This is a genomic window from uncultured Pseudoramibacter sp. (assembly GCF_903789625.1).
GTDB lineage: Bacteria > Bacillota > Clostridia > Eubacteriales > Eubacteriaceae > Pseudoramibacter > Pseudoramibacter fermentans.
Genome location: NZ_CAIFFF010000003.1, coordinates 57672 through 173014, shown reverse-complemented (window position 1 = coordinate 173014; position 115343 = coordinate 57672). Strand labels below are relative to the sequence as shown.

Below are 115343 nucleotides of genomic sequence, written 5' to 3'. Positions count from 1 at the left end.
GAAAAATAAGTGCAATGCTGCAGACGAATTCTGCATCTCGTTTAGATGGCGGAACATTTTTCATAGCATCTAATAATTTTTGATTGTTATCTAGATAGGTAGCATTCGGCCCAGCGTATCTAGCCGAAAAAATACCTGGTGCGCCATTTAACGCATCTACACATAGTCCTGAGTCATCTGCCATTAATATTGTGTGATCTTTATCTTTAATGTAAGGCTTAATCGTCCGAACTTTTTTGAGTGCATTTTCTTCAAAGGTTTTTCCGTCTTCATCGATATCTACGTCAATCCCGGCCTCTTTCATCGTCAACATTTCAAAAGAAGAGCCGATTTCATCTTTTATTTCTTTTACTTTATCTTTATTGCCTGTCGCAACAATTATCATTTTCCTACTCATCATTTAATTCCTAACGCATCTTTTTGCTCAGATATAAGAAATTCTATTCCTTCTTTTGCAAGAGATAATAATGCTTCTAATTCTTTATGCGAAAATGGCCTCTGCTCTCCAGTTCCCTGGATTTCGATAAATTCACCTTTATCATTCATGACAACATTCATGTCAACAATCGCCTGTGAATCTTCCTCATAACAGAGATCGAGAATTGACATGTCTTTAAATATGCCAACGGAAATGGACGCAACGAAAGAATTAATCGGGTTATCCTCAATGATCTTTCTATCCAGCAGCCACTGTACTGCATCGTACAGCGCGACAAAGGCTCCAGTAATCGAGGCAGTCCGCGTTCCCCCATCAGCTTGTAACACATCACAATCAATCTTAATTGTCCGTTCACCAAGCTTGTTTAAATCTATAATAGAACGTAAACTTCTTCCGATTAATCGCTGAATTTCTACAGAACGGCTGTCTGTTTTTCCGTTTCTGTCTCTTTTTTTTCTGGTTTTTGTTGAACTGGGCAGCATATTGTATTCTGCGGTAACCCAGCCTCGTTCTTCTCCACGCATAAATGAAGGTACGGTTTCATCGATCATTGCCGAGCATAAAACCGTTGTTTCTCCAGTTTTAATTAAGACAGAACCCTGCGCATACTTCGTAAAATGTCTAATAATTTGAACAGGTCGTCCCTGATCACAGGAACGACCGTCTGTTCTAATAAATGTCTGATTCATTTTATTATTTATTTAACTTTTTCGCTACAACTTCTCTAATAATTTTGTTAGCTAACTGTGGATTTGCTTTTCCCTTCGTTGCTTTCATAACTTGCCCAGTCAAAAAGCCGTATGCCTTTTTATTTCCTGAAGCAATATCAGAAACAGATTTTGGATTATCTTCTACAATTTTTTCAATAATTGCCTGAAGTTCACCTTCATCCTGCATTTGTGCCCAATTATTTCTTTCGACAATTTCCTTCGGTGAACCGTCTTCTGTAAACATTTTTTCCATTACAGATTTGGCGATCTTTCCTGATATCGTTCCATTTTGGATTAAATCAATCAATTCAGCAAGGTCGCTTGGCGTAAACGGAATAGTCGACATCGATAATTCCCTTTCTTTTAAGTGAGCAGGAATGTCAACCATTAACCAATTTGCAATCTGTTTTGGGTGATTGGAAATTTTTACAGTATCTTCAAAGAACTGAGCCATTTCTTTGGAAGAAGTGATCAAATCCGCATCGTATTCTGGCAAATCGTATTCTGCCATATATCTTGCTTTTTTTGCCTCTGGAAGTTCCGGTAATTCAGATTTTGCCTTTTCTATTTCTTCATCAGTAATGGTAATCGGGACCAAATCTGGCTCAGGGAAATAGCGATAATCTTGTGCGTCTTCCTTGGAACGCATCGCTGAGCTGACGCCCTTGACATCGTCCCATTTTCTTGTTTCTTGAATAATCGGATGACCCTTTTTTAATTCGATAATTTGGCGCTTACTTTCGTACTTAATTGCTCTTTCCAATGCTCTAAAAGAATTTAGATTCTTCATTTCAGTACGAGTTCCTAATTTTTCAGCACCTTTTTCTCGAACTGAAACATTGACGTCAAATCGAATTGAACCTTCTTCCATTTTACAGTCAGAAACTCCCGTATATTCCAAAGTATTTCTGACCTTTTCAGCAAATATTCTCGCTTCTTCTGGTCCTCTGATATCAGGTTCCGAAACGATTTCTATCAATGGCACACCACAACGATTTACATCCACTAACGTCCCATCTGTCGATTCGTGAAGCAGTTTACCTGCATCTTCTTCAATATGAATGCGCGTAATACCAATTGGTTTTGTTTGGCCATTTACGTTAATGTCAACAGTTCCGCCTAAACATAAAGGACGATCAAATTGCGAAGTTTGATAAGCCTTAGGAAGATCTGGATAAAAATAATTTTTTCTATCCATTTTGCTAAAATTAGCAATTTTACAATTGAGCGCCAATCCAGCTCTTACAGCATAACGGACAACGTCTTTATTTAATACCGGCAAGACGCCCGGCATTCCTAAACAAACAGGACAGGTATGTGTATTTTCTGGATCGCCAAATTTGGTGGGGCAAGAACAGAAAATTTTTGTTTTAGTTAAAAGTTCGGCGTGGATTTCCATACCGACGACAATTTCGTATTCCATCTATATTTCTCCTCTTATAGGTTCGGCTGATTTTTTCTAAAATCGAAGGATTGTTCTAATGCCCAAGCAGCTTGAAGAATTTGTTCTTCTCCCAATGCTGGACCTACTATTTGTATGCCAATTGGCAGACCACTTCGATCAAGTTTCGTTGGAATTGAAACCGCCGGGATACCTGCGATGTTAATTGGAACAGTAAAAGTATCTGACATATACATTTGTAATGGATCGTCAACCTTTTCTCCGATTTTAAATGCCGTCGTTGCAGAAGTTGGCGTCATGAGAACATCACATTGTTCGAAAATTTTATTGTATTCATTAATAATAACCGTTCGAACCTGCATACCCTTTTTATAATACGCATCATAATACCCCGAACTTAACGCATAAGTTCCAAGCATGATTCTCCGTTTAACTTCTGAACCAAAGCCTTCAGATCTCGTTTTATAGTACATATCGATATAATCGGTGTATTCTTTTGCTCTGTACCCATAACGAACACCATCATATCTCGCAAGATTTGAACTGGCTTCAGCACATGCAATAATGTAGTAAGCAGCCAATGCCTGTTTGAAATATCTAAAATCTACTTCGACAATTTCAGCTCCAGCATCTTTAAAAGCTGCAATTGACTCGTCCATAGCAGTTTGGACATCTTCTTGAACGCCTTCTGTTTTATAATTTTTCAGAATGCCAATCTTTAGTCCCTTTGCTCCCTTCTTTAAATTAACCGTATAATCTTTCTTCGGCAGATTTAAAGAAGTCGAGTCTTTTACATCATGACCAGAAATTGCGTTGAGCACAATAGCTGCATCTTCTACATCCTTAGTAAAAGTCCCGATCTGATCCAGAGAGGAAGCAAATGCAATTAAGCCATATCGCGAAACTAATCCATAAGTTGGTTTAAGCCCAACGACACCGCACAAAGACGCAGGCTGACGTATAGATCCGCCTGTATCACTGCCCAGTGCATAAGCTGCCATATCTGATGCAACTGCAACTGCAGAACCACCTGAAGAACCGCCCGGAACCGTAGAAAGATCCCAAGGATTTTTTGTCGTCTTGAAAGCTGAGTTTTCTGTGGATGATCCCATCGCGAATTCATCCATATTGACTTTTCCCAGCATGATACTGTCTAAACTCTGCAAGCGTTCATACACATCGGCACTGTACGGCGGGATGAAATTGTACAGCATTTTTGACGCTGCCGTTGTTTTAATATCTTTTGTACAAATATTATCTTTTAATGCATATGGAATGCCGGATAAAATACTTGAATTAGTTTTTCCATCATTATCAATTTTTTTTGCTTGATTTTTTGCATCGTCTAAGCATTTTAGTAAGAAAGCATCGACTTTCGGATCAACCTTTTCAATACGATCCGCATATGAAGTAACTAATTCTTCAGAAGAAAATTCTCCTTGGGATAATGCTTCCTTTGTTTCATGTATTGTAAGTCTATTAATATTCATCATATCTCCTTAATCTAATACACGTGGCACTTTAAAGCACCCATTTTCCTGATCTGGTGCATTTGCCAGTGCAACTTGGTTGCTTAGCGGTGTGCCAACCACATCATCTCGAAATACATTACTTACTTGGAGAATATGTTCTGTTGGTTCAATATCAGACGTATCTACTTCATTCAAAGTCGCAACATAATCTAATACCGATCCTAATTCTTTGGCCATTTTTTTTGTTTCTTCTTCGTTGAAACGAAGTCTCGCTAGTTTTGAAACATAGGTTACTTCTTCGTTTGAAATACTCATCATAACTCCTAATCAATATTTAAATATAATACATTATAAATAAAAGAAACTATATTTTCAACAAAGGGTTAACATTGATATGTTGAGTTATTAACCCTCGTTTGTAAATTGCCGAATAAAGTCATCTTCTGTAATAATTGGAATATTCAGCTCTTTTGCTTTTTTGTTTTTCCCACTCTTACTGTTAATATCGTTATTAATTAAATAATCTGTTTTCCTAGAAACACTTCCAGTTACATGGCCATTTTGACTTAAAATATAACTTTTTAACGCATCTCTATTTTTGTAATGATTGAGAGAGCCTGTAATAACGAATGTCAATTGATCGCACATCTTCTTTGAACTTGTATTAACTTGATTATCTTGTACGGTTAATTGTTGAAGCAATAAATTTAAATCATCTGAATTGTTCTCGTACCACTCAATAATAGAAGCAGACATTTTTTCTCCAATGCCATCTATACTTGAAAAATCTATTTTGTTTTTAGAAAAATAGAGAAATTGTTCAAAGCCAATAGCTTGGATTATTTTTCTTGCTGCGTCAACACCAATCATAGGAATGCCTAATGCAAAAAGCAGATTTTCTGCTTTAACCTGTCTACTGTTTTCGATGGCCTGAAATAGGTTATCCACTGATTTTTCTCCAAAACCGTCTAACCTTTTTATTTGATCTTCATACTGTTTTAATAAATAAATATCAGAAAAATTTTTAATATATCCTTGATTCATAAATTTATTTAAAGTCTGAAGCGACAAGCCGTTAATATCCATGCCATATTTACTAACAAAACGTTCATATTTTTTAAGATGCTTAGCAGCACAATCACGATTAGTACAATGAAGTGTTTCTGCACCAGAAGATGATATTTCTATTTTTGTTTCGTGGTGGCAGACTGGGCACTCATTTGGAATAGAAAACTCCCCAACCGACTTAGCAGCAATAATTTTAGGGATGATTTTATTCGCCTTTATGACTGTAATCTCTGTTCCACGTCCGCCAATTCCCAACCGCCTGCATTCACTAATATTGTGAAGCGTCGCTCTTTTAACAGTAGTCCCTTCAAGCTCAACAGGATCAAATATAGCAACAGGTGTAATGGTCGACGCCGCACATGACCACTCGACTTTCTCGAGCCTCGTTGTTTTTGACGTGTCCTGCCATTTATACGCGAGTCCGGCGCGTTTTTCATGATGGCCCGTCGCGCCACCTCGCCTTGCATATTCAGTATCATCAAAAACCATAACCAAACCGTCCACGGGATAATCTAATTGATTGCTCGCAACCCTTTTACTCCAACGTGCGATGGCGTCCTCAATCTCTTTGGGATGTAATTTTTCTGCTTCAACTGGATGAAATCCTAAATTTTTTAATAATTCCATTCTTTCACCCCAAGAGACAATTAATTCATCCGTATGTACTAAAGTAAAGGGAATCCATTGAATATTTCGTTTTTTCACTTCGTTAATATCTTTTAAGCTCAATGATCCCGATGCAAGATTTCTTGGGTTAGCATAATCATTGTCGGATGAAAGGCAAAAATTTTCAAAATCAGAGTATGTGATAATGGCCTCGCCCCTAATGACCAAGTGAGTTTTCAAATGAATCGATAGCGGAATGCCCTGAATCGCTGAGGCAAGTGATGTAATATTTGTTCCGATTATCCCATTTCCTCGTGTGACTAAAGATGAGAGATTTCCATCATCATAAGTTGCTACCAAAGTGAGACCGTCTAGTTTCCAGGATAACCAAACATCTCTTTCACCAGCCCAATCGATCATATCATTAATGTCTTTTGTTTTTGCCAGTGATAATGCCGGATATTCGTGGGCTACTTTATCACCATCATTATTTTGAACAGTTCCTACAGTTTGAGTCGGACTGTTGCTTAATACGTAGCCTGTTTGCTTCTCTAGATCACTTAATTGATCAAATAGTTTGTCCCATTCATAATTAGACATTAACTCTTCTTTGCCGTTATAATAGGCGTCAGAAGCATCATTTAATTTTTTGACAAGAGAATCGATTAAAATTTTTTTATTCGATGAAATTGAATCCATATTTTACTCATTTACTATTTGCACATATGATGGTGCAAGTTTTTTTATTCCCACGCCTGGAAAGGCAACTGATATTTGGTTCTTTTGAATATCAATAATTGTTCCAATGCCAAATTTCTTATGTTTTACGCGATCTGCCAAATGAAAATTATTTTCAGGCTTAGTTACAAATGCATCATGCTGTTTTGTTTTTGCATAATGGAGGCTTTTATTAAATGCGCGGTGTTTATATCTTGAAGATGCACCGCTATCTCGTATAAGCTTATTTCGACTCGCATAACCTGTTTCTTGAAAATCAATATTTTCTTTTGGTAGTTCTTCAAGAAAACGGGATGGTAATTCCGGCTGCGTTCTTCCGTAAATTGTCCTAGAATTTGCATAAGTCAAAAATAACCTTTTTTGTGCCCGAGTTACACCAACATAACAAATTCTTCTTTCTTCCTCCATTTGTGTTTCATCGTCAAAGGAACGAATATGTGGGAAGATGCCGTCTTCCATTCCAGGCATAAAAACGACTGGAAATTCGAGGCCTTTTGCATTATGCAGCGTCATAAGAAGTATCTTTCCGTCTTGATCGTCATATTTATCTGTTTCATTCGTCAACGAAATGGTTTCGAGGTAAGCTTGCAGAGATTGATCGTCAGAATTCTTTTCAAATTCCACTGCACTAGAAATTAATTCCTGCAGATTTTCAATTCGAGATTCTGCATTTTGAACATTTCCTGTTTTTAGCATCTCTAAATAGCCCGTTTGATTAACCGTTTCTTCTAATAAGTCTGCCACGCCAACAGTATTTGATAATTCAAGTAAGTTAGAAATAATATCTGTAAATTGCTTAATTTTTGTTCTTGCTGACATCGATAACTCAGGATTTTCATCACAATGAAAAGCTGATTCTAAAATACTATAACCTTTAAAATCAGCATAATCTCTTATTTTTTGAACCGTCGTATTGCCAATTCCTCGTTTTGGCTCATTAATTATTCTAAGCGTATCTAAATCGTCTTGTGGATTGTACAACACATGTAGATATGAAATAATGTCTTTAATTTCTTTTCTCGCGTAGAAATTTGTTCCGCCTATTAGCTGGTATGGAATATTTCGCCGCATAAAAGTTTCTTCGAATAAACGCGACTGTGCATTCGTTCGATATAAAATCGCAATATCGTTAAATTTATAATGGTCTTCTTTTCTTAAATTATAAATTTCATTTGCAATGTATTCCGCTTCTTCATTTCCCGAATCGAAAGAACGTAACACTATTTTATGTGGATCGTCGGGATTATTTGTCCACAACTTCTTTTCTTTTCTCTCTTTATTGTTCGAAATAATATGATTGGCTATATTTAATATAGAAGGTGTTGAACGATAATTTTCTTCTAATTTAATAACTTTTGCGTTTGGATAATCCTTTTCAAAATCTAGAATATTATGAATATCTGCCCCTCTCCATCCATAAATACTCTGGTCGTCATCACCACACACACAAATATTTTTACTTTCCGCTGATAGTAAATTGACTAATTCATACTGATTGTGATTGGTATCCTGATACTCGTCAACCAAAATATATTTAAACTTGTGCTGGTAATTTTTTAAAACCTGGGGATTGGTTTTAAATAAAATAATCGTATTGAGAATTAAATCGTCAAAGTCCATCGCATTATTTTTTTTGAGTTCTTCTTGATAAACCTTGTAGAATTGAGCGATTTTTTCTCTTCGGAAATCACCTGCAGCTTCCTTTTCATATTGCTTAGGTAAGATCGTTTTTTCTTTAGCTAATGAAATTTCGTTAATCACACTGCCAAAAGAAAACAATTTATCAGAAAAATTTAATGTTTTAATGATTTGTTTGTATAATCGTTTTTGATCGTCTGTATCATAAATAACAAAATTTTTCTGATATCCAAGTAATTCTGCGTATGTTCGGAGTATCCTTGAACACATGGCATGAAAAGTATACATCCATATATACCGAGAACCTTCAATGTCCATCGCCGCAATTCTGTTTCTCATTTCCTCTGCAGCTTTATTGGTAAAAGTAATCGCTAAAATCTGTGAAGGATATGCTAAATTATTTTGGATTATGTAAGCAATTCTATGAATGATTGTTCGCGTCTTTCCAGATCCAGCTCCAGCCAAAATAAGTAGTGGTCCTTCTGTTGACAGAACCGCTTCCTTTTGTTGTGCGTTTAATCCTTTGGTGATATCTTGATTCATTTTTTATAATTTATTCCTTTGTCGTCTCATTCACTTCAGTTTCAGAATCACTTTCCAGCATTTCTGATGGAATTTCAATGCCGGTATCATACTCTAAATTTTGCTGGCAGCGTAAAAACACAGCCATAGAACGTTGATAATTTTCAAAAAAATTGTATTTTTTAGATAAAACACCTTTGTTCATTAAATAATAAACAAATAATCCGAAATAATATGCTTTTTGAGGTTCAATTTTTTTCAGATTAAGATAATAATCAAAAGCTTGTTCTAACGATGTGTTGGCATTAATTTCATCGCCATTAATTCGAACCCACTCTTGTGATAAAAGATCAATTAATGACTGATTCAAATATTCCAACATTAATCCTTTCGCAATATCAATATCATCAATCTTTAAAGTCTTCATCAGATCGGTTGCACCTTTATCAAAAGCATGTGTAATTCGCTTTGTATAAATTGTATGATGATTATATTGATTGACCGTCGAGGATTGATCAGAAAATAATCTTTCGAGGAATGGACTATCTTTTATTATTTCTTGATAAATTGTGAACCATTCATCGTACATGCAAAACGGAATGTATCCGAAAACAGCAAACAACTTATCACACGCACGTTTTAATTCTAATATTTGATCGCGGTCTGTAAAAATTTCGTTTCTTTTTTCCATGTAAAAGTCCATTTGAAAATCACAATTATTTTTTGTAAAGAAACGATTCATTTCATCTACGATTTCAATTTTTTTGCTATACAAAATTACGCCATTTTGTTCGTTTTTGTTAGATAAATAGTGATACTTATCCGGAATTTGAATATATCTAATTCCCTGGTAAAGCAAATTGTTTAAAGGGTAATAAATATCATTGGGATAATTTTTCTCAAAAACAAACAAATATTTTTTTGCCTTTTTAAGAAAGAGAATATATCCCCTAGAGGTAAAGAATCCCCACATATGATCAGATTTTAATGAAGGTAATTTTATATTACATTCTTCAGTGTACAAACAATGGTCTTGAATATATTCGACAATTTCGTCCCTAGTTCTAATCCCTAAAGTCAAAAAATTAGTTAAATAATCTCGAATCAATAAATCGACGATAACGCCGTAGGGATTATAGATATCTAGAACAGGTATTTCTTTCCTCCGTTTGATATTTTTCATTATGATCAATAAAACGCTATCCACGTGCAATGTTGAGATAGGCGTGTCTGAAAATATTTTTCTCAGATCATTTCTGACCTGTTCGCCAATCTGGTTCAAAATTAACCTACGTTTTTGATCTTCTCTTTCTTTTAATTGTTCATTAAAATAATCAACTAATTTTGTAATTTGCTGCAATTGATTATCGTCATTACTGAATAAAACTACATTTCTGTCCTTGAATGACGATTCTGGATATTTAACATTTGAAAATTGAATGGATTGTAAACCATCTTGCTTTTTTAAAGAGTATTTAATTTCTTCATTAAACGGAAAATTAACTCTGGTAATTTGTCCGCCTTCTGTTTGCCGAAGCACGACGCCTCTTTTGGTTAAAAACAGATCTATCCAGGTCTGGGGAACATTTTGACTACAATTAGCTTGTATTTGCTTAATTGACAATACGGTATTACTAAAATATTTGCTATAACTCAATAATTCGGCGTTTTCTAAATTAGCAGAAAATCCATAATCTAAAATTTTTTTAATTATTTTAGATAGCAATTCTTTTTCAGAATATATATTTTCTGAATTTTCGCCAATAAAAACTTGGTAAAGCGCATCACTAGGATCAGAGAAACTCGGGTTGATTCTTAATACGGCATCAATTGATAAAAAAATGATGGTATCCAAATCAACAGAAACGAGATTTGAAAATTTATAATCGTTAAGCAGAGCTTTACGAATGGATTGTGCCATTGCATCAATCTTTGATATCGCATTTGTTAATAAGGAATTACATTTTGAGCATAAATTACTATATTCAATATTTAGATTTACATTTTTTAATTCATGCGCTCTTGAAAAGAAACCAATTTCTCTCCCGCATCGTTCACAAGAAATTTTCATGTTATTCCTTATCCTTTCGTCTTAATACATCTATTATTTGATGATAATTTTTTATTAATTGCGCTAAATTCATTGAAGCATTTGCCGGACTAGTGGAAGGAAGATTCAAATATGAGATTTTATTAATCACTGGGTCTTTTGACCATCGTTTTCGAAAAAGAGAATCTGCTTTTTTCCCCGTCGTAACAATTAATTGAATGGGCGCTGTATCTATTATATAATGCAAATCATTATAATAAACATTTTTTATCGAAGAATCTGATGCACCATGAATTTGGCAGCTGGCTACCACATCCCATAGTGCAATTTTTCGCGTTTTCAGATATTGTTTCTTTTCAGAAATACTATTAGGTACAATTTTATCGTTAAATGCCCCGCATAAAGTTTTCCAAAATCTATTTCGTGGATGACCATAATAAAAACCAGTTTTTCTTGATTTTGGAGAGGGAAAAGAACCTAATATTAATATTTGGGAATTCAAATCAAAAAAGGGATCTATATTGTGTTCAATCTGTTCCATTATTTTTTAATATATATAATATTTAAAAATCCAAAATATGACAAATGTCATATTTTGGATTCTACACATTATTTTTCTGAATTCTTCATTTCAACATGTTGACCAACTTTGCTTTCTGTGCCCGCGATAATTCTTTTAATATTGCTGCGATGCTGAACGTCCGTAGACACAGCCATAAAAATAGTCAAAATCAATGCTGGCAGATTAGTAAGTCCCCAAAACGCCAATGTAACAAATGGTAAAATTGTCATGCCTGTAATTGAAGCTAAAGAAACCATTTTAAAAATTGCTAAAATGATTAAAGCAATGCCAATACAAATTACTGCGATTCTCCAATCATATAACAAGAATAACCCGATAGAGGTTGCTGTGCCTTTGCCTCCCCTAAATTTCAGAAGCGCTGGCCAGTTATGTCCACATAATACGGCAATTCCAGCTCCAGCAATCCACATTGGATCAAGTCCTATTTTTAGATTGAGATACTTGGCAACAGCAATACATAGAGTCCCTTTAAGTGCATCAAGTAAAAGAACCAATGCTGCGTATTTTAATCCCATCGTTCGCAGGACGTTTGTTGTCCCTGCATTTCCACTGCCGTAGTTACGTATATCATCATGTTTTACTATTTTTACAACAATGTAAGCAAAATCTAAATTTCCAATGAAATAGCATCCGATAAGTAGTAATATTCCCCACATCACATTCATAGCTTCTCTCCGATTATGATTGAATTACTTTAGATTTTTTTCACTTAGTTCCTGGATAAATATTTTTAATTTATTCATCACTTGATCATAATTTTCCCTTTTATGTGGGACTGTACAATTTGTACATACCTTAATCCCCTTTTCAGATATGTAAAAATTGCCGCCACATCTCTTTCCTAAGGCGTAAAGTGGACAATAACAAAATAAACAATTAAAATTGGAAATTTGATCATGCTCCACTTGATGACAAGGGAAAAATTCACAATCCTTATGTTGAAAAAATCGATAGTTTTGGCCGTTTTCTTTATTCACTAAACCAAATCCATTCCTTTTTTAATAGCGATTTGATTTAATTCAACAAATTTTTTCTTGACATTGTCTGCAATGATCTGATCCCAATCAATGTGATCCAATCCCATTGCTTTGACAATTGCGCCTAATAAAATGACATTCGTTACTTTTTCATTGCCAAGTTCTTCGGCCAGCTGAGAAGCATTAATTACAGTAACGTCCGCTAATTTTTTTAATTCGCCTATAATATCCGAATGATATTTTGCTTTTCCAATAATAACGGGCATTGGCCAGATTTCTTTATCGTTAACGATAACTTTTCCATTTGGTTTTAAATAATTGATATAGCGCATGGCTTCCATTTTTTCAAAAGCCACAATGATATCAGCTGTTCCAGCTTCAATAACCGGCGACTGTACTTCAGAGCCATAACGTACTTGAGAGCTAACAGAACCACCTCTTTGACTCATCCCATGTATTTCACTCATCTTGACATCATATCCCGATGCCATAAGCCCAGTTGTCAACAATTTTGCGGCTGTAATAGTGCCTTGCCCGCCTACGCCAACTAACAGTATATTTTTTGTTTCCATATTACATTATCCTTTAATAATCGCATCAACCGGGCAAACCTGACTACAAACGCCACAACCCACACAGCTTTCAGTGATGTTCATTTTTTTGTCCTGAACACGACCGAATTCTAATGAAGGGCAGCCTGTCCCGATACATTTTTTACAACCGATACATTTATCCATATCAACATGATATTTCTGAGTAAAGACCTTAGGAAATTCTTGCTTGTCTTCTTCAGAGAGTTTCTTTAATGCACAGGGCCATCTTGTAATAATGACAGCTGGTCCGTCACAATGAATTCCCCAATCTAATGCATCTTTCATTTCCTGTAAATTGTTTGGATTAACTGTCCGGATATTGGTAATGTTAATTGCACGACAGATCTTTTCAATATCAGAAATCGGTGCTTTATTTCCCTTTAAATCATAACCGCTTCCTGGGTTTTGCTGATGACCGGTCATCCCTGTAATTCTATTATCGAGAATAACTGTTAAATACGAACTTTTGTTGTAAGAAGCGTCAAGTAATGATGTGATGCCGGAATGGAAGAAAGTCGAATCGCCAATTACAGATACGACATTCATGTCTTCGTTTTTTAATTTTAAAGCCTGCGCCACACCATGTCCGCCTGAAATTGAAGCGCCCATACAAATGCAGGCATCTGTAGCGTTATATGGCGCCAATGCCCCTAAGGTATAACAGCCAATATCGCTAAAAATCATAGTGTTTTTAAGTTTACTCAACTCATAGAAGAATCCACGATGTGGACAACCCGCGCAAAGTGCTGGTGGCCGTCCAACAACTGCTTCCGGATTTGGTTTAATTGTTTCCTGAGTTTTTCCAAAGGCAGCTAGTCTAATACGTTCAGGCAATAATTCCCCTCTTTGTGGAAACATATCTTTGCCAATACACGGAATACCAGCAGCTTTTATTTCCGTTTCCATAATCGGATCATTTTCTTCTAAAACATAAATGGTTTCAACTTTGGATGCGAATTCTTTTATTAATTCCATCGGCAATGGATGTGAAAAGCCAATTTTCAAATAAGAAGCTTCGTCACCAAAAACTTCCTTTGCATAGCGGAACGCAACGCCAGATGCAATGATCCCCAATGGCTTATGGTTATCTTCAATATAGTTCCACTTGCAATGATTTGAAAAATCTTTGACTTTTTCTAAATTTGCATACAATTTTTTCTGCATATCCCCAGTAAAAGCAGGCATTGGGCAATACTTAGGGATATTTTTTTCATATGGTTTATCAGGGATATCTTTGCGATCTTCACAATTCACAATACTTTTTGAATGATCGACTCGCGTTGTCATTCTAAATAAAACTGGAACATCATATTCTTCTGAAAGATCAAAGGCATTGATCATCATGTCCTTTGTTTCTTGTGAATCTGATGGTTCAAACATCGGCATTTTAGCAGCTCTTGCGTAATGACGATTATCTTGTTCGTTTTGGGAAGAAAACATTCCTGGTTCATCGGCCGTCAGTATAACGGAACCGCCGTTAACGCCCAAATAAGCAAAGGTAAACATCGGGTCTGCAGCCACATTGAGACCAACGTGCTTCATACACGCTAAACTCCGAACACCTGCGATCGAAGCACCAGCCACTGATTCAACTGCAACCTTTTCATTTGGTGCCCATTCCGTTTGAACTTCATCGTACAATGCTAAATTTTCCAGAATCTCCGTACTTGGAGTCCCCGGATAAGCTGCTGCAAATTTTACGCCTGCTTCCCAAGCGCCTCGCGCAGCTGCTTCATTTCCTGTAAACAATTTTTTCATAAAGTCCTCCTTGCTTTTATGAAATGAATCCATCTATATATTAGCTTAGTAAATTTCAAAATAACTTTTAATATTTTCTGATATGATGGTTTCAATTGATGGACAATTCGATTTTAAGTGATCTTTCAACAGATACACAACATTTTTTTCTGTTCCAAAATGTCCGGCATCAATGACCCATAAACTATTTTCTTTGGCATTTTGCGCTTCGTGATATTTTAAATCACCTGTGATATAAGCATCTGCTGCTTTGAATTTAGCAATACTTAGAAATTCAGCGCCTGCCCCTGTACATAAGGCAACTTTCTTTATTTTTTCAGGGATTGGTCCAGCCGTACGAATAAAATTTACGCCTAAGCTCTTTTTTATTAAATCAATAAATTCATGAGAAGACATCGACTTATTCAAAAAACCAATTCTCCCTAAGCCATTTTCATTTTTTGAAATGGAAGAATCTAAAGGATACAAATCATAAGCCATTTCTTCGTAAGGATGGATCTCTTTTAAAATAGGTAAAATCTTTTTGGCTAAGTGTCGATCAATAATGGTTTCTATACGATCTTCAATAACAGTCTCAACTTTATTTGTTTTTCCAATATATGGTTTTGAACCTTCAAGTGGTTTAAACGTCGATTTACCCGCGGCTCTAAAAGATGAATGACTGTATTTTCCCAATAAACCTGCGCCATTTTCTCCAAGTACGTCTAAAATTTTTTGAGAAAAATTTTGAGGTGTGAAGATAACAAGTTTAAATAACTGATCTTGATCAGATTGTACAAGTGGCTCAGTCTCTTTAATCCCTAATTGATTGGCAATATAATGATTTAATCCTAGTTTTGCAGAATCAAGATTAGTATGTGCTGAATATACAGAGATATTATTTTTAATTAATTGTGCGACAAGCTCTCCCTTGCCATTATCTATACATAGCGATTTAATGCCGTTAAAGATAAATGGATGGTGCGATACAATTAACTGCACATCTTTTTCTACTGCTTCCTGAATCACTTCTTTTGTGACATCCAAAGTCAAAAGAACTTTATTGATATCTCGATTATAAGAGCCAATTTGAAGTCCGGAATTATCCCAATCTTCAGCCAAATATAATGGAGCAATCTGTTCAATAACCTTATATATTTCTTGTGCCTTCATAATTTTAGCCCCCAATTTGAAAATATTCAAATTATTTAAGTGTCTCCTCTAACATACAGATTATATTCTTTGTCTGAATGATTTTACGACGTGCATTAGCTGTAGGCTGATTTTTTGTATAATGGATGATCTCTTTCTGTTTTGATATTAAAGATTTTATAAAATTTTCAAATACAGCATCAGATTTTCTTGCACTTTTGCAGCCTACCCAATAATCAATTGGGTCATCAATTTTCATGTTCCCTGGTTCAGCAACGATGATCTGATAATAATGATTGTTTTCAAATACAATCATTTCTTTTGTAATCTTGTAATCGCTGAATTCGAGAAACATTCGAACAAAATGTGCATTATTCATTGGTTGCAAAATTAATGTTGCATTTTCTATTTTATTCACACCGCGGTTGAGGATATCCTCGATTAATAGCCCACCCATTCCAGCAATAATAATTGTATCACATTCATCTTTGTTTATTGGATCCAAACCATTACCTAACCGAGTTATTATTTTGGAACCCAAGTGATTGATTGCTACCTTTTTTTGGGTTTTATTTAAAGATGGGGCGGAGACATCAGTGGCAATCACCATGTCCGCCCGATGAGAATCAATTAATTTCAAAGGAACAATGCCATGATCTGTTCCAATATCCGCAGTGCACCGGCTATGCGCAACTAATTCAGAAATAACTTCTAGCCTTTTTGCAATCATCAGGTTAAATAATCTTTTAATTTTTTACTGCGGCTGGGATGACGAAGTTTACGCAATGCTTTAGCTTCTATTTGACGGATTCGTTCACGGGTCACGTCAAATTCTTTTCCAACTTCTTCCAAAGTTCTCGCTCTGCCATCATCTAGACCAAAACGGAGACGCAGCACTTTTTCTTCTCGGTCCGTCAATGTGCTAAGCACGTCCATCAGCTGCTCTTTCAACAATGCATAAGAAGCCGCCTCTGAAGGAGCCGGTGCTTCATCATCCGGAATGAAATCACCAAGATGGCTGTCTTCTTCCTCACCAATTGGTGTTTCTAACGAAACAGGATCTTGTGCGATTTTTTGAATTTCACGCACTTTTTCTTCAGAAAAGCCCATTTCTTTGCCGATTTCTGCAGGCGTAGGTTCTCTGCCATATTCTTGCAATAATTGTCTTGAAACGCGAATGAGTTTATTGATTGTTTCGACCATATGAACTGGAATTCTAATGGTTCGAGCTTGATCTGCTATGGCACGAGTAATGGCTTGGCGAATCCACCATGTCGCATAGGTAGAAAATTTGAATCCTTTTTTATAATCAAATTTTTCAACAGCTTTAATTAAGCCAAGATTTCCTTCTTGAATCAAATCAAGGAAAGACATCCCTCTACCCACATAGCGTTTGGCAATGCTGACAACCAGTCGTAAATTGGCTTCTGCCAATTCTTTTTTCGCTTCTTCGTCGCCCTCATCCATACGTTTTGCAATTGCCATTTCTTGTTCTGGTGTCAACAATGGAACACGGCCAATTTCTTTTAAGTAAAGTCTGACTGGATCATTTACATTAATACTATCCGATAGCTCGGCGTCCTTTTTTTTCTCGTTTTTCTCAATCTCATTTAGTTCAGCGATGCTCGTATCATCCATTTCAGATAAATCATCGACATCATCTCCGAAAATCAAATTGATTCCTTCTTTTTGAAGATATAAATAAATAGAATCTATTTCTTCTGGATCTAGATCTTTTTTATCTAAGGCATTATCAATGTCTTCATTATCTAGATATCCCTTCTTTTTCCCCTTTTTGACAAGTTCTTTAACTTCCGGCAATTTCTTAAGTTCAGGAGTAATATCTTCAATTTCCTTTTCATTTTGACTCAATTGACTTAAAACACTGTTTTTCGTCAATTCGTCAGATTTAGTTTTCGCCATTTTGTCCTCCTATATTTGATTCTGCCTTTAACGTTTTTATTTGCTCCATAATATTTACGACATCAGAATTGAAAGGATCGTCTTTTAATTTTTTCTCCAGTTGAGCAATTTTTTTATTTTGTCCTTCTCTTTGCAGTATTTTTATGCTCTCTTCGTACATATTCAATAAATCACTATTTCCCTGCTCGTTTTTTATAAGCATTTCCGAAAGCTGTTGTTTTTCATCTGTCTCGAGAAAAGATATGATTGTTGATGCGGTCATGTCGCGATTATTTTCAATAAGATTGTAGATTTTTTTATTGAATGGATCTGTAAAGCACAATGTATCGAGTTTGCAATTCTCAATATTAATCTCTTTATTCAACAGTCCGAGGATGACATTTTTCTCCGCTTGCTGAAGCACCTTAGGCACTTTATCAGAAGAGGATTGTTTTTGAGACAAGGCAGTTAAATTAATCTTATTATTTTCACTTTTACTTTTTTTTGCCTCGTTAAATATCATTTTAGCAGAGATTCCAGTTCTTTTTGAAACAACTTTTGCATAAACCTCTTTTTCTACGTCACTTTTTGTATCCTGGAGAATAGGAATCGCTCCGTTAACATAATTAATTCTTTCTTCGTTTGTATTTAGAGGGTTATTTATTTTTAAATTATCTAATAAATAATCTGTAGCTGTTTTTGCATGATTGACTTTATCTAAAAAAGCATCGGTCCCATTTTTCCGGATAAATGAATCTGGATCGTCTTCGATATTTAATCGCAAAACTTTAATTGTCAAATCTGATTTTTTCAATATATCAATGGCGCGTTTCGTCGCCTTTTCTCCAGCTTGGTCACCATCAAAGCATAAAACAACAGATGACACGTATCGGTCTAATATTTTCGCATGGTTTGGTGTAAAGGCTGTGCCTAACGCAGCCACGACATTTTTTATTCCATATTGATATAATGCGATCACATCCATATACCCTTCGACAACAATAAACTGATTATTTTGAATATTTTTTTTAGCTCGGTTCAAGTTAAAAAGTTCAGTTCCCTTTGAAAAAATTGTCGATTCTGGAGAATTTAAATACTTTGGTGTATTTTCTTTTTTATCGATGACACGTCCGCCGAAGCCAATGATTTTATCCCGACTGTTTTGAATAGGAATCATCAAACGATCACGAAAACGATCATATAATTTGCCATTTTTTCCTTGAATCGCTAAACCAATTTGTAGCATTTCTTTAGAAGAAACGTGATTGCTCGATAAAAACCGAATCGCATTATCCCAGGAATCTTTTGAATAACCAATCCCGAATGTTTTAATTGTCGACTGATCTAAGCCTCTTTCCTGGATATATTTTTGTCCTTTGGAAGAGTGCTTTAATAACACGTAATAATAATTTGCAAGCTGACGGTTGATTTCGTAAAATTTTTTCTTTTGTTGATACTGATAATCCGTATATTCTGTTTTTTGAGGCAGCGTGATATTAGCCCGTTCCGCTAACCATTCCAAGGCTTCCGGAAAACTCATATTTTCAATATCCATAATAAATGAAATGACGTTTCCACCAGCGCCGCATCCAAAACAATGATATAGCTGTTTGTCTGGTGAAACAGAAAAAGAAGGTGTGCGTTCGTTGTGGAAAGGACATCTGCCCATAAACGATCGGCCCGATTTTTTCAATTGTACATACGAAGAAATAACACTAACGATATCGTTAGCTTCAATGACCTCTTGAATAATTTCTTCAGAATAACGTGGCATGACATGACCTTCTTTTATTTAGTACCTTGCAAGCTCGAGGGATGATTCCTGTATATTTTATCAATATAATCAATATCGTATTTAATACGATCCATTAATTCATCTACATTGTCAAATTTAATTTCATCTCTTATTTTCTTTACAAAAGTAAGTGACATGGTTTGATTATATATATTTTCATCGAAATCGTATATAAACGTTTCAATCGTGTAAGGATGCTGTTTAAATGTTGGGTTTGCTCCTAAATTAGTCAATCCATCGTATACATGATCATGTAAAATTACTTTTGTGTAATAAACGCCAGAACTAGGTAATATGACCTTTGATTTTAATTTTAAATTCGCAGTAGGAACGTCGAATTGGTGACCTAGTCCCTTTCCCTTTACAATTTTTCCTTTGATTTGATAAGGCCGCCCCAAAAGCGGTTCAATCTCATCAACCTTGCCAGCTTTTATTAAGCCGCGAATTCTCGTACTGCTGACTGGTTCGCCGTCAATAATACACGGTGAAACCACCGAAACACCAAAATGATATTTCTTGCCATATTTTTTTAACGTCTCGACATTACCAGCACCTTTATAGCCAAAAGTATAATTAAATCCAACCACGAGATGCTTAATATTGTATTTTACTAATAGATAATCTCTAATAAAATTTTCACTAGAGAGATTCATTAGTTTTTCATTAAAATCATCCAAATAAACATGCTGAATGCCTAAAGAATGGATAATTTTTACTTTTTCATCATTTGTTGTAATTAAATCCGGCGTATATGCTGGAAAAATCAGAGTTAGAGGATGTTTAACAAAAGTCATGACGCCTGATTCCAAATGATCATTTTCTGAAATCTCTATTACTTTTTTTAGCAACGCTTGATGCCCTTTATGAACACCATCAAAAAAACCTAAGGCCATGACCATTCCTTGATCAGACTTATTTGTTTCTCTTCTTTTTTTCATATTAATACTATTAAAACATTTTCAATGGATACACAAAATTTTCTATTTGATTGTACCTGCCCATTCCAATAAAATGGCGTTGACTGTCATAAATTTTGAGAGGCTCTCTATCTCGATAATTTTCAAAAGAATCAATTGCATTCCATTGAAAAAGCTTATTTCCGTTCTTAATAAAACGATCTCCTCGAGCATTACTCTGCACTGATCGATAGGACGGCAAGAAATCGTCAACTGACAATAACAGCTCCATTCTTTGGGGAAGACTCATTTTCACTAAATCGTTGATGTCAAGCGCTTGCTCAATATCAAACCTTCCAACCGCAGTTCGTTCCAATTTTCCCATGCACGCGTATGTGTTAAGTGACAAACCGATATCATGACATAAACTTCTGATATAGGTTCCAGAGGAACATTCGACGCGTATATCAGCTGAAAATGGCACCTCCGCATCTAAAAGCTGGACATTAAAAATTTCAACCTCCCGCCTTGGAATATCAATTTGTATCCCCTGGCGGGCGTATTCGTAATAATGTTTGCCATCCTTTTTTAATGCCGAATAAATCGGCGGCTGCTGCATAATTTTTCCGACAAAAGATACAAGACTATCTTTTAACGACGTGACAGAAAAATCTGGTTTCTTACTCGTTATGATTTTTCCGCTTATATCATAGGTATCTGTTTCGTTACCGAAAAGAACTTGTGCATGATACGTTTTATTTGTATCTGAGAAAAAACGGATAAACTTTGTGGCTCTGCCTAAAGCGACAATCATAACCCCTTGAGCATCGGGATCTAAAGTACCAGTATGTCCCACTTTTTTTATATCAAATAATTTTCGAACAATATTGACCAAATCATGAGATGTTATCCCGATGGGTTTATTTAATATTAAGACGCCATTTTTTTCCTTATTATTGATTTCTTCCATCTTTTACTTCATTAAATTTACTGGTTATTTCCTGTTTTAATGCTTCCAAGTTAGATTGGAAGGTGAAGCCTGAGGCTTTATTATGCCCACCGCCATCGTGGCATTTTGCGATGCTGGATACATCAAAATCACATTCTGAGCTTGCTCGGAGAGAAACTCTGTATATATCCTTTTCAACCTCTTTTAAAGTCACCCCAATACTGACACCTTTAATGTTAATTCCGATGTTTGCAATGTCATCGGAAATATTGATATCGCCGCCATATTGATGGATCGTCTTGTAATCCAAAACTGTCCAAGCGATTGTCGCATCGTTAATTAGAGTTGTGTTTTCAATTGCTGCGCCGTACATTTTCATTTGCATCAATGATTTTTCATGGTGAACCCGTCTAGCAATGTCAGCATATCGATAAGGATATTGATATAACTCAGCAAGAATTTGATGTGTTGCTGATGTGACATTTGAAAATTGAAACGAGCCCGTATCGGTCGATATCCCCGTGTACAAAGCGTCAGCCATTTCTTCATCGAGAGGTATATTCATTTGTTTAAGCAAACGATAAATCAGTTCTGAAGCCGCTGCCACATCCTCGACATGATTGAGATCTCCGTAGCCTTCGTTCGTAATGTGATGGTCTATATTGATGACCGCTTTGTATTCGGGAAGTTTAGCCGGTTTACAAATGTGTGTCCATGTCGAACAGTCGACCACTATCACAGCATCGTAGGATTGGTTCTCTGTTTTGTTGAAATATTTTATTTCATCAAAAAAACTTAAATTCTGTTCAATTGAATCCTGAACAAAATAATCGATTTGTTTACCGAGCTCCTTCAATCCTCTGCCAAGCGCAATAACTGATCCGATGGCGTCACCGTCTGGTTTTTGGTGTGTCATTAATAAAAAGGTTTGATTGTTTTGAATATAGTCTGTAATTTTTTCGTTAATTAATTTCATTTCTTATCATTTTCTAATTCTGATAATATTTGGTCAATATGGATACCATATTCAACAGATTCATCGATTTTAAAAATAAGTTCCGGCGTCGTATGTGTTTTCAAGACACGACCTAATGAACTGCGCAGAAAACCTTTTGCGTTATTCAGCGCATCTATGATGCCCTCTTTTTCTTCTTGAGAGCCTATGACCGAAATATAAACCTTTGCAACTTTTAAATCCTGAGTTGCTTTTACATCCGTAATACCAAAGGTTGTATTATGCAGTCTTCTGTCTTTTGCCTTTTGACTGATAATCAAACTTAATTCTCTTTGTATTTGTGCGTTGATTCTTTCTAAACGATGAGAAGCCATTAAGCCACACCTCTTTCATATGTCCACAAATTACAGTTCACGCTTTACAGCTTCATTGACAAATGTTTCGATGATGTCGCCTTCCTTGATATCGTTGTATTTTTCAATCCCGATACCGCATTCATAGCCCTGCTGAACTTCTTTGACGTCATCTTTAAATCTGCGTAAAGATCCAATTTTGCCTTCGTACACGACAATACCGTCTCTTACAACGCGTACTTCGTCTGTTCTTGAAATCTTACCATCTGTCACGTAAGCACCGGCAACAATAATACCACCAGGAATTCTAAAGGTGCTTCTGACTTCCGCTTCACCGGTTACCTTTTCAACATAATCCGGAGTCAGCATCCCTTCCATAGCCTGTTTAACATCGTCAATCGCGTCGTAAATCACACGGTACAAACGAATATCCACTTTTTCATGATCGGCTGCTTCCAATGCGTTTTTATCTGGTCGAACATTAAATCCGATAATGATTGCGTCGGATGTCGAAGCCAGCAAAACATCTGATTCGTTAACTGCACCGACAGCACCGTGAATGACATTGACGCGAACTTCGTCATTACTTAATTTGACTAAGGACTGCGATAGCGCTTCAACAGAACCTTGAACATCCGCTTTTACGATCAAATTGATGTCCTTCATTTCGCCTTCTTTGATTCTGGAGAAAAGATCTTCAAGCGACACACTGCTCTTCGCCTGCTTTTCATTCTTTTCCTGTTCTTGGCGTCTTTCAGCCAGCTGTCTTGCTTCCTTATCAGAAGGCATAACAATAAAATCGTCTCCAGCTTCCGGCGTACCTGATAAACCTGAAATCTCGACGGGCTTCGACGGGCCAGCCTTTTTAATGCGATGCCCCTTATCATCAACCATTGTTCTGACACGCCCGTAGGTTGTTCCAGAAACAATTGCATCGCCGATATGGAGCGTCCCCTGCTGGACGAGCATCGAGGCAGTTGAACCTTTCCCTTTTTTCAACTGCGCTTCAATAACGCATCCTCTTGCCGGACGATCTGGATCAGCTTTAAGCTCTTCCATTTCGGCTACAAGCAAGATATCTTCGAGCAGCTCATCGATATTTTGTCCTTTTTTTGCAGAAACAGGAACGGCTATAACATCGCCACCCCATTCTTCTACAACAACACCTTGATCGACGAGTTCTTGTTTGACTCTTTCCGGATTAGCGCCTTCTTTATCTATTTTATTAATCGCGACAATAATTGGGACGTTTGCAGCCTTTGCATGATCAATGGCTTCAATCGTTTGAGGCATAACGCCATCATCGGCCGCAACAACAAGAACAGCGATATCTGTCATCTGAGCACCGCGGGAGCGCATCGCGGTAAAAGCTGCGTGTCCCGGTGTATCAATAAAGGTGATAGATTTTCCTTTGATTTTTACGGTATAAGCCCCAATATGCTGCGTAATGCCGCCCGCTTCACTTGCAGTAACGTGGGATTTTCTAATCCGGTCCAATAAAGAAGTTTTCCCGTGGTCAACATGTCCCATTACCGTAACGACAGGTGGTCTCGAAACTTCATTTCCAGTTTCTTTTTCATCATATTCTTCGATGATTTTTTCAAAAACATCTTCATCTTTGATGACTTTCACTTCATAACCGAGTTCATCACAAACAAGTTGAGCCGTATCCGCGTCAATCGTTTGATTGATGGTTGCCATTGTCCCTGCCATCATCAATGTTTTTATGATATCTGTCGCATTAGCACCAACAATATCAGCTAATTCGCCAACAGTTAAACTTTCAGGAATTTCATAGACCTTATTCTTAGCCTGTTCGGATTTCTTTTCGTCCTTTTTCTTTTTATAGACAGAATGAGAAACTTTTCCCTTTTTGCTATGGTCTTTAACTTTTATCGTTTCCTCACGATTTGAATTTTTAGATTTTTTCTTGCGGTTCTTCTTGTTACGGTTATTCGTATTTTTATTGGATTGATCTTCAGATTTATTATCAGCATGAGGATTTGAAGCTTTTTTGTTTTTTTTCTTTTTAGGTTCGGCTTTATCCTGCGTTTTCAATTCACTTGCAGCCTGTGTTTTATTTACTTTTTCGGCTTTATCTGGCTTTTTTTCTTTCTTTTTAGAAGTCGGCTTTGATTCTTGCTGAGACTTTTGTGAAACCTTCTTAGAAGTTGACTTTGATGAATTTGACTTTTTCTTTTTAGGTACTTGTTCTTCTGCCCTGCGGTCTTTAGTTGGATCAAAGCTCGCTTTAAATTCTTCAACCTGCTGATCGGTTAAAGCACTCATGTGATTTTTAACCGGAATATTATATCTATTTAAAATTTGAACAAATTCTCTACTGGGAATTTCATATTGACTTGCTAACTGGTAGACTCGCAATTTTGCCATATAAACTCCTCCTTTTTTCTATTTTTACATGGTTTTCATTTCCTTATATAATATATTTTTCAAATCTTCTGTTTTTTCAGAAGTTATTTGCTGTTTAAATGTTCTCGATAAAATTGAGGCATTCAGTTTGGAAAGGCATTGAGAATTCATACATATGTATGCCCCCCTGCCGTTTTTTTTACCCGTACGATCATATTCTAAATTTCCGTCTGAATTGATAACGATCCGCCCCAATTGCTTTTTAGGCATTTTTTCTTTACATACTATACAAGTTCTTAATGGTATTTTTTTCATTTTTATTCGGTACGATCATCATCGCTATTTAATTCCATCGAATAATTATCATCTTCTAAGTCAAGCTGACCAGATCCGGCTGTATTATCCAACAGTGCATCCATTTCTTTTTTGATTTCATCAACAAGCTTTTCAACATGTTCGTCTTTTTTGCTAAATTCTTCTCTGAAATTAGGATTATCGGATAATATTTTTTCAAATTCAGAATCACTTTTTATATCTATTTTCCAACCGGTTAGATGAACCGCCAATCGAACGTTTTGTCCTTCTTTTCCAATGGCCAGTGAGAATTGAAAATCATCAACTATTGCGTAGGCCTGTTTCGTTTCTTGATTAATCAATACTTCCTTAACATTGGCCGGGCTCAATGCATTTGTGATATATTCATACGGATTATCACTGTATTTAATCACATCAATTTTTTCATTTCCCAGTTCATCAATGATATTTTGTATGCGGCTGCCTTTATGGCCTACGCAAGCACCTACTGGATCAATCGAAGGATCATTTGATTTTACAGCAATTTTAGATCTTGCTCCCGCCTCGCGGGCAATGCTTTCAACCTCAACAATGCCATCATAAATTTCAGGAACTTCATCTTCCAGCAATCTTTTTAATAATCCCGGATGTTTTCTCGATAAAATAATTTCCGGTCCCTTGCTTTGATTGCGCACAGACAAAATATAAACTTTAATTCTATCGCCTGCATGATAATTTTCTCCAGGGATCTGTTCATTTTGAGGTAAAAAACCAATCGTATCACCAAGATTCACAAAAATCATTTTTCGTTCAACATGATCGACGGTGCCTACAACCACTTCATCCTCATGTTCGATGAATTCATTATAGATTTTTTTACGTTCCTGTTCCTTTATTTTTTGATAAATCATCTGCTTGGCATTTTGAGCAGCAATTCGTCCAAAATCTTTTGGTTCGATTTCTTGCTCGATCACATCTCCAATTTGACAGGAATCGTCAATTTTCAATGCATCGTGAAATCTTTTTTCAGAATGAGATTGTCCGATTGGTGCATCATCGTCCACAACAAGCCATCGCGCAAAAATTTTGATTTCGCCCGTATCGCGGTCAAAATTCACTTCAAAGTCCTGGTCATTTCCATAATTCTTCTTATAGGCTTGCTCAATTGAACTTTCAATATCCTGTATCAGTTCCTCTTTATTAATACCCTTTTCTTTTTCAATAATATCTAATGCAGCCATAAATTCTGCGTTCATTTTCCACTCCTACAATATATATTAATTAAAATCAAAATGGATTGTCGCCTTGGCAATATCTGAATAGCGAAACTGGATTTCTTGTTGATCGTCTAAAACAACGATTCCATCATCGCCCGCTTCTTTTAGCAAAACGCACAATTTTTTCTTTTTATTTATTGGCTTAAATAAATTAATATCTATTTTTTTCCCAACAGCCGCCTGATAGTGTTTAACTCTTGTTAATTTTCTTTCAATTCCTGGAGAAGATACTTCCAATGTATACGCATCCTGTATTGGATCTACTTCATCTAAAAATTGACTGATTTTACGACTGACAGTTTCACAGTCATCTAGTTTTATACCATCTGGATGATCAATATAAACAATTAAGACTTTATTTTTTCCATTTTTGTTTAATTCAACATCGTAACATTCATAACCCATTTGGGTAACAATGGGTTCAAACAATTCATATATTTTTTCTTGTTTAGTCATTTTGTTTCACAAAAAACATAAGAGTGGGAAGCCCCACTCTCATGCCATAAATTATATATTCTTTTTAAACTGCTAAAATTTCCTTTTCTTTTTCGTCCAAGATTTGATCAATTTCTTTTATTTTTTTATTTGTCAAATCTTGAATATCATCTTGAATATCGTGCAATTCGTCTTCGCTGATTTCATTATCTTTTTGCTGAGCTTTAATTTTTTGATCAGCTTTTCTTCTTACGTTTCGAACTGAAACTTTGCACTCTTCGCCATATTTTTTGGTTAATTTGACCAATTCTTTTCTTCGTTCTTCGGTCAGCTGCGGTACAACTAATCGAATTATTTTCCCATCGTTTGATGGATTAAATCCTAAGTCGGCCTTTAAAATAGCCTTTTCAATATCTTTGATGCTATTGATATCGTATGGCTGAATTGTAATTGAACGAGGTTCCGGAACAGCTATTGTAGCAATCTGATTAACAGGCGTCTTTGCTCCGTAATAATCAACTGTTACCTTGTCTAAAATATGCGCATTCGCTCGTCCGGCTCGTAATGTCAGCAAACTACTATTTAAATTTTCAATGGCGCCGTTCATCTTTTGTTCGGCAGCCGTCATGACTTCATTACTCATTTTTATCTCCATTAATTAATGTTCCAATTTTTTCGCCTGAAATAGCCCGTAAAATATTCTTTGGATCGTTTAGTCCAAAAACTAAGATTGGAATGTGATTATCCATACATAAGGTGATTGCAGTAGAATCCATCACCTTTAATCCACGATTGATGACATCTAGATAAGATAAATGAGAATATTTTTTAGCATCGGGATTAATGTTAGGATCAGAATCGTACACAGCATCGACATTCTTTGCCAACAAAATAATATTTGCATCAATTTCTGCTGCTCGCAGTGCTGCTGTTGTATCTGTAGTAAAAAAGGGGTTTCCTGTTCCAGCGGCAAAAATGACAATGCGATTTTTTTCAAGATGGCGAACTGCTTTGCGCTTAATGTAAGGTTCGGCAATTTCTCGCATTTCAATAGCTGTTTGAACTCGAACCGGAATTCCCATGCCTTCAAGTGAATCCTGCAGAGCGAGCGCATTCAGAACAGTTGCCAGCATTCCCATGTAATCTGCTGTTGATTTGTCCATTTCATCACTTTGGCGGCCTCGCCAAAAATTTCCACCGCCAACAACAATCGATATTTCAACACCTAAATCATATACAGATTTAATTGAAGTGCAAATATCTTTAACAGTTGATGGATTAATTCCAAACCCCTGATCGCCTGCCAGAGCTTCACCGCTAAGTTTTATCATCACACGCTCATATTTTGCTTTCACAGGAACCTCCTTATTCTATATCCTAAAAAAAGAACACAAAAACGTGCTCTTTTCGACAACAACTTATTTTTATATTTATATATATTATACACTATTCTACATAAATGTAAAGACTTGAAATGATTCTAAAAATAGAAACTTAGAGGTCATGAAATTTTATTGACAGTTAAAATGATAACCGTTAATATAACTTTTATATCTTAATTAATAGGAGGGATATTATGTCTTTAGAAGATAAAGTCCTTGCGATTGTAGAAGGTAAGGAAATTACTCAGAATCAGTTAGATCTTCTTATTGCGCAGGCTCCTGCAGATCAACAGGCTCAATTCAAAACACGTGAAGGGCAGCGTCAGCTGTTAAATGAAATGATTGCGCAAGAACTGTTCTACTTAAAGGGAAAAGATGAACACGTCGAAGAAACGGAACAATACCAAAAAGAATTTGCTGAAATGAAAGAAAAGTTCATGAAATCTTATATGATTGCGCATTTCATGGATAATGTGAAGGTAACTGAAGAAGAATTAAAAGCGTATTATAACGAACACAGCAATCAGTTTATTGCACCGGATTCAATCAGAGCTTCTCACATCCTGCTTCCTTCTAAACAGCAAGCTGTTGATATCATTAAAGAAATCAATGATGGCGGCAAAACATTCGAACAAGCCGCTAAAGATTATTCATTAGATCAGGCAAATAGAGAAAAAGGCGGAGATTTAGGCTATTTCCACAAAGGTCAAATGGTCGCTGAATTTGAAGTGGCTGCTTTTGCTTTGGAACCAGGTGAAATGACTTCCGAACCTGTCAAATCACAATTTGGTTATCATATCATTAAAGTAACCGATAAAAAAATCAAAGAAAAGATTCCTTTTGAAGCAGCTCATGATAGTCTGCATCGTTTCCTTTTAGGACAAAAACAGAACAGAGCTTATGTCAACGAAGCCGAAGATTTAAAAGATAAATATAATGTTGAAATTAAATTAGGACTATAACAAAAAAGACGTCATACGCAAGGTGATCGGCACCTTTCAAAAGTATGACGTCTTATTTATTTTAATGCACTAATTTAGCTAACCACTGCCAGAAACCCGTCGATTGCAAGAACAATATAACCATGATGACAGGTGCAATGTATTTTACCATCACAGAATAAATAGATTTTCTTTTAAAATTTTCTCCGTTCAATTCCATTTCATCAATGATCAGCTTAGGCTTTACGACCCATCCAATCAAAATGCACGATAATAAAGATGTAATTGGCATTAATACACTATTACTGATATAATCCGCTAAATCTAATAATTGTCCTACTGTACCGTTGGGCAATTTTAATTCAAAGTAAAAGATCGTGTATCCCAATGTAATTATGACTGTAGCCACACTATAAATAACCGTTAAGACTAGAGTGGTCTTTTTTCTAGGTGCATTAAAAAGCTTCGTGCAGTCTGCAACCAATGTTTCAAGAACAGAAATACAAGAAGTAAGCGCTGCAAAAGTCACCATAATAAAAAATGCAGCCCCGAAAACATTACCTGCTGGCCCCATTGCGTTGAATACCTTTGGCAAAGAGACAAAAATCAATGATGGCCCAGAAGCCATTCCTTCTGTTCCAGAGAAAACATAAATCGAAGGAATGATCATTAACCCGGCTAAAAAAGCCACAACGGTATCAAAAACCTCGATCATGTTAATCGAATGGTTTAAGTCTACATCTTTTTTTACATAAGACCCGTAAGTAACCATGATTCCCATCGAAACTGATAATGAGAAAAATAACTGACTCATCGCATCTAAGGCAACTGAGAGAAATTTTCCAAATGTCATTCCCTTAAAATTTGGAATCATATAAACAGCTAATCCCTGCAGACCGGTCCGAGTGACGCCATTTTCTGTATGCTTCAGTGTAAGTGAAAAAATAGAAATGGCCAAAATCATGATAAACAAAATCGGCATGCACACTTTCGAAAATTTTTCGACGCCATTCTGTACACCACGATACACAATAAGCGAAGTAAAGATCATGAAAATAAGACCATATACAATTGGAGCGACCGGTGATGTAATGAATGAAGAAAAATAGTTTGTGGAAGCCGCAGCTTGTCCCTCTCCAATAAAATAAGTTATTACATATTTGAGTACCCATCCGCCAATAACAGCGTAATAGGTCATAATAATTGCTGGAACTAAGAAAGTGATTTTTCCTAAAAAGCCCCATCCTGGTTTAAGCGCTTCATAAGCTTCAATTGGGCTTTTTTGGGTATATCTGCCGACCGCAATATCACTTGTAAGTAAAGTAAAGCCAAACGTTAGAACTAAAACTAAGTAAATAATTAAAAAAACACCGCCGCCGTCCTTAGCCGCTAAATATGGAAATCGCCAGATGTTTCCCAAGCCAACAGCTGAACCCGCAGCAGCCATCACAAAGCCAAGTTGTCCACTAAAGCTACTGTGAGAATGCTTATTTTGCATAAACTACCCCCTCTAAAACTTCTTAAATATTTAAGTATTCATTAATATATCATATATATTTGTTGGGATAAAGATTTATTTCAAGAAAAAAAGATGACAGGCTTACCCACCTGTCATCTCTGAACTGTTCTCTTAATCTTCATGTTTTTCCATCACGCTCATATACGCCGGTCTAATGATTTTATCTGTACAGATCAACTCTTCCATTCGATGTGCACTCCATCCAACGATTCTTGCCACAGCGAAAAGCGGTGTGTACAATTCAATTGGAATGTTTAACATGTTAAACACAAATCCGCTGTAAAAGTCAACATTTGCACAGACAGGCTTTTTAACTTTACGTTTCTCATTAATGAGCTCTGGCGCTAATTTTTCAATATTTTCGTAAAGTAAAAGATCGTTCTCTCTTCCCTTTTCCTTGGCCAACTGTTTAACATATTTCTTAAATATTTTTTCTCTTGGATCGGATAAAGTATAGACAGCGTGACCCATACCGTAGATCAGTCCTTTGTGATCCAGTACTTCCCCTGCTAGTATTTTTCTCAAGTAATAGGCTATTTCATCTTCATCAGAATAATCCTTTACATTTTGACGGATATCGTTCATCATGTTCATAACTTTAATATTAGCCCCGCCGTGTTTTGGCCCCTTTAGAGATGACATAGCTGCACTAATCGTAGAATACGTGTCAGAACCACTTGACGTTACGACTCGCGTTGTAAATGTTGAATTATTGCCTCCACCATGTTCCATGTGCAGAATCATGGCAGTGTCCAATGTCTTTGCTTCAACTGAAGTGAAAGATTGATCGGGTCTGAGCATCATTAAAAAGTTTTCAGCGGTCGACAATTCCGGCTTTGGATTGTGTACGTACATGCTGCCATCCAAATTTGTAAAAACATGGGCATGGTATGCATAAACGGCCAGCATCGGGAATTGACCGATTAATTGTAAGCATTGTCTTAAATTATTTTGAAGAGAGGGATTTTTGGCTTCTGAATCATAAGATGCCAGTGTCAAAATAGATCTAGACATACTGTTCATTATATCCGAACTGGGTGCTTTCATAATGACATCTCTGACAAAATTCGTCGGCAGTTTTCGATAATGGCGAACTGCTGAAGTGAAGGTTTTTAACTCTTCATCAGATGGCAATTCTCCCATTAATAATAAATAGGCTGTTCTGCCAAATCCCATTTCATTTTCACCTAAACTATTGATTAATGTTTCAATACGATAGCCTCGGTACCACAATTCCCCTTCACAAGGCACGCGTTTTCCGCCGACAACCTTTGTACCATTGACTGCGGAGATATTCGTTAACCCAGTTAGGACGCCCTTTCCATCAGGATCTCTCAACCCTAAATTAACGCCATATTCACTGTAAAGCCGAGGTGAAATTTCGTCATTTTCTTTACATATTGCTATTTGTCTTTCGAGATATTTTGATTGTCCTTGACTCATTGTTTCTCCTTTTCCAACTCTGTCGTGATAACGGTATCCAATTGCTTCATTAAGTCAAGTAATTTTATCATATTCTGTTGACCGTACTTTTCGATCACATGAGAATAAAATTGTTGCGTTGATTTTTGGTGGTCCTCAACTAATTTTTTTCCATCATCTGTGATCATAACGTATGTACCCTGTTCTCCATCTCCATCATGCTTCCAGATAATCAACCCTTTGTCTTGAAGCTGTCGCGATAAATTGGATACATAGCGAATTGGGCGGTGCAGACTTTCAGCTAAATCTGATAAATAAGTTTTACCTCCATAAATCGGATCATTTTTCTCATTTTTTAAAATTAAATTCAGTACAATGAACTCAGGAATTGTCATTTCGTGAAAAAAATGCTGGAGTTCACTGTTGTTAATCAACATAAACCTACGATATATTAATTCATCTGATAGATCAAAATTGTGCTTATCTTTTTGTTTATCCTCTGTCATTTCAATACTCCTATCTATGATATTTTTCTCGTCTATGCTTATGCTTTGGTATTTTTTGAATAAATCAGGTCTAAACCTTTCCGTCATTTTCAATGATTGAATATGACGCCATTTTTTGATTTTTTTATGATCTCCTGATAACAGTACGTCGGGAACGCGATACCCATCAATTTCCCTGGGATGTGTATATTGCGGATACTCTAAAAGAAAATGATCAAAAGATTCTTCTTCAAGACTAGATGCTTTCAAATTATCTTTTAATTGTCTTAATATTGAATCCGTCACAACCATAGATGGTAATTCTCCGCCAGTTAAAACATAATCACCTATTGAAAGTTTTAAATCAACATGATTCATAACACGTTCATCAACACCTTCGTAATGGCCGCAAATCATAATAATATTATCATAAGTGTGGGCAATTTTTCGAGCCATTGCCTGATTATACGTCTGTCCAGAAGGTGACATTAAAATTGTAAAAGTCTCACTATGTTTGAGTGCATTGATCGCTTTTACAATTGGTTCATAACGCAGAATCATGCCGGCGCCACCACCGTAGGGCGAATCGTCAATTTTGCGAAAACTTCCTTTGACAAATTGCTTGATATCAATCACCTGTACATTTGCTGTTTGATTTTTAATCGCCCGTTTGACGATATGAGATGATAAAAAGCCCTTAAAATCCTCTGGCATTAATGTCAATATATTTATATTTAACATAACAATTATTGTACTGACGAAGTCATATCCTTATTAAACCATTTTTTTGTCAACTTTGCATACGTACCATTATCGATTAAATGTTTTAACGCTCGATTAATTTTTTTCGTCAACTTCTCATTATCTTTTCGACAAACGATTGAATAATTTTCATTTGCTATAGGTTGAGATGTAATCTCATATTGATTTGGATATTTTTTTATGTAAAAAATTGCTTCAGACTCATCGATAATCAAACGATCAACCGTATCATTTTTCAATGCTTTAACGGCATAATTGAGAGAATTAAATTTCTTAACTTTCCCGTTGTCCAAGTGTGCCTTTGCAGTTCCGGCCCCACCACTATTTACAACAACGCCAACCTGTTTGTCTTTCAAATCCTTTAACGTCTCATTTGAATCATTTACCGCTTCATCGCCTGTTTTGGATTTTTTTAATATCACGATATTATTCACAAAGTAATGGTTTGACAAGCTGAAATTATCTTCTCTGGAAGGCGTGTCAGTTACAGAAGATAGGACACAATCGTACTTATTTCTATTCATCCTGTCAAAAATACTATTCCAAGATGTATTGATCCAATAAGGATTTACATTTAATTCTTTTGCAATGGCATTGCCTAAATCAATTTCAAATCCAATGACATTTTGTTTATCATCAGTAAAAGCCATTGGTGCATGATTTGCGCAGACGCCGAATGTAATTGTGCCATCAGCTAACGAATCTGAGTTTGTTTTCGTCTTTTGACTGCACGCAGTTGTTAAAGTAAAAATCAATGCTAAACAAAAAATCAGAAAAAAGATTTTCCTTGTTCTTTTCATGGTATACCTCTCTCTTTTGTATTCCATTCGACAAGTAATTTAAAATATTATACACTTTTTAATTATTTAATTAAAGTAATAAAGTCTTTTTAAAGAAATAAATAGAAATGCAAATTAAGGTATAGTATAGTATTAATTAATTTACTTATCAATGTGAGGGAAAAATGAATCAGCTACAAAGAACAGAATTATTACTTGGTTCAGAAGCCATGAAAACGTTAAGAAATTCGCATGTCGCTGTTTTTGGACTAGGCGGCGTGGGTGGATTTGCTGTCGAAGCAATTGCCCGCTGTGGTGTGGGTCATATAGATATTATCGATAAAGATACGGTTGATATTACAAATTTAAACCGCCAGATTATCGCGACGAGATCAACTATCGGACAATTAAAAACGCAAATTATGAAAGAGCGTATTCATGATATTAACCCACATATTTCAGTAAAGGCCTTTCCTATTTTTTTTCTGCCGGATACCAAAAATCAATTTGATTTCACACAATACGATTATGTTATTGATGCAGTGGATACTGTCACAGCAAAACTAACACTTATAGAAGAATCTTATCAGCACCATGTTCCAATCATAAGTTCAATGGGGGCAGGAAATAAATTGGATCCCACTAAATTTAAAGTTGCCGATATTTTCCAAACTTCGGTTGATCCATTGGCAAAAGTCATTCGACATGAACTGCGCAAACGTCATATCAATCAATTAAAAGTTGTTTACTCTACAGAAAAACCACAAAAAATAAAAACCGACAAATTTGAAAAAATTGTCGGTTCTGTCTCTTTTGTCCCATCGGTCGCAGGATTAATTATGGCTGGAGAAGTAATCAAGGATCTCATTCATTCTGTGTAAGAAATTCTTTTAAGTACGCACCTGTATATGATTTTGGATTTTGTGCTACTTCTTCTGGCGTCCCCTGGGCGACGATCGTGCCGCCGTTTTCGCCGCCTTCTGGGCCTAAATCTATGATATAATCTGCAACTTTAATCACATCGAGATGGTGTTCAATGATCACGACTGTATTTCCCATGTCTACCAAGCGATGCATAATTTTCACCAGTTTTGCGACATCATCAATGTGCAGTCCCGTTGTCGGTTCATCCAAAATATAAATGGTTTTACCTGTATTTTGTCTGGATAATTCGGTTGATAATTTTACTCTCTGTGCTTCTCCTCCAGACAATTGCGTAGAAGGCTGCCCCAGTTTGATATAACCTAACCCCACATCGTGAAGTGTTTCCAGCTTTCGCTTTAAGCGCGGGAGATTTTTAAAGAATTCAAGTGCTTCATCGACAGTCATGTCCAACACTTCAGCAATATTTTTTCCTTTATATTTAACGTCCAAAGTTTCCCGGTTATATCGTGTCCCCTTGCAGACCTCACACGGCACATACACGTCTGGCAGGAAATGCATCTCTATTTTTATGATCCCATCACCATGACATGTTTCGCATCTGCCACCTTTTACATTAAAGCTAAATCGTCCTTTATTGTAACCGCGGGCCTTGGCTTCATTTGTACTTGCAAATAAATCTCGAATTAAATCAAATAATCCTGTATATGTAGCCGGATTAGACCTCGGCGTTCTGCCAATTGGTGTTTGATCAATTGCAATGATTTTATCAATGTTTTTTATCCCTGAGATATGTTTGTGTTTCCCCGGGCGCTTGTAGCTGTGGTAAAGTGATCTGGAGACACCATTGTATAAAATATCTTTTACCAACGTCGACTTTCCCGATCCTGAAACACCTGTCACTAAAATAAGTTTTCCAAGGGGGAACGCAACATCGATATTTTTCAAATTGTGTTCAGCCGCTCCTGTTATTTTAATAAATTTTCCGTTGCCTTCTCTTCTTTTAGAAGGAACTGGAATTCCTTTCTGACCGGATAAATATTGCCCTGTAATCGATCGCTCTGACCGGATAATATCATCCACATGCCCTTCTGCAATAATTTCTCCCCCATTTACGCCGGCCCTTGGACCGATGTCGACAATCCAATCAGCTTCACGTATGGTTTCTTCGTCATGTTCAACAACAATGAGTGAATTGCCCAAATCTGTCAACTGCCTTAACGAGTTTAAAAGCTTACGATTATCTCTCTGATGCAGCCCGATACTCGGTTCATCAAGCACATACAATACGCCTGTTAATCCCGTTCCGATCTGCGTTGCTAATCGAATTCTCTGGCTTTCTCCTCCTGAGAGCGTCCCAGCTGAACGTTCGAGTGTCAAATAATCAAGACCGACATCTGATAAAAATTGAAGTCGATTTTTGATTTCTGTTATGATTTGACTCGCAATCAGCATTTCGTGTTCTGTAAGCGAGAGTTGATCTAGAAACTTTAGCGCTTCGCGAATTGAAAGTTCAGTAAACTCAATGATGTTCATATTCGCAATGGTTACGGACAATACTTTAGGGTTCAGTCTCTTGCCGTGACAACTTGGACACGGAATGTCCGACATGTATCTTTCAATAAATCCACGCATTGTATTTGATTTTGTCTCTCTAAACCGTCTCTCCATGTTATTGATCAGGCCTTCAAAGCGCGACGTATACGTCCCCTTGAATTTACCATCGTAAGTGACAGTCATTTCATCATCAGAGCCATATAAAATTTCATTAAGACAGGCCTTTGACATATCATTTATTGGCGTATCAAAGTCATAATTGTATTTTTCCAGCAAACTTTTTAGCATTGACTGAAGATGCCTGTTATCGTGTTTAAGTCCAAAAAATTTGATAGCCCCTTCATTAATTGACAAGCTGCGGTCTGGTATTAAGATATGTGGATCAACTTCTTTGTGAAAACCTAAGCCGTTGCAGGTTGGGCACATCCCGTATGGGTTGTTAAAAGAAAAAGAACGCGGCTCAAGTTCTTCCATAGAAAAGCCGCAATCTGGACATGATAGCTTTTCACTGAACAGTCTACTTTCTCCATCGATGACTTGACATTTTACAAGGCCGTCAGACATTTTAAGTGCGATTTCAACTGAATCCGTCAAGCGCTCGCGCATATTTTCTCTCTTTTTCAGCCGATCAATGACGACATCAATTTGATGCTTAATATTTTTCTTTAATTCAATTTTTTCGGAAAGCAGGCGCATTTCACCGTCAACAACAACACGAACGTATCCTTCTCTTTTTAAGCGAGAAAGCAATTTTTTCTGCTGCCCTTTTTCGCCTCTTACTAAAGGCGCTAAAATCATAAATTTCGTTCCTTCTGGCAGTTCCAAAATGTGATCGACAATTTGGTCAATGCTTTGAGACGAAATTTCTTTGCCACAGTGTGGACAGTGCGGAATGCCAATTCTTGCATACAATAATCTTAAATAATCGTATATTTCCGTAACTGTTCCGACTGTGGAACGTGGATTCCTATTTGTTGTCTTTTGATCGATGGAAACAGCTGGCGAGAGCCCATCAATTTTTTCGACTCTAGGTTTTTTGCTATTACCTAAAAACATTCGCGCATACGAAGATAAGGATTCGATATATCTGCGCTGCCCTTCGGCATAAATCGTGTCAAATGCTAGCGTGGATTTACCCGAACCCGATACGCCAGTGAAAACAACCAACTGATCTCTCGGAATTTTTAGACTGACATTTTTTAAATTATGTTCTTTTGCTCCAATGACTGATATATATTTCATATAACTTTTTGACCTTTGATTTCCTTAATCAAATCTCTAATTTTCGCAGCCTTTTCAAAGTCAAGCTGAGCTGCAGCTTCTTTCATTTCTTTTTCAAGTTTTTCTAAATCAAAATCGTCTACATTTCGATTTGAAGGCTGCTTTTCGTATTTAACAGGTGTTTCAGCAGCTTTGGTCACTTCAATAATATTGTGAATATCTTTCTTTACAGTTTGTGGCACGATATGGTGATCTAAATTGTATTGCTGCTGAATTTTTCTTCTCCGCTTGGTCTCTGTAATTGCATAGTCCATCGATTTTGTAACGGTATCTGCATACATAATGACATGGCCATCTACGTTTCGAGCTGCTCGACCAATCGTCTGGATTAACGATGTTTCGCTTCTTAAATAACCTTCCTTGTCCGCGTCTAAAATCGCAACAAGTCCAACTTCAGGCAGATCTAATCCCTCGCGCAAAAGGTTGATCCCCACAAGGACATCAAAACTTCCAAGACGTAATTCTCTTAATATTTTCATTCTTTCAATCGTATCAATATCAGAATGTAAATATCGAACTCTAATTCCATTGTCTTTTAAATATTCCGTTAAGTCTTCTGCCATTTTTTTCGTCAGCGTCGTAATCAAAACGCGCTCTTTTTTCGAGACTGTTTTTCGTATTTCGCTAATTAAGTCATCGATCTGCCCTTTGGTCGGCCGAAGTGATATTTCAGGATCCAACAATCCCGTCGGACGAATCAATTGTTCTACAACCTGCTCACTATGTTCTGCTTCATATTTTCCTGGCGTCGCGGATGTAAAAATAATCTGATGAATTTTTCCTTCAAACTCTTCAAAAGTTAAAGGCCGATTGTCATAGGCGGAAGGGAGTCTAAATCCGTAGTCGACGAGGTTTTTCTTTCGCGCTCGATCGCCTGCACTCATGCCGCCGATTTGCGGAATTGAGACGTGAGATTCATCAGCGAAAATCAAAAAATCATCTGGAAAATAGTCAATTAATGTATAAGGCGGCGCACCCGGTTTTGAACCGTTAATATAGCGCGTGTAATTTTCAATTCCTGTACAATACCCCATTTCCTGAAGCATCTCTAAATCGTAATTGGTGCGCTGCAGTATTCTCTGTGCTTCAACAAGATAATCGTGTTCTTTAAACCAAGTGTATCTTTCGCCGAGTTCTCTGCGTATCCCTTTTATCGCGTTCTCAAGCCGATCTGGTGTGGTCGTATAATGCGAAGCCGGGAAAATAGCAACGTGGCTTAATTCTCCAATGATTTCACCTGTTACCACATTGATTTCCGTAATGCGGTCAATCTCATCGTCAAAAAATTCAATTCTTACTGCCTTATCAGTTGATGACGCCGGGAAAATTTCTAAGACATCGCCGCGCACGCGGAAATTATTTCTCTCAAAACCGATGTTATTGCGAACATATTGAATATCGACAAGCTGTCTGATGATTTCATCTCGATCCTTCTTCATGCCTGGTCTCAACGAAATAACGAGATTTTCATAATCGATTGGGCTCCCAAGACCATAAATACAAGAGACAGATGCAATAATGATGACGTCTGTTCGTTCAAACAAAGCTGCTGTGGCAGAGTGCCTCAATTTATCTATTTCATCATTAATCGAAGCATCTTTTTCGATATACAAATCTCTGCCTGGGACATAAGCTTCTGGTTGATAGTAATCATAATAAGAGACGAAATATTCCACTGCGTTATTTGGGAAAAATGTCCTAAATTCATTTGCCAATTGCGCCGCCAATGTTTTATTATGTGCCAAAACAAGTGTTGGTTTTTGAACGGCCTCTATGACTTTTGCCATTGTATAGGTTTTCCCTGAACCCGTTACTCCCAACAACGTTTGGTATTTCATCCCTTCTTTTATTCCCTTTGAGAGCTTATCGATAGCCTGCTGCTGATCTCCCTTTGGCGTAAAGTTTGATACAACTTTAAATGGTTTTTTGACTTTTGTGATTTTTTTCATTTTGAAATTTTACTACTTATTACTTCTAAGGCCTTCTGAAACTGTTGATCATTATCAGTAAGATAATTTTCCGTCAAATCACTTTCATTGACAACAAGGTCAGGCGTAATGCCTTTTTTATTGATATTTCTTCCCTTGGGTGTGTAATATTGAGCTGTCGTAATCTGATATCCCGTACCATCATGCATCGGAATAACGCTTTGGACAATTCCTTTTCCAAATGTTTGTGTACCAATAACGGTCGCCTTTTTGTAATCCTGCAATGCCCCAGTCAATATTTCAGAAGCACTCGCCGTATTTTGATCAACTAAAATAACCATTGGAAGTTTAACCTGAGCCTTGCTAGTTGCTCGATAGGTTTCATCATTGCCCTTTCTTCCCTTTGTCGTTACGATTTTCCCTTTATATATCAATTGATCGCCAATATTGACTGCTGTATCTACGATACCACCGCCATCTTCGCGCAAATCAATGATTAAGCCCTGAATATTCTTTTTTTGAAGTGAAGTCAGCTGCGTTTCAAAATCTTCATCTGTATTTTCTGCAAATTCAGAAATATAAGTATAACCTATTTTCTTTCCATTCTGATTAAAAGTTCTCGACGTCACTGACGAATTCTTTACTGCAGCACGTTCAACTTTAACATTTATGTCTTTCCCATCTCTTTGAATCACAAGCTGAACGCTGGATCCCGCTTTTCCTCTGACTTTATTCGCGACAGCAGACGAGCCTTTTCCAAAATAATTGGTGCCATCCACTTTTTTGATCACATCTCCGGCCTTTAAACCTGCTTCTTCTGCCGGTGTATTTTTCATAACTGACACAATATACGCGTTTTTATTGTTGTCTTCGCTTAATACGACCCCTATGCCATAATATGATCCAGAGATTTCTTGGGTCAATGCCTTGTATTCTTTTTTCGTGTAATAGATAGAATATTTATCCTTGATTGCCTTGAACATTCCTTTGTAACCAGACTCTGATAGTTTATCGGTATCCACTTTTTTATAGTAATTTTCTTCTATTGAATTCTCCAGCTGTGCAAATTTTTGAGTCGATTTTGCAATTTTAGAGGTATTGGCCTTGAATACATAGTAATCTTTTAAGTGAAAAATACCGAATGAGGTGAGAAAAAAAGTCAGCAGATTCGTTAAAATAATCACTAAAATGATAATAAGGACATTCTTTTTTGTACGATTCATTGATATTACTCCATTGAGATTGATTCCACTAATATAAATATAATAAGCCCCCCAATTGCTAATCTTTCATGAGTTTATAAACTCAATACAATTGGGGGGACGTAAATATTTCCGCGCTATTCAAATAAATTAAACATCTAAGAACTTTCTAATCGCAACACGGCTTCCAATCGTACCGATCAAAATACCGTACACTAAAAAGAAAATAACAATTTGTCCAATCAGGGCAGCAGGCGAGGACAAATTAGCCGTAATTGGGAGCAACGCATTACCGCTTAGATAGCCTAGAATATAGAAATATCCAGTACGCACAGCTAAAGTGGCCGCTAACGCTGCAATAATGCCTAAGAATGCCCCTTCTAAAATAAACGGAGCTCGAATATAACCGTCCGTAGCACCGACATACTTCATAATGCCTATTTCTTTTCTTCTTGCAAATACTGTCAATTTGATCGTATTGTAAATCAAGAAATAAGAAATAACAGACAAGACAATTACTACAAAAATACAAAACAGATTAATAAAATGACTAAAATTAGTCAACGCCTTAATATAATCTTTTCCGTATTTAATGTATTCAATTCCCGCATTATTTTTTTTGTTGTACTGTGAAATTTGCTTTTTTATCTTACCGAGATTGTCTGCATTTTTTGCTCTAACGATGTACGACTCCGGCATAGGGTTATTTTTAGCGTTAAACGTATCAGTTAAATCTGATGAACTATTCAACTGGTTAGAGAAATTCTTTAATGCTGTCGCCTTAGATTCGTATTTGACAGATTGAATCAAATTATTTGAATTTAAATAATTTTTCAATCCATCTTTCTGCTGTTGTGTGCAGTTTTCTGTCATATACACCTGGATTTGCAGATTACCCTCAACGTGTTTAGTAATTTGCCGAATATTCATTGTAATGACTAAAAAGATGCCCAAAATGATTAACGCAGCAGTCATTGAAATAATGGAAGCCAAGCTCATTAACGAATTTCGCCGCAAACTCTGCCCGGCATCGCGAATTGTAGATCTTCGAAGATTAAACATTCACAATCCCACCTTTGCTGCTGTCCCCGGTTAGCCTGCCATCTTCAAGTGTTAAAACTCGCTTATTTAAAAGTTTAACGATATTCATGTCATGCGTAACAACCACTGTCGTCGTGCCATGTCTGTTAATTTCGAGCAAAATACGCATAATATCCTTCGATGTTTCCGGGTCCAAATTCCCTGTCGGTTCGTCACAAATCAATATACTCGGATTGTTGATAATTGCTCTCGCAATAACAACCCGCTGCTGTTCCCCACCAGAGAGCTCATTGGGATAGTGGTACATCCGATCTGATAAGCCCACCATGCTTAATGCAAGCGGCACCTTTTTTCGAATCTTCTTTTCTGGACGTCCGATAATTTCCATGGCGTAGGCAACATTTTCATAAACATTTTTGTTTTCCAATAAACGGAAATCCTGGAAAACAACGCCTAATTTTCTTCGCAAATAAGGAATTTGTGCCTTTGACAGTTTTGAAATATCATGTCCCTTAATACGGACAACGCCGCTCGTTGCATCAATTTCTCTCAGCAATAATTTAATAAATGTCGACTTTCCAGCGCCACTACGTCCCACTAAAAAGACAAATTCTCCAGATTCAATACGCAGATTGATATCCTTCAGCGCATCTTTTTCGTTTTTTTCATATGTTTTTGTAACATTATCAAATTCTATCATAGTGTACTCTTTCTATATCAATCGATTTAAAACTCGCTTTTACAATGCGAATGCTTAATTTTTCTAGTTTAGTATAACTCAAGAATTCATAATATACAAATTATTTCAGCGTTCTTTAAAAAAAGAGACACGTCTAACTAACGTGTCTCAAGTGTCCGCATTAAAGCGCTTGTTTAAAGGTATCAACTAATGTTAACTGTTCCCACGGTAGATTCAAGTCATCTCTGCCGAAGTGACCATAGGCAGCTGTTTGTTTGTAAATTGGTCTTCTAAGATCTAAATTTTTAATGATTGCATCCGGTCTCAGGTCAACATTTTCTTCAATTAATTCGACGATTTTATCATCGGGCACGGCACCTGTACCAAAGGTATCTACGAAAATGGAAACTGGTTTAGCAACCCCAATCGCATAAGCAAGCTGTACTTCGCAGCGTTTAGCTAATTTTGCTGCAACGATATTTTTAGCAATCCATCTTGCTGCATAAGCTGCGGAACGGTCAACCTTTGTCGGATCCTTTCCGGAGAATGCGCCACCGCCATGACGGCCTACACCACCATAGGTATCGACGATGATTTTTCTTCCGGTTAAGCCAGCGTCTCCCTGAGGACCACCGATCACAAATCTTCCGGTCGGATTGACAAAAATTTTCGTATCGTCATCCATCATATCAGCATCGATAACAGGTTTGATGACATATTCGATCACATCGTGACGAATTGTCTTTGAATCGACTTCTGCACTGTGCTGCGTAGAGATCACAACCGTATCCACTCTAACCGGTGTGTTGCCGTCGTATTCAACAGTCACCTGCGATTTCCCATCTGGGCGCAGATAATCGAGCTGGCCGCTCTTTCTGACCTTTGCTAACTGTTTCGTCAATTTATGTGCTAACGAAATTGGCATCGGCATCAATTCCGGCGTTTCATCGCACGCGAAGCCAAACATCATACCTTGATCGCCTGCGCCGGTGTTCATATCTCCGCCTTCTTTTGATTCAAGAGATTCATCAACGCCCATTGCGATGTCGCTTGACTGTTCATCGATTGATGTTAAGACCGCGCAGGTATCGCAGTCAAAGCCATATTTTGCGCGATCGTAACCAATTTCTCGAATGGTTTCTCTAGCAATTTTCGGGATATCAATGTAGCAGTTCGTTGTAATTTCGCCAGTCACCAAAACTAAACCAGTCGCAACAGATGTTTCACAAGCGACACGTCCCATAGGATCCTTTTCCATGATCGCGTCTAAAACTGCGTCTGAAATTTGATCGCAGATTTTGTCTGGATGTCCTTCTGTTACTGATTCAGAAGTAAATAATCTTTTCATAATATCTCCTTTTGTATGTTATATTAAAAAATCCCACTTTGTAACGAGTGGGATTCTTTCATCCCATCATTCAGTTTCCTGAAGGTATTAGCACCATACTTTTGCTGGTTGCCGGGCTTCATTGGGCCTTTCCCTCCGCCGCTCTAGATAGGTTATTTTTCAATTGCGGTGTTCATAATAACGCTCTGCAATTCTTTTGTCAAGATTTCTTTATAATTATTTCACTATAGATAATATCCATATGAAGTGAATGCATTTTCAATATGCCGTACCCTTACATTTTCTTTATTCGTTCCAACGACTTCTACGACATCAAAACGGATTCTCGGATTTATTACTCTTCTTTTTTGTAAATATAAAATGGCCGTTCTAATGATATGTTCTTGTTTTCTAAAATTTACAGCTTGTCCGGGAGTGCCATGATGCATATTCGCTCTGTATTTAACCTCTGTAAAAACGTACATCTGGTCAATTTTTGAAATAATATCAATCTCGCCGGTTTTATCAGAATAATTTCTCGCGACGATTTGATGATTTTTGTATTTTTCCAAGTAAAATGCAGCTACATCTTCAGCCCAATTCCCTTTTTTGCGATTTAATTTTTTGTCCATCTACATAAAATTTTTAATAAAAGTTTTTCTGTGAATCGGTGTTGCACCAAATCGACGAATAGCGGCTATATGTTCCGCTGAGCCATAGCCTTTATTGCTTTCGAATCCATATTGAGGAAATTGTTTTGCGTATTCTTTCATCAAATTGTCACGATAAACTTTTGCCACGATACTTGCCGCACCGATTGAATAACATCTTTCATCTCCATGTATCATGGCTTTAACCGGAATATCTGAAGGCAATTGAACCGCATCGATTAATAACAAATCAGGGCTGGGATGAAGTTGTTCAACGGCATTGTTCATTGCTAATTTTGTCGCTTCTAGTATATTGATTTGATCGATTATTTGTGGTTCAACCTGCCCGATTCCAATGGCAATTGCTTCTTTTCTTATTTTCAGGTTGAGCTTTTCTCTCGTTTTTTCCGAAAGTTTTTTTGAATCATCAATCCCCAATATACACGACTCTTTTGGCATAATGACTGCTGCTGCAACGACCGGTCCCGCCAGAGGGCCTCGTCCAACTTCATCAATGCCCGCAATAAACTGAAAGCCTTGAGACATTAACTCATCTTCAAGTTGCTTTTTCTGATGAATTTTTTCGAGATTGGCAATTGTTCTCTGCACTTGTCTTCTCTTTTTCTTCACAAGTGCCTGCACGCCTTTTCTTGAGTCTTTTTCCAGACATGTTAAAATTTGAGACAGCTCATTTTCTGAAATTTGACTAATCCAATTGTCGATTTCTTTAATGGTCATTTTAGAAAGCTGCATTTGATCAAAATGTTGCATCATGATTTTACTCGGTGTCGCTCTCTGGCATGTCAATTGTAATTCTTCCGAATTTTCCATTTTTTATGTCTGTCAAAAGCATATTTGAAGCACGGCCATAATCGTACTCACCGCCCCGCACAAGCAGTTTTTTTTCTTCACAGATCATATCAAAAATTTTCCAAGGTTTTTTCCCCGAAATATCTTCAAGTTGATACCGATCTTGAATACGGTCCGGATAATACTGCATCATAAATTTTATGAGCTCACCAGCGAGATTTTCTTTTTCGAAAATCGTATCTTTTATCGCACCAATCCATGCCAGCTCGTTTCCAATACGTTCTGAATCAAATTTGGGCCACAAAATACCCGGTGTATCTAACAGCATGATTTTTCCTTCAGTTTGAATCCACTGCTGTCCTTTGGTGACGCCAGGTTTATTTCCTGTAACTGCCTTCTTTTTATTTGCCAAAGTATTGATAATGGCACTTTTCCCAACATTAGGGATGCCACAGATCAAGCATTTTTTTGATTGGCTTTGCTGCAGCACATTCATCAGCTTTGATCGATCACCTCGGCTATAAGCCGTAAATGCCATCACATGTTGAGCTGTCGTTTCCTTTTTAATTGCGCTGATCCATTGTTTGGTCCTTTTCGGATCAGCTAAATCAGATTTATTTAATAAAATAATATGCGTTTTTTTCCGCTTTTTAAGGAGCTGTGCAATATCCGGATTACGACTTGCGAAAGGGACACGTGCGTCCAATATTTCGATAATCGTGTCGACTAGTTTTAATTTCTCTTTAATTTGGCGCGTTGCTTTGGCCATATGCCCCGGATACCACTGCAGCTGCTTCGATGTTGTTGCCATTGTTAGTTACCTATTTTTCCCCATTTATTAAAGGGCCAAAATCTAAACACCACGTGACCGATCATATCTTTACTATCTACGAACCCTAAGGAAGTAAATCTACTGTCAGAACTGTTAGCGCGGTTATCACCCATGACAAAATATTTTCCCTTTGGAACGGTCGTCTTTGGATAATCACCGTATGGTTCTTGACTGATATAAGACTCTTTCAAAAGTTTTCCATTGCGGTAAACTTTCATATTTTTAATTTCGATAGTGTCACCGCCTTTTGCAATGACGCGCTTGACGTAATCTACGCCAGGAGAAAACCTCAACACGACAATGTCGCCATAATCAGGCTCACCCACCCGATACTCAATTTTATTAATGACGAGGCGCTGCCCTTGATGTAATGTCGGCTGCATTGAAGGTCCTTGTACGACTACGAAATCAAAGAAGAACATCTTAATCACGATTGCGATACCAACTGCAATCAAAATAGAAATAATCCAATCCTTAATACTTGCCGATTCTTCCTCGTTTTCTTTTCGTTTCTTCGACATATTGTCCCCCTAAAATATCGCATACAAAACAAGGGCCCATAAAGGACCCTTATGATTAAGTGTATTAGTCTCTGCTTTTAACTCTTGCAGCTTTCCCAACGCGATCGCGAAGATAATTTAATTTTGCTCTTCTGACCTTACCACGGCGCACAACATCGATTTGAGCAACCTTTGGAGAATGTACCGGGAAAGTTCTTTCTACGCCAATTCCAGATGATAATTTACGAACAGTGAATGATTCGTTAATGCCGCCGTGCTGTTTCTTCAGCACAACGCCTTCGAACATCTGAATTCTTTCACGTTTTCCTTCAATAACGCGTACATGAACACGAACTGTATCACCCACTTCAAATGGTGTGACTTCTTTTTTCATGTTGTCTTCTTGAACTTTTTTCAATAAATCCATAACTTGTCTCCTTTATGTAGAAAATTTGAAGATCATTCGTATAACCATACCAGCGGATCATCAAGACAGTACTTATCAATTTTAATCGAAGCGATTCATAATTGCAAGCTATTTCTCTTTTTTTAATAAATCCGGTCGTTTTTTCTGCGTAATCTCAAATGATTTAGCTTTTCGCCATTTTTTTATCTGAGCGTGATTCCCAGAAAGTAAAACTTCTGGCACCGCCATCCCCTCAACTTGCTGCGGCCTCGTGTATTGCGGATATTCGAGTAGATTACTTTCAAAAGATTCCTCCGTTAAACTTTCATCGTTTCCCAAGACACCTTGAAGGTGTCTGATAATGCTGTCAGCCATAACAAGAGCGGGAAGCTCACCTCCAGTTAAAACGTAGTCGCCTATAGAATATTCGTCAGTTACATAACGATCGATGACGCGTTGATCAACACCTTCGTAATGGCCGCATAAAAATATAAAGCGCTTGCGCTCTTTTAACCTTAAGGTTAATTTTTGACACTCTTCCGTATTAAATGGTGTACCTGAGGGCGTCAAAAAAATAATTGGAATCTCCTGATAATCCTCAATGCTTTTAATAGCTCTTATGATCGGCGGCGCCTGCATGACCATTCCAGCACCGCCGCCATAAGGGTAATCATCTACGCGATTGTGCTTGTTATTTGCAAAATCCCGAATATCAATTGCATGAACCTGTATAATATGATCTTCCAGTGCGCGCTTCATAATACTTTCAGAAAAGTATTGATTAATAATATCTGGGAATAACGTCAAAAAATATAAGTCCATCATAGCTATTTATAAATCAAAAAATTCTTCAGGAATATCGGCCAACATCGTTCCTTGATCTAAATCCCACTGATAAAAATAGCATTTTCTAAAAGGAACATAAATTTTTTTCGCTTTATTCCTGAGCTGAATCTCAAGCGTATCAACTGATCCTGTATTAGTTAACACATCCGTAATTTTTCCTATTTCACTATTTTTTTTGTCGAAAACCCGAATACCAATAAGATCAGCAATATACACTTCATCTTCTTCTAATTGATCCTGGCTGCGATCGATGCAGACCGTTGTGTTGATTAATGCTTCCGCGTCATTTCTACTTTTAATACCTTCCAATGTGAGCAGCACCATGTTTTTATGTAATCTCACGTTTTGTACATTCATTTTCTGCGGTTTATTCCCCTTTTTTTGAATATAAACCGTTTTAAATGAGAAAAACTGCTCTATAACGTCCAGCATTGGCATGACGCGCATCTCTCCTCGAATACCGTGAGCACCTGTTATTTTTCCAATTGTTAATAATTGTTTCATTCGATTTCCCAAGATATAAAAAAATGATTCGCTTGCACGAATCATCCTTCGATATTAATTATTAATCTACAATATTCAGCATAACGCGTTTATTTTCTTTACTTCCCATCGCCTTCAAGACAGAACGGATCGCTTTCGCAATCCTGCCTTGACGACCAATGACTCGGCCCATATCGCGATCGGCAACGTGAAGTTCAAGAATAATTTCATTATGCTTTTCACTTTCAGTCACTTCTACAGCATCGGGATCATCCACGAGTGCTTTAACGATCACCTCAACCAGTTCTTTCATAAAAAGTGCTCCTGATTAGTCGATGATGTTTTCTTTTTGTAAAAGCGCCTTTACTGTAGCAGATGGTTTAGCGCCATTTGAAATCCATTTTTTAACCGCATCACCGTCAATTTTAATTACAGGCGGTTCGACAGTTGGATTGTAATAGCCGACTTCTTCGATGAACTTTCCATCTCTTGGTGCTCTGATATCAGCAACAACTAAACGATAAAATGGGCTCTTTTTCTTTCCCATCCGTTTCATTCTGATTTTTACTGCCATTTTTGACTCCTTTCATTTTTGCTATCTCTATGTTCAGTAATAACATTATTATTACATAAACGGCAATTTCATTCTTCCTCTTTTTTTCTTACCCATGTTGCCCATCTGTTTCATCATTTTCCTGCTTTGTTCAAATCCCTTTAACAGGCGGTTAACATCAGCAACACTGGTCCCACTGCCATTTGCAATCCGTTTACGTCGGCTGCCATTGATGATATCCGGTTTTTCTCTTTCTTCCGGCGTCATCGAAAAAATAATGGCTTCGGTTCTACTCATTTGTTTTTCTGTAGCTGCCATATCTAAGCCAGCCAGAGCTTTCTTATTCACACCTGGCATCATTTCAAGCAGGCTTGAAATGGAACCCATTTTTTGGAGCTGATGGAGCTGATCAAGGAAGTCATTGAGATCAAAAGATGCATTGCGTATCTTTTGTTCCATAATTCTGGCTTCTTCTTCATCGACCATCCCTTGTGCTTTATCGATTAATGAAAGCACATCGCCCATTCCCAAAATACGGGAAGCCATTCGGTCTGGATGAAAAGATTCAATATCTGATAGCTTTTCACCAGTTCCGATAAAAACAATCGGTTTTTGCGTGGTGTACGCGACAGACAGAGCCGCGCCGCCTCTGGTATCGCCATCAAGTTTTGTCAAGACCACACCAGTTATACCTAGTTTTTCATCGAAGGTTTGTGAAACATTTACGGATTCCTGACCTGTCATTCCATCAACAACCAGCAATTTTTCTGTCGGTTGGATGGCCTGATCGATATCAGATAACTCCTGCATCAATGTCTCGTCAATCTGTAAACGGCCAGCGGTATCGATAATAACTAAATTATAGCCCTTACCTGCTGCAATTTTCTTCGCTTCTTCCGCTATTTCGACTGGATTTTGATTTGCCTCATCGGAATAAACAGGTATGCCCAGTTCTTTTCCCAGAACTTTTAACTGTTCAATTGCTGCAGGTCTGTACACATCAGCAGCGACGAGCAGCGGCCTTAACGAAGCTTCTTTTCTCAATAAATTGGCAATTTTTGCCGCTGTGGTTGTTTTCCCGGCCCCTTGAAGACCAATCATCATAAAGACATTCATTTTATCTTTTGAAATCTCAAGTTTTTGATCTTCACCGCCGAGCATCTTCACCATTTCTTCATTGACAACTTTAACGTATTGCTGCCCTGGTGTTAAAGATTTAAGAACTTCTTCGCCTTTTGCTCGTTCACTGACTGACTTAGTAAAGGACTTAACCACTTTAAAGTTGACATCTGCTTCTAGGAGAGCTAACTTGATTTCTCTATTTGCAGCCTTGATGTCAGATTCATCAAGCTTGCCTTTTTTTCGCATTCCCGCGAATACATTTTGAAATTTTTCGCTTAACCCTTCAAACATGATTGTTTCCTCTAATATTCATCTTTAAAATCATCAATTTCTTTTGATAATTTTTTGAGCGTCTTTATCGCTACCGGCGATTGTTTGATCATCTCATCCGTTTGCAACTCGTCCAACTCTGTTTCAATATTGGCGATTAGAATTTTTGTCTTTTCAAACCGCTCTACGAGATGGAGTTTGTTTTCAAATTTTTGCAGCTGATTGCGCCCTCTACGAATGGCATCATATGCGCCTTGTCTGGTCATTTGCACGATTTCAGCAATTTCAGTCGCCGAATAATCATCGTTATAGTAATACGATAATGGCAATTTTAATTTCGACGAAAGCAATTCTCCATAGAAATCAAAAAGCAACTGTTCTTGATATTTTTTCTGGATCGACTCTTCTTTTGACATAGACCTTTTTCCTAAAGACTTATATATTTTACAAATCTTTCCATGATGTGTCAAGTCTTTTTCTTTACAATTTATTATGAATTCGCATCTTCATCGGGATGGTACAACATTTCAACAAAATCCTTTGCATTAAATGGGATTAGATCTTCTGCTTTTTCTCCAAGACCCACATATTCAATTGGAATCTTCAATTCATTTAAAATAGGAATAATTACGCCGCCTTTAGCTGTGCCGTCGAGCTTTGTCATAATGATACCACTCAGTGGAACCGCATCATTAAACGTTTTGGCCTGCGTTAAAGCGTTTTGCCCCGTTGTCGCATCCACAACCAAGACATTATGGATGTGATAATCGCCCTTTTCTCTTTCGCAGATTCGATTCAGCTTATTTAATTCGTTCATTAGATTGACTTTGTTATGCAGACGTCCAGCCGTATCGCAAATCAATATATCCGCATTTTTAGCTTGAGCAGAATGAATCGCATCAAAAACAACTGAAGCCGGATCGGCTCCTGAACGGCTTGTGATGATATCAACTCCGATTCGGTCCGCCCAAGTTTCTAGTTGTTCCACAGCAGCTGCACGAAACGTATCTGCCGCAGCGAGCACTACTTTTTTCCCTTCACTCTTATACTTTTGAGCTAATTTAGCTATTGTAGTCGTTTTTCCAACGCCATTTACCCCTACAACTAATGTGATTGCAGGAAATTGAATCGGATCTTCCGGAATATCAACCATCTGGATCATGATATTCTGAAGTTCTTCAATGACACTTTCGGTGGTTTTCAATTTTTTTATCTTGATATTATCCTGCAGTTCTTCGACAATCGTTTCCGCCGTATTGACACTGATATCTGATAATATTAAATTTTCTTCCAGTTCATCAAAAAAATCTTCGTCTAATTCTTTGTAATAAAGCAAATGATCAATTTTTTCAGTGAATTTTTTTGTCGTGCTGGAAACGCGATCGCGCATTTTTTTAAATACAGAAGCCATTCTATTCTCCTTTTATAATATTAAATATAATCTGATATTTTTACTGAGACAACTTTTGAAATGCCTGTGTTCGTCATTGAAATTCCATAAATCGAATCGCAGATTTTTAATGTGTTTTTCCGATGCGTAATTAATATGAATTGAGTTTGATCATAAATTTTCTTTAAATAAGTCGTAAAGCGGTAAATGTTTTGATCATCTAGAGCCGCATCCACCTCATCAATGATACAAAACGGTGATGGATTAAGCTTTAAAAAGGCAAACAGTAGGCAAATTGCTGTCATCGCTTTTTCCCCACCTGACATTAGCGACAGCTGTTTTAAATTTTTCCCAGGCGGCTGAGCTTCAAGTCCAATACCGCTTTGTAGGATATTTTGAGGGTCCATATAAAATAGGTTTGCCTTTCCGCCGCCAAACAATTCTTTAAATATTTGTGAGAAATACAACTGAAGCTTTTTAAATTCAAAATCAAATCTTTCTGTCATTTCTTTTTGAAGGTCCTGAATCATTTTTTCTATTTTCTCTTTTGATTTTAATAGATCGTAATATTGATTTTGAATAAAAAGATATCTTTGATTGATCTCTTCGTAATCTTCAATTGCATTCACATTGACATTGCCCAGATCTTTAATTTGCTGTTCTAAAGACTGAATAGACGACTTGTCAACAGCCGTTTCGTCCCAATTTTTATTTCTCAGCCAATCACTAATCATCGTGAGATTCATATCGTAACGTCTCATCATTTTGTCGGACATATTTTGTCCTACCGTTAATATGCGGTGTGATGCGATTTGCAGCTTGTTCAATTCTTCATTTTGCAAAACCTGCTGATGATTTAACGTTCTAATTTTTCTGTCGGTATCCTCTATTTGTTCGTCTATTTTTGCTTCACTCTCTGCAAATGAATTGGCCTTTTCTTTTCGGTCAATTTCCTGCTTTTGTAATAATAGAATCGACTGATCGATTTCTTTCAAATACGCTTTGCTTTGTTTTGCAGCCATTTCAAGCTCTTTAGAGAGAGTGATCTGAGCCTCAATTTTTTGTATGAGTTGATCAATTTGCTGTTTTACATTTTCTGATTGTTTCTTTTTTAATTTAATGCCTTCATCATTTTTTGCAATTGCAATGTTGTATTTGGCAATGATCCGGTCATTTTCCCTTTGCTTTTGATGCAGCGCATTTAATTGATTTTGAATATCGCTTTGATTAACAGCATGATCGTTAGTATCGTCTTTTGTTATCAGCTCTTTAATTTTTTTGATTGATTTTTGTATGTCACTGAACCTATTTTTCAGTTGTTGACATTCTTTTTCTTCTTGATCAATATTTGTATGTATATCTAAATTCGTTTTGATTAATGTCTTACTTTTATGATTTTCTTCGAAAATAAGCCGTTTAACTTCTTCGTCATGAGCCTTTAATTTCAAATAGTTTTGCTGTTGAGTTGATCGTGATTTCTGTACAACAGCTAGTTCACGATCACAATCTGCTATTTGCGTAGCCATTTTCTTTTCTTGAAGTGCATAGGTTTTAAGCTCGTCTTTTTTATTGTATCGGTAGGTACTTTGATTCTTTTTCTGCCTCCCACCGACAATTGCACCGCCTGCATAAAAGATTTCACCATCCAAGGTCACAATCATGTAGTATCTCACAACATGCCGCATTTGTCTCGCCGCATCGAATTTGTCGATCACAATCACTCTACCCAATAAACTTTCAACCGCCGGCTGAATTTCAGGAGAAAATCGAATTAAGTCAGACGCAATACCGACATAGCCTTCAAAATGAGCAAAACTGCTTTTTTCTCCTTCAGAAATCTGATTATTTTTTAAATTGGATAAAGGCAAAAAAGTGACACGCCCAGAACGATTCTTTTTTAATAATTCTATACAATAACGAGCCGTGTCAACATCGGCAACAATAATATTTTGAGTCTTTCTTCCTAAAGCAGAATCTATTGCATAAATTAAATTGTTCGGAACTTCAATGAGATCGCCAACGGGCCCAAAAATATTATGTTGTATTTGTTTTGGCATTGAGCTTTTTCTGCTCATAATCCATCTTGTCCCAGGCACATAATCCAAGAACTGGCTTTGTACCCTTTTAAGATAATCAGTCCGAGTCCTGAGAAGTGATTGATCATTTCTGAGTTGATAAATCTGTTTCGATAGCTTTTTCTCTTCATCTTTTAATTGATTAAGTGTCTCTTGTGCTTCTGATAATTGCCTTTGAATGTCTGCAGCCTGCTTTTGATCTTGTTCTAACTTTGCGTGCTCGCGTTCATAATGCTTCTTATTTTCCGAAATGGTATTTTTTTCATTCCGTATGTGCTGCATTCTAATATTGATTTTTTCTTCAATAACTGATAACTCTGAATCGTATTGTGCGATTTTATCTTTATTTTTTTCTCGTTCAGATTGAAAATTCTTATCAATTCCCTGCGCTTTTGTTAATTGAGCTTGAATTTTTCCAATAGCTTGCGCATGCTCATTGCCCTTTTTTTGCTGCAGTGCTTGTTCGTGCCTTAAACGCTCATTATCCTTTTGGAGCGCCTGGATCTCATCAGCTATCTCATCTATTTTTTTCTGATTCTCATCCTTTTGAGTCGATAAATCTGTTATGAGTTCATTGCATCTGCCGATTTCAAATGTTGTGCGATTGATTTGTTCTTCTATACGCGCTTTGTCTTTTTCAACATTCACGTTGTTCTTGGATATTTCTTTAAATAATAGATCACTTTCTTTTTTAGATTCTAATATTTTCTTCTTCTGAACACGTAATCGTTGATATTGCGCGTCCGCATCATGTATGTCTATTTTTATTTTATTGATTTCATCGTTACATTGATCGAGCGCTTTTTGATTTTCTGATTTTTTTCTTTCAAGTGCTTGGTATTCCTTTTGAAACGAGATTAAATCTAACCTTTTCAGCTTTTCTTTCAAGTCAAGGTAACGCTTTGCTTTTTCCGCCTGTTTCGATAATGGCGTGCGCTGACGTTCCAATTCAAGCATCAAATCCTGAATCCGCTCCATATTCGCTTGAGCAGAATCTAATTCTTTTTGTGCTTCATGCTCACGGGATTTATAATTAACGATGCCAACCGCTTCTTCAATAATCCCCCTTAAAGTATCCGGATCGCTGTTAATAATATTTTCTATATTTCCTTGACCTACTATTGAGTAGCCATTTTTTCCAAGACCCGTGTCTGCAAATATCGCGTGAATATCCCTCAAACGAACCGATTGATTATTAATCAGATACGCGGATTCTCCTGTTTTAAAGAGCCTGCGCGTTATGGAGACTTCGTCAGGAAATTCGCTAAAATATCGGTCCGAATTATCCAATAGAATCGTCACTTCTGCGTATCCCATCGGATTATGAAAAGATGTGCCCGAAAAAATAACGTCATCCATTTGTTTTCCGCGCAGAGATTTACTGCTTTGCTCTCCCAGAACCCACCGGATCGCATCGATGATATTGCTTTTGCCACTTCCATTAGGACCGATAATGGCTGTGATATTAGGATCAAAAGTGAGTTCAACGGAATTCGCGAAAGATTTAAATCCGACCATTCGCAACGATTTTAAATACATAAATATTATTACACCTTTAATTACAGATCTAATTTAATTTTTTATATAATACATTTTTAGCAGCCTGCTGTTCAGCCTCTTTTTTCGTTTTCCCTACGCCATCGCCGCATTTTTCCCCATTAATAAATAAGGAGACGTAAAAATTCTTTTCGTGTTCCGGCCCTGTTGTGTGGTCAAGAACGTATTCAATAACATGCTCCTTTTGTTGTTGAATCAGCTCTTGTAAGGCTGTTTTATAATCATTATTCAAATGTCCGCTAAGCGCTAAATGTATGTTTTCGTCCAATAAAGAATAAGCGATTTTTTTTGTTTGATCGTAGTCTGAATCTAGGAACACTGCACCAATTAAAGCTTCAAAAGCATTCTCTAATATTGATCTGCGATGTCTTCCTCCGGATGCGATTTCACCTTTTCCCAATAATAGAAAATCGCCCAAATGGATTTTCGCTGCCGCTCTGGATAAAGATTCGGAGCATACAATACTTGCTCGAAGCCGTGTCATTTTTCCTTCAGAAAAATTGAAATGCTTGTACAAGTATTCTGAAATAGATAATTCCAAAACAGCATCTCCAAGATATTCCAATCTTTCATTGTTCGTGTCGCTTTTTCCATACGAACTATGGGTTAACGCTTCGATTAGATATTTTTTTTCATCAAAATAATAATTGATTTCTTCTTCTAATTTATTAGTTTCCATTTCTAAAAGAATCCTTATATTAACGAAAAAGCTCCCATATAAATGGGAGCTTCATCAAGTTTCATTTAAGCGTCAAGAATTTTAATAATGTCACCGACTGTTTTGATGTTTTCTAATTGATCATCTGGGACCTTGACACCAAATTCATCTTCAAAAGCCATAACCAGTTCAACAATATCCAAAGAATCTGCATCGAGATCTTCTACCAAATTGCTATCTTCGCTGATTTCGTCTTCAGAAACACCTAACTGTTCTGCAATGATGTTTTTTACCTGATCAAGTTTATCACTCATCGTTTGATCCTCCATTTAATTATTTAGACTGCATTTCACTATTTATTGTGTTTTCAATTTTCGCTATGATGTCGCCATCCATGTAAGCAATTGCCTGCTTAATTGCATTTTTGATCGCATAAGCATTGGAGCTGCCATGTGCCTTAATCAGTCCATTGCGTATGCCAAGAAACGGTGCACCACCCACTTCATCAGAACTAAATTCTTTCTTAAAAGATTGGAGATCTTTTTTTATGAGTGCTCCGCCAATTTTACCTCTGGTCGAACCTAAGATGGCTTGCTTTAATCCATTTAATAAAAAGCTGGAAAGTCCCTCGAGCTGTTTTAATAATATATTCCCGGTAAAACCATCTGTGACGATAATATCTGCTTCACCGGTCATGACGTCACGAGATTCAATATTGCCAATAAAATTAATTGACTTTGTCTCTGATAAAAGCTGATACGCTTTTTTAACCAGAACGCTGCCTTTTTCTTCTTCTGTACCTATGTTAAGTAAAGCAACTTTCGGATAGGCAATGTTAAAAACATTTTGATAGTAGATTGATCCTAAAATACCAAACTGCTGCAGGTATTCTGCTTTACAATCTGCGTTCGCTCCTGAATCCAAAAGTAAAGTCACATGATCTTTTGTCGGAAGCGGCGTTGCTAAAGCAGGTCTTTTAATTCCTTTGATGCGCCCCAGCTTGAAGAGACCGCCTGCCAACAAGGCACCTGTTGAACCGGCTGACACAAGCACACTATTTTCTTCTTCTTGATTGACTGCATCTAACCCGACAACGATCGAAGAATCCTTTTTTTCTCTAATCGCCTTCATAGGTTCTTCATTAAAGCCAATCACCGACTTCGCCGGCAGAATATCGATAGCTTCTTTTGGATATTTTGCCAAAGACAACTCGTCACGGATCGCCGACTCGTCGCCGACGAGGGTCAAATGAACATGATATTCATTGACCGCATCGACGCAGCCCTTAACAATTTCTCTCGGGGCATAGTCGCCACCCATTGCATCCACAAAGATATGCATATTGTTTCCCTTAAAAATTAGAAAAACAGAGGCAAAGCTCTGTTTTAGTCTTCAGCTAACACTTCTGTGTCTTTATATGTTCCACAATTTCTGCAAACACGATGCGGTAATTTAATTTCACCACATTTCGGGCAAACACTCATGCCTGGAACTGTCAGCTTGTAATGTGTTCTTCTTTTGTCGCGTCTTGCTTTAGATGATCTGTGCTTTGGTACTGCCATTGTTACACCTCCCAACGTCTATAACTATGATTAAGTAATTATACTACATTAGCCCCATTTATAAAAGTTTTTTTAATGCTTCCATTCTAGGGTCAATCCCATTGTCGTCATCAGAATGATCGCTGTCATTGCATCGACATTCTTCAAAGTTTAAATTCACGCCGCATCCCGGGCAAAGTCCTTTGCAGTCTGGTTTACATAAAACTCTAAAAGGCTCGTTGATATAAAGACATTCTTCCACGCAGGGAATGACGTCAAAATCCTTTGCTGAAGGATTGATTTCGCTCGATTCACGGTATGTATAATTACACTGGTATGGTGTCGGCTGTAAACATCTAGCGCATTCAAAAATCATCGTCCCCGTTATCTGCAAATCAGCCATCACTTCATGACGATTTAATAGGCTGAGATGCCCCGTAACATGCAGACCTTCATCAGAAATTTGGCCATTCAATTCTTGATTTTCATCGACCAAATCTTCCGAATAGACTTGAAAATCCAGTGGATACTGCACACCACCGTGTAATTCTGAAATTTCTATTTTCATTATAAACTCCAAATGGGCAAGACTCATTATAAATGAGAATTGCCCATTCTGTCAAGAAAAATTCTTGAATTAATATTTCGGTTGTCCTTATTTAGCCGCTTCAACTAGTTCGACTGTATCTCTAGCAATCATTAATTCTTCGTTGGTCGGAATGATCATGACCTTTGTCTTCGAATTGTCAGTTGAAATAATGGTTTCTTCTCCGCGGATTTTATTCTTTTCAGGGTCAAGTTCAACGCCTAAAAACTGCAGGCCGTCACAAATTGCAGCACGCGCTGTATCTGAGTTTTCGCCGAGACCTGCTGTAAAGATAATGCCGTCTACACCATTCATAGCTGCTGCGTACGAGCCAATGGTTGTTTTAACTCTGTACTGGAAGACATCTAATGCCAATTGTGCGCGTTTATTGCCTTCTCCTGCAGCCCGTTCAATATCTCTAAAGTCTGAGCTCACACCAGAAATCCCAAGGACACCAGATTCCTTATTCATCATATGGTCAACTTCTTCTGTCGTGTAGCCTCTCTGACGGAGGAAAATAAGAATTTCAGGGTCGATATCCCCACATCTTGTTCCCATAGCCAGACCAGCCAATGGCGTCAACCCCATTGAGGTGTCGATCGATTTGCCATGGCAAACTGCGGCGATACTTGCGCCGTTGCCTAAATGGCATGAAATTAACTTAAGTTCTGAAAGCGGCTTACCCATTAATTTAGCTGCCTGTAAAGTGACAAAACGATGGGAAGTTCCATGGAAGCCGTATTTTCTAATGCCATATTTTTCGTAAAGTTCATACGGCAGCGGATAAATAAAGGCCTTCGGCGGCATCGTCTGGTGGAAAGCTGTGTCAAATACTGCAACCATCGGCACATTTGGGAGCATTTCTTGGCAAGCACGAATGCCGATCAAATTGGCCGGATTGTGCAGTGGCGCTAAAACAGAATTTTCTTCCATTTTTTCGATCACTTCATCCGTAATAATCACGGAAGATGCGAATGCTTCCCCGCCGTGAACGGTTCGATGCCCAACGGCGTCAATTTCGTCCAATGATTTGATCACGCCGTGGTTTTCATCAACCAAAGCCTTAAAAATAATGTCGAGCGCATCTTTATGTGTATCTAATGGACGTTTAAACTGAACCTTGTCTTTGCCAGCGGGTTCGTGTTTGACAACAGAACCTTCAATGCCGATTCTTTCTGCAAGCCCTTTTGCCAAAACGGTTTCAGTTGCCATGTCTAATAACTGGTATTTTAAAGAAGAACTGCCAGCGTTGATCACAAGTACTTTCATCTTTTCACTTTCTCCTTAGAATAAAAATATACTATCCAAACTTATAATACTATATCATTTTTTTGTTCTTTCGTCCTAAATTATTTTGTAATATAATATGAAAATATCAAAAAAATCCAAGAAAAAAAACAAATGGAGGCATTCGTTTTGAAAGCTTTAGGAATTATCGCCGAATACAATCCCTTTCACAATGGGCATCGCTTCCATATTCGCGCCTCTCAAGAGAAAGTCCACCCGGACGCAACCATTGTTGTCATGAGCGGACCTTTTGTACAGCGCGGCACACCTGCTGTTTTAGATAAATGGCAGCGCTGCAGGATTGCGCTTTCTGGCGGCGCCGATCTCGTCTGCGAGCTGCCCGTCCCCTGGGCAACAGCAGGTGCCGAAAAATTTGCAGAAGGTGCCGTTGCCATTTTAGACGCATTGCATTGTACATACCTTTCTTTTGGTTCGGAATCGAGCGACATCGAATCGTTAAAGAAGATTGCGCATCTCTTATCTGAAGAACCGCCTGTTTTTCAATCAGAACTGAAAAAGCGCCTTAAACGCGGGGCCAGTTTTGCAAAATCTAGAGAAGAAGCCGTTTGTTCACTTCTGGGGCGAAGCGCTGCCGACGTCATGACTAAGCCTAATAATATTCTCGGCATCGAATACTTAAAGGCGATCACCCGCAGTCACGTCCATCTCCACCCGATCACAGTAAAAAGACGAGGTGCGCTTCATGACCAAATCGCTTCCAATTCATTTTCATCGTCTGCCATTCGGCAATTAATGAGAACAGACGATATTGCCCTCGCTTCAGACTACCTGCCCTACCCATCACAAATATTAAAGGACACCCACTTTTGTTCTCTGGAAACACATTTTGAGAACTTTGCGGCGGCTAAATTGTTAACAGCTTCCCTGCCCCAGCTTCGCGGCCTGCCGGAGGTGACAGAAGGCTTGGAATTCGCCTTTCAAAACACCGCCCGCGATCCACAAGGATTTTCTTATCAGCAGATCATCGATCGCGTTTCGTCTAAACGCATTCCTAAAAGCCGTGTCCGGCGCATTCTTTTCAATTTGGCTCTCAATATTTCAAAACAGTCAATCGATCAATTCTGGACATGCGCACCGCCATATATTCGTGTTCTTGGAATGAACAATCGAGGGCGTGCATTCTTAGCTGAAAATAAGAAAAAAATTGACTGTCCTATATTAATAAATGTAAAAAGCAATCAAACACAATTAAATCAACCAGCAAAGGAAATATTAGAACTTGATATGCGCGCCCAAAATATGTGGAATTATCTCCATGGCGACGCGCTGTTGTTTCAGGACTATCGTCATCCGCCAGTCCTTGTCTTTTAGATATTCAGAGAAATGAGGCTTATTATGAATTCAACACTCACTTTTAAACAGAAAAAAAATAATTTCGCTCATCTTGCCTGCTCTTTAGGCGTCAATATTCAGCCCGGTCAGACGCTCGTTGTCAATGCGCCAGTGGAAAGTGCTGATTTTGCACGCCTTGTTGCCAAAAATGCCTTTGAACTCGGCGCGAAGGATGTCTCGATCCGCTACAATGACGAATATTTTTCAAGACTGCGATACGATCACGCCGATCTGGAAGCCTTAACAACCATCCCAAAGTGGCAGCAGGACCGATTAAACGACTACGTCGATCAAAATACGGCGGTGATCTCCATTTATGCGGAAGACCCTGATGTGATGAAGGGTGTGGATACCAGCAAGGTATTGGCTGCTACACGGGCTGCTCAGACTGCTGGAAAAAGGTATCAGGAGGCCGTGATGAACGACCGCATCCGATGGTGCGTCATTTCTGTTCCAACGGCCGGATGGGCGCACAAAATTTTCCCAGAACTTCCTGAAGATCTTGCTGTTTCCAAGTTATGGGATGCCATTTTCTACACCACAAGAACAGATTTAGCTGATCCTGTCGGCGCTTGGCAGGCCCATAATCAAAGCTTTGAAAAACGTGTCAACCTATTAAATCAGCACCAGTTCACAGAATTCATCTACACTTCCCCGTCATCCGGCACTGATCTTCACGTCGGCATGCCCAAAAATCACGTTTGGGCCGGCGGTTCAGAAATCGCCCAGGACGGCGTGTCCTTTTTCCCTAATATTCCAACTGAAGAAATCTTCTGCGCACCTGATAAAGATCGCGTAAACGGAACGCTCGTCAGCACACACCCTTTGGTTTACAATGGGCAGCTGATCGACCATTTTCAGTTTACATTTAAAAACGGCGTTGTGACAGATTTTTCAGCAGAGCAGGGATACGACGCGCTGAAATCACTGCTTGAATCCTGCCCAGGCAGTAATCAGCTCGGCGAAATTTCTTTTGTGCCCTACGATTCCCCAATTCAAAATCTCGGCATTCTTTTCTACAATACCCTGTTCGACGAAAATGCCAGCTGTCACTTTGCGCTCGGCGCCGCTTATCCTACCTGTGTTAAAGGCGGTCAGAATATGGACGAAGAAGCGTTAAAAAATGCTGGATTGAACGTTTCCGACACCCACGTGGATTTTATGGTCGGCGCTTCAGATTTAAATATTACCGGCGTTAAAGCTGACGGCTCCAAAATCCCTATTTTCATCAATGGCAACTGGGCCATTTAAATTTTAATCATAACCCAAAAACGGGCTGTCCCTTTCCAGACAGCCCGTTTTGATTTTACGCCAAAACAAATTTTTTAAATACTTTTTTCCCTTTTTTAAGGACAAATCCCTTTTCAAGCATCGCTTTGGTAATCTGCATATTTTGATCGGTTATCTTGCTGCCATCAATCGAAATACCGTTTTGATTGATCAATCTTCTCGCTTCTGATTTGCTCTTGGCAATTTCAGAAACCGTCAGCAGATCCACAACACCGATCTGATCATCTTCTAATTGATCGTTAGAAATTTCAACCTTCGGCATGTCCGAATCACTTCCTGCCCCAGTGAACAGGTTTCTGGAAACCTTCTGAGCCTTGTTCGCTTCTTCTTCACCATGGACCAAAGTTGTCAATTCGTTTGCCAAGATTTCTTTCTTTTCATTGATACGAGAATCATCCCATTTTCCCATTTCGTCGATTTCGTCAAGGGGAATAAACGTCAACATCCGCAGGCACTTCATCACGTCCGCGTCGTCGATATTCCGCCAGTACTGGTAAAATTCGAAAGGACTGGTCTTGTTGGGATCGAGCCAGACCGCGCCTTTCCCTGTCTTGCCCATTTTCTTACCTTCAGAGTTCAATAACAGCGTAATGGTCATCGCGTACGCATCGTCACCAGTCTTCTTGCGAATCAATTCTGTTCCAGCGAGCATATTGCTCCACTGGTCGTTGCCGCCGAACTGCATATTAACCCCGTATGCCTGATGCAGGTGATAAAAATCGTAGGCCTGCATGATCATGTAATTGAATTCCAAGAAAGAGAGTCCCTTTGCCATACGTTGTTTATAGCATTCTGCTCTCAACATATTGTTCACCGAAAAATGAACGCCAACTTCCCGAAGCACATCGACATAATTTAAATTTAAAAGCCAGTCCGCATTATTGACTAATTGGGCTTTATCTTCTCCAAATTCGATGAACCGCGACATCTGTTTTTTAAAGCAGTCACAGTTGTGCTGAATTTCTTCCGGCGTCATCATTTTTCTCAAATCCGTTCGGCCTGAAGGGTCGCCAATATACCCTGTGCCGCCGCCGACCAACGCCACTGGACGGTTGCCAGCCTGCTGCAGTCTTTTCATCAAGCACAATGCCATAAAATGACCGACATGAAGAGAATCTGCTGTTGGATCGAAGCCAATATAGAATTTTGCGCCGCCTTTATTAATTAAATCCCGGATCTGCGGTTCGTCAGTTACCTGAGCGATCAGACCCCGCGCAACTAATTCGTCATAAATTTCCATTCATTTACCTCCATATCATAAAAAATCCTCTATCTGAAAATTCAGATAGAGGACGAATAACCGTGGTACCACCTCAATTTAAGCCGCTAAGACTCCTCGGTGTATTAATATAATACAAGCTGTATCGGGCAGACCCGTCCAATCCTAATCAATCACCGCAAGGCGATTTTTCAAACTGAAAGCTCCAAAATGTACTTCATTTATCTGCTCTTGTGTTTTCTCAGCGTCCAAACACTCTCTGGAAAGAAACAAATAAACTACTCTTTTTATCATCGCTTATTCAAATGAATTGTTTAGTATTATATCTAATCCGTATCAAGAGTTCAAGTCTAAAATTTAACGACGATGCCGACTGCCGCGGCAATTGCGATAAATATAATCGGATGCCAGTTCTTCACCTTCGGAACCCAATTTGACAAAACAAAAATAACGACGGCAAAAGCAACCGCTTTCCAATTAATGAAAGACAAGAAATTTTGAATCGACAAATGCGTATGGGTATTAAATAATGCAATTTCTCCAACCGAACAGCAGGCCGCTGCGATTAACGCCGTTGAGGCGGGACGCAGCCCATAAAAACCGTCCTGAACGTATTGATTATCCTTAAAGGTCTGAAGTACCTTCGCAATCAGCGTGATAATGATCACTGAAGGCAGTACCTCACTCAAGGTCGATACAATAGCTCCCCACACGCCACTAACGGTAAAGCCCACATACGTCGCCATATTGATGCCAAGCGGGCCTGGCGTCGACTCAGAGACTGCGACCATATCCGCCAGCTGAGACTGGGTATACCAATGTGTGGTTTGACCAATATTGCTGAGAAAAGGAAAGGTGGCCATCCCTCCTCCAATTGCAAAAAGACCGGTTTTAAAAAATTCCCAAAAGAGTCGTATGTACACCATTATCTTTTACCCCCTTTTCGGAAGCGCAAAGATTGAATCAATATGCCGGCGGCGGCCGCAATGAGAACAAACACAACTGGCGACACATTTGTGGCAAGAGCCAATACCAAAACGACTAAGAAAATGCCAGCTGTCGCTTTGTCGACTATTGAGCTTTTCCCTATTTTGATAACCGCATTGAGAATGAGCACAACAACCGCAATTCTGATCCCTTTAAAAGCATTGACAACCACTTCAGCGTTTTCAAAACGACTGATAATTTTTGCCAGCGTCATAATAATCAAAAGTGACGGTGAAATGACGCCCAATGTCGCAAAAATTCCGCCAATGATGCCGCGTTTCTTATAGCCAATAAATGTGGCTGTGTTCACTGCGATGATCCCTGGCGTGCACTGTCCAATCGCGTAATAATCCGCAATTTCCCGATCTGTAACCCATTTCTTATCCTCGACGACTTCCCTTTGAAGAATCGGCAGCATCGCGTAGCCGCCTCCAAACATCATCGCACCTATTTTAAAAAAGGTGATGTATAATTCTAAGATTGAAACGCGTTTTTTCACTATATTTCCCCCTTTGCACCCGATAAAAAAACGCCCAATCGTAAAGTGATTAGACGTTCTTTCCTCTTTTTGACTTAAATTTGTTCAATGACGCCTACCGGGCAGCCATCCATCGCTTCTTCAGCACTTTCCGCTAACTCAGGTGTAACTTCGATATCTCTGGCTTCGGCGACACCGTCATCATTAATAAAAAATATTTCCGGACAGGTCGCTTCACAAGCGCCGCATCCGATACAACCTTCATTGACTTTATATTTCATTTTTATCCCCTTCTTTCATCTTGGATATAGTTTTAGTATAATACATTAAGCGAAATAAAAAAAGAAAAATCTGGAGGCTGTCCATGGAAATAAAAGCATATGCTTTAGAGCAAATCAAACTATTTAACCATATCAATCCCGCCGAACTGGAAGCACTTCTCAGTTTTTTGGGCTGCCATGTGAAGACGATTCAACGCAAAAAGTACATTTATCATGTCGGAGATCAACTTAACGAATTTGGCATCGTCTTAAACGGCGAAGTGCGTATCGAAAACGTCGACTTTTGGGGAAACACCTCGATCATTGCCCATTTATCAAATGGCGCCATTTTCGCTGAAAGCTATGTTCTGGCTAATAAGCCGTTGTCCGTCGACGTGATCGCTCAGAAAACCAGCGAGATCTTATTTATCTCTACACAAAAATTATTTCAATCTGTCCCCGCAGAACAATCAGCCATTTCGTCAGCAAAAAATACATTAATACAAAATTTACTTCTCGCCTGCAGCCAAAAGAATTTGCATTTGTCCCATAGAATTTTTCATACATCCAGCAAAACCATTCGCGGACGTGTCATTTCGTACTTGTCTTTTCTTTCAAAAGAAAAAGAAAGCGCAAGCTTTGACATTCCCTTTAACCGGCAGCAGTTGGCCGATTATTTGAACGTCGATCGCTCCGCGCTTTCCCATGAACTCTCAAAAATGCAAAAAGATGGTTTAATCACAATGAATAAGAATCATTTTTCGTTAAACGATAAAGTGATGTGATAAATGGCGAGTAACAATTCGCTTAATTCTAATTCCGATTCGACGACAAAATCAGGCGTGTACTCGCTATCGTCTGGCTGAATGTGGTGGCGTCTATTGAACCATACTGATTTCCAGTTTGCTCTTTTTGCCCCCACCACGTCGATCGGATAAGCATCGCCAACGTACAAACATTCGTCAGATTGACTGTGGGTACGCTTCTCTACATATTGAAATATTTCCCGATGCGGTTTTGTGAGCCCTATCTTTCCAGATATAAAAATATTTTCTTTAGGGAACCATTTTTCAAGGCCTAAAGTTTTGATTTTAAACCACTGATGCCGTTCTGGCCCGTTGGAGATGATGCCCAAGAACACACCCTGCTTTGACAGATAGGTCAACAAATTTTGTATCTGTTCTGAAAGGCAGATTTTCCCTTGAAAGGTCTCGTAATTATCCTGAAAGGCCAAACAATCCGATTTTGAAAGGTAAGCGCCATTATCTTCAAAGGCTTTTCCGATTCGATACGCGTACATTTCTTCTTTATCGATTTCGCCTCTGGAGACCATATCAAAAACCTCGTCACTCCGGGCACGGCTGTCGATAAAAATGCGCTCTACATTCAACGCTTTGAAGCGATCCCCAAAGGAATATTCAAAGGCTCTTCTAAAAGGCTCGTACTGATTGTACAACGTGTCGTCAATGTCGAAAAAGAATTTTTTAACTTTATTACTCATCTTTATTTTTCTTCGGATTTTGCATATTTGTTCAGCAGCAGATTATTATCAGGATCAATGACATTTGTAATCACAGGTTCGTATTTGTCTTTTCCAAACCTTCCCCGGCGATCCATCAGATGAATAATCCCGTATGCCGCAAACATGAGAATGAGGCCTCCGAAAAAGCCAGTGTAAACTTCATTTAAATGCAGCATCGGTGCAATGGAGTACCCGATAAATATCCCGAGTAAAAAGCCGATCAGTGGAAAACCGTAGGCCACACCGCTTGCCTTCATCAAGTTGGCAAATTCCATTTCAAGTGCAACCTTGTCGCCAACCTTGGCATTGACCTCGTTTTTTGCGTCGACAGTCATTGTTTTATTTGACGTGCCCAATTCACACGCTTTACAGTCGCCACACATTTCATGACGCGTAATGATGACCCTTGCCGTATTGTTTTTCTTTATTCTTTTAACTGTTCCGTATTCGATCATCTTAAATGCCTCTGTTTTACGCTATTAGAAATATAACTCCCAAAAAATTTGGGAGTTGTACATTCAATTAAACAATATCTTCATCAACACTGATGCCCAAATCGATCAATTGATCCAAACCTGCATCAGCTGGCGCTTCTGTCATTAAATCGCTATGGTTCTGTGTTTTCGGGAACGCAATGACATCGCGGATGTTATCGATATTCATCAGCATCATAATCAAGCGGTCAAAACCGAAGGCTAAACCACCGTGTGGCGGTGTCCCGTATTTGAGTGCTTCCATTAAGAAGCCAAACTGTGTTTGAACCGTTTCTTCTGAGAGATTAAGCGCCTTAAACATCTTTTCCTGAATATCGCCATTGTGGATACGGATAGAGCCGCCGCCAAGTTCTACCCCATTGACAACCATGTCGTACGCATCTGAACGTACTTTTTCTGGTGCCGTTTCCAAGAGTGGAATATCTTCATCAAGCGGTGCCGTAAATGGATGGTGAACCGCCACATAACGGCCCTGTTCTTCATCGTATTCAAGCAGCGGGAAGTCGATGACCCACAAGAATTTAAACTGATTGGATACGTCGATCTTAAGACGGCGTGCCAATTCCAAGCGCAGCTGCCCCATCGCGGTGCACGCAATTTGGTCTGTATCCGCGATCATGAAAATATAATCGCCTTCTTCTGCGCCTAAGCGGTCGTAAATCGCTTGTTTTTCTTCTTCAGAGATGAATTTCAGAATTGGTGTTTTCATCTGGGATTCATCGTCTTTGACGTCAATCCAAGCTAAGCCCTTGGCTTTGTAGATCTTAGCGTGTTTTTCCAAATTTTTAAGGGCTTTTTTAGACAGTTTCCCCTGTGCGTCCTTCGCGATGATTGCTCGGACAGAACCGCCTCGTTTGATCGCATCTGAAAAAACATTAAAGGATGAATCTTTAAGAATATCAGAAAGATCGTGTAATTCCAGACCGAAACGCATATCCGGCTTGTCTGAACCGAAGCGATCCATCGCTTCCCGCCATGTCATCCGCAGGAACGGACGTTCCAATTCAATACCGCGGATTTCTTTAAAGATCTTTGCGATCATTTCTTCCATAATCGGCAGGATGTCGTCCTTCGTGACGAATGACATTTCCATATCGATCTGGGTAAATTCCGGCTGGCGGTCCTGGCGTAAATCTTCATCTCTGAAGCATTTTGCCAATTGATAATAACGATCCATGCCAGAGATCATTAAAATTTGTTTAAAGAGCTGTGGGCTCTGCGGCAGACCAAAGAATTTGCCCTTTTGAACTCTAGAAGGAACCAAGAAATCGCGAGCTCCTTCTGGCGTTGTCTTTCCTAAAATAGGCGTTTCGATTTCGCAGAAGCCATGTTCATTCAAATAATTTCTGACAATAGAAGCGACCTTCGCCCGAGTCATCAAAATTTTCTGATTTTTTGGTTTGCGCAGATCCAGGTAGCGATATTTCAGTCTGACGTTTTCGCCTGATTTATCGTTGTCTTTTACATAAATTGGAGGTGTCGCTGACGTATCCAAGATGGTAATGTGATGTACCATTACTTCAACCTTCCCGGTTTCCATCTTAGGATTGACCGTTTCAGGTGTTCTTTCCTGAACAACCCCTTCAACATTCAATACGTATTCATCTCTGATCTTTTCGGCAATTGGGAATTCAGATCCAACTATTTTTTCATTGAAAACAACTTGAACCTTCCCCGAGCGGTCGCGAAGATCAACAAAAATAACACCACCCAAGTCTCGGCGGCTGTCGGCCCATCCCGCTAATTTAACGGTCTGGCCCACTTTACTTTCATTGACCTCGCCGCAAACGGCAGATCTAAAATGCGTTTCCATCATTTGACAATCTTCCTCCTAATTCTATTCAAAGCCCTCAAAGAGGCATAATTTCATGTTTTTTTATTATATGCATTATTAATTATTCCGTCAAGCACACAAAGGATTAACGTGATGTGTCAATCATCCATTTCTAAATATTGTCGATAGGCTTTTATCTTTTTTGCAATAATTTCTTCTGCCCGCGCGTTGTACGTTCGGATATCTTTAACAGTGTAGACTTTATTAAGCCGGTTTTGTTCAGGATGATACACTTTTCCCGTGGCGCCAGCGCCAATGCCGATGATCGTCTGCCGCTCCGCCATCATTAAAATATTGTAAATCCCTTCGCTGCCATTTAAGCAGTATCCGATATTCTCTCCGTTACCCTGTGCGTATTTTTGGCGGTAAAGGTAATACGGGCGATATCCCGAGCTTTTCAGGCGGTTTGAAATTTCGTCGTAAAAATCCTTCGAGTAAATCTGCTCGTACTGACACCCTTCTTCTTCTCTCAATCTCGATCCTTTTTTAATCGCAAGGCTGTGGACAGTTAAATTTTCGGGATGCAGTTGAATGACCTGTTGCAAAGAAGACAGGACCATCTCAGGCGGTTCTTCGTTGAGTCCAACGATTAAATCCATATTGACACAGTCAAATCCGATTTCTCTTACCATTTGATAGACATTTCGGATATCTTCAGCCGTGTGCAGTCTTCCCACTGCGCGCAGTGTAGCGTCGTTCATGCTCTGAGGATTGAGGCAGAGTCGATTGACATGATATTGCTTCAGGAGCTTGAGTTTCTCGAGCGTTGTCGTTTCCGGGCGCCCAGCTTCGAACGTAAATTCCCGAATATTCGACAAATCAAATTCGCTGGAGACTGCCTTTAATAACGCGTCAAGCTGCTCAGCTGAAAAGATCGACGGCGTGCCTCCGCCAATATACAGTGTGTCGATTGAAAGCCGCTGATCGCGGATGAGTTCTGCAAATGCCCTTATTTCGATCAAAAGCGCTCGCAAATAATCCGCGCATAATTTACCCTTTTTGTCTGCAACCGTGGAGACAAAAGAACAATATGCGCATTTTGCCGGACAAATGGGAACGCCAATATAAAGCGAAATCTTTTTTGAATCGTTTGGATAAACAATCGGCATTTCATTTTTTGCGATGTCGAGGGCAAGCTCAGCCTTTTCCGTTGAAACAAAATACTGATCCTTAAAATCCTTCAGCGCCAGTGCCTCGTCGTGACGATTTTGAAGCAGCAGCTCGTGTGCAATTTTTACGGGTTTAATACCGGTCAAGCTTCCCCAAGGCAGGGTGTGCGAAGCGATATCCGACATAAAACGATAAAAAAACCCCTTGAATTCATTAGAATCAACGGGTTTTTCTGAAATACGATAAGTTTCTCGCTTCAATTCTTGTTGATCGAATTGTGCTGCAAACACGATTTGATCAGACTGAATCATTGTCTGGATGACAAGATCTCCTGCCCCTTCAAAAACAACCTTCGCATTGGGAAAAAAGGATTTTGTCAGTTCGCGTGCACCGTTTTTCCAAGACGGAACGTCCGGCATTATCAATACAACTTGATCAATTTCTTCTATTTTCATAAGCTATTGTGCGTAAGGGTTATTCATCTTTTCAAATTTGATTGACGTTTTTTCGCCATGACCCGGATAAACAACGATATCGTCAGGATATGTCAGCAAACGTTTGACGGATTTGATGATATCCGGATAAGAGCCGCCTTGAAAATCCGTTCGCCCGACAGAGCCAAAAAACAACGTATCCCCTGTGAACATTTCCTGGTTCGTCAAAAAACAGGCCCCACCCGGAGTGTGTCCCGGCGTATGAATCACCGAAAACGAAAGTTCCGGAGAAATTTCAATTTTGTCGCCATCCTTAAGCAGCTCATCTGCCGCTGGAAAAACGGCGGACTGCCCCATCAACAGGGAAATGTTTTTACCCGGTGAGGACAAACAATCCGCATCGTCTCTGTGAATACAGACGTCGGCATGCGTATAGGCGCTGGCCTGCGGAAGTCCTGCCATATGATCGTAATGTCCGTGTGTCAGCAGAATTTTCTTGACCTGGACCTGATTGTCCTCAATGTCTTTTTCGATTTGCTTCGTCCATCCGCCTGGGTCGATAATCACACCCTGATGATCCGAATCAGACCAAACCAGGTAGCAATTGGCCATCAGCGGACCAACCATATATCTGTTTATCTTTATCATAATTGTTTACTTAGAATAATTTCCTACTATCAAGCAAAAGCGTAACCGGCCCATCGTTATGAATTTGAACCTGCATATCTGCCTGAAATTGACCAAAGGCAACGCGGTCAGCAGCAGCGTTTTTAATCTTTTCTTTGAATCTCAAATAATTCTGCCGCGCCGTCTGAACGTCACCGCTTTTTGAAAAGCTCGGTCTCCGTCCCTTTCTACAATCTCCGTAGAGCGTAAACTGTGACACGACCAAAAGCTCGCCATGAACATCTAATAAAGACAAATTCATCTTATCATTTTCATCTTCAAAAATACGCAGGTTCAGCGTCTTATTGATGATATAATCCATGTCGGCTTCCTGGTCCGATTGTTCAAAACCGATTAAAAGGCAGATGCCCCGACCAATTTTGCCAATCACTTGACCGTCAACCTGAACGGAGGCATTAGATACCCTTTGAATAACTGCTCTCATCACTTGACCCTATATACGTTTAACCACCAATACAGAAGGAAATTTTTTAATGTTTTTAATCACTAAATTCAATTCTCTTCTCGATTTGACTTCAAAAACAGCTTCAAAATAATCGAATTTTCCTCTGTCATTTCGTGCGGTCAGCGCCGTTAAAGGAATATCCATTTCAATAAATACTTTATTGATTTCAATAAGCGTATGGGGATCTTCATCGGCCTGAATGCTGATTTCTGCACTAAAATTACCTGATACACCAAATCGATTCCATTCGACATCAACCGTCTTTTCGGCGTCAATGTGCAGCACATTGGGACAATCTGTACGGTGAACCGTAATACCGTGGGATTGGGTAATATGTCCGATAATCTGATCTCCCGGAACTGGGCTGCAGCATTTCGCTAAATGCACGTCAATATCGTTTAGCCCCGCAACCAAAATATTGGAATTATTTTTTTCCTTTTTTGTCGGTTTTTTAATGGCAATTTCGGGTTCTTGTTCTTTGAAAACCTCTGGGAAGAGCAATTTCATTTTTGTAAAAATGGTTCCCATTTTAATGCCATTGTAGCCAATCGCAGCGTAAAGATCATCTACGGTTTTATAATTCAGCTGCTTGCACAAAGTTTCCAATTCGGTCGTATTGCCAAGCTTAGAATCCTGCAGCCCTTGCCGCTTTAATTCATTTTCAAGCGCTAATTTGCCCTTTTCAATGTTTTCTTCTTTTGTCTCACGCTTGAAATACTGCTTGATCTTATTTCTCGCATGGGCGCTTTTGACAAAGTTTAACCAGTCACGGCTTGGGCCGTTGCTGTGCTTTGAAGTCATAACTTCAACAATGTCGCCATTGCTGAGTTCGTAGTTCAGCGGCACAATTTTGCCGTTGACCTTTGCGCCGACACAATTATTCCCGATATCGCTGTGAACGCGATAGGCAAAATCAAGGGGACATGACCCGACAGGCAGCTCAAACACATCGCCTCTTGGTGAAAAGACGTAAACTTCTTCGTTCAGCAGATCGACCTTAATTGTTTCCAATAAGTCGCCGGCGTTGTCGAGCTCCTGCTGCCATTCCATAATCTGTCTGAGCCAGGCAATTTTTTTCTCGTAATGCGCGTCCTTGGAATTTTTGCTGCTGCCCTTGCCTTCCTTGTATTTCCAGTGGGCTGCAATCCCGTATTCGGCGACGCGGTGCATTTCCTTGGTTCGAATCTGAATTTCTACAGGATCGCCGTTCGGCCCAATCACAGTCGTGTGGATGGATTGATACATATTGGGCTTTGGCATGGCGATATAGTCTTTAAATCTGCCTGGAATTGGCTTCCATTCTGTGTGGACCAGTCCCAAAACCCCATAGCATTCCTTTACAGTATTCACAATGACACGAACCGCGACCAAATCGTAAATTTCGTCGAATTTTCGGTGCTGCGCCTTCATTTTACGATAAATTGAATAAAAATGTTTGGAGCGGCCGTACACTTTACATGGAATATCGACCTCTGCTAATTTTTTCTTCAAAATATCGATGACTTGATTGACGTATTCTTCTCGAGCCTGTTTTTTGGCTTTTACACTTTTAACCAAATTGTAATAGCCTTCAGGGTCAAGATATTTTAAGGATAAATCTTCAAGCTCAGCTTTAATGGCTTGAATCCCCAGTCGATTGGCAATCGGCGCGTAAATATCAAGGGTCTCCCGCGCTTTTTCCTTCTGCTTTTCTTTGGTCATGTACTCTAATGTCCGCATATTGTGCAGACGGTCGACCAGCTTGATCAAAATGACGCGGATATCCTTTGACATGGCCATGACCATTTTTCGGATATATTCCGCTTGGCTTTCTTCTTTCGACTGGTAATCGATTTTCCCAATTTTCGTCACGCCCTCAACCAGGTCCGCTATTTTAGGATTAAACATCGTGGCAATTTCTTCATGCGTTGTATCTGTGTCTTCGATCACGTCATGAAGCAGGGCGGCACAAATGGTTTCCGTATCCATCCTGTATTTGGCCAAAATATAAGCCACTGCAACAGGATGAATGATATAGTCTTCACCTGATTTCCGCTTTTGCCCCGCATGTGCCTGATCCGCTAGGTTAAAAGCGCGCATAATCATATCCGGATCGGCATCGGGGTCATTCTTTTCAACGATTTTAATGATATTGTCTATCTTTTTTTTGACTGCTTCTGTTGCCATGCGCACCTCCTCTTACCGTAGCTCTGACGTTCTATAAAGTTCTATTAAATAGGGAATTGAATCAATGACTGGACGTAGTAGTCTTTTAACGCTTCTCTGCCCTTAAGATCTGTCAATTCAATCATGAACAGCGCGCCGCAGACTTCCCCACCAAGCAGTTCAACCAAATCGATTGCTGCTTTCATGGTACCGCCCGTGGCAAGCAGGTCGTCGATAATTAAGACACGGTCGCCTGTCTTAATGGCATCTTTCTGAATTTCAACAGTGTTTTCACCGTATTCCAGTTTGTAAGACTTTGCCATAACTTCGCCTGGCAGTTTCCCCGGTTTGCGGATCGGCACCAAACCAACGCCTAATTTGTACGCCAAAGCTGAGCCGAAAATATAGCCTCGCGCTTCCGGAATGCAGACGACATTCACATCCAAAGCCTTTGCGATTTCATAAAACTGATCGGTTACTTCGTGAAAGGCTTCCCCGTCTTTAATTAAGCTGTTAATGTCCTTAAAACTAATGCCTGGTTTTGGAAAATCAGGATAAATTGCAATTTTACTTTTTAAATCCATTGTAATCCCCACATTCTAGTTAATATTTCTTTTTAATTTTATCACTAACTCTGCTTTTTTTATATCCTTTTTTTGTTGTTCTTTCGGAATCTTTGAATATATGATCCCCTTCTTCAATTTTGAGTGAACCACATCGATTTCATTAAATATTTCCAATATCGCAAGCAGCTTAAAACAGTTCAAGGTTTTATTCCGATCCATCAAGGCATCAAATTTCACACCGTTTTCTGCATATTTTTTCAACATTTTATAAACCCAGACTGTTTCTTCCCGATTCGGTAAAATATCTTTTTGATCGTACTGCCAAATCGGCAGTTCCTTGATCACAGCATCCGACGCATTTTTGAGGATTTTCAAATATTGCCAGCATTTTTCATGATCAAATAATTCTGGAATTAAAATATTTTTTACCATCAGTTCAATTTGATCGTTTCCCATAAAATGATTGACTTTTGGAACAGCCAAAACATCGATGCCTTCGTCATAGTCTCTCAGTAAAGCGGATGCCAGTTTCCCCTGCGAAAAGGCAATGCACCTAAAATCCCCATCTTTAAAGCTTAAATGCGCCTGATCCTGTCCCATCGTTTTAACTTCCTCGGGATAAATATGGCTTAACCGAAAAAGCGGGCTCGGATTTTTCACGCCGTAGGGTTCACACATGGAAATGCAATCCATCAATTCCCAGTCAATATCGTTTTCTGAAAGATCGCCGTCGTAATAAATTTTTTTAATCAGATTTATTCTCGAATGATTTTTCTTGGCCCATTCTTTCAAAAATGATTCTAATTTAGGAATATTCTCCTCTTTAATTGAAAACCCGGCTGCCATCTCGTGACCGCCATAGGTTTCGAACAGCTCGGAACAGCCCGACAGCGCTTCGAAAATATTAATGCCTTCAACACTGCGGCAGCTCCCTCTTGCAATCCCGTCTTCATCGATTCCCATCACAATAACAGGGTGGTACCAAATTTCCTGAATTTTACTGGCGACAATGCCAATCACGCCCGAATGCCAGTTTTTCCCAGCAGCGCAGATAAAAACTTCTTGATATTTCTTTTGCGATTTAATGGCCTGCACCGCTTCATTGTAAATCTGAGCTTCAATTTCCTGACGTTTTTCGTTTTCGTCTTTTAAGAATTCTGCAACTTGATTGACCTGCGCAACATCTTTTTTCGTATACAAATCCACAACGCAGTCCGCTTCGCCCAGCCGGCCTGCCGCGTTAATCTTAGGTGCTAATACAAAACCAATATTACCCGACGTCACTTCCTGCACATTTGAGACCTGAGCCAGCGCCTGAATCCCAGCATTTTTACAATCGGTATTAATCGACTCAATACCCATTTTAACAATCAGACGGTTTTCGTCTTGAAGCGGCACAATATCCGCGACCGTCGCTATCGCCGCACATTCCAGATAATTGCTCAAATCGCGCGTCTGGCCTTGCCCTTCCTCCAGCGCCTGCACGCATTTAAAAGCAAGGCCTGCGCCGCAAAGTTCAGAAAATAGATACTGAGAATCGGGACGTTTCGCATCGATCACAGCGACTGCCTTCGGCAGTTCTCCCTGACACTCGTGATGGTCTGTGACAATCACATCAACTCCATGTTCTGCAGCGTAGGCAATTTCGTCCTTCGCTGCTATGCCGTTATCGACCGTCACGATCAGCTTCACGCCGCAATCGATTAATTTGCGAACGGCCTCAATGTTCATGCCGTACCCTTCGATTAAACGATTGGGAATTTTGTGCATGACATCCATACCGAGTGATTTAAAATAATCGACCAAAATCGATACGGCAGTTGTGCCATCGACATCGTAATCACCGTAAACGCAGACCTTTTCACCGTTTTCCTTGGCCGATAAGATCCGCTCAACAGCCTTTTGCATATCTGGCAGATCCCATGGATTGTGAAAATCCTCTACGTTGGGCTCTAAATAAGCCATGGCCTCCATGCCATTTCGGCACCCCCGTGCTGCAGCAATTTTTGCAACAGCTCTTGGAATATTGCATTCCTCTGCAATTTCATCGATCACAGCCGCTAATTCAGGTTGGCTGGAATCAATTCGCTCACACCATATCTCTTGCAATGACTTTCTCCTTTTTACAGATAACAAAAGGCCGAACAATTACGTTCGACCTTTATTTCATCATTAGACTTCAATCTTTTCAACCTTCCGACGGTTCTTTTGTCCGCGCCGTGATCTTTTCTGCATTTTAGTGTTAAATTTAGATTTAGATGATTTTTTCTGAAAAATGACCCACAGCGGACTTGCGACAAAAATTGAAGAGTAACATCCACAGGTGATCCCAACGATCAACGGCAGCGCAAAATCACGTATCGCATCGACGGCGAATATATACAACGCGATGATTGCCACCAACGTTGTCGCAACGGTATTGATGCTTCGCCTCATGGTCTGCGTAACGCTAAGATCAACTAAATTGGTTAACTCCTGTTCGTTGCTCATACCGATGAAGCCTTCATTTTCTCTGATGCGGTCAAATACAACGATGGTGTCGTTGATCGAGTAACCCAATATTGTCAAAATCGCTGCAATAAATGGAGAATTGACTTGAATTTGGAACAGTGCGTATACACCAATGACGATAACGATGTCGTGAATCAACGCCAAAACCGCAGACAACCCAAAATAAAATTCAAATCGAATCGTCACGTATACCAGCATCAGGACGACCGCCACAATCGATGCAATGATTGTATTCCGTGTCGTTTCTGCCCCCACGCTGGCGGTAATGTTATCAACTGAGACCAAATCCTTGTTACTCAAATTGTATTTTTTCTTAAAAGACGTAAATAATTTTTTCTGCTGGCTGTTCGATAAACTTTCTTTTGTGCTGATCACGACCTCATGCTTTTTTTTGCCCGAATAAGTGATATCAGCCGATTTATCATAGGCATTCGTAATCGTTCTGATGTCCTTGGTATTAAAGGTCTGATGCAGATCAATCGTCACGATGGTGCCGCCGACAAAATCAATGCCGTAATTCAATCCTCGAATCAGAATCGCACCGACTGCAACCGCGATCATAATCAGTGAAATAGAGAGCCAGATTTTAGTCTTTTCAATAATCGGAATTTTTTTCTCAATGTTCAAATCTGCCCTCCATTATATACCGTAGAATTTTGGATTCTGAATTAAATTGGTGTTTAAGAACAATTTAATCAGCTGACGAGTCACGACAACAGCCGTAAACATCGACAGAATAATCCCGACGACCAGCGTCAAAGCAAACCCCTGAGCTGAGCCCGTCCCCATGAAAAAGAGCACGAAACCAGCAATCAAGGTGGTCACATTTGAGTCGACAATCGAACGCATCGCGTTTTTAAAACCAGCATTCACTGAACTGGAAAGTGACTGTCCCATGTTTCTCGATTCTTCTTTGATTCGTTCGAAGATGATGACATTGGCGTCAACAGCCATCCCAATGGTCAAAATCATGCCGGCGATCCCTGGCAGTGTCAATGTGACGTTCATTAAAGACATCACTACTAAATCGAGCATAACAAAAACCAGTAATGCTAAATCTGCAATGATGCCCAGTCCTCTGTAAAAGACGAGCATAAAAACGAGAACGGCTGCGACCCCAATCACACCGGCAAAAATACTCTGGTCGAGTGAATTGGCCCCCAAAGTCGGACCGACTGTCGACGCCTGAACTGTAGTTAGCTTAACCGGCAGTGCCCCGCCGCGAATCAGAGAAGCCAAATTCCCTGCTTCGTCCATATCAGAGCTGCCTTCGATGACGGCTTCGCCATCGGTAATCGCCTGGTTGACCGTTGGCGAAGAAATAACTTCGTCGTCCAATTTAATGGTAATCTGCTGTCCGATATATTTTTGTGTCGCTTCGGCAAATGCTTTCTTTCCCTTGCTGTCAAATTTTAATGTGACAACAGGCTGTTCGACCCCGCTGCTCGTTTTCTGTGTGACAGCCTTTGAATCTGTCACGTGGGTGCCAGTTAAGATAGTCTTGCCATCCGGCCCGACAAATTTAAGCTGAGCAGTTCGGCCAATCAAGTCAAGTGCTTCCTGTTGATTTTGTATCGAAGGAATCTGAACGCGGATCCGTTTTTTCCCCTGACGTGTCACTGTTGCTTCCGATACGCCGAGAGAATCGACACGATTTTTCAGTGCCGAAACCGTTCCTTCCATTTTCGAGTCGGTCAGCTTTTTCCCTTTAGTCGGCTTTGCCTGAAGCACCACGTTGACGCCGCCTGTCAAATCCAGACCGTAATGCATATTTTCCTTGATATTCCCGATATCGTACACGCCAACTGAAATACCGTGGAAAAGCACAACCATACAAAATATAAGAATAGCAACAAAAGCGAAAAATCCAACCGTGCTTTTCGTGTTGATTTTCTTTTTCACTTATTTTTCCTCTTTCAATTGTGCCGTGTAATGGTGAAGTCTGCTAAGGCAGACGTCTTTTCCTAAAACATCCATGATTAAGGCAAGATCAGGGCCATGCATGCTTCCAGTTAAAATCAGACGAATCGGCATGTAAAGCGCCTTCCCTTTTATTTTTTCTTGTTTGTGTTCTTTTTGGATCGCCTTAATAATATCTTTCTGGATATATGCCGCGTTCCATTGATCCGCCGCAGTCATTTTTTCATCTAAGGCGCTGCATAGAATCGGCACTGTTTCAGCGTTCAGAATGTCCTGAGCTTCATCAGAGGTATCAATCTGGTAATCGTCGTCCAATATTTGTGCGAGCTGTTCAGGCGCCTGTGCAAAGTAATCGATGCGGTCTCTTAAAAGCTCAGCTACTTTTTCCAACCATACTGTTTTGTCTGATTCTGAATCCGTCTGAATCATCCCGGCCTTTTCCAAAAACGGCTGAATGCCATCAACGATGGTGTCGACAGATGCTTTTTTGATATACTGGCCATTCATCCAATTGAGCTTTTCTCTATCAAAGACGGCTCCGGAATTGCTGATCCGATGGATGTCAAAGGCCTTTTCCAATTCTTCCAACGAGAAAATTTCCTGATCGTCTTCCGGACTCCAGCCAAGCAGCGCGAGGAAATTAACCAGCGCTTTAGGCAGGTAGCCTTTTGCTAAGAAGTCACCAACCGCGACATCTCCCTGACGCTTACTTAATTTCTTATGATCTTCATTGAGAATGTTAGACAAATGAACAAAGGTCGGCGGCTGCCAGCCGAAACACTGATAGAGGTACACGTGCTTCGGTGTAGACGGGAGCCATTCTTCTCCTCTGATCACGTGGGTGATTTTCATCAGGTGATCATCGATGACTACCGCAAAATGATATGTCGGGAATCCATCTTCTTTGATTAAGACCTGGTCGTCCATTTCCTTCGTGTTAATCGTGATTTTGCCTCGCACGACATCGTCAAAGGTAATGTCGGTATTTTCCGGAAGCTTTAATCGAATCACATAAGGATCCCCGTTGGCGATTCTCTTCTGGACTTCTTCAGGAGATAAATTTCGGCAGTGGCCGTCGTAGCGCGGGGTTTCACCGGCTTTCTTCTGTTCTTCCCGTAATTGGGTCAAGCGCTCTTTGCTGCAGAAACAGTAATAAGCCTTTCCTTCGTCAATCAGCTGCTGAATGTATTTTTTATAAATATCCAGTCTTTCCGATTGAATGTACGGACCGTATTCGCCGTTTTCAATCGGCTTGCCGTCAACCAGCTGCAGGCCTTCATCAGGCACAACACCCGTTGTGTAAAGTGCATTTAAAAGATTTTCAACCGAACCTTCCTGATAACGTGTTCGGTCTGTATCTTCCAGCCGTAGTACAAATGTACCGTCATTTTGTTTTGCAAATAAATAATTATATAATGCAGTCCGCAAACTTCCGACATGGACATTGCCTGTCGGGCTCGGTGCAAAACGAACTCTAACCATTAATATCTTCTCCTTAGCGTTAATGTTGTTTGTTATTATATCATTTAAATGATGTCTTAGAACGGTTTTTTAATATTCCCGCATTACGAACAAGGACAGACGGCGGGAGCCATGAGAGCGCGCGATCGGCAAATTTGCTTTTGATTTCGCTCTCCGATAAGTTAAGAATCTCATCAAGCTTGACTGCGCTGTCTAACTCTGGTTTTTTCCCTTCCCGATTATTAAAAGGGCACACCCATTGGCAGATGTCACAGCCGTAAAGGAAATAACGTATTCTTTTTTCTTCCGTTTCTGTTAACTTCTTTTTCTGTGTCAGATAAGAGATGCATCGTTCGTAAAACAACTGGTATCCCCGATTACCCAAAGCATGACCCGGGCAGGCTTCGATACATCTTTGGCATTTCCCGCATTGGTTTGCCATAGGCGTGATTGCTTCGTGAACGATGGCCTTATCAATCAGAATTTGGCCAATATTCCACGCCGAACCAAATTGGGGGTGGATCAATAAATTGTTTTTCCCAAAAAATCCCAATCCCGCCTTCCAGGCGGACGCCTTGTCCATCAAACGGCTGTTGTCGACAAATTTTTTAACTTGAATCTCTGCCGACAACTCAGATTGGATCCGCGCACACAATGCGTCCATCTTTTCCATGACGACCTTATGGTAATCTTTCCCGCAGGTAACCGATGAAAAGTATCCGTAAGTGGTGAAATCCTCGATTTTTTGGGGAAACAGCGGATAAGGAATGCCAATCACAATGACCGATTTGACTTCCGGCATAACCGATTTAAAATCGATCCGGCGTTCAGGCTTTGTGCGCACAAAGGGAATCATCCCGTTGTTCTCCTGACGCCTTTGTTTTTCATAAGGCAGCATCTCCGTAATAGGCTCAGCGTCGATGATCCCAAGGATTGGAATATCGATTTTTTCTGCAAGCCTTCGAATTGCGTCTTCCGTCAGGGGCTCATTGTTTTGAATCATCAGCTATTTTGCTTTGAATAATCTGCCAGCAGGTTTCAACCCCTTCTTTTGAAACAGCCGAAAAAGGAATAACTGTGTCCGCTTCAACGTTCAATGAAGCCAGCAGCTGCCGTACAGATTTTTTCTTTTTAGACGCAGATAATTTATCAAATTTTGTCAAAATGATGTGCGTCGGCAGATGATAATATTTCAGCCAATTGTACATGAGCGCATCGTCTTCTGTGGGTTCATGGCGGCTGTCGATCAACAAAAAGACATTCTTGAGATTTTCGCGGTTGAGCAGATAATTTTCAATCATCTCACCCCACTTCTGCTTTTCCTTTCGCGACACCTTGGCGTAACCGTATCCGGGCATATCGACGAACCGGAAAAGGTCATTAATTTGATAAAAATTCATGGTCTGTGTTTTACCTGGCTTTGAACTGGTTCTTGCCAGATGCTGGCGGTTAATTAACGTATTGATCAGCGAAGACTTGCCCACATTCGAACGGCCAAGCAAAACAATTTCCGGCAGCGCATCATTTGGGTATTGTTTTTCCGAAACCGCGCTGATCACAATTTCTGCTTTATTTACTTTCATCAAATTCACCAAATACAAATTGAATGACTTCACTCATTTTTTCAACCGGATGAATTTCCAACTTTCCGAGCACGCTTTCTGGAATGTCGTCTAAATCCTTTTGATTTTCCTTAGGGATCAACACGCGGGTAATGGATGCGCGGCTGGCCGCCGTTAATTTTTCCCGCAGCCCGCCAATCGGCAGTACGCGTCCCAATAAGGTGATTTCACCAGTCATCGCAATATCCTGAGGCACCGGACGGCCAGTTAACGCCGAAATAAGCGCTGTTGCCATCGTGATCCCAGCTGATGGCCCATCCTTGGGAACGGCTCCCTCCGGCACGTGAATGTGAATGTCCTTGTTCGAGATGAAATCCGGGTCGATGTGCAATTGATTGGATACGGAGCGGATATAGCCAATGGCTGCCTTAATGGATTCCTGCATAACATCGCCCAATTTACCTGTGATGAAGGTTTTGCCGGTGCCGTTGACCGCGAGCGCTTCGATTTCGAGTGTTACGCCGCCGACAGCAGTCCAGGCCAGCCCGTTGACCAGACCAACAACGCTGCCGCTTTGAACCTTTTCAAAAGTAAATTTCTGTTTACCCAAGTATTTTTCAAGGTTTCTGACATTGATCTGATTTTTTGCTTTGGCGCCGCTGACGACATTTTTCGCCGCGATCCGGCAGGCCTTCGCAATTTCCCGTTCCAGCTCACGTACACCGGATTCTCTCGTGTAATACTCGATCGTGTTCCGAATAGCGCCTTCGCTGAAAGTGATTTGTTTCTTGGTAAGGCCATTTTCTTTGATTTGCTTCGGAATGAGGTATTTTTTCGCAATCACCTCTTTTTCATCCTCGATGTAGCCATTCACCTCGATGATTTCCATGCGATCCAGCAGCGGCCTCGGGATCGTCGACAGGCTGTTGGCCGTCGCAATGAACAAGACGTGGGACAAATCAAAGGGAAGCTCCAGATAATTGTCGGTAAACGTGCTGTTCTGCTCTGGATCTAACACTTCAAGCAATGCGGAGGCCGGATCGCCTCGGAAATTTTGACTGATCTTATCGACCTCATCAAGCAAAAACAGCGGATTACTGCTGCCAGCTTGGCGGATATGGTAAATGATGCGGCCAGGTATTGCCCCGATGTAGGTCCGGCGATGCCCCCTGATTTCCGCTTCATCGCTTAGGCCGCCCAGAGACATCCGAACGTATTTTCGATTGAGCGCTTCGGCAATGGATTTAGCGATCGACGTTTTGCCAACGCCCGGAGGCCCAACAAGACAGAGAATCGGTGCTTTTAACGACTGCGTCAGCTGAAGCACAGAAATATACTCTAAAATCCGCTCTTTCACGTTGTCCAGCGCGTAATGATCCCGGTTAAGAATTTTTCGCGCCTGATTGACGTCGATGATCTCTTCCGTGGATTCACCCCACGGCAGTGACAGGATCCAATCCAGATAATCCTGAATGACACCGGCCTCCGGCATGCCCGGCTGTGTCTTAGATAACCGTTTCAGCTCGTTTTCCGCCTTATTTTTAACTGTAGGACTTAAATTTTTCGCATCAATCTTTTTTTGATATGCCTCAATGACGCTTTCTTCACCTGTCGCGTGATTTAATTCGTTTTGCAGGACCTTGATTTGTTCCCGCAAAACGTATTCACGCTGATTTTTTTCGATCTCAGAACGGACCTTTTCGCTAATACTCTGCTTGATCTTGTAAGTGGAGAGTTCCCTCACCATTTCCTGATAGACCAGCATTAAACGATGATCCCCATCAAATTCCTGAAGAATTTCCTGAGCCTTTTCATGAGATAACGGAATATTCGCGCAAATTAAATCGATTAGATGATCCGGTTCATCCAGTAATTCTAAGGTATTCTGCACATTTTCAGAGGCATTTTTTGTCTGATGCATATAACTCACAAAGGTTTCTTCAACAAGTTTTAAAAGCGTTTGGCTTTCAGAATCGTTGGAGAAAGTGGATTCTTTAGGCTGAACTGAAACCATAAAAAAGGGATCGTCCTGTATCCAATAGTCGATCACACCCCGCTGCAATACCTCAACCAGCACACGGGCGTAGTCGTTAGGCAACTTTAATACCTGCTTCACCTTCGCGATGCACCCTACTGAATAAATGTCATATCGGTAGGGCGCGTTCACACCGATGTCCTTTTGCTCAGATAAAAAAGCCAGCTGGTCTGCCTGCATGCAGTATTCGAGTGCTTTGAGGGATTTGCTTCCGTTTAAATCGAAATGCAGAATCATTCCCGGAAACAAATTCATAGACTTAACAGGAATAAGCGGCAGATCTTTTGAAGTCTCTGCCTGGCTATTGTTCAATGGATCATTTTGGTTCTCTTGATCAATATGCATTTCCTTATTCTCATTTTCCATACACAATCTCCTTTAATTCTATGTTAAAAAAGGCAATCTTCACAAAGATTGCCTTGAATTTCTATGGATTATTTATGAAGCGCTTTCTTTTTCATTGTCAGCTTTTTTCTTTTGAGCGTTCCGATAGATTTTAGGCTTGCCCTTTCCCAAAACCATCTGTTTGGTAATGACTACCTTCGTCACGTCTGGGTCTGAAGGAAGCGCATACATCAAGTCACGCATCAGCGTTTCGATAATGCCGCGCAGTCCCCGCGCGCCTGTCTTGTTTTCCAGCGATTGAACCGCAATTTCTTCAATTGCACCCTTTTCAAACTGGAGATCGACATCTTCAAGCCTAAATAATTTTTGATACTGTTTGACCAATGCATCCTTCGGCTCTGTTAAAATATTGATCAATGCCTTTTTATCCAAATGATCAAGTGTCGCGATGACCGGCACTCGGCCGATAAATTCAGGGATCAAGCCAAACCGCAGTAAATCATGTGGCATGATCTGTTTCATCAATTTGTCTGATTCGATTTCAGAGCTGCTTTGAATGATCGCGCCAAAGCCGATGGACCCCTTTTCCATTCTCTTTGCAATGATTTTTTCGATGCCATCGAATGCGCCACCACAAATGAATAGAATATTCTTGGTATCAATTTGGATGAATTCCTGCTGCGGATGTTTACGGCCGCCTTGCGGCGGCACGTTTGCAACTGTGCCTTCCAGGATTTTCAGCAGCGCCTGCTGAACACCTTCACCGCTGACATCCCGCGTGATCGAAGGGTTTTCATTCTTACGCGAAATTTTATCAATTTCGTCGATGTAGATAATGCCCTTTTCGGCCTTTTCAACATTCATGTCCGCCGCCTGGAGCAGCTTCAACAAAATATTTTCAACATCTTCGCCCACATATCCCGCTTCAGTCAATGTGGTCGCGTCCGCAATTGCGAAAGGCACGTTCAGCATCTTCGCCAAGGTTTGTGCAAGCAACGTTTTGCCAGAACCGGTCGGACCCACTAAAAGAATGTTGCTTTTCTGGATTTCAACACCATCGTCATCATCATTGAGTGAATTGATCCGCTTATAATGATTATAGACAGCAACGGCCAGCTGTTTCTTCGCTTCATCCTGACCAATGACATAATCATCAAGATACTGTTTGATTTCCTGAGGTTTCGGTATTTCCGAGTAGGTTACTGTTTTCTCTTCTTCTTCGCTGTCAATAATTTCCTGGCAAAGTGATACACATTCGTCACAAATGTAGACGCCTGGACCGGCAACCATTCTTTTTACCTGTGACTGTGTTTTACCACAAAATGAGCATCTCACTTGATTGATTCCATCTGTATAATCAAATTCTGACATTCGTTCTCTCCCTCTGTGGGTAATAAGTCATAAAATTATTCACGGGAAGTAATCACTTGATCGATTAAACCGTACGCTTTCGCTTCTTCAGCTGTCATGAAATGATCCCGGTCTGTGTCTTTTTTAATTGTTTTCAACGGCTGACCCGTATTTTCACTCAATATGCGATTTAATTTTTCTTTTGTCTGCATCAAGTGCTTCGCGTGAATTTCAACGTCAGAGCTCTGTCCTTGAGCTCCTCCCAATGGCTGATGAATCATAATTTCGGAATTCGGAAGCGCCTGACGTTTTCCTTTTGCGCCTGCTGCAAGTAAGAATGCCCCCATTGACGCGGCCATTCCGTAGCAGAGCGTACAGACATCGCATTTAATGAAATTCATTGTGTCCATAATTGCAAAGCCCGCGGAAACGGATCCTCCCGGACTGTTGATATACATATAGATATCTTGGTCCGGGTCTTCGCCTTCGAGAAAAATTAACTGTGCTACCAATAATCCCGCTGATTCGTCTGTGATTTCACCATCTAAAAAAACGATACGTTCTTTCAGCAGACGAGAATAAATGTCGAAGGAGCGTTCGCCCAATCCCGTCTGCTCGACAACCATCGGAACTAGATTCATTTTAGTCTTCCTTTTCTGCTTCTGTGTCTGCTTTTTCTTCTGATTCTTTTGCTTTCGCTTCTTGTTTCGCTTCAAAATCTTCAACCTGATTGGCTGAGTCGACTAATAAATCTAAAGCTTTGCGGCGTTTAAGGGTATCCGTGATGTATTCCATCATCTGATCATCTAATGATTCCTTATACTTTTCGAATTCCTGGTTAAACGCATGTGCGTATTCTTTGATTTCGTCATCGATTTCTTCTTCAGAAGGTTCGATTGCTTCAGCCTTGCCGATTGCTTCAAGTACTAAATCTGCTTTGATGTTTCTTTCTGCATCCGGTGCCATGGACTGTCTGAAGACTTCTTTGCTCTGGCCTGTAAATTTGAAATAATTTTCCATCGTGAGGCCCTGACCTGACATCTGGCGCTGGAGATTTTCATAATCACGGTCGACTTCTTCATCGATCATCATTTCTGGAATATCCATTTCTGCATTCTGAACCGCGTAATCCAGCGCAGCTTGTCTTGCCGTGTTGAGTCTTGCTTCTTTCTTTTCGTTCGCAATCTTATCCTTCAGATCGTTCTTCAATTCATCTAAAGTGTCAAATTCACTGACATCCTTTGCGAATTCATCGTCAAGTTCTGGAAGTTCCTTTCTCTGAACTTCAACGACATGTACCTTGAAGACAGCGTCTTTGCCCTTGAGATCTTCTGCGTGATAATCTTCTGGGAACGTCACGTTGACGTCTTTGTCTTCGCCCGCCTTAACGCCAACTAATTGATCTTCGAATCCTGGGATAAAGGTATTGCTGCCCAGTTCCAGGCTGTAGCCTTCGTCTTTTCCGCCATCAAACGGAACGCCGTCAACAGAACCTTCGTAGTCAATCACGACAGTGTCGCCGCTTTTCGCTTCTGCCTGATCATCTGTAACCAGTCTAGAGTTCTGATTCTGCATCTGTTTCAAACGTGCTTCAACATCTGCATCGTCAACAGGCTGTTCTAAGACTGGAATTTCAGCGCCTTTATAATCGCCGAGTTTAACTTCCGGTTTTACGGCAACTTTAACAATAAAGGTCGCGCCATTGTCCCCTACATCTTCAACCTTTTCGAGAGACGGACGAGTTACCGGGTCAATTTCGACTTCCTTGATCGCATCCTGATAAGTTTCTGGGAATGCGAATTCAATGGCATCTTCTAAGAAAACTTCTTTGCCGTAGTGCGCTTCGATCACTTTTCTCGGTGCTTTTCCCTTGCGGAAGCCCTGAATGGTGAAATACTTTTTATTTTTTTTGTACGATTGATCCATCGCCTTCTGGAATTTATCCTGTGGGATACTCATTTCCAGTTTAACGACATTTTTTTCATTTTCAAGAATCTTTGCAGTCATTTTATCCTCCAAACCACTATTTATTACTCTTATTCAATTTTTAAAGTATAACATACGCGTTTTTCTCAATCAAGGAAAAAACTTTGATTCATCCTGTGCTAAATCAGCCGTTTCCTCAAAATTGACATTTTTTTAACCGGCTTATCGAATTCCAGTTGATAATGCATCTTCGCGTGAGGGGTCGACGCAATTGCATTGCCCTTCTCATCAAATAAATGCTTCACTTGACAGGAAAGAAATAATTCATTCTGCCCGCTTTGTCCCGGTTGAATCACTTCGATGTGATCGCCCACTGAGATCTTGCCGCGCTGTTCAACCAGCATTCTGCCATTTCCCGAAAAATCTTCCAATACAACACCCGAAAAATCGTAATTGCGCGTGTAACTGCTGCTGCCGAAATTTTCAGCATCGGCTGTCGGCTTGTGGTCGAAAAAGGCAGTGGTGTAATGGCGGTGGCTGACCTTGGTCAGTTCCTCAACCCAAGCGTGCGGCACTGTGAAATCAGGATCAGCCAGCGCAGCATCGATGATTCGGCGATAAATCGACACCACCGTCGCGACGTAAAAAGCGCTTTTCATACGGCCTTCAATTTTAAAACTGTTGACGCCAAATTTGATCAATTCCGGAATCCTTTCTGCAAGGCAGAGATCTTTTGAGTTCATAATAAACGTCCCAATCTTATCTTCTTCAATTGGGAAAAATTCACCTGGACGCTTCGATTCCTCTAATCGATATTGCCACCTGCAGGGCTGCGCACAGTCTCCCCTATTGCCATCTCTCCCTGTCAAATAATGAGACAGTAGACAGCGCCCGCTGTAAGAAATGCACATCGCGCCATGGACAAAGGTTTCGATTTCCATCTGATCAGGTCTGTTTTGGCAAATATTTTGAATTTCCTTTCCCGACAACTCCCGCGCAAGCACGATTCGCGACGCGCCTAAATCGTGCCAGAATTTCACAGTCCGGCTATTGACGTTATTCGCCTGCGTGCTGACTGATATTTTCATATTCGGCGCATTCTCGCGGACGAGCGTAAATACCCCAGGATCCGCAACGAGCACCTCATCGACGTGAATCTGATCTAAAAACCGAATGTAGTCGCTCAATCCCTCAAAATCTTCATCGTGTGGGATCATATTGAGCGTTACAAAAATCTTTTTATCTCTTTTGTGGGTATACGCGACAGCTTCTTTAAGAGTCTCTTCGTCAAAGTTGTCTGCCCTGGCGCGCAGTCCAAATTTCTTCCCTGCGCAGTAAACAGCATCTGCGCCGTATGCGAGCGCATATTTTAACTTTTCAAAATTTCCTGCCGGCGCTAATAATTCCGGCGTTTTGGTTTGATTCATTTTCCTTCCTCAAAAAAAGCACGCGGCTGCGTGCTTTTAATTATTTAATTATTTAAATATTTATCGACGTTCGCCTGATGATCCTGCAGGTTATTTGCGTAATAGGTCTTTCCAGATGAGTCGGAAACAAAATACAAATAATCTGTTTTAGCCGGACTAATCGCGGCCTTAATGGACTTTAAGCTCGGTGAACAGATCGGCCCAATTGGCATGCCCGTATTGGCGTAAGTATTGTACGGAGAATCGACCTTCAAATCGCTATTGGTGATATTGGTTTTCTTTTCGCCCAATGCGTAATTCACAGTCGCATCGGACTGCAGTTTCATGTTTTTCGCCAAACGATTATAAAACACAGATGCAATTTTCGGTTTGTCACTGTCTAATTTTGACTCCATCTCAATTAATGAGGCCATTGTCAAAATTTGATCGACCGTTTGATGATTGTCCGATATTTTCTTCAGCATCGCGTCTGAAAATTTGCTCTGGGTATTAGCAAGCATCTTTGACACCACCGTAGCCGCACTGCTGTTTGAAGTAAATTGATAGGTGTCCGCAAACAGATAGCCTTCCATCGGGGTACGCCCTTCTGCGTTATCCGGATAGGAGCTTAAAATCGAATAATTTTTTTTATACTCCGATACCTTTTTCGTCTCGTTGATGAAATCCGCTGAGGAACAGATATGACGCGATTCCAGAATCGCACCGATTTCCTTGATGTTCTTGCCTTCTGGAATGGTGATCGCCACCGCACCATCGTAATCCTTGCCGTTTAACATCGCGTTAAAAATGTCAACTGATGACATTGATGGCGTAAAACGATAGTTCGCCGCCTTAATCTGCTTAATGCCCCGGCTGTGTCTGCCCGCGTAGCTCTGAAAGACCATACGGTTTTTAATCAGACCACTGTCGTACAAAATTTTTGCAATATCATCGATATTGGAGCCTTCAGGAATTTCGACAATAATTTTTTTCTTGCTGCTGCTGACCGGTTCAAGCTGGCTGTTGTAATAAATCCGCCACCCGGCGCAAAGCCCCACCGCACAAAGCGCGATCACAATAATCGTAATGAAAACCTTTCGACGGGAACGCTTCATTTGTTCTTTGATTTTTTCAGAATCGGCGAAAAGATTTTTCGTCTCATTCTCGTTAGTTGTATGCTCATCAAATAGAGAAGATTGATCTTTCTTCGCCATGGTTACGCTCCTGTGATATTACCTAACACACCGTTAAAAGCACTCGAATCAAAGCCGACCGCGCCTGCAATGCGTTCCGCCAGTGTTTTTAATACCGGCATAATCGCCATTTGCGCTTGGAAAAATTCAGCAACTTCTGGAATGGTCAGCAATTCCCTCGTTTTTTGATTAAATTTTTCAATTTCTTCCTGGGACAATGGCATCCCCATCGCCTGACGCGCCTGCGTCATCGCCTGTTCACGCAAATAGGCTTCCACCTTTTCTTTCATTTCCGGCACAGCGTCAATTTTCTGTTGAGCCGCCTTGAATCGCATGCATTCGGGTGAATTCTCAAGCTTTTTTGTGAATTCATCGATCTCATCGTAAATATTCATATTTCGTATTATTCTCCATCATATAACCAATAACATGGCCAGTTTCATTTAGGCTTCCATTAAAATCGGGAGGATCATTGGTTTTCTTTGTGTTTCTTTGTACAGATATTTGAAGAGTGCATCCTGAATGTCGCTCTTGATGGTTTTCCAATCCGTTACTTTTTTATTTTCGCAGTTTTTCAGTGCCTTCTGGACAGTCGCCTTCGCACCGTTAATCAGATCCTCTGATTCGCGCATATAGACAAAGCCTCTTGAAATAATGTCCGGCCCGGAAACGGCCTTGCCATTTTTCATCGTGATGGCCACAATAAACAAGCCATCTTCTGACAGGCGTTTGCGGTCATTTAAGACAATGTTGCCAATATCGCCAACACCCAGGCCGTCTACTAAAACAGGTTCAGCCGAGATTTCATCGATTTTCTTAAATTCTTTATGGCTGAGCTGCATGACATCCCCGTTCTGCTGGATCCGGATGTTTTTCGCGTCCATTCCCAGAGACTCTGCCAAATCCGCGTGCAGTTTGAGCATACGCGCTTCACCGTGCACCGGCATAAAGAAGGTTGGCTTCACCAGTGTGTGAATAATTTTAAGCTCTTCTCGCTTCGCGTGGCCTGACACGTGAATGTTAGCAAATTTATTGTAAATGACTTCAGCGCCTAAATCAACTAATTTGTTGATGATTTCAGCGACCATCTTTTCATTGCCCGGGACAGGAGATGCGGAAATGATGATGGTATCGTCCTTGCCGATTTGGAGATATTTGTGATTGCCGTTCGCCATTCGGCCGAGCGCCGCCATCGGTTCACCCTGAGACCCTGTCGTAATCACGACCAGTTGAGACGGCTTGTATTTTTTCATATCGTGGATATCGATGACCAAATTTTTCGGAATGTCTAAATATCCCAAATCGCTGGCCACCGAGACCATCGTCTCCATACTGCGCCCGTTAATAATTACTTTTCGATTGTAGACCGCTGCCGTATTGATAATCTGCTGGACACGGTGCACGTTTGACGCAAAAGTCGTCACGATGATCCGCTTCTTATTGCCTCTGAATAAATCGTAAAAGGTCTTGCCAATTTCGGTTTCACTGCCAGCGTAGCCATTTTCTTCGACATTCGTCGAATCACACAGCAGCAGGTCGACCCCGCGGTTGCCCAAAGCGGCAATGCGCTGCAAGTCGATGATATCGCCATCTACCGGGTTAAAGTCGATTTTAAAATCGCCGGTATGGAAAACAGTGGCCGCAGGCGTTTTGATACAGAGGGCCACAGCGTCTGCAATACTGTGATTGACGTGAATAAATTCAATTCGGAAATCGCCAATCGTCACTTCATTGCCCGCCGCAATCACATGACGTTTAGCCTGACTGATCAATCGATGTTCCTCGAGCTTATGGTCGATCAGTCCCATCGTAAATTTTGTCGCGTAAATCGGGACATTGATTTTCTTCAGCAGATAAGGAATGGCGCCAATATGGTCTTCATGACCGTGTGTGATGACCAAGCCCTTAACTTTTGAAGCGTTTTCGACTAAATAAGAAAAATCAGGCAGTACTGAGTCAATCCCATACATGCCGTCTTCTGGGAACATCATCCCGCAGTCTACAATCACAATTTGATTGTTGTACTCAAAGGCGGTCATATTTTTCCCGATTTCGCCTAAGCCGCCGATCGGTATAACCTTTAATTTATCGTGCCTTTTTCCATTATTGTTGTTGTTTTTCTTTTTCTTTTTTCTGAACCAGCTATGACGTTTCGAGCTGCTCTTTTTCCCATTATTGTTCTGTTTCTGTTCGTTCAATCGTGGTTTCCTTTCGTTATATTGCCATTGTCATCTAACGCATATACGGGAATTTCTTTGATGACGTTCATCTGGTTGATCGTCACATCGCACAGCAGGACGTGTACATCCAGTCCATTTTGTCTCGCATTTTGAAACGCCTGTGTAAATTCTGGATCCGTCAATTGATTGGGAACGAAACAATCCGCATCATTTCTTTGTACAACAAAATAAAGGGCATTGTTTTGATGCTCTTTCAATCCTGAAGTTAATTCTATTATGTGTTTCGTTCCTCTTTTTGTCGGCGCATCGGGAAAACAAGCACATCGATTGCGATGATCGGAAGTTTCTATCACGAGGTTGACGCTTTTCACTTCGACGTAGCCGTAGCCGTTTTCGTCTTCTCTGGCTAAATCAAACCGGCTGTCTCGATAGGTCACCTCGCGCTGAAGCTTTCTTATTCCCTTTTGCTGTGACAAATAGTGGTAGACCAATCGATTTGCCGCAACGGCATCGATACATACCCAGATCTGATGATAACGAACGGTAATCAAGGTATAGTCTGTTTTACGCGTCGGGGACGGACAATAAGCCAATCCAACCTCCGCATCTTTTGTCAATAATTCCTTCATTCTCCCAGTATTGGGAACATGGGCCTCAACCCTTTCATTGGTCGAAGTCAAGAGAATTTCTGCGACAAAGCGATTGCGTCTACTGATAAATTTCCCGCTTACGACTGGATATTTTGATATTTCCAACTTACGATCTTGGCGTTATTCAGAATATCCCAATTCTTCCGGTGAAATCGCATCGTAAGCCGCCGCAACTTCTTCAAATTCTTCATCGTCTTCTACAGGAATTAAGGCTGCGGTTTCACCTTCGCCTTCAATTCGCATCGCTACAGCATCTTCTGAATCCAAATCCGCCAAAATGGCGTATTCATTTTCTTCAACGCTCAGCGTACAGACCAATTCAAATTCGTGTTCTTCACCATCTTCATTTTTTAAGATAATGGTGTGATTATCTTGGTTTTCCATCTTTTCACTTCCTTTAGTTTAAAATATTTTATTTCAATCATCCGGTTCCAAAATGAAATGCCTTTCGCCGTAATCGTCGTAATCAGTCATTTTCACCACGTGTTCCTGATGATTTTCATCGATAAAAATCATGTAAGTGCCGTCGTCTTTTTCTACAAGACGGACAAATTCTAAATTTTGCGGTTTTGCCATTTCAAAGCCACTTATGCCTTGTCATGAACTTGATCTAAATACATCTGAAGGATCAGCTGAGCCGACAAGGTGTCAATATACTTTTTTCTGTCCTTGCGATGGACACCGCCTTCAATCAGCACATTTTCAGACGCCTTTGTGGTCAATCTCTCGTCGATGTAAACTACAGAACAGTTTAACCGCTTTGCTAAAAAATTACAATAATTTTGTGTCTTTCTCGCCTGCGTCTGTTCCGTGCCGTTCATGTCTTTCGGCAGACCGGCAACGATCGTATGCACGTTAAATTGTACAATCACATCATTAAAAAAAGTCAGATCGTCCTGGCGCGTTCCCCGTTTGTAGGTGCGGTATCCCTGCGCCGTAATGCCCAATCCGTCAGAAACGGCAATGCCGATGTATTTGTCTCCGATATCTAATCCTAGTATTCTTTCCATTTTGTTTCTAAAAAAAAATCCCAGTATTTCTGCTGGGACTTTAAATCAATATTTAAATGTTATTCTGGTAACTTATCCAAATAACGCTTTACCAATTCGTCTAATAACTCATCCCGTTCGATCCGCTGGATCAACGTTCTTGCATCGTTATAGCTCGTAATATAAGTCGGATCTCCGGACATAACGTAGCCAACAATCTGATTAACTGGGTTATATCCTTTTTCGATCAAAGCATCCCGAACAGACCGCATAATCATATCGATCGCTTGTCCTCTCTGCTTGTCAGCATCGAACATGATGGTACCTTGTTCGACATCATTTTGATTATTAACGCCCATTATGCCTTTCTCCTCCCGTTTAATCTTGGTCTATTTTAACGCAAGTTTGAAATTAAAACAAGTCTAAATTATTTTATTATTCGGATAATTGTTCCGCGATGATGTTTTCTGCCTGAGCCAAAGCCTGATCTAAAGCAGCGGGTTTCTTCCCTCCAGCCTGTGCCATGTCTGGGCGTCCGCCACCGCCGCCGCCGACAGTTTTGGCAATTTGTTTGATCAGCTGACCAGCGTGGAAGCCTTTTTTCACGATGTCCTTGGTTGCCGTCGCGATCAAATTGGCTTTGTCGGTGTCGGCTTTGCCAAATACCACGATCCCGCTTTCCATGCGGTCCTTCATCATATCTGATAAATCGCGCATTTCGTTGACGTCTTCTGCTTTAACTTCGGCAATCAGCACCTTTACACCTTGAATGGTCTGGATCTTATTTAATAATTCGCCAGCTTCTGAATCTGCCTGCTGATGCTTGAGGGATGCAATTTCGCGATCCTTTTCCTTAAGCTGATCTTCCATTTCCTGAATCCGATCAATCAACTGATCTGGGGCAGCCTTGACCATAGCAGAGGCCTTTGCATTGACACTTTCGACCTTTTCTGCCCAGCGATAGGTATTCATCCCGGTTGTCGCTTCAATTCTGCGGATGCCAGCAGCGACCCCATTTTCACTGATGATCTTGAACATACCGGCCTGTGCGGAATTCTGTAAATGGGTCCCGCCGCAAAGTTCAATTGAATAATCGCCAACCTTGACAACTCGGACAATGTGGCCGTACTTTTCTCCAAATAAGGCCATCGCGCCCATTTCCTTCGCTTTGTCAATTTCCGTTTCAAATGTTTCCACCGGCATCGCTTTGAGAATGGCTTGGTTGACAATTTCTTCAACCTGCTTGATTTCTTCCGCGGTCATCGGCTGGAAATGGTTAAAGTCGAAGCGGAGACGCGTCGGCGATACGAAAGACCCGGCCTGTTCAACATGATCTCCCAATACCATTTTTAATGCTTTTTGCAGCATATGTGTCGATGTGTGGTTTCTAGCTGTTGCGTAACGCTTCATTTCGTCGACGTGTGCATAAATCGTCTGACCAACGTGGAAGTCGCCTTCGACCACTTTTCCGTAATGGATATGGCGTTTCAGACTCCCGTATCGACAGTCGTTGACTTCAATCAGGCTGCTGCCGTCTTCGCTTTCGAGCCGGCCAGTATCGCCGACCTGCCCACCGCTCTGTGCGTAGAATGGGGTCTGATCCAACAGCACCAGTACGTCATCGCCTTGATGCGCTTCCTGAACCAATTCGTCATTGACGATTAAACCGATGATTTCAGCGTCGCTCTTTAATTTCTGATAACCGACAAACGTGTCGACCGCATCCGGTCCCAAAGGATTGAACGGGTCGTCTGCCCAGACCGCGGTATCATTCTGCGCTCTGGCTGTTCTCGCTCTTTCTCTCTGCGCATTCATCGCGTCGTCAAATTCTTCTTTCGGGATCGTGTAGCCCTGTTCTTCCACGATTTCTTTTGTGAGGTCAAACGGGAATCCAAATGTATCGTACAATTTAAAGGCTTCTTCCCCGGAGAAAATATGATTGTCCGGATCCTTTTCCTTCATTTCCCGCATCATGGCGTTGAGCTGATTGAGGCCCTGATCGATGGTCGCGTCGAAGCGTTCTTCTTCGATTTTAATGACCTTTTGAATGGTTTCCTGCTTTTCTCTTAATTCTGGATAAGCATCGCCAGAAACCGCGATGACTTCTTTCGCCACATCGTATAAGAAGGCGCCGTCGATGCCTAACAGGCGGCCGTGACGCGCAGCACGTCTTAAAATTCTTCTCAGCACGTACCCGCGTCCTTCGTTGCTCGGCATGATCCCATCGCCAATCATGAAGGTGACCGAACGGATATGGTCAGTGATAACGCGGATTGAGACATCCTTCTGTTCGTCATCTCCGTAGTGTTCGCCGCAAAGATTGCAGATGTAGTCTAAAATATGGCGGATCGTATCGACTTCAAAAATATTGTCGACACCCTGCATGATGGTCGCCATTCTTTCAAGGCCCATCCCCGTATCGATATTCGGATGATCCAATGGCTGGTAGTCGCCGTTTTCATCACGGTCAAACTGGGTAAAGACCAGATTCCAGAATTCGACGTAACGGTCGCAGTCGCATCCCGGACCGCAGGTCGGTTTGCCGCAGCCGTATTTTTCACCGCGGTCGTAGAAAATTTCCGAGCACGGACCGCATGGGCCTGTGCCGTGTTCCCAGAAATTGTCTTCCTTTCCGAGGCGTTTGATGTGATCTTCCTTCACGCCGACCGAGCGCCATAAATCGTGCGCCTGTTCATCATCCAGATAAATCGTGACATAGATTTTTTCCGGATCAATCTTTAAATTCTTGGTGATGAATTCCCAAGCCCATGGAATGACTTCTGGTTTAAAATAATCGCCAAAAGAGAAATTGCCCATCATTTCAAAGAAAGTGCCGTGACGAGCCGTTTTGCCGACGTTGTCGATATCCGGTGTCCGGATACATTTCTGGCACGTCGTGACGCGCTTTCTAGGCGGAATTTCATCTCCGGTGAAATAAGACTTCATCGGTGCCATACCTGAATTGATCAGCAGCAGACTTTTGTCGTTGTGCGGAACAAGCGAGAAGCTTTTCAGTCTCAAATGCCCTTTGCTTTCAAAAAAAGACAGATACCGTTCTCTAATTTCATTTAATCCCAATGCTTCCATGCTGAATATATTTATCCTTTCAAATTGACTTTGATTTATTATTATTTTATCTTTTAGAACATTTTTAATTTTAACTTAACGAAAAAAAAAGTCAAGGCAGTATCATCGATACAGGCCTTGACGCCATCATTAATTTATATTTTTTTACTCGAAAATGTTCACTGCATCCGTTCGATGATGTTTTGAATGGACAATACCGTCTGTTTCATTTCGTCCAGCGTATTTTCTCTGCCAACGGTTAAGCGAAGGGCGTTGCGGGCCTGCTCGTCGTTCAGCCCGATGGCCTTTAAAACGTGAGATGGATTGATCGACCCTGCGGTGCAGGCCGAGCCGCCAGAAACCTCGATGCCATCCAAATCCAAGGCCGTCATCAGCGCCTCAGAGTGAATATCTTCAAAGTAAAAGCTCGCATTGCCGGGAAGGCGCAAATCCGGGTGACCGGTCAAATAAATGCCAGGAATTTTCGTCAATTGATCGATCAAAAATTGTGTCAATTCCCGCTCGTGTATGCAATTTTCAGATAACTGCTTCACGGCGCATTCACAGGCTTCGCCAATACCGACGATGCCCGCTGTATTTTCGGTTCCCGCACGGACACCACTCTCTTGCTTTCCGCCGTGAATCAGGGATTCCAGCTTGACGCCCTGGCGGCAGAATAAAATCCCCGTTCCCTTTGGACCGTAAAATTTGTGCCCTGACAAGGAGAGCATATCAACGCCTAAATCAGTCACATCAATCGGCACATTGCCAAAAGCTTGAACTGCATCTGTATGAAACAGAACCCCGTTTTCATGTGCCGTCTCTGCCAATGCTTTAATCGGTTCAATTGTGCCGATCTCGTTGTTAGCCATCATAATCGAGACCAAAATCGTATCTTCCCGAATGGCATTTTGGAGCGTCTGGACTGAGACAAGGCCGCACGGGTCAACCGGCAGATATGTGATCTCGTATCCCAACTTTTCTAAAAAATGGCAGGTGTTCAATACCGCTGGGTGCTCAATCGCTGTCGTGATAATGTGCCGTCCTTTGTCCTGCAAAGAAAACGCGATGCCTTTGATGGCCCAATTGTCTGACTCAGATCCTCCTGAGGTGAAATAGATCTCCTCAGGCTTGGCATTGAGGCTTCTGGCTGCCTGTTCCCTCGCTGTCTCAACCGCCGCTTTTGCCCTTCTGCCTTCAGCGTAGACCGCAGAGGGATTGCCGAAAGTATCAGAAAAAAACGGCTTCATCTTCTCAAACACTTCAGCGCTCATCGGCGTCGTCGCCGCGTGGTCCAAATATATTTTTTGTTTACTCATGTTCATCTGCCGTTTGAGAATGTGGCACGATTAAGTCCTGAAGGGAACGATGGTCGACGACGTTGCGGATGCTGTGGAGCACATCTCCCCACAGCGCTGCTGTCGGACACGCCATCTCCCGCCCGCAGTGCACGCTGTTTTCCACGCCGCTGCACCCGCAGAGCTCAATCGGTCCTTCAACCGCATCAATCACTTCGCCAACCGCTATTTCATCAGGTTGACGGCTCAATTTATAACCGCCGTGCGCGCCTCTCATACTGGTGATCAGCCCTGCTTTTTTTAATAATGAAAAGAGCTGTTCCAAATAAGCGTCAGAAATATGCTGCCGCTCTGCAATCTCCTTGACTGACATTGGACCATCCCCGTAATGCGCAGCCAGCTCGCACATGGCTAATACGCCGTATTGTCCTTTTGTTGATAATTTCATTTTTGCCTCCAAAAAGCATCAATTCCAAGTTGTTTGCTTGGAATTGCATCTCATTATATCACATTCGCTTTTAAAATCAAGGCTTCCAATAAAAAAAGCCGCCGGTTCTTCATCGGCGGCCTGTGATTTAAACGGGCATGTGTTTCACCATCTCAAGCAGATCTTCTCCGTATCGCGCTGCAGCTTCCTGATTCATTCCGGAAACCTGCTGCAATTGATCAATGGTTTTGGGTTTAACGGTGATGATATGAATCATACCTTCATCGGACAAAATTTCATTCTCTGCTTTAGCCTCAGCATTAGCCTGCTGTTTTCGCCACAAAATCAGCGATTCACGCAAGGCGAGCTCCGAGCGCGTAAAATGATCCTCTGGCCGCTGCTTTCGGTCCTCGATGGCCTTTTCCTGTATTTTGCGAATAGCTGCCTTCTGTTCGTCACTCAGCTCGTTGGGGTCGTACACTCTGGTTTGCTGAACCGCTTGATCGGAGGCCGTGCGCATTTTCCGCACTTGTTCGTTTTCTTCCTGCATTTCCTTTTTTAAATGGGTCAGCCGCTGTTCGAGACCGACGTTATTTTTCATCGTCGCTAAAACCCGGCTCATCATGCGGTCCATATTAGGCGAAAACACCTCAGCGTTGTTTTCCAGATCCGCTTTGAGAATTTTTGGCAGATCGCTGAGTAAAATAACCCTCACATGGGTGTCGGTATCCACCTCGCGAATTTCGCATCGGTCGTCGACAACGACGTACCCGTGATAATATTCCGGAGATGTGCCCGGAAAGAAAGACAGCATGGTCTTCACGTCATCGTCAATAGTCGTAATCGGGTTGTCAAAATAATTCTTTACTTCAGGCGAATCAAAATGGATCCACCATCTCGCCCCTTCCTGACCGACAATCCAACCCGAGGGCAGACTCAAATATCTAAAAATATAAAAGCCACTTGTTTCTCTGAGCATCAAATGCACCACGTGTGTGCCGCCGTCCGGCGTGGGCACGTAGGTGTTATTGTAAAGACGATCCGGCTCTCCTGAGACCTCCTTGACCGTTTCAGCGAGGAAACGTTCTTCAAGGGACGGACCATTATCCTGATCGGCCATGATCTCCACATCCTCAAACAAATCGTCATCTTGCTTTGTTTTGTCGTCATCAAAAAGCTGCTGCGCTTTGGGCGGCGTTTTTGTGTGCTTCTTGGATCCAACGACCGCAATGACGATGACCACTGCAATGACAAGTGCAATGGCAGCCAAATAAACGGGTGACATCTACATTTACCTCCTTGAAATTAAGTACGAATTTTGAAGCGCTGCAATCATTTCATCCGAAATGTGCAGATGCTGGTGGACGTATTTAGACAAGCTGCCGTAATGGGCCTCGATCGCTGAAATCACCGCATCGAAATAATTGCCGTGAACGGAGCAGAGCAGCTCGACCTGTTTGAGTAAGTTGAGATCTGTGGTGACGTCCCGCGTCTTATCGACGATCCATTGAATTTTCTGACGAATGATTTGATTGGTGAGTAGATAATTCGCTCTTACCGTCTCGATGGGCACCCCTAAAATCAAAAGAATCAAGGCCGCCAAAACACCTGTCCGGTCCTTGCCTGCCGTGCAGTGCCAGAGCACCGCGCCGTCCTCCGTATCGAGCAAAAGCGCCACCCATTTCTGAATGGCCTCGGCTGTAAAATCAGACAAAGCCGCCTCGGCATAACGCTCGGTTTGGTAAGCCAATACATCGTCATTCATATGATGCACGGATTCAAGCATCAATTCGCCTACACCGCTAATCTGAGCGAAGGTTTTGGCCCGTGCAATCTCCGGAACCAGTGGGTCGTGCACCAAAACCGCCCCGGCAATCGCCTGGTCAGGCTGGCGCTTAGATTCACTCTCTCTCCGCAAATCGACGACGACCTTTACCTTGTACTGCTCTGATAATATTGTACAATCTTTTTCTGTGAGGCGGTTTAAATGATCACTTCTAATAAGTCTTCCCCGCCGGACCACGTGGTGATCTGCCGTCTGCAGGCCGCCCAAATCGCGGGTATTGTCCGTACCGGACAAATGGATGATTTGATCTCTTTCTAACTGTTCTTTCATAGGATTATCACAAATTTATTCTATTATTGATTCTGAAATTAAAAAATCCCGAATGTGCCGTCCCATATTTTTGACGCCTAGCGGATGCTAGGTGGGTGTCTTGTCTTCACATTCTCTGCCATCCACTCGAGGTGGCTCGGCATCGAGCAAAGAACATCCAGACTCCCTGTAAAAAGATGTAGGTTCAAAAATAGTGTGGTAACGTACACTTCAGGATACCTATATTATAATCTACTTTTATTTTTTTGTGAAGGATAAAATATTGCCGATTCGTTGCGTTTTCAATTATTTGCGTTTTAAAGCGTGAAAGGCCTGAGCGATATTGTCGACTGGATAAAGCGTTAACGTCTTGCCAACTTTCTCGATTGCCTTTTCGTTGCTCTTCGGCAGGATACACCGCGTAAAGCCCAGCTTCTTCCCTTCGGTCAGCCGTTTGTCGACATCCTGAATATTTCTCACTTCTCCCGTCAGGCCAACCTCGCCGATCACCAGCATATCCCTTGGGATTTCAAAATCATTGTAGCTGGAATACAGCGCACAGCATACGGCCAGATCTGCGGCCGGTTCATCGATTCGGATGCCGCCGACAATGTTGATGTACGCGTCCATCTGCTTCATATTGAGCCCCATCCGTTTTTCCATAATCGCAACCAGCAGAATCATGCGGTTGTAGTCAAAGCCCGTTGCCATGCGCCTGGGGTTCGCGTAATCCGACGCGGAAACCAGCCCTTGAAGTTCGACCAAGAGCGGCCGCGTGCCTTCCACGATCGGGACGACCACCGAACCGCAGGTGTTTTGAGGCCTGGACACAAGCATCGTCCCAGAAGGATTCTGGACCGGAAGCAGGCCCCGATCCGTCATTTCAAAAATACCGAGCTCATTGGTCGAACCAAAACGGTTTTTCACAGCCCGAAGCATTCGGTACGCGTGGTATTTCTCGCCTTCAAAATACAAAACCGTATCGACCATGTGCTCTAACACCCTTGGGCCGGCGAGATTGCCCTCCTTCGTCACGTGTCCGACGAAAAACATCGAGATGCCGTCTTTCTTGGCGATTTGGATCAGGGCGTTGGCATTTTCTCTGATCTGTGTCACGGACCCCGGTGCTGAGGTAATTTCGGGATTGTACATGGTTTGAATCGAATCGATGATGACCAGATTCGGCTTTTCCTTCACCACGGTCTGGCGGATGTAGGTCATGTTAATTTCAGACAGAAAAAAGGCGGAGTCCGACTGAATGTGCATCCGATCCGCCCGCATCTTGATCTGCTGCTCGGATTCTTCTCCGGAAATGTACAGCACCTTGTAATTTTGACTCGCAACGTTTTCGGTCATCTGAAGAAGCAGCGTCGATTTCCCGATGCCGGGGTCGCCGCCCAGCAGCGCAACTCCGCCGCGGACAATGCCGCCGCCGAGCACGCGGTCGAGCTCTTCGTTTTTCGTTGAAAGACGATTTTCCTGCTTCGATGAAATTTCAGAAAGTCTTCGGGGCTGGTTGTAAACGCCTCTTTCCCGGCCGGTCTGCCGAGCCTTCTCGGAAATCTTCGGCGTCTCGACCACTTCCTCAAAGGTATTCCAGGCGCCACACTGGGAGCATCGGCCCATCCATTTCGGCACAACGTGGCCGCAGTTGCTGCATTTGTACTGGGTCTTTATTTTTGCCATAGGCCTCTCCTTTATTCGTAATAATTCTTTACAATTGACTGCGCACCAAGGGGATAACGGATAAGTTTAAGTGCGGTCATCCTCGCGTAAATTACTTTAGCGACCGTCCGATATCCTTTGGCGTTGAAATGCAGATGGTCGTCTGCCAGTAAACTGGCCGGTACCATACCCGCGCGCATCATGCGCCGGTCTTCCTTTGTCGCCTTGATGCCCGCGATTTTGGTGCCGTTTTTCGACAAAATCTTTCTTAAATTGATGTAATGATCACCGTAAGTCTGCTGCATCTTTTTTTCCAAAGCCGTCCGCTGTTTCGCGGTTCCGGTGTGCAACCCCACGACAATGTACTGATGCTCTGCGCCGATTTGATTGTGAATGATCGCCTTCTGCTGGCGGATCAAATCCGCGGTATTGCTGTAGCCGCCGTTCTGCCCGATGAAAATCACCGGGATCGCCGAGCGGTAATGCGCAGCCGCGTAGGTAACTACCCTTGAATTTTTCGGAAGGGTATCCTGATAGCGGACGTGCGTCGGCGTGAAGGTGTAATGATTCTCATCGTCAATTCGATCGAGCCGCCCGACGACAGAGCCAATTTTAACTGGATTGACGCCCGTATCGCCCAGTCTCAGGATTGAAACGGCCTTGCCGCCGTCCGCTGTGATTCTAAAGATCTGCCGTTCACCCTGATTAATGCGAATCGGCGACTGAGTCCGCATCGCGAGGCCGCCTCGACAGGCGATTTCGAGACTCGTTTCGCCGCTGATCCCAAGATTGCGGACAACCGGCACACTTTGCGGATAACCGTTTGCCGTCAGCTGGCGCGCAATAATGCGCCTTAGGGCTTTGGGATAGGTCTCGCCATCGCCAAAGGCCCCTTGCGTCAGGCTGTCGCCCCAGCAATTGATCGCCGGCATTTTGGGCTGTTGGATCTCAACGCCGCCGAGCACGCCAAGCTGCTTAAAATACGGCGCGCTCCACGCGCAATAAGCCACCACTGCCAAAATGATGATGGCAGTGATGGCTAAAATTCGTGTTATTAATTGTTTAATTAAATTCATGTTGCGTAAAAATTCACTAATTATTATTTATTCTTTACAAATATTTTTGCTCGAATTATGGATTGACCGTACTATTTGTATTGTTAGAGTCTGTATTTGGAGCAGGATGTGTTGTTGTACCGTTATTTGTTGTGTCAGTAGTTGGTGGGTTGGTAGTTGGTTTATCAGAAGCTGGTTGTGGTTGTTTAGTTTGATAAGCTTTATATCCGCCAGTACCTTTATTACTACTTCCACTGCTTTGTCCGCTTGAATAATCGCTTGTCCCACTTGAATAGCCGTTGCTTGCACTGCTGCCGACACCGTAACGTCCACTGCTGTACGACGACGAGCTGCTCGACGAAGAATCATTGTAGGACGATGAGCTGCTGGAAGATGAAGACGTGCCGCTCTTCTTTTCTTTTTTCTTAGTATTGATCTTCTTTCCAGATTTATTGGTATAAATTAAGTAACAGACTTCTTTATCCGAATCAAAGTAAATTTTCGCGGTTCCCTTGATTTTATTGAAGGGGAATTTGCTGATTACGTAAGTCGAGTCGTTGTCCAGTGTCACTTTGACGTAATATTTAATCGACGATTCTTCCTTGCCATCTTCCTGAGCGGTATTCACGGCATCTGTCGCGTCGTAGTACATGTAGCGCACCTCGTTATTTTTGAAGGTGTCGCCCGAATCCAATAAATCGTCCCCGTACTCATTGTCGATCGAATTTTTGATTTCGACGCTGGTGATCTTTTTGCCCGTTTTATTCTGAACCTTGGCCTTGTACGCGTTCAAATTATTGGACGCCGTCCCAATGGACTTGATAACACTATGGCTTTTCGACGTGATCTCCTGCGTTTTGCTGGTGCCGCAGGCCGTCAAACACAGTGCGAGTGTCAAAATCAATCCCAAACCCGTTAATAATGTTTTCCCTTTTTTCTTCATTTTTCTTGTATCCCTCTTTAATGATTAGTTGAATGACGAAAAGAATCGTACAAAAATTGGCTCTATTAAGAGACAAACCATCGTGGATATTGCAATCGCCGGCCCAAATGCCAGCTCTTCTTCATTCTGGCCCTTGTGCCCCTTGATGCTGTAAATCAACAAGCCTGTACACGCCGAAAGGATTAAGTGCCAAAAGGCAAAATTGATGGTCACATACAGCCCTGTCATAAAGAACAATTTAATGTCACCGCCGCCAAGGGATTCGCGGTTTAAAATGCGGTCCATGATGACTGCTGTGAGCCAGACCAAGGCGCCTAAAACCAATCCGCCGGTAAACCCTTTTAAAAAGGATAAATGAAGCAGCCGCGTCGTCAAAATCCACCAGAGGGTCCCTGTTACGATTAAGACATTCGGAATAATCTGCTCACGGGCGTCAATCGTCGAGACCGCCATCAGCACCAGCGTAAGCCCCGCCAATCGAATTGACCAGAGCTGCCATCCCCACTTATACGCAAAATAAGCGAAGAGCACAGCCGGTAGAATTTCGTTGATCAGGCAGGTGATTCCAATCGGGGCGCCGCAGTCTCGGCACCTTCCCTTAAGGCGGATGTAGGAGACAATCGGGATCAAATCCCGCCAGCGCACCACCTGACCGCATGCATCGCAATGACTGCGGCCTGACAAAATGGATTGGCCGGATATCTGTCTGTCACACCAGCAGGTTACAAAGCTGCCTAAAACCGAACCGATGATCCACGAAAAAATAATCTGCATCATGATTTCAACCCGCGCTATTCATTTCTGCATATATTATACAATATTTTACAAAAAAGAAAAGTCCTGCACTCATAAATAAAAATAAAAAAGCGAGACCTGAGCCTCGCTTTATCGAAATCCTTATTGAAAAGGATCGAATTATTCGTAATAAATTTCGTCAATCGGCTTCCCTGCCGGAACCATCGGATACACGCCTTCGTCGTGATCGATGTGGCAATTGACCAGCACCGGTTCATCGAGATCTTTGATTTCTTCCAGGGTCTGATCCAGAGATTTTAAATCGGTGACGTCGTAATTTTTAATGCTGAACGCGTCAGCCAATTTCAAATAATCCACCGCGTGATCCGTCAAATCCGTCTGGGCGTAGCGGCGGTCGTTGAACAATTTCTGCCACTGGCGCACCATCCCGAGGGTTTCATTGTTAAACAGGAAAATCTTGATCGGCAGATTGTAGCGGCGGATCGTCGTCAATTCTGTAAAGTTCATTCTAAACGAGCCGTCCCCTGCGATCAGAAGCACCTGTTTGTCCGGATGGGCAAACTGACAGCCAATGGCGGCACCCATGCCGAATCCCATTGTGCCTAAGCCGCCGGATGTGATGTACTGATTGGGGAATTTAAATTTCCAATGCTGACCGACCCACATCTGATGCTGACCGACTTCCGTCACCACGTAGGCGTCTTCAAAGGCCTTATTAATGTGATGAATGATCGTCTTCGGATGGTATTCCGTTTCCGGTTTTTCTTCGAGCGGCCATTCTGCAATCTGCTTGTACCATTCCGGATAAGATTTTTCTTCCACCAGATTGTAAAGCTTCGGCAGCACATCGGCGACATCCGCACAAATATGCACGTTCGCTTCGACGTTCTTTTCAAATTCAGTGGCATCGACATCGACCTGAATGATCTTTTTGTCGCGCATGAATTCGTTAATATTCCCGGTAACGCGGTCTGAGAATCTGGCCCCGATGGCAATGAGCGTGTCGCAGTTAATGACTGCGAGGTTGCATTCCTGAGAGCCGTGCATCCCGACAAGCCCCAATGACAACGGGTTGTCTCTCGGAATGCTGCCTAAGCCCATCAGCGAATTGGCAACAGGAATTCCGGTCTTTTCTGCAAATTTGACCAGCATTTCCGAGGCGCCCGCTTTGATGACGCCGCCGCCGGCGTAAATTACCGGGCGTTCCGCTCTATTGATGTATTTAGCCGCGCGGTTTAACGCGTCGCGCTGCGGTGTCGGGCGGTTGACATCGAGCAGATAGGGTTTTTCCGGCGTGTAGACTGTTTCCGCTAAAAAGATATCCTTCGGCACGTCGATGACCACTGGCCCCGGCCGACCGCTTTGAGCAATCCTAAAAGCTTCGCGGATCGTCGGCGCCAGCATCGTGATGTCCTTGATGATAAAATTGTGTTTCGTAATCGGCAGCGTGATGCTCGTGATGTCAACTTCCTGGAAGGAATCCTTCCCCAAAAGCTGCTGCGTAACCTGGCCGGTGAAGACGACCAGCGGCGTCGAGTCCATGTGTGCATCGGCAATGGCTGTAACCGCATTCGTCGCTCCAGGACCTGAGGTCGTGATACCGACCCCGACTTTGCCGCTGGCACGGGCGTAGCCTTCCGCCGCGTGAATCCCGTTTTGTTCGTGGCAGGGTTCAACCTGATGGATATTGTGATCCATCCGATAAAAAGCGTCAAACAGCGGAATAACCGCACCGCCTGGATATGAGAACACGTATTCCACACCCTGTTCCTGCAGACACTTTACGACAATTTCCGAACCCTTTAATTTCTGACTGTTTAGATTCATATTGATTTCCGTGACTCCCTCTTTATTTTAAGACCGCGCCTTCATTAGCCGAAGAAACCAATTTGGCGTATCTTGCCAAATAGCCGGTCGTGATATCCGGCGTCTTCGGTGTCCAATTGGCCTTCCGTTTTGCCATTTCTTCTTCTGACACAAGCAAATCAACGGTTCTATTCGGAATGTCAATCCGGATGCGGTCGCCGTCTTCGACGAAGGCGATCGGTCCGCCAGCTGCTGCTTCCGGTGAAACGTGTCCGATGCAGGCACCGCGCGTCGCGCCCGAGAAACGGCCGTCTGTGATCAGGGCGACAGAATCGCCTAAGCCCATTCCCATGATGGCGGATGTCGGGTTGAGCATTTCGCGCATGCCCGGGCCGCCCTTCGGGCCTTCGTAACGGATGACGACCACATCGCCCTTGACAATTTTTCCGCCATCGATCGCAGCCTGTGCTTCTTCTTCAGAATCGAAGACTTTGGCTGGACCCTCGTGAACCATCATTTCCGGCAGCACGGCGGACTGTTTGATGACACCGGTCCCCGGGGCCAGCGTACCCTTCAACATGGTCAAGCCGCCCTTTTCCATATACGGGTGATCGATCGGACGAATGATTTCAGGATCCAAATTCTGAACACCCTTCAGGTTTTCAGCCATGGTCTTTCCGGTGACAGTCATGCAGTCCAAATCGAGCAGACCTTTTTTATTGAGTTCCGTCATCACAGCGTAAACCCCGCCGGCCGCGTTCAGATCTTCGATATGCGTATCGCCTGCCGGTGCTAAATGGCAGAGGTTTGGCGTGTGGTCGGACACTTCGTTGACGATGTCCGGATTGATCGTCACGCCCGCTTCGTGGGCAATGGCCGGCAGATGGAGCATAGTGTTGGTGCTGCAGCCCAACGCCATATCGACGGTCAGCGCGTTGTAAAAAGCCGCTTCTGTCATGATATCGAGGGGGCGGATATCCTTTTCGATCATTTCCATGACCTGCATGCCCGCGTGCTTCGCCAGACGCAGTCTCTGAGAATAGACGGCTGGAATGGTACCGTTTCCTCTAAGGCCCATCCCGATCGCTTCGGTCAGACAGTTCATGCTGTTTGCCGTGTACATCCCTGAACAGGAGCCGCAGGTTTCGCAGGTGTGCTGTACAAAATCGTCAAACTGTGCATCGTTAATTTTCCCAGCCTGATGCGCGCCCTGGGCTTCGAACATCGCAGAGAGGCTGACCTTCCGGCCACCGACGTGACCAGCCAGCATCGGGCCGCCGGAGACGAATACGGTCGGCAGGTTCAGACGGGCCGCCGCCATTAAGAGGCCCGGCACGTTCTTGTCACAGTTCGGAATCATCACCAACGCGTCGAAATGATGGGCAATGGCCATCGCTTCCGTCGAGTCCGCAATGAGTTCCCGGGTGACGAGGGAATACTTCATGCCCTGATGGCCCATCGCGATCCCGTCGCAGACGGCGATCGCCGGGAATTCAATCGGGGTGCCGCCCGCGAGACGGACGCCCGCCTTGACGGCTTCTGTAATTTTATCCAGGTTCATGTGGCCTGGGACGATTTCATTGTAGGAATTGACCACGCCGACGAGCGGACGTTCCAATTCTTCTTTGGTATAGCCCAGCGCATTGAACAACGAATACGCTGCGGCAGTTCGTTTGATTTTTTTCATTTGCTTCTCACCACTTCATCATAAATTTTCAATGATGTGCTGTGCCATTTCCTGGCAGCCGATCACATCGTCGTCCGGTGTTGCAATATCGCCGGTGCGCCAGCCCTGTTTCAAGGTCGCTTCTACGGCATCTTCGATGTTTTTCGCTTCTTTTTCGAGACCTAAGGTGTATCTGAGCATCATCGCCACAGACAGAACCGTCGCGATTGGATTGGCCTTATCCTGTCCTGCGATATCTGGTGCGGAGCCGTGAATCGGTTCGTACATCCCAAAGTTGTTTTCGCCGAGACTAGCGGACGGCAGCATCCCGATGGAGCCTGTGATGGTCGACGATTCATCGGAGAGGATATCGCCGAAAAGGTTGCCCGTCAGGATGACGTCAAATTGCTGCGGGTTGATGACCAGCTGCATCGCGGCGTTGTCGACGTAGAAATAATCCACATCCACTTCCGGATACTGTTCGGCCACTTCCTTGACGATCTTGCGCCACAGGCGGGACGTTTCGAGCACGTTAGCCTTATCGACGCAGGTCAGTTTTTTGCCTCGGCGCATCGCGGCGTCGAAGCCAACCTTCGCAATGCGTTCCACTTCCATGCGGGAATAGTTCATCAAATCTGAAGCGTATTCGTCGCCTTCTCTGTGCTTTTCGCCAAAATAGACGTCTCCTGTCAACTCGCGGACGACCAAAACGTCGAGGCCGTCGCCGATCAATTCCGGTTTTAACGGCGACGCGTCACGGAGTTCATCGAAAAGAATGGCTGGACGCAGGTTGGCGTACAGCCCCAGCGCCTTGCGGATGCCTAAAAGGCCCGCTTCCGGACGCTTGTCCCCTGGCAGATTGTCCCATTTCGGGCCGCCCATGGCGCCGAGCAGCACCGCATCGGAGGCCTTGCAGACGTCGACCGTTTCCTGGGGCAGCGGTGAGCCGGTTTCATCGATGGCGATGCCGCCAGCTAACACTTCATGATAATTGAACTGATGGCCGTATTTTTCGCCGATTTTGTCCAGCACCTTCATGCTCGCGCCGACAATTTCCGGACCGATACCATCACCCTTGATTACAGCAATTTTATATTCCATGGTTATTCTCCTCTATTTCCCTTATTTCAGCATATTTTCATTGACGTAATTGACCAAGCCGCCAGCCTGAATCAATTCCTGCATAAACGGCGGGAACGCCTGACCCTGGAAGCTTTGATTCTTCGTGATATCTGTGATTTTGCCTGAATCAAAATCCACTTCAACTTCATCGCCGGCTTCGATGACCTTGACTGCTTCCGGGCATTCCAAGATCGGCAGCCCGATGTTGATCGAATTTCTGTAGAAAATACGGGCGAAGCTGTTGGCAATGACGCAGGACACGCCGGACGCCTTGATCGAAATCGGCGCGTGTTCGCGGGAAGAACCGCAGCCGAAGTTGTCGTCCGCGACGATGATGTCGCCCTTATGGACGTTGTTGACAAAATCCTTGTCGATATCTTCCATACAATGCTGCGCCAATTCCAGCGGATCGCTGGTGTTCAAATAGCGGGCCGGAATGATGACGTCGGTATCGACATTGTCGCCGTAGCGAAATACTTTTCCTTTTGCATTCATATCGATTTTCCTCTTTCTGTTTCTCTTATAATTCGTCTGGTGTGCCAATGTAGCCTAAAATTGCCGATGCAGCTGCTGTTTCCGGGCTGGCTAAATACACTTCTGAATCCACGTGCCCCATGCGGCCGACAAAGTTGCGGTTTGTCGTCGACACGCAGCGTTCACCTGCAGCCAAAATCCCCATGTAGCCGCCGAGGCAGGGCCCACAGGTTGGGGTGCTGATCGCACATCCCGCTTCGACAAAATCCTTGAAGAAGCCGGCTTCCATACATTGTTCCCAAATTTTCTGTGTAGCCGGAATGATAATGACGCGGACATCGTCCGAAATCTTACGGCCCTTTAAGATTTTATCGGCCTTTTCGAAATCCGAGAAGCGGCCGTTGGTACACGAACCAATTACAACCTGATCGATCTTGACCGGTTCTTCGATTTCGTCGACAGTCTTGGTGTTTTCCGGCAGATGCGGGAAAGCCACTGTCGGCTTGAGTTCAGACAGATCGATGTCGTAGACAGCATCGTATTCCGCATCGTCATCGGCTTCGTAAACCGTGTACGGTTTTTCAGAATGTGCTTTTATGTAAGCGAGAGTCTGTTCGTCGACCGGGAAGATGCCATTTTTGCCGCCGGCTTCAATCGCCATGTTTGCAATGGTGAATCGGTCGTCCATCGTCAAGTTGGCGACTCCAGGTCCGACGAATTCCATCGATTTGTAAAGTGCGCCGTCAACGCCGATCATCCCGATGATGTGGAGAATCAAATCCTTTCCCGAAACGTAAGGCTTCATTTTTCCGGTCAAATTGAATTTCAAAGCGGACGGTACCTTAAACCACGCCTTGCCGGTCGCCATGCCCACTGCCATGTCGGTTGAACCGACGCCTGTAGAAAATGCGCCCAGCGCCCCGTAGGTGCAGGTGTGGGAATCTGCGCCGATGACCAAATCACCGGCCGTCACCAGCCCCTTTTCAGGAAGCAGCGCGTGTTCGACGCCCATGCGGCCCACTTCAAAATAATTTGAAATTTTCTGTGTACCGGCAAATTCGCGGACAGTCTTGCATTGTTCAGCCGCCTTAATGTCCTTGTTCGGTGCAAAGTGATCTGGCACCAGCGCCACCTTGTCCTGATCGAAGACCTTGTTCGTGTTTAAATTCTTAAAAACATTAATGGCCACCGGCGAGGTGATGTCGTTGCCCAAAACCAGGTCGAGATCGGCCATAATCAAATCCCCAGCCTTGACAGAATCCACACCGGCGTGTGCCGCCAGTATTTTTTGAGTCATTGTCATTCCCATAGTGTTTCTCCTTTATTTGTAAACTTATTTGATGATTGATGCACTTCATTCTATTTTAATGAAATTATTTTTTGTTGTAAAGCGTCGTTATAAATAATAATCCTTAATTTTCTGTTCCATGTCCTTCAACAGCTTGTATTCGATGGAATCGGTCAGCGCGATGAGGCTCGCTTCAATCACGTCTGTCGACACCCCAACGTTGGTCCAAATATCTCGGCCATCGCTGTTTTCAATAAGGACGCGGACCTTTGAGGCTGTCGCCCCCTGATCGATGACGCGGACCTTGAAGTCTGTCAGCCTCAGCGTCTTAATACTCGGGTAGAAGCCTTCGAGCGCTGCACGAAGGGCCTTATCCAACGCGTTGACGGGGCCGTCGCCCTCAGCCGCATTGATCGCTTCCTTCCCGTCTACTGAAACCTTCACAATCGCAGAGGCTGACAGGGCCCGTCCAGCAACTGGCTTTTCGCCAATCGTTTTAAAGTCCTCAATTTTGAAAAAGGGCTTAAAGCGGCCCAGCTCCTTTCGGATCAAAAGCTTGACTGAGCTTTCCGCGCCCTCAAATTGATAGCCCTCGTATTCCAGCTCCTTGATGCGATCCATAACCCTCGTCGCTTCCTCTGAATGCTTCTCAATCGTCGGATCGATATCGTGTATGAGCTGAATAATGGTGCCGCGCCCGGCTACCTCAGACATCAAAATCCGCCGCTGATTGCCGACCCGTTCGGGATTGATGTGTTCAAAGGAGTGGGGCTCCTTCAGAACGGCGTCGATGTGCATGCCGCCTTTGTGGGCGAAGGCGCTTTTTCCGATATAAGGCTCTCTGCCCGTCAGCGCGTAATTGGAAATTTCTGCAATTTTAATAGCCGAAGACGTCAATTTTTTCATCGCAGTCTCTGAAAGGCAGGTATACCCCATTTTCATCTGAAGGTCGGCGATCACAGTGGACAGATTAGCGTTGCCGCAGCGTTCGCCGTAGCCGAGAAACGTCCCCTGCACCTGATTGGCGCCGCCCTCGACGCCGGCCAGCGAAGCCGCAACGCCGAGGCCGCTGTCATTGTGCGCGTGAATCGCCACGTCAATTGAAACCGCCTGGCACACTTCTGCCACAATGTCCTTGACCTCCGACGGCAGGGTGCCGCCGTTCGTATCGCAGAGGCACACACAGACGGCACCGCCCTTTTCGGCCGCCTTCAGCGTGTCAAGGGCGTAGGCGGCGTCGAGCTTGTAGCCGTCGAAAAAATGCTCAGCGTCGAAAATGACCTGCTTGCCGTTTTCTGACAAAAACCGGCAGGAATCCTCGATCATGTTTAGATTTTCTTCCTTAGTTGTATTTAAAATAACCTCTACGTGAAAGGCCGAGGCCTTGCCGAAAATCGCCGCGTATTCGGTTTTAGTCTGTAGAATCGCCTGCAGATTGGCGTCATCTTCCGCCTTTTTCCCCGGATGGCGGGTTGAACCGAAGGCGCAGAGCGCGGCGTGGGTCAGCTCGATCTCCTTGAGCGCTTCAAAAAACGCAATATCCTTTGGATTTGATCCCGGATTGCCGGCCTCGATAATGTCGATGCCCAGCGCATCCAGTATTTTGACAATATCCAGCTTGTCCTTGACAGAAAACGAAATGCCTTCAGCCTGCGCGCCGTCTCTTAATGTCGAATCGAATGTGACGATTTTCTTATGGGCTTCTGCCTTCATGCTTCCTCCTAAATAAAAAACGTCTCTTTGAATTGCTATCGCAAAATTCAAAGAGACGGAAAATACATTGTCCGCGGTACCACTCTTTTTGATATGAGAACACCACATATCCACTTCAAGTCTGAAAAAATCCAAACTCTAATCCACTAACGCTGGATGGGCCTCTCGGCGTTTTCTACTCGGCTGCACGCCATTCGAATCCGCTACTCGCGAGTGATTATTGCGCACGGTTTTTCTGCTGTCCTCTCACCCTTCGACAGTTCGCTGAAGAAATCGGCCGTGTTTTTCTCTCGTTCATCGTAATTGTATATATTGTATACAAGTATAACATTGCCGTTTGAATTGTCAAGCGCTTATTTTCTGTTTTTCTCAAAGCTGCGTTTCAGCACCGCTTCGCATTCATTTTCGCGGATGCCGCCGTAAATTTCAGTATGCTTGGACAGCATCGGGTGTTGTTTCAGCTGGGCTGTCGATTCCACTGCACCGTATCTCGGTTCTGACGCGCCAAAAACGACTTTTTTGATTCGGCTTTGGATGACCGCCCCCATGCACATCGGACAAGGCTCCGCTGTGACGTAAAGCTCGCAGTCGTCCAAACGCCATCTGGCAAGCTTCTTCGACGCTTCCTGAATGACCAGCATTTCCGCGTGAGCCATCGGGTCCTGCATACCTTCCTTGCGATTGTGATTGGACGCAATCACTTCACCGTCTTTTACGATTACGGCCCCGATCGGCACCTCGCCTTCGTCTTCCGCTCGGTGCGCTTCTTCCAGTGCAAGGCCCATATAATCTTCCATTTTCTTAGGCCGCGCCCCGAATACCGCATCTGATGTCGAATCGATTTGGACATTTTCATTGTCACGGTCTTCTGCGGCCGGCTGATCTTCAGAAATTTGAATGTCCGGGATCTCCTGATCCATCGACATCAAGACCATGCCGCTCTTTTCCGGAATAGTGACCATACCGGAGAGCTGACATTCCTTCTGATGATACAAATCGTAATAAAGGCCGTTGAACCGATCGTCCCGAATTTGAACCGGAGACCCCTCGCAGTTGAAAACTGCCACGACTGTCTGGTTATCTGTTCTTCGAATAAAGCCCATTTGACAGGACTGCACGAACATCTGCTCGTAGCTGCCTCTTTTTAACGCGTCGACGCCTTTGTGCACCGCGATCATCCGTCTGATTTTTTCAGTCAGCGGATTGTTTAAATCAAAGGAAAGCTCGACTGCGGCCGGGCGAAGGGGCGCGTCGGTGCCGTTACCCTTTCGCGCCTTAATACCCAGCTCACTGCCGTAATAAATCGTCGGAATTCCTGGCATCGTGAAGAGCATCAGATAGAGCGGTTCCAAATCCCGTTCGTCATTCAAGGTCGACGCAACCCGGTCGACGTCGTGGTTATCGACAAAATTATAGGTGAGAAAATGCTGATACAAGCCGCCCTGCGCGAACAGCCGATTGAGGGAATAAGCGATTTCAAAATAGTTCTTGTCGTTTAAGCTGGAGTACAGCCCTTTATAATCCTCGTAATTGGTGACTGAGTCTAGACCGCCTCTTTCGACCATCAGCGAATAGTCGCCGGACACGGATTCGCCGACCATGAAGAAACCTGGCTTTTTGGCTCTCGCCAAATCGCCCAGCTCTTTTACAAATCCCATATCCATCACATTGGCCGCGTCCATTCGGACCCCGTCGATGTCGTAATCGTCAATCCAGGACGCCAGCGTCCGCTTTAAATAATCCTTGACATCCGGGTGATACAGGTTCAGCTTCACGAGATTGTCGCAGCCGGCCCAGTTGCGGTAGGAAAAGCCGTCGTTGTAGCTGTTGTTGTCCCAGAAATTGACGCTGTCAAACCAGTCTTTATAAATAGACCCTTCACGATTTTGTTTTAAATCTTCAAAGGCAAAAAACGACCGGCCCACGTGATTGAACACACAATCTAAAATCA

108 protein-coding genes, 1 other RNA gene, 1 riboswitch and 1 other annotated feature (2 of these 111 cut by a window edge) are annotated in these 115343 nt (G+C 41.5%); of the genes, 5 read left to right on the top strand and 104 right to left on the bottom strand.

Translation table 11 applies throughout. From position 1 onward, the window contains the following. The 27 genes from rdgB to pyrH all read right to left on the bottom strand — a co-directional run. Positions 1-397 carry the 5' portion of an RdgB/HAM1 family non-canonical purine NTP pyrophosphatase gene (gene rdgB / locus QZX60_RS03255; RefSeq protein WP_295361347.1) on the bottom strand. Its footprint begins 218 nt before the window's first position, so 397 of the gene's 615 nt are visible here — the first part of the coding sequence; the start codon lies at positions 395-397; its stop codon lies off the left edge, out of view. Continuing rightward, positions 397-1113 (bottom strand): ribonuclease PH, encoded by a 717-nt coding sequence (gene rph, locus QZX60_RS03250; RefSeq protein ID WP_295361396.1) that lies wholly within the window; start codon positions 1111-1113, stop codon positions 397-399. The genes rdgB and rph overlap by 1 nt, the downstream gene beginning before the upstream one ends. Positions 1114-1132: 19 nt before the next feature. Beyond that, the gene (gene gatB / locus QZX60_RS03245) at positions 1133-2572 is read right to left on the bottom strand and encodes an Asp-tRNA(Asn)/Glu-tRNA(Gln) amidotransferase subunit GatB (protein ID WP_295361344.1); all 1440 of its coding nucleotides are present in this window, start codon (positions 2570-2572) and stop codon (positions 1133-1135) included. A gap of 14 nt (positions 2573-2586) precedes the next feature. Next, positions 2587-4041 carry an Asp-tRNA(Asn)/Glu-tRNA(Gln) amidotransferase subunit GatA gene (gatA, locus tag QZX60_RS03240; RefSeq protein WP_295361342.1) on the bottom strand — a complete coding sequence of 485 codons (1455 nt, stop codon included), beginning with the start codon at positions 4039-4041 and terminating at the stop codon, positions 2587-2589. Between the two features lie 9 nt (positions 4042-4050). Continuing rightward, positions 4051-4338 (bottom strand): Asp-tRNA(Asn)/Glu-tRNA(Gln) amidotransferase subunit GatC, encoded by a 288-nt coding sequence (gatC, locus tag QZX60_RS03235; protein ID WP_295361340.1) that lies wholly within the window; start codon positions 4336-4338, stop codon positions 4051-4053. 90 nt (positions 4339-4428) lie between these two features. Then, positions 4429-6396: an NAD-dependent DNA ligase LigA gene (ligA, locus tag QZX60_RS03230; RefSeq protein WP_295361337.1), complete on the bottom strand. Its 1968-nt coding sequence runs from the start codon at positions 6394-6396 to the stop codon at positions 4429-4431. A 3-nt stretch (positions 6397-6399) separates the two neighbouring features. Further along, positions 6400-8616 carry an ATP-dependent helicase gene (locus tag QZX60_RS03225; protein ID WP_295361334.1) on the bottom strand — a complete coding sequence of 739 codons (2217 nt, stop codon included), beginning with the start codon at positions 8614-8616 and terminating at the stop codon, positions 6400-6402. Between the two features lie 10 nt (positions 8617-8626). Then, entirely contained in the window at positions 8627-10666 is a 2040-nt protein-coding gene (locus QZX60_RS03220; protein ID WP_295361332.1) for a hypothetical protein, read from the bottom strand. Between the two features lies 1 nt (position 10667). Continuing rightward, positions 10668-11186 carry a DNA-deoxyinosine glycosylase gene (locus QZX60_RS03215; RefSeq protein ID WP_295361329.1) on the bottom strand — a complete coding sequence of 173 codons (519 nt, stop codon included), beginning with the start codon at positions 11184-11186 and terminating at the stop codon, positions 10668-10670. 68 nt (positions 11187-11254) lie between these two features. Further along, on the bottom strand, positions 11255-11893 hold the full coding sequence (plsY, locus tag QZX60_RS03210) for a glycerol-3-phosphate 1-O-acyltransferase PlsY (RefSeq protein WP_295361326.1): 639 nt from the start codon (positions 11891-11893) through the stop codon (positions 11255-11257). A 24-nt stretch (positions 11894-11917) separates the two neighbouring features. Then, on the bottom strand, positions 11918-12205 hold the full coding sequence (locus QZX60_RS03205; RefSeq protein WP_295361325.1) for a cysteine-rich small domain-containing protein: 288 nt from the start codon (positions 12203-12205) through the stop codon (positions 11918-11920). Further along, complete coding sequence (locus tag QZX60_RS03200) at positions 12205-12777, bottom strand: indolepyruvate oxidoreductase subunit beta (RefSeq protein WP_295361323.1); 573 nt, start codon at positions 12775-12777, stop codon at positions 12205-12207. The genes QZX60_RS03205 and QZX60_RS03200 overlap by 1 nt, the downstream gene beginning before the upstream one ends. Before the next feature lie 6 nt (positions 12778-12783). Beyond that, positions 12784-14556, bottom strand: coding sequence for an indolepyruvate ferredoxin oxidoreductase subunit alpha (gene iorA / locus QZX60_RS03195; RefSeq protein WP_295361320.1), 1773 nt, complete (start codon positions 14554-14556; stop codon positions 12784-12786). Between the two features lie 45 nt (positions 14557-14601). Beyond that, on the bottom strand, positions 14602-15708 hold the full coding sequence (locus QZX60_RS03190) for a Nif3-like dinuclear metal center hexameric protein (RefSeq protein ID WP_295361318.1): 1107 nt from the start codon (positions 15706-15708) through the stop codon (positions 14602-14604). A 31-nt stretch (positions 15709-15739) separates the two neighbouring features. Beyond that, positions 15740-16417 carry a class I SAM-dependent methyltransferase gene (locus QZX60_RS03185; RefSeq protein WP_295361315.1) on the bottom strand — a complete coding sequence of 226 codons (678 nt, stop codon included), beginning with the start codon at positions 16415-16417 and terminating at the stop codon, positions 15740-15742. After that, positions 16417-17610, bottom strand: a complete 1194-nt coding sequence (gene rpoD, locus QZX60_RS03180; RefSeq protein WP_295361312.1) for an RNA polymerase sigma factor RpoD — start codon at positions 17608-17610, stop codon at positions 16417-16419. The genes QZX60_RS03185 and rpoD overlap by 1 nt, the downstream gene beginning before the upstream one ends. Further along, complete coding sequence (gene dnaG / locus QZX60_RS03175; RefSeq protein ID WP_295361309.1) at positions 17597-19363, bottom strand: DNA primase; 1767 nt, start codon at positions 19361-19363, stop codon at positions 17597-17599. The genes rpoD and dnaG overlap by 14 nt, the downstream gene beginning before the upstream one ends. Positions 19364-19377: 14 nt before the next feature. Beyond that, complete coding sequence (locus QZX60_RS03170; protein ID WP_295361307.1) at positions 19378-20322, bottom strand: bifunctional riboflavin kinase/FAD synthetase; 945 nt, start codon at positions 20320-20322, stop codon at positions 19378-19380. Positions 20323-20332: 10 nt separating this feature from the next. Next, entirely contained in the window at positions 20333-21250 is a 918-nt protein-coding gene (gene truB, locus QZX60_RS03165) for a tRNA pseudouridine(55) synthase TruB (protein ID WP_295361304.1), read from the bottom strand. Beyond that, entirely contained in the window at positions 21234-22205 is a 972-nt protein-coding gene (locus QZX60_RS03160; RefSeq protein ID WP_295361302.1) for a bifunctional oligoribonuclease/PAP phosphatase NrnA, read from the bottom strand. Before QZX60_RS03160 ends, truB begins: the two co-directional genes overlap by 17 nt. Beyond that, a complete protein-coding gene (gene rbfA, locus QZX60_RS03155) occupies positions 22202-22558 on the bottom strand; it encodes a 30S ribosome-binding factor RbfA (protein WP_295361300.1) in 357 nt (118 codons plus the stop codon). Before rbfA ends, QZX60_RS03160 begins: the two co-directional genes overlap by 4 nt. A gap of 30 nt (positions 22559-22588) precedes the next feature. Next, positions 22589-24928 (bottom strand): translation initiation factor IF-2, encoded by a 2340-nt coding sequence (gene infB / locus QZX60_RS03150; protein WP_295361297.1) that lies wholly within the window; start codon positions 24926-24928, stop codon positions 22589-22591. A gap of 24 nt (positions 24929-24952) precedes the next feature. Next, a complete protein-coding gene (locus QZX60_RS03145; RefSeq protein WP_295361294.1) occupies positions 24953-25222 on the bottom strand; it encodes an RNase P modulator RnpM in 270 nt (89 codons plus the stop codon). 2 nt (positions 25223-25224) lie between these two features. Further along, entirely contained in the window at positions 25225-26457 is a 1233-nt protein-coding gene (gene nusA / locus QZX60_RS03140; RefSeq protein WP_295361291.1) for a transcription termination factor NusA, read from the bottom strand. Between the two features lie 21 nt (positions 26458-26478). Then, entirely contained in the window at positions 26479-26934 is a 456-nt protein-coding gene (rimP, locus tag QZX60_RS03135) for a ribosome maturation factor RimP (RefSeq protein WP_295361288.1), read from the bottom strand. A 64-nt stretch (positions 26935-26998) separates the two neighbouring features. Further along, positions 26999-27541 carry a ribosome recycling factor gene (gene frr / locus QZX60_RS03130; protein ID WP_295361393.1) on the bottom strand — a complete coding sequence of 181 codons (543 nt, stop codon included), beginning with the start codon at positions 27539-27541 and terminating at the stop codon, positions 26999-27001. Between the two features lie 7 nt (positions 27542-27548). Further along, positions 27549-28244, bottom strand: a complete 696-nt coding sequence (pyrH, locus tag QZX60_RS03125; protein ID WP_295361391.1) for a UMP kinase — start codon at positions 28242-28244, stop codon at positions 27549-27551. Positions 28245-28489: 245 nt separating this feature from the next. On the opposite strand from pyrH, the gene QZX60_RS03120 reads away from it, so the two are divergent. Then, positions 28490-29257: a peptidylprolyl isomerase gene (locus QZX60_RS03120; protein WP_295361286.1), complete on the top strand. Its 768-nt coding sequence runs from the start codon at positions 28490-28492 to the stop codon at positions 29255-29257. 61 nt (positions 29258-29318) lie between these two features. On the opposite strand, the gene QZX60_RS03115 is transcribed toward QZX60_RS03120, so the two are convergent. The 4 genes from QZX60_RS03115 to QZX60_RS03100 all read right to left on the bottom strand — a co-directional run bounded on the left by QZX60_RS03115 (position 29319) and on the right by QZX60_RS03100 (position 34224). After that, positions 29319-30734: a sodium-dependent transporter gene (locus QZX60_RS03115; protein WP_295361284.1), complete on the bottom strand. Its 1416-nt coding sequence runs from the start codon at positions 30732-30734 to the stop codon at positions 29319-29321. Between the two features lie 132 nt (positions 30735-30866). Next, complete coding sequence (locus tag QZX60_RS03110; protein ID WP_295361282.1) at positions 30867-32198, bottom strand: citrate/2-methylcitrate synthase; 1332 nt, start codon at positions 32196-32198, stop codon at positions 30867-30869. Beyond that, positions 32195-33403: a tRNA (guanosine(37)-N1)-methyltransferase TrmD gene (trmD, locus tag QZX60_RS03105; protein ID WP_295361279.1), complete on the bottom strand. Its 1209-nt coding sequence runs from the start codon at positions 33401-33403 to the stop codon at positions 32195-32197. The genes QZX60_RS03110 and trmD (QZX60_RS03105) overlap by 4 nt, the downstream gene beginning before the upstream one ends. Positions 33404-33408: 5 nt before the next feature. Next, positions 33409-34224 carry an ABC transporter substrate-binding protein gene (locus tag QZX60_RS03100; RefSeq protein ID WP_295361277.1) on the bottom strand — a complete coding sequence of 272 codons (816 nt, stop codon included), beginning with the start codon at positions 34222-34224 and terminating at the stop codon, positions 33409-33411. A gap of 164 nt (positions 34225-34388) precedes the next feature. On the opposite strand from QZX60_RS03100, the gene QZX60_RS03095 reads away from it, so the two are divergent. Next, positions 34389-35084, top strand: a complete 696-nt coding sequence (locus QZX60_RS03095) for a tRNA threonylcarbamoyladenosine dehydratase (RefSeq protein ID WP_295361274.1) — start codon at positions 34389-34391, stop codon at positions 35082-35084. Here QZX60_RS03095 and uvrA read toward each other — a convergent pair. The 25 genes from uvrA to QZX60_RS02970 form a co-directional block, all read right to left on the bottom strand. Further along, positions 35068-37884 carry an excinuclease ABC subunit UvrA gene (gene uvrA, locus QZX60_RS03090; RefSeq protein ID WP_295361271.1) on the bottom strand — a complete coding sequence of 939 codons (2817 nt, stop codon included), beginning with the start codon at positions 37882-37884 and terminating at the stop codon, positions 35068-35070. The two genes, QZX60_RS03095 and uvrA, sit on opposite strands and share 17 nt — an antisense overlap. Continuing rightward, positions 37881-39872, bottom strand: a complete 1992-nt coding sequence (gene uvrB, locus QZX60_RS03085) for an excinuclease ABC subunit UvrB (RefSeq protein ID WP_295361269.1) — start codon at positions 39870-39872, stop codon at positions 37881-37883. Before uvrB ends, uvrA begins: the two co-directional genes overlap by 4 nt. Continuing rightward, complete coding sequence (locus QZX60_RS03080) at positions 39869-41074, bottom strand: S41 family peptidase (RefSeq protein ID WP_295361267.1); 1206 nt, start codon at positions 41072-41074, stop codon at positions 39869-39871. The genes uvrB and QZX60_RS03080 overlap by 4 nt, the downstream gene beginning before the upstream one ends. Positions 41075-41203: 129 nt before the next feature. Further along, a complete protein-coding gene (gene ftsX, locus QZX60_RS03075) occupies positions 41204-42115 on the bottom strand; it encodes a permease-like cell division protein FtsX (protein WP_295361266.1) in 912 nt (303 codons plus the stop codon). Continuing rightward, positions 42108-42794 (bottom strand): cell division ATP-binding protein FtsE, encoded by a 687-nt coding sequence (gene ftsE, locus QZX60_RS03070; RefSeq protein ID WP_295361264.1) that lies wholly within the window; start codon positions 42792-42794, stop codon positions 42108-42110. The genes ftsX and ftsE overlap by 8 nt, the downstream gene beginning before the upstream one ends. A gap of 160 nt (positions 42795-42954) precedes the next feature. Next, positions 42955-44124 (bottom strand): methionine adenosyltransferase, encoded by a 1170-nt coding sequence (gene metK / locus QZX60_RS03065; protein WP_295361389.1) that lies wholly within the window; start codon positions 44122-44124, stop codon positions 42955-42957. 57 nt (positions 44125-44181) lie between these two features. Continuing rightward, positions 44182-44275: riboswitch (SAM riboswitch) on the bottom strand. Positions 44276-44345: 70 nt separating this feature from the next. Beyond that, the gene (locus tag QZX60_RS03060; RefSeq protein ID WP_295361262.1) at positions 44346-44732 is read right to left on the bottom strand and encodes a YraN family protein; all 387 of its coding nucleotides are present in this window, start codon (positions 44730-44732) and stop codon (positions 44346-44348) included. Next, the gene (locus QZX60_RS03055; RefSeq protein ID WP_295361259.1) at positions 44733-45581 is read right to left on the bottom strand and encodes a ribonuclease HII; all 849 of its coding nucleotides are present in this window, start codon (positions 45579-45581) and stop codon (positions 44733-44735) included. Continuing rightward, positions 45529-46371, bottom strand: a complete 843-nt coding sequence (ylqF, locus tag QZX60_RS03050) for a ribosome biogenesis GTPase YlqF (RefSeq protein WP_295361256.1) — start codon at positions 46369-46371, stop codon at positions 45529-45531. Before ylqF ends, QZX60_RS03055 begins: the two co-directional genes overlap by 53 nt. 2 nt (positions 46372-46373) lie before the next feature. Continuing rightward, positions 46374-46913: a signal peptidase I gene (gene lepB, locus QZX60_RS03045; protein ID WP_295361253.1), complete on the bottom strand. Its 540-nt coding sequence runs from the start codon at positions 46911-46913 to the stop codon at positions 46374-46376. Between the two features lie 64 nt (positions 46914-46977). Beyond that, positions 46978-47319 (bottom strand): 50S ribosomal protein L19, encoded by a 342-nt coding sequence (gene rplS / locus QZX60_RS03040; protein WP_154576645.1) that lies wholly within the window; start codon positions 47317-47319, stop codon positions 46978-46980. A gap of 108 nt (positions 47320-47427) precedes the next feature. After that, positions 47428-48120: a tRNA (guanosine(37)-N1)-methyltransferase TrmD gene (gene trmD / locus QZX60_RS03035; protein WP_295361386.1), complete on the bottom strand. Its 693-nt coding sequence runs from the start codon at positions 48118-48120 to the stop codon at positions 47428-47430. 9 nt (positions 48121-48129) lie between these two features. After that, positions 48130-48648, bottom strand: coding sequence for a ribosome maturation factor RimM (gene rimM, locus QZX60_RS03030; protein ID WP_295361249.1), 519 nt, complete (start codon positions 48646-48648; stop codon positions 48130-48132). 61 nt (positions 48649-48709) lie between these two features. Next, positions 48710-48940 carry a KH domain-containing protein gene (locus tag QZX60_RS03025; protein ID WP_295361246.1) on the bottom strand — a complete coding sequence of 77 codons (231 nt, stop codon included), beginning with the start codon at positions 48938-48940 and terminating at the stop codon, positions 48710-48712. A 15-nt stretch (positions 48941-48955) separates the two neighbouring features. Further along, positions 48956-49201: a 30S ribosomal protein S16 gene (rpsP, locus tag QZX60_RS03020; protein WP_295361244.1), complete on the bottom strand. Its 246-nt coding sequence runs from the start codon at positions 49199-49201 to the stop codon at positions 48956-48958. A gap of 51 nt (positions 49202-49252) precedes the next feature. Further along, positions 49253-50596, bottom strand: a complete 1344-nt coding sequence (ffh, locus tag QZX60_RS03015) for a signal recognition particle protein (RefSeq protein WP_295361383.1) — start codon at positions 50594-50596, stop codon at positions 49253-49255. Positions 50597-50604: 8 nt separating this feature from the next. Beyond that, entirely contained in the window at positions 50605-50988 is a 384-nt protein-coding gene (locus QZX60_RS03010) for a DNA-binding protein (protein ID WP_295361240.1), read from the bottom strand. A 74-nt stretch (positions 50989-51062) separates the two neighbouring features. Further along, complete coding sequence (ftsY, locus tag QZX60_RS03005) at positions 51063-51983, bottom strand: signal recognition particle-docking protein FtsY (RefSeq protein WP_295361237.1); 921 nt, start codon at positions 51981-51983, stop codon at positions 51063-51065. 20 nt (positions 51984-52003) lie between these two features. Continuing rightward, positions 52004-55576: a chromosome segregation protein SMC gene (smc, locus tag QZX60_RS03000; RefSeq protein ID WP_295361235.1), complete on the bottom strand. Its 3573-nt coding sequence runs from the start codon at positions 55574-55576 to the stop codon at positions 52004-52006. A gap of 28 nt (positions 55577-55604) precedes the next feature. Then, entirely contained in the window at positions 55605-56273 is a 669-nt protein-coding gene (gene rnc, locus QZX60_RS02995; protein WP_295361232.1) for a ribonuclease III, read from the bottom strand. 65 nt (positions 56274-56338) lie between these two features. Beyond that, positions 56339-56566: an acyl carrier protein gene (locus tag QZX60_RS02990; protein ID WP_154576654.1), complete on the bottom strand. Its 228-nt coding sequence runs from the start codon at positions 56564-56566 to the stop codon at positions 56339-56341. A gap of 19 nt (positions 56567-56585) precedes the next feature. Further along, positions 56586-57593: a phosphate acyltransferase PlsX gene (gene plsX / locus QZX60_RS02985; RefSeq protein ID WP_295361227.1), complete on the bottom strand. Its 1008-nt coding sequence runs from the start codon at positions 57591-57593 to the stop codon at positions 56586-56588. 44 nt (positions 57594-57637) lie between these two features. Next, positions 57638-57814: a 50S ribosomal protein L32 gene (gene rpmF, locus QZX60_RS02980; RefSeq protein ID WP_154576656.1), complete on the bottom strand. Its 177-nt coding sequence runs from the start codon at positions 57812-57814 to the stop codon at positions 57638-57640. Positions 57815-57872: 58 nt separating this feature from the next. Beyond that, positions 57873-58361, bottom strand: a complete 489-nt coding sequence (locus QZX60_RS02975; RefSeq protein WP_295361225.1) for a DUF177 domain-containing protein — start codon at positions 58359-58361, stop codon at positions 57873-57875. Positions 58362-58448: 87 nt separating this feature from the next. Then, positions 58449-59648: an acetate/propionate family kinase gene (locus QZX60_RS02970; protein ID WP_295361223.1), complete on the bottom strand. Its 1200-nt coding sequence runs from the start codon at positions 59646-59648 to the stop codon at positions 58449-58451. Between the two features lie 132 nt (positions 59649-59780). Between QZX60_RS02970 and QZX60_RS02965 the strand changes: the two genes are divergently transcribed. Then, entirely contained in the window at positions 59781-60998 is a 1218-nt protein-coding gene (locus QZX60_RS02965) for a nucleotidyltransferase (protein WP_295361220.1), read from the top strand. 24 nt (positions 60999-61022) lie between these two features. After that, positions 61023-62270 carry an aminopeptidase gene (locus QZX60_RS02960; RefSeq protein ID WP_295361218.1) on the top strand — a complete coding sequence of 416 codons (1248 nt, stop codon included), beginning with the start codon at positions 61023-61025 and terminating at the stop codon, positions 62268-62270. Positions 62271-62325: 55 nt separating this feature from the next. Here QZX60_RS02960 and tyrS read toward each other — a convergent pair whose 3' ends face one another. The 4 genes from tyrS to QZX60_RS02940 all read right to left on the bottom strand — a co-directional run bounded on the left by tyrS (position 62326) and on the right by QZX60_RS02940 (position 65274). Beyond that, positions 62326-63549, bottom strand: coding sequence for a tyrosine--tRNA ligase (gene tyrS / locus QZX60_RS02955; RefSeq protein WP_295361215.1), 1224 nt, complete (start codon positions 63547-63549; stop codon positions 62326-62328). A 45-nt stretch (positions 63550-63594) separates the two neighbouring features. Then, positions 63595-63831 (bottom strand) — a binding site (T-box leader). Between the two features lie 47 nt (positions 63832-63878). Further along, a complete protein-coding gene (locus QZX60_RS02950) occupies positions 63879-64454 on the bottom strand; it encodes a chromate transporter (RefSeq protein WP_295361212.1) in 576 nt (191 codons plus the stop codon). Continuing rightward, positions 64454-65014: a chromate transporter gene (locus QZX60_RS02945; RefSeq protein ID WP_295361209.1), complete on the bottom strand. Its 561-nt coding sequence runs from the start codon at positions 65012-65014 to the stop codon at positions 64454-64456. The genes QZX60_RS02950 and QZX60_RS02945 overlap by 1 nt, the downstream gene beginning before the upstream one ends. Positions 65015-65088: 74 nt before the next feature. Then, positions 65089-65274, bottom strand: a complete 186-nt coding sequence (locus QZX60_RS02940) for a ferredoxin (protein WP_295361206.1) — start codon at positions 65272-65274, stop codon at positions 65089-65091. Positions 65275-65357: 83 nt separating this feature from the next. On the opposite strand from QZX60_RS02940, the gene QZX60_RS02935 reads away from it, so the two are divergent. Continuing rightward, complete coding sequence (locus QZX60_RS02935; protein ID WP_295361203.1) at positions 65358-66038, top strand: Crp/Fnr family transcriptional regulator; 681 nt, start codon at positions 65358-65360, stop codon at positions 66036-66038. On the opposite strand, the gene QZX60_RS02930 is transcribed toward QZX60_RS02935, so the two are convergent. From QZX60_RS02930 to QZX60_RS02715, 44 genes are all read right to left on the bottom strand, one after another. Then, positions 66008-66754 (bottom strand): HAD family hydrolase, encoded by a 747-nt coding sequence (locus tag QZX60_RS02930; RefSeq protein WP_295361201.1) that lies wholly within the window; start codon positions 66752-66754, stop codon positions 66008-66010. The genes QZX60_RS02935 and QZX60_RS02930 overlap by 31 nt on opposite strands. Positions 66755-66756: 2 nt before the next feature. After that, complete coding sequence (locus tag QZX60_RS02925; protein WP_295361199.1) at positions 66757-67230, bottom strand: SoxR reducing system RseC family protein; 474 nt, start codon at positions 67228-67230, stop codon at positions 66757-66759. Between the two features lie 67 nt (positions 67231-67297). Beyond that, complete coding sequence (aspS, locus tag QZX60_RS02920; RefSeq protein ID WP_295361197.1) at positions 67298-69085, bottom strand: aspartate--tRNA ligase; 1788 nt, start codon at positions 69083-69085, stop codon at positions 67298-67300. Positions 69086-69201: 116 nt separating this feature from the next. Continuing rightward, complete coding sequence (hemZ, locus tag QZX60_RS02915) at positions 69202-70668, bottom strand: coproporphyrinogen dehydrogenase HemZ (RefSeq protein ID WP_295361195.1); 1467 nt, start codon at positions 70666-70668, stop codon at positions 69202-69204. Positions 70669-70671: 3 nt separating this feature from the next. After that, the gene (locus tag QZX60_RS02910; RefSeq protein ID WP_295361192.1) at positions 70672-71259 is read right to left on the bottom strand and encodes an MBL fold metallo-hydrolase; all 588 of its coding nucleotides are present in this window, start codon (positions 71257-71259) and stop codon (positions 70672-70674) included. Positions 71260-71305: 46 nt separating this feature from the next. Beyond that, entirely contained in the window at positions 71306-71758 is a 453-nt protein-coding gene (gene dtd, locus QZX60_RS02905; RefSeq protein WP_295361189.1) for a D-aminoacyl-tRNA deacylase, read from the bottom strand. Positions 71759-71767: 9 nt separating this feature from the next. Then, positions 71768-73945, bottom strand: a complete 2178-nt coding sequence (locus QZX60_RS02900) for a bifunctional (p)ppGpp synthetase/guanosine-3',5'-bis(diphosphate) 3'-pyrophosphohydrolase (protein WP_295361186.1) — start codon at positions 73943-73945, stop codon at positions 71768-71770. Between the two features lie 44 nt (positions 73946-73989). After that, entirely contained in the window at positions 73990-74508 is a 519-nt protein-coding gene (locus QZX60_RS02895; protein ID WP_295361184.1) for an adenine phosphoribosyltransferase, read from the bottom strand. Between the two features lie 15 nt (positions 74509-74523). After that, positions 74524-76626, bottom strand: coding sequence for a single-stranded-DNA-specific exonuclease RecJ (recJ, locus tag QZX60_RS02890; RefSeq protein ID WP_295361181.1), 2103 nt, complete (start codon positions 76624-76626; stop codon positions 74524-74526). Positions 76627-76662: 36 nt separating this feature from the next. Further along, positions 76663-77622 carry a protein translocase subunit SecF gene (secF, locus tag QZX60_RS02885; protein ID WP_295361380.1) on the bottom strand — a complete coding sequence of 320 codons (960 nt, stop codon included), beginning with the start codon at positions 77620-77622 and terminating at the stop codon, positions 76663-76665. Positions 77623-77640: 18 nt separating this feature from the next. Beyond that, positions 77641-78903 carry a protein translocase subunit SecD gene (gene secD / locus QZX60_RS02880; RefSeq protein WP_295361178.1) on the bottom strand — a complete coding sequence of 421 codons (1263 nt, stop codon included), beginning with the start codon at positions 78901-78903 and terminating at the stop codon, positions 77641-77643. Then, positions 78904-80403 carry a glutamate--tRNA ligase gene (gene gltX, locus QZX60_RS02875; RefSeq protein ID WP_295361176.1) on the bottom strand — a complete coding sequence of 500 codons (1500 nt, stop codon included), beginning with the start codon at positions 80401-80403 and terminating at the stop codon, positions 78904-78906. Between the two features lie 40 nt (positions 80404-80443). Next, positions 80444-81385, bottom strand: a complete 942-nt coding sequence (gene queG / locus QZX60_RS02870) for a tRNA epoxyqueuosine(34) reductase QueG (protein WP_295361173.1) — start codon at positions 81383-81385, stop codon at positions 80444-80446. Further along, positions 81369-81965, bottom strand: coding sequence for a ribosome biogenesis GTP-binding protein YihA/YsxC (gene yihA / locus QZX60_RS02865; protein WP_295361171.1), 597 nt, complete (start codon positions 81963-81965; stop codon positions 81369-81371). The genes queG and yihA overlap by 17 nt, the downstream gene beginning before the upstream one ends. Continuing rightward, positions 81952-84345, bottom strand: a complete 2394-nt coding sequence (gene lon / locus QZX60_RS02860) for an endopeptidase La (protein ID WP_295361166.1) — start codon at positions 84343-84345, stop codon at positions 81952-81954. Before lon ends, yihA begins: the two co-directional genes overlap by 14 nt. Before the next feature lie 72 nt (positions 84346-84417). Continuing rightward, positions 84418-85695 (bottom strand): ATP-dependent protease ATP-binding subunit ClpX, encoded by a 1278-nt coding sequence (gene clpX, locus QZX60_RS02855; protein ID WP_295361164.1) that lies wholly within the window; start codon positions 85693-85695, stop codon positions 84418-84420. Positions 85696-85730: 35 nt separating this feature from the next. Further along, the gene (gene clpP / locus QZX60_RS02850; RefSeq protein WP_235901577.1) at positions 85731-86315 is read right to left on the bottom strand and encodes an ATP-dependent Clp endopeptidase proteolytic subunit ClpP; all 585 of its coding nucleotides are present in this window, start codon (positions 86313-86315) and stop codon (positions 85731-85733) included. A 1-nt stretch (position 86316) separates the two neighbouring features. Further along, positions 86317-87681 (bottom strand): trigger factor, encoded by a 1365-nt coding sequence (tig, locus tag QZX60_RS02845; RefSeq protein ID WP_295361160.1) that lies wholly within the window; start codon positions 87679-87681, stop codon positions 86317-86319. 98 nt (positions 87682-87779) lie between these two features. Continuing rightward, positions 87780-89027: a U32 family peptidase gene (locus tag QZX60_RS02840; protein WP_295361157.1), complete on the bottom strand. Its 1248-nt coding sequence runs from the start codon at positions 89025-89027 to the stop codon at positions 87780-87782. A gap of 44 nt (positions 89028-89071) precedes the next feature. Beyond that, positions 89072-90220 carry an endolytic transglycosylase MltG gene (mltG, locus tag QZX60_RS02835; protein WP_295361154.1) on the bottom strand — a complete coding sequence of 383 codons (1149 nt, stop codon included), beginning with the start codon at positions 90218-90220 and terminating at the stop codon, positions 89072-89074. A gap of 2 nt (positions 90221-90222) precedes the next feature. After that, the gene (locus QZX60_RS02830; RefSeq protein WP_295361152.1) at positions 90223-90594 is read right to left on the bottom strand and encodes a YlbF family regulator; all 372 of its coding nucleotides are present in this window, start codon (positions 90592-90594) and stop codon (positions 90223-90225) included. A gap of 48 nt (positions 90595-90642) precedes the next feature. Next, entirely contained in the window at positions 90643-92397 is a 1755-nt protein-coding gene (locus QZX60_RS02825) for a ribonuclease J (RefSeq protein WP_295361149.1), read from the bottom strand. Further along, positions 92394-93134: a DNA/RNA nuclease SfsA gene (gene sfsA, locus QZX60_RS02820; RefSeq protein WP_295361147.1), complete on the bottom strand. Its 741-nt coding sequence runs from the start codon at positions 93132-93134 to the stop codon at positions 92394-92396. The genes QZX60_RS02825 and sfsA overlap by 4 nt, the downstream gene beginning before the upstream one ends. A gap of 15 nt (positions 93135-93149) precedes the next feature. Next, positions 93150-93413 carry a DUF1292 domain-containing protein gene (locus QZX60_RS02815; RefSeq protein WP_295361144.1) on the bottom strand — a complete coding sequence of 88 codons (264 nt, stop codon included), beginning with the start codon at positions 93411-93413 and terminating at the stop codon, positions 93150-93152. A gap of 33 nt (positions 93414-93446) precedes the next feature. Then, complete coding sequence (locus QZX60_RS02810; RefSeq protein ID WP_295361141.1) at positions 93447-93605, bottom strand: hypothetical protein; 159 nt, start codon at positions 93603-93605, stop codon at positions 93447-93449. A gap of 11 nt (positions 93606-93616) precedes the next feature. Next, the gene (gene ruvX / locus QZX60_RS02805; RefSeq protein ID WP_295361138.1) at positions 93617-94039 is read right to left on the bottom strand and encodes a Holliday junction resolvase RuvX; all 423 of its coding nucleotides are present in this window, start codon (positions 94037-94039) and stop codon (positions 93617-93619) included. Positions 94040-94098: 59 nt separating this feature from the next. Continuing rightward, complete coding sequence (locus QZX60_RS02800) at positions 94099-94335, bottom strand: IreB family regulatory phosphoprotein (RefSeq protein ID WP_235901580.1); 237 nt, start codon at positions 94333-94335, stop codon at positions 94099-94101. Positions 94336-94453: 118 nt separating this feature from the next. Further along, positions 94454-97105, bottom strand: a complete 2652-nt coding sequence (alaS, locus tag QZX60_RS02795; RefSeq protein WP_295361135.1) for an alanine--tRNA ligase — start codon at positions 97103-97105, stop codon at positions 94454-94456. A gap of 158 nt (positions 97106-97263) precedes the next feature. Then, on the bottom strand, positions 97264-98403 hold the full coding sequence (locus QZX60_RS02790; RefSeq protein WP_295361132.1) for a cysteine desulfurase family protein: 1140 nt from the start codon (positions 98401-98403) through the stop codon (positions 97264-97266). After that, positions 98396-98830 (bottom strand): Rrf2 family transcriptional regulator, encoded by a 435-nt coding sequence (locus QZX60_RS02785; protein WP_295361129.1) that lies wholly within the window; start codon positions 98828-98830, stop codon positions 98396-98398. The genes QZX60_RS02790 and QZX60_RS02785 overlap by 8 nt, the downstream gene beginning before the upstream one ends. Before the next feature lie 127 nt (positions 98831-98957). After that, positions 98958-100094: an HRDC domain-containing protein gene (locus tag QZX60_RS02780; RefSeq protein WP_295361127.1), complete on the bottom strand. Its 1137-nt coding sequence runs from the start codon at positions 100092-100094 to the stop codon at positions 98958-98960. A 6-nt stretch (positions 100095-100100) separates the two neighbouring features. Continuing rightward, the gene (locus QZX60_RS02775; RefSeq protein ID WP_295361125.1) at positions 100101-100925 is read right to left on the bottom strand and encodes a tyrosine-protein phosphatase; all 825 of its coding nucleotides are present in this window, start codon (positions 100923-100925) and stop codon (positions 100101-100103) included. 41 nt (positions 100926-100966) lie between these two features. Beyond that, positions 100967-101145: non-coding RNA, 6S RNA (gene ssrS, locus QZX60_RS02770), on the bottom strand. A gap of 65 nt (positions 101146-101210) precedes the next feature. Further along, the gene (gene radA, locus QZX60_RS02765; RefSeq protein WP_295361122.1) at positions 101211-102590 is read right to left on the bottom strand and encodes a DNA repair protein RadA; all 1380 of its coding nucleotides are present in this window, start codon (positions 102588-102590) and stop codon (positions 101211-101213) included. A gap of 11 nt (positions 102591-102601) precedes the next feature. After that, positions 102602-103645 carry an SGNH/GDSL hydrolase family protein gene (locus QZX60_RS02760; protein WP_154576694.1) on the bottom strand — a complete coding sequence of 348 codons (1044 nt, stop codon included), beginning with the start codon at positions 103643-103645 and terminating at the stop codon, positions 102602-102604. Positions 103646-103700: 55 nt separating this feature from the next. Further along, a complete protein-coding gene (locus QZX60_RS02755) occupies positions 103701-104522 on the bottom strand; it encodes a hypothetical protein (RefSeq protein ID WP_295361117.1) in 822 nt (273 codons plus the stop codon). A gap of 69 nt (positions 104523-104591) precedes the next feature. After that, positions 104592-105344, bottom strand: coding sequence for an A24 family peptidase (locus tag QZX60_RS02750; RefSeq protein ID WP_295361114.1), 753 nt, complete (start codon positions 105342-105344; stop codon positions 104592-104594). Between the two features lie 138 nt (positions 105345-105482). Then, complete coding sequence (gene ilvB / locus QZX60_RS02745) at positions 105483-107150, bottom strand: biosynthetic-type acetolactate synthase large subunit (RefSeq protein ID WP_295361113.1); 1668 nt, start codon at positions 107148-107150, stop codon at positions 105483-105485. Positions 107151-107172: 22 nt separating this feature from the next. Further along, positions 107173-108816 (bottom strand): dihydroxy-acid dehydratase, encoded by a 1644-nt coding sequence (gene ilvD / locus QZX60_RS02740; protein WP_295361110.1) that lies wholly within the window; start codon positions 108814-108816, stop codon positions 107173-107175. A gap of 18 nt (positions 108817-108834) precedes the next feature. Then, complete coding sequence (gene leuB, locus QZX60_RS02735) at positions 108835-109896, bottom strand: 3-isopropylmalate dehydrogenase (RefSeq protein ID WP_295361107.1); 1062 nt, start codon at positions 109894-109896, stop codon at positions 108835-108837. 21 nt (positions 109897-109917) lie between these two features. Further along, complete coding sequence (gene leuD / locus QZX60_RS02730) at positions 109918-110412, bottom strand: 3-isopropylmalate dehydratase small subunit (protein WP_295361105.1); 495 nt, start codon at positions 110410-110412, stop codon at positions 109918-109920. A gap of 25 nt (positions 110413-110437) precedes the next feature. After that, positions 110438-111700 (bottom strand): 3-isopropylmalate dehydratase large subunit, encoded by a 1263-nt coding sequence (gene leuC, locus QZX60_RS02725; protein ID WP_295361102.1) that lies wholly within the window; start codon positions 111698-111700, stop codon positions 110438-110440. Between the two features lie 87 nt (positions 111701-111787). Continuing rightward, complete coding sequence (cimA, locus tag QZX60_RS02720; protein ID WP_295361098.1) at positions 111788-113392, bottom strand: citramalate synthase; 1605 nt, start codon at positions 113390-113392, stop codon at positions 111788-111790. Between the two features lie 353 nt (positions 113393-113745). After that, a protein-coding gene (locus QZX60_RS02715) for an alpha-amylase family glycosyl hydrolase (RefSeq protein WP_295361096.1) crosses the window boundary here: on the bottom strand, positions 113746-115343 show its 3' portion. The gene runs 289 nt beyond the window's last position; 1598 of the gene's 1887 nt are visible here — the last part of the coding sequence; its start codon lies beyond the right edge, outside the window; it ends in the stop codon at positions 113746-113748.

What these genes read in the sequence shown, in the direction of transcription:
- gatB (WP_295361344.1), bottom strand. Translation starts at nt 2,572, where the DNA reads ATGGAATACGAAATTGTCGTCGGTATGGAAATCCACGCCGAACTTTTA.
- gatA (WP_295361342.1), bottom strand. Translation starts at nt 4,041, where the DNA reads ATGAATATTAATAGACTTACAATACATGAAACAAAGGAAGCATTATCC.
- gatC (WP_295361340.1), bottom strand. Translation starts at nt 4,338, where the DNA reads ATGAGTATTTCAAACGAAGAAGTAACCTATGTTTCAAAACTAGCGAGA.
- ligA (WP_295361337.1), bottom strand. Translation starts at nt 6,396, where the DNA reads ATGGATTCAATTTCATCGAATAAAAAAATTTTAATCGATTCTCTTGTC.
- QZX60_RS03225 (WP_295361334.1), bottom strand. Translation starts at nt 8,616, where the DNA reads ATGAATCAAGATATCACCAAAGGATTAAACGCACAACAAAAGGAAGCG.
- QZX60_RS03220 (WP_295361332.1), bottom strand. Translation starts at nt 10,666, where the DNA reads ATGAAAATTTCTTGTGAACGATGCGGGAGAGAAATTGGTTTCTTTTCA.
- QZX60_RS03215 (WP_295361329.1), bottom strand. Translation starts at nt 11,186, where the DNA reads ATGGAACAGATTGAACACAATATAGATCCCTTTTTTGATTTGAATTCC.
- plsY (WP_295361326.1), bottom strand. Translation starts at nt 11,893, where the DNA reads ATGAATGTGATGTGGGGAATATTACTACTTATCGGATGCTATTTCATT.
- QZX60_RS03200 (WP_295361323.1), bottom strand. Translation starts at nt 12,777, where the DNA reads ATGGAAACAAAAAATATACTGTTAGTTGGCGTAGGCGGGCAAGGCACT.
- iorA (WP_295361320.1), bottom strand. Translation starts at nt 14,556, where the DNA reads ATGAAAAAATTGTTTACAGGAAATGAAGCAGCTGCGCGAGGCGCTTGG.
- QZX60_RS03190 (WP_295361318.1), bottom strand. Translation starts at nt 15,708, where the DNA reads ATGAAGGCACAAGAAATATATAAGGTTATTGAACAGATTGCTCCATTA.
- QZX60_RS03185 (WP_295361315.1), bottom strand. Translation starts at nt 16,417, where the DNA reads ATGATTGCAAAAAGGCTAGAAGTTATTTCTGAATTAGTTGCGCATAGC.
- rpoD (WP_295361312.1), bottom strand. Translation starts at nt 17,610, where the DNA reads ATGGCGAAAACTAAATCTGACGAATTGACGAAAAACAGTGTTTTAAGT.
- dnaG (WP_295361309.1), bottom strand. Translation starts at nt 19,363, where the DNA reads ATGCCACGTTATTCTGAAGAAATTATTCAAGAGGTCATTGAAGCTAAC.
- QZX60_RS03170 (WP_295361307.1), bottom strand. Translation starts at nt 20,322, where the DNA reads ATGAAAAAAAGAAGAGAAACAAATAAGTCTGATCAAGGAATGGTCATG.
- truB (WP_295361304.1), bottom strand. Translation starts at nt 21,250, where the DNA reads ATGGAAGAAATCAATAATAAGGAAAAAAATGGCGTCTTAATATTAAAT.
- QZX60_RS03160 (WP_295361302.1), bottom strand. Translation starts at nt 22,205, where the DNA reads ATGAAATTAATTAACGAAAAAATTACAGACTATATTCAAAACAATCAA.
- rbfA (WP_295361300.1), bottom strand. Translation starts at nt 22,558, where the DNA reads ATGGCTTCTCATCGTTTAGAAAGAATCAACGCACAAATACAAAGAGAA.
- infB (WP_295361297.1), bottom strand. Translation starts at nt 24,928, where the DNA reads ATGGCAAAATTGCGAGTCTACCAGTTAGCAAGTCAATATGAAATTCCC.
- QZX60_RS03145 (WP_295361294.1), bottom strand. Translation starts at nt 25,222, where the DNA reads ATGAAAAAAATACCATTAAGAACTTGTATAGTATGTAAAGAAAAAATG.
- nusA (WP_295361291.1), bottom strand. Translation starts at nt 26,457, where the DNA reads ATGAACGCAGAATTTATGGCTGCATTAGATATTATTGAAAAAGAAAAG.
- rimP (WP_295361288.1), bottom strand. Translation starts at nt 26,934, where the DNA reads ATGACTAAACAAGAAAAAATATATGAATTGTTTGAACCCATTGTTACC.
- frr (WP_295361393.1), bottom strand. Translation starts at nt 27,541, where the DNA reads ATGACGGCTGCCGAACAAAAGATGAACGGCGCCATTGAAAATTTAAAT.
- pyrH (WP_295361391.1), bottom strand. Translation starts at nt 28,244, where the DNA reads ATGATAAAACTTAGCGGTGAAGCTCTGGCAGGCGATCAGGGGTTTGGA.
- QZX60_RS03120 (WP_295361286.1), top strand. Translation starts at nt 28,490, where the DNA reads ATGTCTTTAGAAGATAAAGTCCTTGCGATTGTAGAAGGTAAGGAAATT.
- QZX60_RS03115 (WP_295361284.1), bottom strand. Translation starts at nt 30,734, where the DNA reads ATGCAAAATAAGCATTCTCACAGTAGCTTTAGTGGACAACTTGGCTTT.
- QZX60_RS03110 (WP_295361282.1), bottom strand. Translation starts at nt 32,198, where the DNA reads ATGAGTCAAGGACAATCAAAATATCTCGAAAGACAAATAGCAATATGT.
- trmD (WP_295361279.1), bottom strand. Translation starts at nt 33,403, where the DNA reads ATGTTAAATATAAATATATTGACATTAATGCCAGAGGATTTTAAGGGC.
- QZX60_RS03100 (WP_295361277.1), bottom strand. Translation starts at nt 34,224, where the DNA reads ATGAAAAGAACAAGGAAAATCTTTTTTCTGATTTTTTGTTTAGCATTG.
- QZX60_RS03095 (WP_295361274.1), top strand. Translation starts at nt 34,389, where the DNA reads ATGAATCAGCTACAAAGAACAGAATTATTACTTGGTTCAGAAGCCATG.
- uvrA (WP_295361271.1), bottom strand. Translation starts at nt 37,884, where the DNA reads ATGAAATATATATCAGTCATTGGAGCAAAAGAACATAATTTAAAAAAT.
- uvrB (WP_295361269.1), bottom strand. Translation starts at nt 39,872, where the DNA reads ATGAAAAAAATCACAAAAGTCAAAAAACCATTTAAAGTTGTATCAAAC.
- QZX60_RS03080 (WP_295361267.1), bottom strand. Translation starts at nt 41,074, where the DNA reads ATGAATCGTACAAAAAAGAATGTCCTTATTATCATTTTAGTGATTATT.
- ftsX (WP_295361266.1), bottom strand. Translation starts at nt 42,115, where the DNA reads ATGTTTAATCTTCGAAGATCTACAATTCGCGATGCCGGGCAGAGTTTG.
- ftsE (WP_295361264.1), bottom strand. Translation starts at nt 42,794, where the DNA reads ATGATAGAATTTGATAATGTTACAAAAACATATGAAAAAAACGAAAAA.
- QZX60_RS03060 (WP_295361262.1), bottom strand. Translation starts at nt 44,732, where the DNA reads ATGGACAAAAAATTAAATCGCAAAAAAGGGAATTGGGCTGAAGATGTA.
- QZX60_RS03055 (WP_295361259.1), bottom strand. Translation starts at nt 45,581, where the DNA reads ATGGAAAATTCGGAAGAATTACAATTGACATGCCAGAGAGCGACACCG.
- ylqF (WP_295361256.1), bottom strand. Translation starts at nt 46,371, where the DNA reads ATGGCAACAACATCGAAGCAGCTGCAGTGGTATCCGGGGCATATGGCC.
- lepB (WP_295361253.1), bottom strand. Translation starts at nt 46,913, where the DNA reads ATGTCGAAGAAACGAAAAGAAAACGAGGAAGAATCGGCAAGTATTAAG.
- rplS (WP_154576645.1), bottom strand. Translation starts at nt 47,319, where the DNA reads ATGGATTTATTGAAAAAAGTTCAAGAAGACAACATGAAAAAAGAAGTC.
- trmD (WP_295361386.1), bottom strand. Translation starts at nt 48,120, where the DNA reads ATGGACTTATATTTTTTGACGTTATTCCCAGATATTATTAATCAATAC.
- rimM (WP_295361249.1), bottom strand. Translation starts at nt 48,648, where the DNA reads ATGAAACAATTATTAACAATTGGAAAAATAACAGGTGCTCACGGTATT.
- QZX60_RS03025 (WP_295361246.1), bottom strand. Translation starts at nt 48,940, where the DNA reads ATGAAAGAACTGGTTGAGGTGATCGTTAAAGCACTCGTGGATGATCCC.
- rpsP (WP_295361244.1), bottom strand. Translation starts at nt 49,201, where the DNA reads ATGGCAGTAAAAATCAGAATGAAACGGATGGGAAAGAAAAAGAGCCCA.
- QZX60_RS03010 (WP_295361240.1), bottom strand. Translation starts at nt 50,988, where the DNA reads ATGTCAAAAGAAGAGTCGATCCAGAAAAAATATCAAGAACAGTTGCTT.
- ftsY (WP_295361237.1), bottom strand. Translation starts at nt 51,983, where the DNA reads ATGGCTTCTGTATTTAAAAAAATGCGCGATCGCGTTTCCAGCACGACA.
- smc (WP_295361235.1), bottom strand. Translation starts at nt 55,576, where the DNA reads ATGTATTTAAAATCGTTGCGAATGGTCGGATTTAAATCTTTCGCGAAT.
- rnc (WP_295361232.1), bottom strand. Translation starts at nt 56,273, where the DNA reads ATGGAAACTAATAAATTAGAAGAAGAAATCAATTATTATTTTGATGAA.
- QZX60_RS02990 (WP_154576654.1), bottom strand. Translation starts at nt 56,566, where the DNA reads ATGAGTGATAAACTTGATCAGGTAAAAAACATCATTGCAGAACAGTTA.
- plsX (WP_295361227.1), bottom strand. Translation starts at nt 57,593, where the DNA reads ATGCATATCTTTGTGGATGCAATGGGTGGCGACTATGCCCCGAGAGAA.
- rpmF (WP_154576656.1), bottom strand. Translation starts at nt 57,814, where the DNA reads ATGGCAGTACCAAAGCACAGATCATCTAAAGCAAGACGCGACAAAAGA.
- QZX60_RS02975 (WP_295361225.1), bottom strand. Translation starts at nt 58,361, where the DNA reads ATGAAAATAGAAATTTCAGAATTACACGGTGGTGTGCAGTATCCACTG.
- QZX60_RS02970 (WP_295361223.1), bottom strand. Translation starts at nt 59,648, where the DNA reads ATGAAAGTACTTGTGATCAACGCTGGCAGTTCTTCTTTAAAATACCAG.
- QZX60_RS02965 (WP_295361220.1), top strand. Translation starts at nt 59,781, where the DNA reads ATGGAGGCATTCGTTTTGAAAGCTTTAGGAATTATCGCCGAATACAAT.
- QZX60_RS02960 (WP_295361218.1), top strand. Translation starts at nt 61,023, where the DNA reads ATGAATTCAACACTCACTTTTAAACAGAAAAAAAATAATTTCGCTCAT.
- tyrS (WP_295361215.1), bottom strand. Translation starts at nt 63,549, where the DNA reads ATGGAAATTTATGACGAATTAGTTGCGCGGGGTCTGATCGCTCAGGTA.
- QZX60_RS02950 (WP_295361212.1), bottom strand. Translation starts at nt 64,454, where the DNA reads ATGGTGTACATACGACTCTTTTGGGAATTTTTTAAAACCGGTCTTTTT.
- QZX60_RS02940 (WP_295361206.1), bottom strand. Translation starts at nt 65,274, where the DNA reads ATGAAATATAAAGTCAATGAAGGTTGTATCGGATGCGGCGCTTGTGAA.
- QZX60_RS02935 (WP_295361203.1), top strand. Translation starts at nt 65,358, where the DNA reads ATGGAAATAAAAGCATATGCTTTAGAGCAAATCAAACTATTTAACCAT.
- QZX60_RS02930 (WP_295361201.1), bottom strand. Translation starts at nt 66,754, where the DNA reads ATGAGTAATAAAGTTAAAAAATTCTTTTTCGACATTGACGACACGTTG.
- QZX60_RS02925 (WP_295361199.1), bottom strand. Translation starts at nt 67,230, where the DNA reads ATGATCGAATACGGAACAGTTAAAAGAATAAAGAAAAACAATACGGCA.
- aspS (WP_295361197.1), bottom strand. Translation starts at nt 69,085, where the DNA reads ATGATGGAAACGCATTTTAGATCTGCCGTTTGCGGCGAGGTCAATGAA.
- hemZ (WP_295361195.1), bottom strand. Translation starts at nt 70,668, where the DNA reads ATGAAAATAGAAGAAATTGATCAAGTTGTATTGATAATGCCGGACGTT.
- QZX60_RS02910 (WP_295361192.1), bottom strand. Translation starts at nt 71,259, where the DNA reads ATGGCCAATTGCTACCTGGTTTGGTCTGATTCGGATCATCAGGGTGTG.
- dtd (WP_295361189.1), bottom strand. Translation starts at nt 71,758, where the DNA reads ATGAGAGCAGTTATTCAAAGGGTATCTAATGCCTCCGTTCAGGTTGAC.
- QZX60_RS02900 (WP_295361186.1), bottom strand. Translation starts at nt 73,945, where the DNA reads ATGGCAACAGAAGCAGTCAAAAAAAAGATAGACAATATCATTAAAATC.
- QZX60_RS02895 (WP_295361184.1), bottom strand. Translation starts at nt 74,508, where the DNA reads ATGGATTTAAAAAGTAAAATTGCAATTTATCCTGATTTTCCAAAACCA.
- gltX (WP_295361176.1), bottom strand. Translation starts at nt 80,403, where the DNA reads ATGGTTAGAGTTCGTTTTGCACCGAGCCCGACAGGCAATGTCCATGTC.
- queG (WP_295361173.1), bottom strand. Translation starts at nt 81,385, where the DNA reads ATGATTCAAAACAATGAGCCCCTGACGGAAGACGCAATTCGAAGGCTT.
- yihA (WP_295361171.1), bottom strand. Translation starts at nt 81,965, where the DNA reads ATGAAAGTAAATAAAGCAGAAATTGTGATCAGCGCGGTTTCGGAAAAA.
- lon (WP_295361166.1), bottom strand. Translation starts at nt 84,345, where the DNA reads ATGGAAAATGAGAATAAGGAAATGCATATTGATCAAGAGAACCAAAAT.
- clpX (WP_295361164.1), bottom strand. Translation starts at nt 85,695, where the DNA reads ATGTCAGAATTTGATTATACAGATGGAATCAATCAAGTGAGATGCTCA.
- clpP (WP_235901577.1), bottom strand. Translation starts at nt 86,315, where the DNA reads ATGAATCTAGTTCCGATGGTTGTCGAGCAGACGGGATTGGGCGAACGC.
- tig (WP_295361160.1), bottom strand. Translation starts at nt 87,681, where the DNA reads ATGACTGCAAAGATTCTTGAAAATGAAAAAAATGTCGTTAAACTGGAA.
- QZX60_RS02840 (WP_295361157.1), bottom strand. Translation starts at nt 89,027, where the DNA reads ATGAATCAAACCAAAACGCCGGAATTATTAGCGCCGGCAGGAAATTTT.
- mltG (WP_295361154.1), bottom strand. Translation starts at nt 90,220, where the DNA reads ATGGCGAAGAAAGATCAATCTTCTCTATTTGATGAGCATACAACTAAC.
- QZX60_RS02830 (WP_295361152.1), bottom strand. Translation starts at nt 90,594, where the DNA reads ATGAATATTTACGATGAGATCGATGAATTCACAAAAAAGCTTGAGAAT.
- QZX60_RS02815 (WP_295361144.1), bottom strand. Translation starts at nt 93,413, where the DNA reads ATGGAAAACCAAGATAATCACACCATTATCTTAAAAAATGAAGATGGT.
- QZX60_RS02810 (WP_295361141.1), bottom strand. Translation starts at nt 93,605, where the DNA reads ATGGCAAAACCGCAAAATTTAGAATTTGTCCGTCTTGTAGAAAAAGAC.
- ruvX (WP_295361138.1), bottom strand. Translation starts at nt 94,039, where the DNA reads ATGGAAAGAATACTAGGATTAGATATCGGAGACAAATACATCGGCATT.
- QZX60_RS02800 (WP_235901580.1), bottom strand. Translation starts at nt 94,335, where the DNA reads ATGTTCGATGCTGACAAGCAGAGAGGACAAGCGATCGATATGATTATG.
- alaS (WP_295361135.1), bottom strand. Translation starts at nt 97,105, where the DNA reads ATGGAAGCATTGGGATTAAATGAAATTAGAGAACGGTATCTGTCTTTT.
- QZX60_RS02790 (WP_295361132.1), bottom strand. Translation starts at nt 98,403, where the DNA reads ATGAGTAAACAAAAAATATATTTGGACCACGCGGCGACGACGCCGATG.
- QZX60_RS02785 (WP_295361129.1), bottom strand. Translation starts at nt 98,830, where the DNA reads ATGAAATTATCAACAAAAGGACAATACGGCGTATTAGCCATGTGCGAG.
- QZX60_RS02780 (WP_295361127.1), bottom strand. Translation starts at nt 100,094, where the DNA reads ATGTCACCCGTTTATTTGGCTGCCATTGCACTTGTCATTGCAGTGGTC.
- QZX60_RS02775 (WP_295361125.1), bottom strand. Translation starts at nt 100,925, where the DNA reads ATGAAAGAACAGTTAGAAAGAGATCAAATCATCCATTTGTCCGGTACG.
- radA (WP_295361122.1), bottom strand. Translation starts at nt 102,590, where the DNA reads ATGGCAAAAATAAAGACCCAGTACAAATGCAGCAACTGCGGCCACGTT.
- QZX60_RS02760 (WP_154576694.1), bottom strand. Translation starts at nt 103,645, where the DNA reads ATGAATTTAATTAAACAATTAATAACACGAATTTTAGCCATCACTGCC.
- QZX60_RS02750 (WP_295361114.1), bottom strand. Translation starts at nt 105,344, where the DNA reads ATGATGCAGATTATTTTTTCGTGGATCATCGGTTCGGTTTTAGGCAGC.
- ilvB (WP_295361113.1), bottom strand. Translation starts at nt 107,150, where the DNA reads ATGAATCTAAACAGTCAGAAATTAAAGGGTTCGGAAATTGTCGTAAAG.
- ilvD (WP_295361110.1), bottom strand. Translation starts at nt 108,816, where the DNA reads ATGAAAAAAATCAAACGAACTGCCGCAGCGTATTCGTTGTTCAATGCG.
- leuB (WP_295361107.1), bottom strand. Translation starts at nt 109,896, where the DNA reads ATGGAATATAAAATTGCTGTAATCAAGGGTGATGGTATCGGTCCGGAA.
- leuD (WP_295361105.1), bottom strand. Translation starts at nt 110,412, where the DNA reads ATGAATGCAAAAGGAAAAGTATTTCGCTACGGCGACAATGTCGATACC.
- leuC (WP_295361102.1), bottom strand. Translation starts at nt 111,700, where the DNA reads ATGGGAATGACAATGACTCAAAAAATACTGGCGGCACACGCCGGTGTG.
- cimA (WP_295361098.1), bottom strand. Translation starts at nt 113,392, where the DNA reads ATGAAGGCAGAAGCCCATAAGAAAATCGTCACATTCGATTCGACATTA.